The sequence below is a fragment of the Pectobacterium sp. CHL-2024 genome (assembly GCF_044751765.1).
In the GTDB taxonomy this organism is placed as follows: domain Bacteria; phylum Pseudomonadota; class Gammaproteobacteria; order Enterobacterales; family Enterobacteriaceae; genus Pectobacterium; species Pectobacterium brasiliense.
On the sequence record NZ_JBIXKO010000002.1, the window covers coordinates 1 to 115,343 of the forward strand.

At 53.2% G+C, this 115,343-nt stretch carries 97 protein-coding genes and 4 pseudogenes (1 of these 101 running past the window's edge); 34 read left to right on the plus strand and 67 right to left on the minus strand.

Annotated features, from left to right (window positions below):
• Positions 1 to 183 precede the first annotated feature (183 nt).
• The 4 genes and pseudogenes from ACIPUG_RS04930 to ACIPUG_RS04945 all read right to left on the minus strand — a co-directional run.
• Positions 184 to 351: pseudogene (locus tag ACIPUG_RS04930) on the minus strand (transposase); the annotation flags it as partial.
• 112 nt (positions 352 to 463) lie between these two features.
• Positions 464 to 580, minus strand: a pseudogene (locus tag ACIPUG_RS04935) (IS5/IS1182 family transposase); the annotation flags it as partial.
• 159 nt (positions 581 to 739) lie between these two features.
• A complete protein-coding gene (locus ACIPUG_RS04940; RefSeq protein ID WP_080764426.1) occupies positions 740 to 1,711 on the minus strand; it encodes a macro domain-containing protein in 972 nt (323 codons plus the stop codon).
• Positions 1,712 to 1,715: 4 nt separating this feature from the next.
• Positions 1,716 to 2,297, minus strand: a complete 582-nt coding sequence (locus tag ACIPUG_RS04945; RefSeq protein WP_039526133.1) for a DarT ssDNA thymidine ADP-ribosyltransferase family protein — start codon at positions 2,295 to 2,297, stop codon at positions 1,716 to 1,718.
• A gap of 142 nt (positions 2,298 to 2,439) precedes the next feature.
• Between ACIPUG_RS04945 and ACIPUG_RS04950 the strand changes: the two are divergent.
• Positions 2,440 to 2,580: pseudogene (locus tag ACIPUG_RS04950) on the plus strand (IS5/IS1182 family transposase); the annotation flags it as partial.
• 350 nt (positions 2,581 to 2,930) lie between these two features.
• On the opposite strand, the gene ACIPUG_RS04955 reads toward ACIPUG_RS04950, so the two are convergent.
• Positions 2,931 to 3,698, minus strand: a complete 768-nt coding sequence (locus ACIPUG_RS04955) for an AraC family transcriptional regulator (RefSeq protein WP_400337610.1) — start codon at positions 3,696 to 3,698, stop codon at positions 2,931 to 2,933.
• 116 nt (positions 3,699 to 3,814) lie between these two features.
• On the opposite strand from ACIPUG_RS04955, the gene ACIPUG_RS04960 reads away from it, so the two are divergent.
• Complete coding sequence (locus ACIPUG_RS04960; RefSeq protein WP_039520273.1) at positions 3,815 to 4,540, plus strand: type 1 glutamine amidotransferase; 726 nt, start codon at positions 3,815 to 3,817, stop codon at positions 4,538 to 4,540.
• A 123-nt stretch (positions 4,541 to 4,663) separates the two neighbouring features.
• Here the strand turns inward: ACIPUG_RS04960 and ACIPUG_RS04965 are convergent, their stop codons facing one another.
• The 3 genes from ACIPUG_RS04965 to ACIPUG_RS04975 form a co-directional block, all read right to left on the minus strand.
• Entirely contained in the window at positions 4,664 to 5,140 is a 477-nt protein-coding gene (locus ACIPUG_RS04965) for a nuclear transport factor 2 family protein (protein ID WP_014915971.1), read from the minus strand.
• Positions 5,141 to 5,198: 58 nt separating this feature from the next.
• Entirely contained in the window at positions 5,199 to 5,768 is a 570-nt protein-coding gene (locus ACIPUG_RS04970) for a TetR/AcrR family transcriptional regulator (protein ID WP_039548859.1), read from the minus strand.
• Positions 5,769 to 6,005: 237 nt separating this feature from the next.
• Positions 6,006 to 7,094 carry an NADH:flavin oxidoreductase/NADH oxidase gene (locus ACIPUG_RS04975; protein ID WP_039464904.1) on the minus strand — a complete coding sequence of 363 codons (1,089 nt, stop codon included), beginning with the start codon at positions 7,092 to 7,094 and terminating at the stop codon, positions 6,006 to 6,008.
• Positions 7,095 to 7,181: 87 nt separating this feature from the next.
• On the opposite strand from ACIPUG_RS04975, the gene ACIPUG_RS04980 reads away from it, so the two are divergent.
• From ACIPUG_RS04980 to ACIPUG_RS04990, 3 genes are all read left to right on the plus strand, one after another.
• Entirely contained in the window at positions 7,182 to 7,487 is a 306-nt protein-coding gene (locus ACIPUG_RS04980; RefSeq protein WP_010278714.1) for a helix-turn-helix transcriptional regulator, read from the plus strand.
• A gap of 169 nt (positions 7,488 to 7,656) precedes the next feature.
• The gene (locus ACIPUG_RS04985) at positions 7,657 to 9,204 is read left to right on the plus strand and encodes an FGGY-family carbohydrate kinase (protein ID WP_400337615.1); all 1,548 of its coding nucleotides are present in this window, start codon (positions 7,657 to 7,659) and stop codon (positions 9,202 to 9,204) included.
• Complete coding sequence (locus tag ACIPUG_RS04990; RefSeq protein ID WP_400337618.1) at positions 9,201 to 10,229, plus strand: 2-hydroxyacid dehydrogenase; 1,029 nt, start codon at positions 9,201 to 9,203, stop codon at positions 10,227 to 10,229. The genes ACIPUG_RS04985 and ACIPUG_RS04990 overlap by 4 nt, the downstream gene beginning before the upstream one ends.
• Positions 10,230 to 10,454: 225 nt before the next feature.
• On the opposite strand, the pseudogene ACIPUG_RS04995 reads toward ACIPUG_RS04990, so the two are convergent.
• From ACIPUG_RS04995 to ACIPUG_RS05015, 5 genes and pseudogenes are all read right to left on the minus strand, one after another.
• Positions 10,455 to 11,378, minus strand: a pseudogene (locus ACIPUG_RS04995) (carbohydrate kinase family protein); the annotation flags it as partial.
• Positions 11,379 to 11,454: 76 nt separating this feature from the next.
• Entirely contained in the window at positions 11,455 to 12,453 is a 999-nt protein-coding gene (locus ACIPUG_RS05000) for an ABC transporter permease (protein WP_205561134.1), read from the minus strand.
• Positions 12,450 to 13,442: an ABC transporter permease gene (locus ACIPUG_RS05005; RefSeq protein ID WP_205561133.1), complete on the minus strand. Its 993-nt coding sequence runs from the start codon at positions 13,440 to 13,442 to the stop codon at positions 12,450 to 12,452. The genes ACIPUG_RS05000 and ACIPUG_RS05005 overlap by 4 nt, the downstream gene beginning before the upstream one ends.
• Complete coding sequence (locus ACIPUG_RS05010) at positions 13,439 to 14,986, minus strand: sugar ABC transporter ATP-binding protein (protein WP_400337623.1); 1,548 nt, start codon at positions 14,984 to 14,986, stop codon at positions 13,439 to 13,441. Before ACIPUG_RS05010 ends, ACIPUG_RS05005 begins: the two co-directional genes overlap by 4 nt.
• Before the next feature lie 4 nt (positions 14,987 to 14,990).
• A complete protein-coding gene (locus tag ACIPUG_RS05015) occupies positions 14,991 to 15,920 on the minus strand; it encodes a sugar ABC transporter substrate-binding protein (protein WP_039503686.1) in 930 nt (309 codons plus the stop codon).
• Positions 15,921 to 16,210: 290 nt separating this feature from the next.
• On the opposite strand from ACIPUG_RS05015, the gene ACIPUG_RS05020 reads away from it, so the two are divergent.
• Positions 16,211 to 16,732, plus strand: a complete 522-nt coding sequence (locus ACIPUG_RS05020; protein WP_039520299.1) for an acireductone dioxygenase — start codon at positions 16,211 to 16,213, stop codon at positions 16,730 to 16,732.
• 84 nt (positions 16,733 to 16,816) lie between these two features.
• Entirely contained in the window at positions 16,817 to 17,281 is a 465-nt protein-coding gene (locus tag ACIPUG_RS05025) for a DUF1456 family protein (RefSeq protein ID WP_014915992.1), read from the plus strand.
• A 114-nt stretch (positions 17,282 to 17,395) separates the two neighbouring features.
• Here the strand turns inward: ACIPUG_RS05025 and ACIPUG_RS05030 are convergent, their stop codons facing one another.
• The 8 genes from ACIPUG_RS05030 to ACIPUG_RS05065 all read right to left on the minus strand — a co-directional run bounded on the left by ACIPUG_RS05030 (position 17,396) and on the right by ACIPUG_RS05065 (position 31,482).
• Positions 17,396 to 18,340, minus strand: a complete 945-nt coding sequence (locus tag ACIPUG_RS05030; protein WP_400337626.1) for an Rpn family recombination-promoting nuclease/putative transposase — start codon at positions 18,338 to 18,340, stop codon at positions 17,396 to 17,398.
• A 155-nt stretch (positions 18,341 to 18,495) separates the two neighbouring features.
• Entirely contained in the window at positions 18,496 to 19,329 is an 834-nt protein-coding gene (gene cobA, locus ACIPUG_RS05035) for a uroporphyrinogen-III C-methyltransferase (RefSeq protein ID WP_039520305.1), read from the minus strand.
• A 25-nt stretch (positions 19,330 to 19,354) separates the two neighbouring features.
• Positions 19,355 to 22,063: a molybdopterin-dependent oxidoreductase gene (locus ACIPUG_RS05040; RefSeq protein WP_400337629.1), complete on the minus strand. Its 2,709-nt coding sequence runs from the start codon at positions 22,061 to 22,063 to the stop codon at positions 19,355 to 19,357.
• Positions 22,060 to 26,247, minus strand: coding sequence for a nitrite reductase large subunit NirB (nirB, locus tag ACIPUG_RS05045; protein WP_400337958.1), 4,188 nt, complete (start codon positions 26,245 to 26,247; stop codon positions 22,060 to 22,062). Before nirB ends, ACIPUG_RS05040 begins: the two co-directional genes overlap by 4 nt.
• 19 nt (positions 26,248 to 26,266) lie before the next feature.
• Entirely contained in the window at positions 26,267 to 27,061 is a 795-nt protein-coding gene (locus ACIPUG_RS05050) for an ABC transporter ATP-binding protein (protein WP_039281768.1), read from the minus strand.
• Positions 27,062 to 27,071: 10 nt separating this feature from the next.
• Positions 27,072 to 27,986, minus strand: a complete 915-nt coding sequence (gene ntrB / locus ACIPUG_RS05055; protein WP_039281771.1) for a nitrate ABC transporter permease — start codon at positions 27,984 to 27,986, stop codon at positions 27,072 to 27,074.
• A 12-nt stretch (positions 27,987 to 27,998) separates the two neighbouring features.
• Positions 27,999 to 29,258: a CmpA/NrtA family ABC transporter substrate-binding protein gene (locus tag ACIPUG_RS05060; RefSeq protein ID WP_268197503.1), complete on the minus strand. Its 1,260-nt coding sequence runs from the start codon at positions 29,256 to 29,258 to the stop codon at positions 27,999 to 28,001.
• Between the two features lie 934 nt (positions 29,259 to 30,192).
• On the minus strand, positions 30,193 to 31,482 hold the full coding sequence (locus ACIPUG_RS05065) for a nitrate- and nitrite sensing domain-containing protein (protein ID WP_400337633.1): 1,290 nt from the start codon (positions 31,480 to 31,482) through the stop codon (positions 30,193 to 30,195).
• Between the two features lie 225 nt (positions 31,483 to 31,707).
• Here ACIPUG_RS05065 and ACIPUG_RS05070 point away from each other — a divergent pair, with 225 nt between their 5' ends.
• The 5 genes from ACIPUG_RS05070 to cydX all read left to right on the plus strand — a co-directional run bounded on the left by ACIPUG_RS05070 (position 31,708) and on the right by cydX (position 37,617).
• The gene (locus ACIPUG_RS05070; RefSeq protein ID WP_400337636.1) at positions 31,708 to 33,594 is read left to right on the plus strand and encodes a phage tail protein; all 1,887 of its coding nucleotides are present in this window, start codon (positions 31,708 to 31,710) and stop codon (positions 33,592 to 33,594) included.
• A complete protein-coding gene (locus ACIPUG_RS05075; RefSeq protein WP_094369985.1) occupies positions 33,594 to 34,211 on the plus strand; it encodes a tail fiber assembly protein in 618 nt (205 codons plus the stop codon). Before ACIPUG_RS05070 ends, ACIPUG_RS05075 begins: the two co-directional genes overlap by 1 nt.
• A gap of 550 nt (positions 34,212 to 34,761) precedes the next feature.
• Entirely contained in the window at positions 34,762 to 36,339 is a 1,578-nt protein-coding gene (gene cydA, locus ACIPUG_RS05080; protein ID WP_039272905.1) for a cytochrome ubiquinol oxidase subunit I, read from the plus strand.
• 14 nt (positions 36,340 to 36,353) lie between these two features.
• Positions 36,354 to 37,493, plus strand: coding sequence for a cytochrome d ubiquinol oxidase subunit II (cydB, locus tag ACIPUG_RS05085; protein WP_320698715.1), 1,140 nt, complete (start codon positions 36,354 to 36,356; stop codon positions 37,491 to 37,493).
• A gap of 19 nt (positions 37,494 to 37,512) precedes the next feature.
• Positions 37,513 to 37,617 carry a cytochrome bd-I oxidase subunit CydX gene (cydX, locus tag ACIPUG_RS05090; protein WP_010278781.1) on the plus strand — a complete coding sequence of 35 codons (105 nt, stop codon included), beginning with the start codon at positions 37,513 to 37,515 and terminating at the stop codon, positions 37,615 to 37,617.
• 95 nt (positions 37,618 to 37,712) lie between these two features.
• Here the strand turns inward: cydX and ACIPUG_RS05095 are convergent, their stop codons facing one another.
• The gene (locus ACIPUG_RS05095) at positions 37,713 to 38,930 is read right to left on the minus strand and encodes an anaerobic sulfatase maturase (RefSeq protein ID WP_400337640.1); all 1,218 of its coding nucleotides are present in this window, start codon (positions 38,928 to 38,930) and stop codon (positions 37,713 to 37,715) included.
• A gap of 193 nt (positions 38,931 to 39,123) precedes the next feature.
• Here ACIPUG_RS05095 and ACIPUG_RS05100 point away from each other — a divergent pair, with 193 nt between their 5' ends.
• Genes ACIPUG_RS05100 through ACIPUG_RS05125 form a run of 6 tightly spaced genes read left to right on the plus strand, consistent with a single transcriptional unit; the run spans position 39,124 to position 45,006 of the window.
• Entirely contained in the window at positions 39,124 to 40,665 is a 1,542-nt protein-coding gene (locus tag ACIPUG_RS05100; protein WP_400337643.1) for a PTS transporter subunit EIIC, read from the plus strand.
• A 20-nt stretch (positions 40,666 to 40,685) separates the two neighbouring features.
• The gene (locus ACIPUG_RS05105; protein WP_400337646.1) at positions 40,686 to 42,446 is read left to right on the plus strand and encodes a sulfatase; all 1,761 of its coding nucleotides are present in this window, start codon (positions 40,686 to 40,688) and stop codon (positions 42,444 to 42,446) included.
• A 10-nt stretch (positions 42,447 to 42,456) separates the two neighbouring features.
• Positions 42,457 to 43,338, plus strand: coding sequence for an aldose epimerase (locus ACIPUG_RS05110; RefSeq protein ID WP_400337649.1), 882 nt, complete (start codon positions 42,457 to 42,459; stop codon positions 43,336 to 43,338).
• A complete protein-coding gene (locus ACIPUG_RS05115) occupies positions 43,289 to 44,302 on the plus strand; it encodes a MurR/RpiR family transcriptional regulator (RefSeq protein ID WP_233989431.1) in 1,014 nt (337 codons plus the stop codon). Before ACIPUG_RS05110 ends, ACIPUG_RS05115 begins: the two co-directional genes overlap by 50 nt.
• Positions 44,303 to 44,316: 14 nt before the next feature.
• Positions 44,317 to 44,682 (plus strand): YidH family protein, encoded by a 366-nt coding sequence (locus ACIPUG_RS05120; RefSeq protein WP_014916006.1) that lies wholly within the window; start codon positions 44,317 to 44,319, stop codon positions 44,680 to 44,682.
• A 3-nt stretch (positions 44,683 to 44,685) separates the two neighbouring features.
• A complete protein-coding gene (locus tag ACIPUG_RS05125; RefSeq protein ID WP_400337652.1) occupies positions 44,686 to 45,006 on the plus strand; it encodes a DUF202 domain-containing protein in 321 nt (106 codons plus the stop codon).
• A gap of 89 nt (positions 45,007 to 45,095) precedes the next feature.
• Here the strand turns inward: ACIPUG_RS05125 and fdhE are convergent, their stop codons facing one another.
• The 8 genes from fdhE to hutW form a co-directional block, all read right to left on the minus strand.
• The gene (fdhE, locus tag ACIPUG_RS05130) at positions 45,096 to 46,025 is read right to left on the minus strand and encodes a formate dehydrogenase accessory protein FdhE (RefSeq protein ID WP_039497485.1); all 930 of its coding nucleotides are present in this window, start codon (positions 46,023 to 46,025) and stop codon (positions 45,096 to 45,098) included.
• 248 nt (positions 46,026 to 46,273) lie between these two features.
• Positions 46,274 to 47,713 carry a PLP-dependent aminotransferase family protein gene (locus ACIPUG_RS05135; RefSeq protein ID WP_400337655.1) on the minus strand — a complete coding sequence of 480 codons (1,440 nt, stop codon included), beginning with the start codon at positions 47,711 to 47,713 and terminating at the stop codon, positions 46,274 to 46,276.
• Between the two features lie 108 nt (positions 47,714 to 47,821).
• Positions 47,822 to 48,544, minus strand: a complete 723-nt coding sequence (locus tag ACIPUG_RS05140) for a glutamine amidotransferase (RefSeq protein ID WP_039281799.1) — start codon at positions 48,542 to 48,544, stop codon at positions 47,822 to 47,824.
• A 281-nt stretch (positions 48,545 to 48,825) separates the two neighbouring features.
• On the minus strand, positions 48,826 to 51,255 hold the full coding sequence (locus ACIPUG_RS05145; protein ID WP_400337658.1) for a membrane-bound PQQ-dependent dehydrogenase, glucose/quinate/shikimate family: 2,430 nt from the start codon (positions 51,253 to 51,255) through the stop codon (positions 48,826 to 48,828).
• A 397-nt stretch (positions 51,256 to 51,652) separates the two neighbouring features.
• Entirely contained in the window at positions 51,653 to 52,129 is a 477-nt protein-coding gene (locus ACIPUG_RS05150; protein ID WP_039281801.1) for a YlaC family protein, read from the minus strand.
• 160 nt (positions 52,130 to 52,289) lie between these two features.
• Positions 52,290 to 52,919: an NAD(P)H-binding protein gene (locus ACIPUG_RS05155; RefSeq protein WP_400337661.1), complete on the minus strand. Its 630-nt coding sequence runs from the start codon at positions 52,917 to 52,919 to the stop codon at positions 52,290 to 52,292.
• On the minus strand, positions 52,916 to 53,416 hold the full coding sequence (gene hutX, locus ACIPUG_RS05160) for a heme utilization cystosolic carrier protein HutX (RefSeq protein ID WP_014916014.1): 501 nt from the start codon (positions 53,414 to 53,416) through the stop codon (positions 52,916 to 52,918). Before hutX ends, ACIPUG_RS05155 begins: the two co-directional genes overlap by 4 nt.
• A 14-nt stretch (positions 53,417 to 53,430) precedes the next feature.
• A complete protein-coding gene (gene hutW, locus ACIPUG_RS05165) occupies positions 53,431 to 54,744 on the minus strand; it encodes a heme anaerobic degradation radical SAM methyltransferase ChuW/HutW (RefSeq protein WP_400337664.1) in 1,314 nt (437 codons plus the stop codon).
• A 408-nt stretch (positions 54,745 to 55,152) separates the two neighbouring features.
• Here hutW and ACIPUG_RS05170 point away from each other — a divergent pair, with 408 nt between their 5' ends.
• Complete coding sequence (locus tag ACIPUG_RS05170; RefSeq protein WP_400337667.1) at positions 55,153 to 57,321, plus strand: TonB-dependent receptor plug domain-containing protein; 2,169 nt, start codon at positions 55,153 to 55,155, stop codon at positions 57,319 to 57,321.
• Between the two features lie 11 nt (positions 57,322 to 57,332).
• The gene (locus ACIPUG_RS05175; protein ID WP_400337960.1) at positions 57,333 to 58,157 is read left to right on the plus strand and encodes a hemin ABC transporter substrate-binding protein; all 825 of its coding nucleotides are present in this window, start codon (positions 57,333 to 57,335) and stop codon (positions 58,155 to 58,157) included.
• A gap of 54 nt (positions 58,158 to 58,211) precedes the next feature.
• Here the strand turns inward: ACIPUG_RS05175 and ACIPUG_RS05180 are convergent, their stop codons facing one another.
• Complete coding sequence (locus tag ACIPUG_RS05180; protein ID WP_400337670.1) at positions 58,212 to 59,804, minus strand: ABC-F family ATPase; 1,593 nt, start codon at positions 59,802 to 59,804, stop codon at positions 58,212 to 58,214.
• A 117-nt stretch (positions 59,805 to 59,921) separates the two neighbouring features.
• Here ACIPUG_RS05180 and ACIPUG_RS05185 point away from each other — a divergent pair, with 117 nt between their 5' ends.
• From ACIPUG_RS05185 to treC, 4 genes are all read left to right on the plus strand, one after another.
• On the plus strand, positions 59,922 to 60,818 hold the full coding sequence (locus ACIPUG_RS05185) for a PhzF family phenazine biosynthesis protein (RefSeq protein WP_400337673.1): 897 nt from the start codon (positions 59,922 to 59,924) through the stop codon (positions 60,816 to 60,818).
• A 13-nt stretch (positions 60,819 to 60,831) separates the two neighbouring features.
• On the plus strand, positions 60,832 to 61,392 hold the full coding sequence (locus ACIPUG_RS05190; RefSeq protein ID WP_400337676.1) for a GNAT family N-acetyltransferase: 561 nt from the start codon (positions 60,832 to 60,834) through the stop codon (positions 61,390 to 61,392).
• 574 nt (positions 61,393 to 61,966) lie between these two features.
• A complete protein-coding gene (treB, locus tag ACIPUG_RS05195; RefSeq protein WP_400337678.1) occupies positions 61,967 to 63,385 on the plus strand; it encodes a PTS trehalose transporter subunit IIBC in 1,419 nt (472 codons plus the stop codon).
• 76 nt (positions 63,386 to 63,461) lie between these two features.
• The gene (gene treC, locus ACIPUG_RS05200; RefSeq protein ID WP_400337962.1) at positions 63,462 to 65,153 is read left to right on the plus strand and encodes an alpha,alpha-phosphotrehalase; all 1,692 of its coding nucleotides are present in this window, start codon (positions 63,462 to 63,464) and stop codon (positions 65,151 to 65,153) included.
• A gap of 79 nt (positions 65,154 to 65,232) precedes the next feature.
• Here treC and elaB read toward each other — a convergent pair whose 3' ends face one another.
• The 15 genes from elaB to lrhA all read right to left on the minus strand — a co-directional run bounded on the left by elaB (position 65,233) and on the right by lrhA (position 82,600).
• Positions 65,233 to 65,544, minus strand: a complete 312-nt coding sequence (elaB, locus tag ACIPUG_RS05205; RefSeq protein ID WP_010295366.1) for a stress response protein ElaB — start codon at positions 65,542 to 65,544, stop codon at positions 65,233 to 65,235.
• Between the two features lie 246 nt (positions 65,545 to 65,790).
• The gene (gene nuoN / locus ACIPUG_RS05210; RefSeq protein WP_039280199.1) at positions 65,791 to 67,248 is read right to left on the minus strand and encodes an NADH-quinone oxidoreductase subunit NuoN; all 1,458 of its coding nucleotides are present in this window, start codon (positions 67,246 to 67,248) and stop codon (positions 65,791 to 65,793) included.
• A gap of 6 nt (positions 67,249 to 67,254) precedes the next feature.
• Positions 67,255 to 68,790, minus strand: a complete 1,536-nt coding sequence (nuoM, locus tag ACIPUG_RS05215) for an NADH-quinone oxidoreductase subunit M (RefSeq protein WP_014916024.1) — start codon at positions 68,788 to 68,790, stop codon at positions 67,255 to 67,257.
• Positions 68,791 to 68,890: 100 nt separating this feature from the next.
• Positions 68,891 to 70,738, minus strand: a complete 1,848-nt coding sequence (gene nuoL / locus ACIPUG_RS05220; protein ID WP_014916025.1) for an NADH-quinone oxidoreductase subunit L — start codon at positions 70,736 to 70,738, stop codon at positions 68,891 to 68,893.
• On the minus strand, positions 70,735 to 71,037 hold the full coding sequence (gene nuoK, locus ACIPUG_RS05225) for an NADH-quinone oxidoreductase subunit NuoK (RefSeq protein ID WP_005969835.1): 303 nt from the start codon (positions 71,035 to 71,037) through the stop codon (positions 70,735 to 70,737). The genes nuoL and nuoK overlap by 4 nt, the downstream gene beginning before the upstream one ends.
• Complete coding sequence (gene nuoJ, locus ACIPUG_RS05230; protein WP_039281824.1) at positions 71,034 to 71,594, minus strand: NADH-quinone oxidoreductase subunit J; 561 nt, start codon at positions 71,592 to 71,594, stop codon at positions 71,034 to 71,036. Before nuoJ ends, nuoK begins: the two co-directional genes overlap by 4 nt.
• Positions 71,595 to 71,603: 9 nt before the next feature.
• Positions 71,604 to 72,146 (minus strand): NADH-quinone oxidoreductase subunit NuoI, encoded by a 543-nt coding sequence (nuoI, locus tag ACIPUG_RS05235; RefSeq protein WP_010278884.1) that lies wholly within the window; start codon positions 72,144 to 72,146, stop codon positions 71,604 to 71,606.
• 17 nt (positions 72,147 to 72,163) lie between these two features.
• On the minus strand, positions 72,164 to 73,138 hold the full coding sequence (gene nuoH / locus ACIPUG_RS05240) for an NADH-quinone oxidoreductase subunit NuoH (protein ID WP_010278889.1): 975 nt from the start codon (positions 73,136 to 73,138) through the stop codon (positions 72,164 to 72,166).
• Positions 73,135 to 75,861: an NADH-quinone oxidoreductase subunit NuoG gene (nuoG, locus tag ACIPUG_RS05245; protein WP_039280206.1), complete on the minus strand. Its 2,727-nt coding sequence runs from the start codon at positions 75,859 to 75,861 to the stop codon at positions 73,135 to 73,137. The genes nuoH and nuoG overlap by 4 nt, the downstream gene beginning before the upstream one ends.
• Positions 75,862 to 76,047: 186 nt before the next feature.
• A complete protein-coding gene (gene nuoF / locus ACIPUG_RS05250; RefSeq protein ID WP_010278895.1) occupies positions 76,048 to 77,397 on the minus strand; it encodes an NADH-quinone oxidoreductase subunit NuoF in 1,350 nt (449 codons plus the stop codon).
• Positions 77,394 to 77,939, minus strand: a complete 546-nt coding sequence (gene nuoE / locus ACIPUG_RS05255; protein ID WP_051902878.1) for an NADH-quinone oxidoreductase subunit NuoE — start codon at positions 77,937 to 77,939, stop codon at positions 77,394 to 77,396. Before nuoE ends, nuoF begins: the two co-directional genes overlap by 4 nt.
• A gap of 2 nt (positions 77,940 to 77,941) precedes the next feature.
• A complete protein-coding gene (nuoC, locus tag ACIPUG_RS05260) occupies positions 77,942 to 79,741 on the minus strand; it encodes an NADH-quinone oxidoreductase subunit C/D (protein ID WP_010278900.1) in 1,800 nt (599 codons plus the stop codon).
• Positions 79,742 to 79,839: 98 nt separating this feature from the next.
• Positions 79,840 to 80,514, minus strand: coding sequence for an NADH-quinone oxidoreductase subunit B family protein (locus ACIPUG_RS05265; RefSeq protein ID WP_005969846.1), 675 nt, complete (start codon positions 80,512 to 80,514; stop codon positions 79,840 to 79,842).
• A gap of 17 nt (positions 80,515 to 80,531) precedes the next feature.
• Complete coding sequence (locus tag ACIPUG_RS05270; protein ID WP_010278904.1) at positions 80,532 to 80,972, minus strand: NADH-quinone oxidoreductase subunit A; 441 nt, start codon at positions 80,970 to 80,972, stop codon at positions 80,532 to 80,534.
• 677 nt (positions 80,973 to 81,649) lie between these two features.
• Complete coding sequence (gene lrhA / locus ACIPUG_RS05275) at positions 81,650 to 82,600, minus strand: transcriptional regulator LrhA (protein ID WP_039280429.1); 951 nt, start codon at positions 82,598 to 82,600, stop codon at positions 81,650 to 81,652.
• Between the two features lie 500 nt (positions 82,601 to 83,100).
• Between lrhA and ACIPUG_RS05280 the strand changes: the two genes are divergently transcribed.
• On the plus strand, positions 83,101 to 84,315 hold the full coding sequence (locus ACIPUG_RS05280; RefSeq protein WP_014916029.1) for a pyridoxal phosphate-dependent aminotransferase: 1,215 nt from the start codon (positions 83,101 to 83,103) through the stop codon (positions 84,313 to 84,315).
• Positions 84,316 to 84,457: 142 nt separating this feature from the next.
• Positions 84,458 to 85,057, plus strand: a complete 600-nt coding sequence (yfbR, locus tag ACIPUG_RS05285; RefSeq protein WP_039526217.1) for a 5'-deoxynucleotidase — start codon at positions 84,458 to 84,460, stop codon at positions 85,055 to 85,057.
• 28 nt (positions 85,058 to 85,085) lie between these two features.
• Here yfbR and ACIPUG_RS05290 read toward each other — a convergent pair whose 3' ends face one another.
• From ACIPUG_RS05290 to yfbV, 4 genes are all read right to left on the minus strand, one after another.
• Positions 85,086 to 86,918: an SLC13 family permease gene (locus ACIPUG_RS05290; protein WP_010278915.1), complete on the minus strand. Its 1,833-nt coding sequence runs from the start codon at positions 86,916 to 86,918 to the stop codon at positions 85,086 to 85,088.
• A 123-nt stretch (positions 86,919 to 87,041) separates the two neighbouring features.
• Positions 87,042 to 87,698 carry a sugar phosphatase gene (locus ACIPUG_RS05295; protein WP_039526220.1) on the minus strand — a complete coding sequence of 219 codons (657 nt, stop codon included), beginning with the start codon at positions 87,696 to 87,698 and terminating at the stop codon, positions 87,042 to 87,044.
• Between the two features lie 21 nt (positions 87,699 to 87,719).
• A complete protein-coding gene (locus ACIPUG_RS05300; RefSeq protein WP_039464986.1) occupies positions 87,720 to 88,214 on the minus strand; it encodes a YfbU family protein in 495 nt (164 codons plus the stop codon).
• 165 nt (positions 88,215 to 88,379) lie between these two features.
• Positions 88,380 to 88,835, minus strand: a complete 456-nt coding sequence (gene yfbV, locus ACIPUG_RS05305; RefSeq protein ID WP_039520349.1) for a terminus macrodomain insulation protein YfbV — start codon at positions 88,833 to 88,835, stop codon at positions 88,380 to 88,382.
• A 438-nt stretch (positions 88,836 to 89,273) separates the two neighbouring features.
• Here yfbV and ackA point away from each other — a divergent pair, with 438 nt between their 5' ends.
• The 3 genes from ackA (at position 89,274) to ACIPUG_RS05320 (ending at position 93,800) form a co-directional block, all read left to right on the plus strand.
• A complete protein-coding gene (gene ackA, locus ACIPUG_RS05310) occupies positions 89,274 to 90,476 on the plus strand; it encodes an acetate kinase (RefSeq protein ID WP_400337684.1) in 1,203 nt (400 codons plus the stop codon).
• 79 nt (positions 90,477 to 90,555) lie between these two features.
• Positions 90,556 to 92,694: a phosphate acetyltransferase gene (gene pta / locus ACIPUG_RS05315; protein WP_014916033.1), complete on the plus strand. Its 2,139-nt coding sequence runs from the start codon at positions 90,556 to 90,558 to the stop codon at positions 92,692 to 92,694.
• A 245-nt stretch (positions 92,695 to 92,939) separates the two neighbouring features.
• On the plus strand, positions 92,940 to 93,800 hold the full coding sequence (locus ACIPUG_RS05320; protein ID WP_040043656.1) for a DUF817 domain-containing protein: 861 nt from the start codon (positions 92,940 to 92,942) through the stop codon (positions 93,798 to 93,800).
• 72 nt (positions 93,801 to 93,872) lie between these two features.
• Here ACIPUG_RS05320 and yfcD read toward each other — a convergent pair whose 3' ends face one another.
• Both yfcD and yfcE read right to left on the minus strand, forming a co-directional pair.
• The gene (gene yfcD, locus ACIPUG_RS05325) at positions 93,873 to 94,541 is read right to left on the minus strand and encodes an NUDIX hydrolase YfcD (RefSeq protein WP_080758907.1); all 669 of its coding nucleotides are present in this window, start codon (positions 94,539 to 94,541) and stop codon (positions 93,873 to 93,875) included.
• Between the two features lie 123 nt (positions 94,542 to 94,664).
• Entirely contained in the window at positions 94,665 to 95,216 is a 552-nt protein-coding gene (yfcE, locus tag ACIPUG_RS05330; protein WP_039280217.1) for a phosphodiesterase, read from the minus strand.
• A gap of 262 nt (positions 95,217 to 95,478) precedes the next feature.
• Here yfcE and yfcG point away from each other — a divergent pair, with 262 nt between their 5' ends.
• The 3 genes from yfcG (at position 95,479) to ACIPUG_RS05345 (ending at position 97,653) form a co-directional block, all read left to right on the plus strand.
• Positions 95,479 to 96,105 (plus strand): GSH-dependent disulfide bond oxidoreductase, encoded by a 627-nt coding sequence (gene yfcG / locus ACIPUG_RS05335; protein WP_040043657.1) that lies wholly within the window; start codon positions 95,479 to 95,481, stop codon positions 96,103 to 96,105.
• A 125-nt stretch (positions 96,106 to 96,230) separates the two neighbouring features.
• On the plus strand, positions 96,231 to 96,602 hold the full coding sequence (folX, locus tag ACIPUG_RS05340; protein WP_010278945.1) for a dihydroneopterin triphosphate 2'-epimerase: 372 nt from the start codon (positions 96,231 to 96,233) through the stop codon (positions 96,600 to 96,602).
• 145 nt (positions 96,603 to 96,747) lie between these two features.
• Positions 96,748 to 97,653, plus strand: a complete 906-nt coding sequence (locus ACIPUG_RS05345) for a TIGR01777 family oxidoreductase (RefSeq protein ID WP_400337688.1) — start codon at positions 96,748 to 96,750, stop codon at positions 97,651 to 97,653.
• A 178-nt stretch (positions 97,654 to 97,831) separates the two neighbouring features.
• Here the strand turns inward: ACIPUG_RS05345 and hisP are convergent, their stop codons facing one another.
• The 14 genes from hisP to pdxB all read right to left on the minus strand — a co-directional run bounded on the left by hisP (position 97,832) and on the right by pdxB (position 111,730).
• Positions 97,832 to 98,605: a histidine ABC transporter ATP-binding protein HisP gene (gene hisP / locus ACIPUG_RS05350; RefSeq protein ID WP_010278951.1), complete on the minus strand. Its 774-nt coding sequence runs from the start codon at positions 98,603 to 98,605 to the stop codon at positions 97,832 to 97,834.
• Positions 98,606 to 98,621: 16 nt separating this feature from the next.
• Positions 98,622 to 99,338 carry an ABC transporter permease gene (locus ACIPUG_RS05355; protein WP_320742792.1) on the minus strand — a complete coding sequence of 239 codons (717 nt, stop codon included), beginning with the start codon at positions 99,336 to 99,338 and terminating at the stop codon, positions 98,622 to 98,624.
• A complete protein-coding gene (locus ACIPUG_RS05360) occupies positions 99,331 to 100,020 on the minus strand; it encodes a histidine ABC transporter permease HisQ (RefSeq protein ID WP_010285036.1) in 690 nt (229 codons plus the stop codon). Before ACIPUG_RS05360 ends, ACIPUG_RS05355 begins: the two co-directional genes overlap by 8 nt.
• 140 nt (positions 100,021 to 100,160) lie before the next feature.
• Positions 100,161 to 100,940, minus strand: coding sequence for a lysine/arginine/ornithine ABC transporter substrate-binding protein (locus ACIPUG_RS05365; RefSeq protein WP_014916042.1), 780 nt, complete (start codon positions 100,938 to 100,940; stop codon positions 100,161 to 100,163).
• A gap of 414 nt (positions 100,941 to 101,354) precedes the next feature.
• Complete coding sequence (locus tag ACIPUG_RS05370) at positions 101,355 to 101,927, minus strand: UbiX family flavin prenyltransferase (protein ID WP_010285043.1); 573 nt, start codon at positions 101,925 to 101,927, stop codon at positions 101,355 to 101,357.
• Between the two features lie 216 nt (positions 101,928 to 102,143).
• Positions 102,144 to 103,661: an amidophosphoribosyltransferase gene (purF, locus tag ACIPUG_RS05375; protein WP_010285044.1), complete on the minus strand. Its 1,518-nt coding sequence runs from the start codon at positions 103,659 to 103,661 to the stop codon at positions 102,144 to 102,146.
• A gap of 21 nt (positions 103,662 to 103,682) precedes the next feature.
• Positions 103,683 to 104,183, minus strand: coding sequence for a colicin V production protein (gene cvpA, locus ACIPUG_RS05380; RefSeq protein ID WP_010298532.1), 501 nt, complete (start codon positions 104,181 to 104,183; stop codon positions 103,683 to 103,685).
• Between the two features lie 315 nt (positions 104,184 to 104,498).
• Positions 104,499 to 105,257 carry a cell division protein DedD gene (gene dedD, locus ACIPUG_RS05385; RefSeq protein ID WP_039520360.1) on the minus strand — a complete coding sequence of 253 codons (759 nt, stop codon included), beginning with the start codon at positions 105,255 to 105,257 and terminating at the stop codon, positions 104,499 to 104,501.
• A complete protein-coding gene (folC, locus tag ACIPUG_RS05390) occupies positions 105,247 to 106,515 on the minus strand; it encodes a bifunctional tetrahydrofolate synthase/dihydrofolate synthase (RefSeq protein ID WP_039520363.1) in 1,269 nt (422 codons plus the stop codon). Before folC ends, dedD begins: the two co-directional genes overlap by 11 nt.
• Positions 106,516 to 106,619: 104 nt before the next feature.
• A complete protein-coding gene (accD, locus tag ACIPUG_RS05395) occupies positions 106,620 to 107,537 on the minus strand; it encodes an acetyl-CoA carboxylase, carboxyltransferase subunit beta (RefSeq protein ID WP_400337691.1) in 918 nt (305 codons plus the stop codon).
• A gap of 224 nt (positions 107,538 to 107,761) precedes the next feature.
• Complete coding sequence (locus ACIPUG_RS05400) at positions 107,762 to 108,424, minus strand: DedA family protein (RefSeq protein WP_320721516.1); 663 nt, start codon at positions 108,422 to 108,424, stop codon at positions 107,762 to 107,764.
• A gap of 194 nt (positions 108,425 to 108,618) precedes the next feature.
• Positions 108,619 to 109,470: a tRNA pseudouridine(38-40) synthase TruA gene (gene truA / locus ACIPUG_RS05405; protein WP_039284846.1), complete on the minus strand. Its 852-nt coding sequence runs from the start codon at positions 109,468 to 109,470 to the stop codon at positions 108,619 to 108,621.
• The gene (locus ACIPUG_RS05410; RefSeq protein WP_014916047.1) at positions 109,470 to 110,480 is read right to left on the minus strand and encodes an aspartate-semialdehyde dehydrogenase; all 1,011 of its coding nucleotides are present in this window, start codon (positions 110,478 to 110,480) and stop codon (positions 109,470 to 109,472) included. The genes truA and ACIPUG_RS05410 overlap by 1 nt, the downstream gene beginning before the upstream one ends.
• Positions 110,481 to 110,593: 113 nt before the next feature.
• Positions 110,594 to 111,730 carry a 4-phosphoerythronate dehydrogenase PdxB gene (gene pdxB / locus ACIPUG_RS05415; protein WP_400337694.1) on the minus strand — a complete coding sequence of 379 codons (1,137 nt, stop codon included), beginning with the start codon at positions 111,728 to 111,730 and terminating at the stop codon, positions 110,594 to 110,596.
• A 190-nt stretch (positions 111,731 to 111,920) separates the two neighbouring features.
• On the opposite strand from pdxB, the gene ACIPUG_RS05420 reads away from it, so the two are divergent.
• Entirely contained in the window at positions 111,921 to 112,892 is a 972-nt protein-coding gene (locus ACIPUG_RS05420; RefSeq protein ID WP_400337697.1) for a DMT family transporter, read from the plus strand.
• Between the two features lie 105 nt (positions 112,893 to 112,997).
• Positions 112,998 to 114,257: a flagella biosynthesis regulator Flk gene (flk, locus tag ACIPUG_RS05425; protein WP_400337700.1), complete on the plus strand. Its 1,260-nt coding sequence runs from the start codon at positions 112,998 to 113,000 to the stop codon at positions 114,255 to 114,257.
• A gap of 113 nt (positions 114,258 to 114,370) precedes the next feature.
• Here flk and fabB read toward each other — a convergent pair whose 3' ends face one another.
• On the minus strand, positions 114,371 to 115,343 hold the 3' portion of the coding sequence (fabB, locus tag ACIPUG_RS05430; protein ID WP_039280239.1) for a beta-ketoacyl-ACP synthase I. The gene runs 245 nt beyond the window's last position; 973 of the gene's 1,218 nt are visible here — the last part of the coding sequence; the start codon falls outside the window, past its right edge — the gene reads right to left on this strand; it ends in the stop codon at positions 114,371 to 114,373.

Below are 115,343 nucleotides of genomic sequence, written 5' to 3' on the forward strand. Positions count from 1 at the left end.
CGTTTCATGGCAACGTCCCCCTTGATTAAGGATAGCGTTGCATCGACCCATTGAACTCACAGCGCGAAGTGGCCAGACCGAGGGGCTGTCAGGTCTGCTTTGGGCGAGGAGCGGAAGTTGACTTAATTAGATTACAAGGGGGGCTTCAAATGTTACTGGCGCGATTTTCTGGGATACTTATAGCTTGGGCCGCTTCACTTCGGATACTTCCATGCCGCCAAACTTCTTGCGCCAAGTGTAGAAAGTAGCGTCCGAAATAGTGTGTTTGTGGCAGAGTTCCTGGGCAGAAACCCCGGCTTCGGCCTCGCGAAGGATGCTGATGATCTGTTCGTCGGAAAAATGCTTCTTCATGGGAATGTCCTCACGTTATTGAAGAAGACATTATTAACATCGCGGTGTATTAATGAACGGGGAGCAGGTCAATTCCAGTTATTCAGCATGATACCACTTATACAAACCGCACCGACTCATACCACGCCTTAATTGCTTCGTCGTCCAGCCAGAAAGTCATGGAGCCGCAATTGATAAGAGAATTGTTGTAAGAGTGCCAGTTGGTTACTCTGAATCTCTGCTTAGCCAAGAAAGTGCCTGCGTTGTCAGGGAATGCGTGATCTGATCCTTCAATGCAGAAAAAGTTCGATTTATTAAACAACACTCCCTTGACGGGATTTACGTCGCATCTATAATGCGTGAGAGGGAGTACTGCGCAATTTTAGCAAAAAAATATAAAATAGCACTACTAACTTCCCTTTATTTTTAGTTCGTTAAAGATATCTTCGATTACCAATCCATTTTTAATTAAATGTTGCACAATGTTTTTATGTTCTTTGAAATCATCAATATGCAAGCCATGATCTTTTTCTTTGGCAATTCTCGTGATCACATGTACGCTATCTGTATAATCAATCTTATTTTTAAGATCATTGAGAAAATTGATACTTGGATTTAAAGTTGAGATTAGCTTACCAAACTCGATTTGTAACTCTTTGGATTGATGAGTATTAATATAATCCTCAATAAAAGAATCAAAATCGCCCTGCAACTCGACTTTAAGGCTTGCTATATCCTTCATAACACTTTCTAACTCAGAAGAATATGGCCGGCCATGTTTAAAATCGAATAAGAAAAGATTTGCTTTCTCAATACATTCGCAAATATAAAAAACTGTATAAAGGGAGAATTTTTGCTTAACTTTTAATTTTCCATAGGCGTAGTGAACCAAAAGATGTTTAGCATTAATAATTTTTTTATTTTTTGAAAGTTGATTATTAGTTGCAGGCGGGTAAATCACCACCTCAATATCATCTAAATTTTGAAAAGTTTTTAAAATAAGAGCCTCAACTTTATTCCAATCGAGGCCCCCATTACCACATCCTAAAGGTGGTATTGATATTGATGTGATTTTTTTTTCGACTATGAGTTTTGCTAAAGATTCAAGACCTTGCGAGATAAAATCATATGTTGATTTTTTTCTCCAACTATCCTTAGTGGGAAAGTTTACGATTATCTTTCCCTTTTCCTCAACAAGTAAAACCTGTCCAATTTTCATTGTACCAGTGCCACAAGCTCTTTTATAAACTTCAAAATTATTGGGAAAACTTTCTTTGAAAGCCAAAGCAATACCCTTTCCCATGACTCCTTGGCAGTTTACAGCATTCACAAGAGCCTGCGATGTAGAAGTTAGAAGATTTCCGCTTGCATACTTAATCATAGAATTAGAACATATAAGAGTTGACTGTTACAAATATACTTAACCCTTGTTTTTTTATCAAGCCTTCAACATATTTTTTTTCGTCGTCATTTTTGACATAGATGCAGCAAAAATTTTTCGGCTCGACCGTTACACTTGATAAACACTCAGCCATACATACAGATTTGCATTCTGCATTTTTATAATCCCTTGTATTCATAAGCTCCCAGTTAATTTGGGCAATTCCTTGGTCATAATCTAAAAGGCTTACAACAGAACTGGAGGATAATGGATGTTTAGGAATAACTTTCCAACCATTTTCATTGGCAAATGTTCGTCTAACCGAAATAATGCAAAATGATTTTTCTTTATTATCTCTCAGGACTCTTCCATCAAATGGATTTTTAGTAAAGAAATGAAAAGGAACCATTGTTTGCAAATTTAAAGATTCGCGACCTGTTATTATTTCACCGTCGGCCACATCAACAAACTCGCCTTTTAATGACGCACGAGATCTTAATCCTGTGTCTAAAATATTAGGCAGATTATCCATACATGTTAAATGATAGAGAAGAACCTGCTCTTCGATTTTTTTCCTTTCGCTCATTTCAACTTATCCTTTTAAATTCGTAAATCCATTTATAAAACCAAACCTCACTGGCAGTCAAGATATTTAAGATTATTCTCATTGTCTGCTTCCTGTCGGTGTAATTTCTATCGTTTTTTTGGTGTGTTATTTGGCATTATTGATATACAAGGTAAAACAACTGCTCAGTGGTTTACTGACGCTGAGTGATTACGATAGCTAGTTTGGGGAGGCAATGGCCATGGTGCATGCGCTGAACAAAATGAAAAAGGCAGGTATGCCTGAAAGAGTATGTATTGCCTGAAAACACAACCAGCTACAGAGATGTTCGCTCAAAATCTGATTTCATCAACAAAGCCTAAGTCCATTGGAAACGAGTATCTGGAGAGCAAGATTTAGATATGCTCAGTTCATAAGGTCACACTTGCAGAGATTTTGGGGTGATACGCGCTCTTAGCTGCTTTCTTTGAAAAACGCAGGGACATTCTGGTCTTCCCCATGAGTACGGATTTTCATTGCATTGATGGGTATGAGCAACGTCCGCTCCTGGCACTTAGCTGCCATGCCAAAAAGAGAGCAGGTCTCCTATGAGCAAGAGCGAAAACTTGCGTCCCCAGCGAGTAAATTTATTAAGTCGAAACCGTCAAAGCCAGATTAGAACTCGCTTGGGGTTGTTCCTATCACTGAACGAAATGCAGCAGAAAACGCGGCAGGACAGGAAAAGCCGAGCTGGTAGGCGATCTGTTTAACGGATACACCATTAGATAGAAGGTCTAACGATGCATATATTCTGGCTCTCTGCTTCCACATTCTGAAGCTGAAACCTGTGTCATGTAAAAAACGGCGGGAAAAAGTACGTTCCGACATATTCGCAATATCAGCCATGTCCATTAAGGTCGCCTCCCACCGATGGCTGAGCATCAGTTCTCTTGCGGCACGAAATAAACGTTCATCACGCGGCATAGGGAGTTCCGCAGTTACGGACGGCGCTTCACTAAGAATTTCCAGTAATAAGAGCGCCATTTTTCGCTTAGCCGCAGCGTTGTATTCATCAGTAAACAGACCCGCGATTAACGCCTTCAACAGCACTGTCGCGTTAATGACATGAACCTGACTGTTCTTCGTAAAATTTGTGCACTCCGCAATAAGGCTGCGACTGACATAGATAGCACGTAATTCTGTATGGGACAGAATGCTGTAAGAGTGAGTCATCAACGGTGGGATCCACAGCGCACGCTGAGGAGGGATAACCCATCGCCTGTCTGCCGTTTCAACAAGCATAACCCCTTTAGTGGCAAACAAGAGTTGCCCTTCAAGATGGTAATGCGGGGGATCGACCTCTCCACGTTGATAAGATATGGCAGTCCCTGACCACCCCGTCGCCTCATCGTGTCTTGGCGCTTTATCTATGCAAACTGACATCTCAGATTGATCCCCTTTGTTTACCATGGTTCAGCTAACACTGCCCGGCTGATCATTTTGGCAGGGTAACGCGTACTGAATTAAGGTTGTAACAAGCATTACAGGAGCATACGCCAATGCGAGTACATTTTATTGTGCATGAAAGTTTCGAAGCGCCCGGCGCTTATGAAACCTGGGCCATGAGTCGCGGTCATGAAATAACGTTTTCCCGTGTTTATGCGGGCGAGAAACTGCCGCAAGATGCCCGGGACATCGATTTGTTGATCGTGATGGGCGGTCCACAGGATCCTGCCTTCACCGTAGATCAATGCGCCCATTTCGATTCAAAAGCTGAGCAAGCGCTGATTGCCTCTGCAGTGAGTTTCGGTAAAGCCATCATTGGTGTCTGTCTGGGCTCTCAACTGATTGGCGAAGCGCTGGGGGCTCCGTTTGCTCACAGCCCGGAAAAAGAGATAGGCGTGTTCCCCATTTTTCTGACGGATACTGGCACCCAAAGCGAGCTGTTCTCTCACTTCGGAAGTCGGCTCAACGTAGGTCACTGGCATAACGACATGCCTGGCCTGACGCCTGAGGCTAAAATCATCGCCTACAGCGAAGGATGCCCACGCCAGATAATTGCTTATTCCGAATTGGTTTACGGGTTTCAATGCCACATGGAACTCACGCTGGATGTCGTCGAATTATTAATTGCACACTCAGATAAGGATTTAAGTCAGGCCGCAAAATATCGTTTCATCAACACCCCAGAAGAACTGCGGGCTCATGATTACAGTGAAATGAACAGGGTTTTATTCACGTTCCTCGACAAACTGGAATCATGCTACTGTAGGTCAAAAGCGTAGCGAAAATAACCTCATCCAAATGACATCATTAGTGCGATAAATAGATGCCGTCATTTTTAAGTTGAGAAAAAGCCCCCGGCTGAGACAGTCATCGGGGGGCTTAGCGGAAGAAAATGTAGAACGTTACAGGCCCAGCTCCGACAGACCGGGATGATCATCCGGACGACGCCCCAATGGCCAGTGGAACTTGCGTTCACTCTCTTTAATCGGCATGTCGTTGATACAGGCGAAGCGGCGGTGCATCAGGCCATCTGCTTCAAATTCCCAGTTTTCGTTGCCATAAGAGCGGAACCAGTTACCCGAGTCATCATGCCATTCATAGGCGTACCGCACGGCGATGCGATTGTCAGTAAACGCCCACAACTCTTTAATCAGACGATACTCAAGTTCTTTTTTCCACTTCCGCGTGAGGAAACCTTTGGCTTCTTCACGATTGGTTGCAAACTCGGCGCGATTACGCCATTTGGTGTCCAGCGTGTAGGCCAGCGATACCTTTTCGGCATCCCGGCTGTTCCAGCCATCTTCAGCGAGTCTCACCTTCTCAATCGCCGTTTCGCGAGTGAAAGGAGGAAGTGGCGGACGAATCTGTTTATCGGACATGGTAGAGCCTCCAACATTTGGATATATCAGTAGAACGGGATTTTTTGAAACTCAGGCCTTAGTGAGAGGCCTGTTTCAACAACAGTTGCGCCACTTCTCTTGCGCTATCGGCGGCGCTGTAATCACCCATCACGTGTGACATGGTGATAGCGCCCTCCATCAGAATCAGCAGCTGTCTGGCCAGGGCTGACGGTTGCTCGATGTTTAATTGCCCGGTGAGTTCCAGCGTGTAATCCAGCAATTTTTGTTTATGCTGCTTTGCGATTTGGCGAACGGGATCGGCAGGGTCTCCGACTTCTCCAGCCGTGTTAATAAAGGCACAACCACGAAAGCCCTCTGACTCAAACCAGCCTTTGAGTACAGTGAACATATTCAGGATGCGCTCCTGAGGGGTATTGCCTTTATCACATTCCGTTCTGAACCAGTGCATCCAGCGTTCATCACGTGCATTCAACGCGGCGGCGGCCACGTCATCCTTGGTCGCGAAATAGCGATAAATACTTTTCCTTGCTACGCCAGAGGTCTTGACCAGAAGGTCCATGCCGGTGGCATGAATACCGTTCTGATAGATAAGTTGCTCAGCGGTCGCCAGGATTTTTTCTCGGGTGTCGTTTAGTTTTTTGTTCATGAATAAATGGTAGAACGATCGTTCTACCTAGTCAAGCGTTAGCCTGAAAACATTTTTCAAAAAACGAAGAGTGCAGTCCGTGTGGAAGAGCTCATTCCCTACATCAATAGACCGCGACATAAGCACGTTCGTTTCTGGCACAACGTTGGGCAAATAAAGAAGGATGAAGCCGGTTAAGCGAAAGGAGACATGGCGTTGCTACAGGCGGCAAAGGCCGCCTGCAATCGTGAGTCGTAATTAATAACGTTCCAGCCAGTGGGCGTAAGGCGTTGGCAGCGTCCACGAGGCGCGATCGATGCCCAGTTCGCGTGCAGCCTGATAGCTCCAGTGCGGGTTCGCCAAATGCGCTTTTCCTACCATCACCAGATCCAACTGACCCGATGCCACAGCCTGCTCGGCCAGCTCCGGCGTGCCGAAGCCCCAGGCAGAAGAGACAGGAAGATCGGCCTGCTCGCGTACCTGCTGCGCAATCGGTCCCATAAAGGCAGGTGCCCACGGAATGTTCGCCGTCGGCGTAGAGAAACCAATGCTAACACTCAGCATATCCAACCCAGCAGCTTTGAAGCGACGCGTAAGCTCAATCGATTCCTGCAACGTTTCCTCATCGCGACCATCAAATTCAATCACGCCGAAACGGGCGGTCAGCGGCAGATGCTGTGGCCACACATCGCGAACGGCAGCCAGCGTTTCGAGCAGAAAACGGCTACGGTTGTCGAAGCTACCACCGTACTGATCGTTGCGTTTGTTGGAGTGAACGGAGAAGAAACTCTGTGCCAGATAGCCGTGAGCAAAGTGCAGCTCCAGCCATTCAAACCCAGCGTCCAAAGCACGACGAGCGGCAGCAACAAAGTCGTCGCGCACGCGGGCGATATCTTCCAGCGTCATTTCCTGTGGCTGCTTGGGCAAATTCGCACCGAAAGCTTCTGCGGAAGGCGCAATAGTCTGCCAGCCGCGTGCATCCCCTTCTGGAATATGGTCGTCGCCTTCCCAGGGGATATTGGCGCTGGCTTTACGTCCGGCGTGTGCAATCTGAATACCCGGCACGGAGCCTGCATCTTTAATGGATTTGGCAACCTTGGCAAACGCCTGCGCCTGCTCATCATTCCAGATTCCGGTACAGTGCGGAGAAATGCGGCCCTCGGGGGAAACCGCTGTTGCTTCTACGATAACCAACCCGGCACCACCGCGCGCCAGAGAAGCGTAATGCACCTGATGCCAGTCATTGATCAGGCCATCATTCGCGGAATAGGTACACATCGGTGGAACGGCAATACGGTTGCGTAACGTAATATCTTTCAGTTTGAAGGGTTGAAACAGTGCGGACATAATATTTTCTGCCTTGTCTGGTTACTTCGATATTTCGATATTATTCGAATAATAGATTTTAGACAACCCTGACGCTATAATTCGCTCATGAGACCTTTTAAGCACCCTACCCCCGAAGAATTTACCCTTGAGCGCGTCCTGTATGCCTTGAGCGATCCGGTACGCTTATCGATTGTGCGTTGTTTATCCGTACAAGAAGAAGCAACGTGTAGCGAGCTTGACGGCGGTCGGCCAAAATCCAGCGTATCCCACCATTTTCGCGTGTTGCGCGACTCGGGCCTGCTGCATACCACCAACATCGGCACTACGCACATCAACCGACTGCGCCGCAGTGATATGCAACAGCGTTTCCCCGGCCTGCTCGACGCTATTCTGGCCCAATCCGCCGAGTAAATTTTTAGCATTAATGGCGGTCTTTCCGCCATTGCACACGCCCGTTCATTGCCCCTTTCCCGCTATTCCAACATTGCTGCTTTGCTTTGCATTTCTATGAATATAGCGGCCACCATTTTTCCATTACTCTGATGCTGATACGGGTTTTACGAGGCAGGGTCAGAACCGCATGGATTACTACATTGGCATAGATATCGGGACCTCAAAGGTCAAATCGGTGCTATTCGATGCCGATTTCAACGAAGTGTTGATTGCGTCAGCCAACACCGTGACCTACTCGCCGCAGCCCGGCTACGCCGAGCAAGAGATGTCTCAGGTGTGGGACGCCGTGCTGTCTACGCTGAAAACGCTGGCTACCTCGCCACAGCTACAGCAGGGTTGCGTACGCGCCATCGGGCTAGCCGGACAGGGTGAAGGCGTCTGGCTAAGCGATCGCCACGGGCAACCGGTACGACAGGCCATTCTCTGGAGCGATACCCGAACAGCGGAACAGGTTCATCGGCTTAAACAGCGCCCGAATCTGGAAGCGACGCTCTTTCCCGAAACCGGTTCTCCCCTGCTCCCTTGTAACAGCGCGCAGCAGTTACGCTGGCTGACACAACATCAGCCAGATGCGCTGAACGATGCCGATTACTTCTTTTTTGCCAAAGACTGGGTTCGCTTTCGACTGACGGGACAGGCGAATCTGGAACTGACGGATGCCGGTACGTCGCTGCTGGATCTGCATAGCGAGACGCTGTCAAAAACCGTGCTGGATAAGCTTGACTTACAGGCGATTAGGCCGCTTTTTCCGCCGCTGCTTTATCCCGATGATATCGCCGGCACGCTCAGCGATACCGTCGCCGCACAAACGGGTCTGCCAGCAGGCATCCCCGTCTGTGCAGGCGCACTAGATGTGTCTGCCGCCGCGCTGGGTATAGGCGCTATTCACGACGGCGACATTTTCACCATTCTCGGCACCACCTGCTGCACTGGCATTGTGTGCCGTGGTTTAACGCAGGTGAGCCTGCAAACCCGGTTTGTCGCACACGCCTGGCCGGGCCATTATCTCAATCTGTTCGCGATGCAGTCCGGTACGCCGAATATTGACTGGGCATTGAGCACGCTGGCTGACGATGCCGATTTTCAGACCATCAACGCACGTATTGCCCGCGTGCCGCCTGGCAGCGGCGGCGTCTTCTATCAGCCTTACCTCAATGGCGAGCGCGCACCGTTTTACAGCACCTCGGCACGAGCGGGATTTTTTGGTATCGAGCAGTCCACCACTAACGCGCATTTGCTGCGTGCGGTCTTTGAGGGGCTCGCCTACGCGATTACCGATTCGCTCAGCGGCTACCCTGCCCGCGGCGATCTCTACATCGCCGGTGGCGGGGCCGCCTCAGCGATTTGGCTGCAAATCATCGCGGACTGCACCGGACGGCGGGTGATCGCCAGTTCGGTCAAAGAGCTGAGCGCATGCGGTGCCGCGCGCCTTGCCGCCTTGTCCATCGGAGAAAGTGCCAACATCGTTCCCGCCGTCAACGCACAGGCGTCAACGTTTCTCCCTGATGCCGACGCCCATCGGCAGTATCAGACACTGTTTCCGGTTTTTCGCCAACTGCGCGACCAGCTACAGCCGCTCTGGCAGGCACGGGCTCTGGCGCTTAATGCACTCGACAATCACAACGCGGCGCGTTCGCACATGGCTCCTAGCTCACAGGAAAGTCTTGCCTCATGAAGATCGTATTTACCGCCGAATACGGCGGCAGCCTTGATGCCTTTCAGGCGTTAGGAGAACTGGTTGTGGACGGCTGGGCCATCGGCCAGCCCAAACTGAGCGAAGCGGCGCTGATTCGACTGGCGGAGAACGCCGACGTCATCGTCACCAGCTATGACGATATTACCGCCCGCGTCATTGAGGCGTGCCCGCACCTGCGGCTTATCGCCTGTACCCGCGCCAACCCGGTCAACATCGATATCGAGGCCGCACGCCGCCGGGGTATTCCGGTGCTTTACACGCCCGGACGCAATGCCGATGCCGCCGCAGAATTAACGCTGGCGCTGATGCTGAATGCCACCCGCCACATCCCTCAGGCCCATAGCGCCCTGAAGCGCGGCGAATTCACGCGTGAAACCGACACCGCGTTACAAACGCAGGACGGGCTACGACAGGATGTGGTGTGGGACGTAGACAAACACAGCCCGTATGAGGTTTTTAAAGGCGGTGAACTGCGTAATAAGACGCTCGGCATCATCGGCTATGGCAGCATTGGTCATCGGGTCGGGAAACTGGCGCGTGCCTTCGGTATGCAATTGCTGATTGCGGATCCGTATGTCGCCGCCGAAGAGATCGACGAACCGGGCATTCGAAAAACCACGCTGGACGCGCTGTTTTCGCAGTCCGATTTCGTCAGCCTGCATCTGAACAGCACGCCGCAGACCAAAGGGCTGGTCAACCTCGACAGACTCAGAACCATGCGTCCTACAGCCTATCTGATCAACACCTCGCGCGCTGCCGTTATTGTCGAAGCCGATCTGATCGCGGCGCTACGCGAAAAGTGGCTGGCGGGTGCCGCACTTGACGTTTACGACAGCGAGCCGCTCTGGCGTCATCACCCGTTCATTACCGAATTTGATAACGTGGTACTCACGCCGCACATTGCAGGCGCGACGCGGGAAACGCTGGCGAAACACACCGCGATGATCGCCGCCGATCTGCAGCGATTTATTCGCGGCGAACCGCTGCTTTACGAATGGAAATAGGCGCGGCACTGATCTTTACTCTAAATAATTCGAGTTGCAGGACAAAACGTTAGCGTTTTGAACAACGCAAAGCGTTGGCCCACAGGGCGAGGCTCATTTATGCGCCTCGTAATGCGGCAAGAGAAGGAGTCCCGATGAGCTTACTCAAGTAAGTGATTCGGGTGACTGAACGCAGCCAACGCACATGCAGCTTGAAGTATGACGAGTATAATAGGTAGGCGCTTCTGCCATAAACTTCAGCGTCTGTTCCCAGTCAATCACGCCCGCATCGGATCCCAGACCGGTGGCAACCAGCCCTGAAACTGCCGAACCGAGCTGGCAGGCCTGCTCCAGATCCCAGCCTTTTGCCAGGCCGGCAATAAAGCCACCGCAGTAGCTGTCGCCGCAACCGGTCGTGTCCGATACCGCCACGCGATAGGCAGGAATGCGCAGCGTGACATCCTGACCGAACACGTAAGACCCGCCCGCACCGGCCTTGAAAATGCAGGTGCCGACGCCGCGATCGAGAAAGAAAGCCGCAATCTCCGCTGGTTTAGTCAGGCCGGAGATAAACGCGGCCTCGTCCAGCGACGGCATAAAGTAGTCGACATCCTGCAGCAGCGGTGTCAGCAGCGACAGCGTCTCCGCATTTGGCGCAATCAGATCGAAGCTGGTCGTCAGCCCTTTCGCTTTAGCATGTCGAAGCAGACGCGCGCTCTGTCCCTGATCCATTTTCGCCAACAATCCCGTGCCGCCGTGGTGTAAAAAGCGCGCATTGCATACGGCGTCAAAGTCCTGCTCATCAATGAACAGGTGATCTGACGCCCCGCGATAGTGCAGCGCAGGACGCTCGCCGTCTGGCCGAATGGTCAGAATGGTCGCGGAGGTCGATGCCGCTGTCGTTCGCTGCACCAGCGAGCAATCAATGCCCAGCTTGCGATAGGCCGCCAGAATAAAATCGGCTTTCTCATCCTCACCGAGGCAAGCTGCCGTCGCGGTGCGGATGCCGAGTTTGGCGGCATTCATTGCCGCACCGCTGGCTGTACCGGCGGGATTAAGGCGAATTTCGTCGATAAAGTGTACACCACCGCCTTCAGGCAAGCCGGTCACCGGCCGACCGGCAACATCCAGAATGGTTAATCCAACAAAAACCGCATCAAATTGGCTCACGCTCGCTCCTTCTTCACATTCTGCTTCTTCAAATTCCGCTTCTTCACATTCTGTTTTTTTATTCGTGGCCGATTCATTATTGCCGCTGACGCAGTCGCCCTTGCAGGAAAGATAGCGCCAGCGCCAGCACTAAAATCACGCCGCTCAGCGCATCTTTGACGATGAAATTCAGCCCCATCAGGTTCAAACCGTTGGCGATCATACCGAGAAACAGCACGCCAATTAGCGTGCCCGCCACGTTGGGTCGCCCCTGCGCGTGGAACGCGGTGCCGATGAACACCGCGGCAATCGCGTCCATCAGGTAAGCCTGTCCGGCCAGCGGCGTAAACTGACGCAGATTGGCGGATAACACCACGCCGCCGATAGCGCATGTCACCGACGTGACAATCAGCAGCCAGAACATCGTGCGCCGCACGTTAACGCCGGCAATCAGCGCCGCTGGCGCATTCAAGCCCATCGCATGAATACGTTTACCGGCAATCGTCCGTTCAAAAAACAGGTAATAGGCAAGCCACAGCACCGCCACAATCACGATCGGCACCGGAATACCCCACAGATCGCCAACGGCCAAATCATGGTACTGCGGTGCCATCCGGCGATAGGCAATTGGTCCGCCGCCCTCGGTGTAGATTCTCTCGATGCTGCTACCGATAAACCACGTCCCGAGCGTCGCCAAAAACGGCTTAATGCGGCAGTGAATAATCAGCACCGCGTTAAGCAAACCAATCAGTGCACCTCCCGCTAATGCCGCCAACACCGCTGCCTGCCACGGCAGGCCATAGACTTTGAGTGCCACCAGCGCGAAGGCGGCACCAAAATCCAGCGCAACGCCCACGGACAGATCGATTCCGCCTGCTGTCACCACCAGCGTCATTGCCAGCGCCACAATCAGCAGCACCGCACTGCCCTGCAGCAGATTCCCCCAGTTACCTAACGTCAAAAATATTGGGTTTTGCAGCGAGAAAAACACCAGAAAAGCCAGCAGAATGACCAGAAAACCATAACGAATAAAGAACGACAGCCCCGGTCTGCCGCCCGGCAGCGTAGGCTGCACCGCCAAAGAAGAAGGTTTCACGCATGACTCCTTTGCCTGCGTAGCGAGGCGGCGGCGAGCACCACCAGAATCAGTACGCCCTTAATCGCGCCGACCCAGAAGATATCAACTCGCAGCAGCGCCAGACCGTTCGAGAGGGCGTTAACCAGTAGCGTACCCAGCAATGCCCCCCAGATGGTGACCACCCGACGGCGTGAAAACGCCGCACCGAGAAACGTCGCCAATACCATCTCCAGCAACAGCGGCTCTGCCGTGCCGGGAGAACTGCCCGATCCTTGCGCCACCAGCGTCAGCGAGGCCAGCGCCGCCGCCAACGCCCCTAACAGATACGAGCCGATAATCAGCGGCGTGTGGGAAATGCCCGACAGTTGCGCCGCTTCGCGGTTTCCGCCCGCGGCCTGCAAATGCTGGCCCCAGCGGCTATGGTGAACGAGAAATTGAAACAAGAGGAAGACCAGCAGCATGAACCAGACCGCCAACGGCAACCCGAGCAGGCTGCTATCACGAAACGCCACAATCACCGGATCGCTCACGCTGATGCGTCGCTGCTGAGTCAGCAAATTGGTGAGCCCGATAACCGCCACGGAACAGGCTAATGTCGCCAATAGCGGCGGTAGCCGAATCGCCACCACCAGCGCGGCATTCACCATACCCGCCAGTAGCGCAGCCCCCACAACCAATGCAATCAACCATGGATAGCTGAACCCTGCGTTCGTCAAACCATCGCTGATTATCGCCACGGCAAGTACCGCAATCGCAGGCAGCGAGAGATCGATACCGCCGGAGACAACATCATCACCGCCGCCCGTAATAACGCAGACCAGCCCGAAGCACAGGATCGCTAGCGGCGCACTCTGGCGTAAAATAATGGTGATATTTTGCCAGCTGAGAAAATAAGGGGCGCTCAGGCAGAGGAACAGCAGCAGCGCCGCAAACAATACTAAGGGAATGTGATTGAAAAAACCGGCTAAACGCGGCGTCGCTCGGAGGGATTGTAAGGCACGAGTCATACTGCCTCCTGCATGCGACCGCTGCTGGTCAACGCCAGCAGGCTATCCAGCGAGAGCTGTTCCGTCGGCACATCAGCGATGAGTTCACCGCGCCACATCACCAGAATGCGATCGCACAGCCCCAGAAGTTCACCATCATCGCTGGAAGAAACGATAACGGCCCGCCCTTCTGCCGCGAGCTGCCGGGTAAGCTGATAGATTTCTGCTTTCGCGCCAATATCAACCCCCAGCGTCGGTTCATCAAGAATAAGCAGCCGGGTATCGGTCTTTAGCCAGCGCGCCAGTATCACCTTCTGCTGATTACCGCCGCTTAAATTGCGCACGGGCACGCTGACATCGCGCGGCCGGATATCCAGCGTCTGCGCCAGATGGTTCGCCTGTGCTACAGCTTGCTTACGCCGCAGCCAACCGCGCCAGGCGACAGCGGGCAAGGAAGCCAGATTGATATTGTCCGCCACGGATAGCGGTAAAATCAGCCCATCGTGACGACGATCGCGCGGCACCAGCGCCATACGCTGCGCGATGGCCTGCACCGGAGAACGCGGGCGCAGCGTCTGACCCTCGATCGTAATATGTCCTTCACGGGCGGGCGTGATGCCATAGATCGCATCAATCAGCGCCTCACGTCCCGAACCTAACAGCCCCGCAATGCCAACAATTTCTCCCGCCGCCACCTGAAAACGAATTGGCTGAAAATGCTGTCGATCCGTGAGCTGTTCAACCTGTAGCAGCGGCGTACCACTTTTCTCTGTCTTGCGTTTCCCGTCAAACAGGCTGGCAATCTCTCGCCCCACCATCAGACGAATCATTCCATCGATATCCTTCGTCTCAGGATCGTCCAGTGTCGTCACCCCCTTACCATTACGTAACACGGTGACGCGATCGCAAATATCCGCAATTTCATTGAGATAGTGGGAGACATAGATAATCGCAATACCGCGCTGTTTCAGCGTCTGGAGCGTATGCAGTAGCTGCGTAGCTTCCCGTGCTTCCAGCGGTGCCGTCAGTTCATCAAACACCACCAGCCGCGCCTTGCCGTCGATCAGCGCTCGTGCGACCTGCACCAGTTTGCGTTCCGCCAGACTTAACTCCCGGATGAGGCGACTGGCGTCTATCGATAAATTGAATGTGTGCTGAAAAAACTGTTCCGTTTCACGCCGCATCGCCCGACGATCGACGCCTCGCCAGCGGTTCACTCGTTCCTGACCGAGAAACACCGACTCCGCCACGGTAAAATGGGGAATCAGATGCAGTTCCTGATGGATAAAACGAATGCCGTGCGCGTGGATCACCGCGGGCGTCACAGCGCTCAACCGCTGCCCATCGACAGCGATCTCGCCGCCGTCTGCGGCATAAACGCCAGCCAGCACCTTGATTAAGGTCGATTTCCCCGCGCCGTTTTCCCCGATCAGGCCGAGAATTTCTCCCGGCCGAACCGTTAGCGAGACGTTGTCCAGCGCAGGAACTCCCGCGAACTGCTTGCTGATGTGCGTCATTGCCAGACCGCCGCCGGACGGCAGCGGGGCTGAGTGATATCCAACCATAGCCTTATTTCAGTTCGCCATAGCCAAGCTGTTTATAGACCGTCTTGGCTTCCGCCTCCCCTTTGACGGGCAAGACGGGTACAAACGTCTGCGGCAGCAGCGTGGCACCCGCGAAATAACGCGCGACGTTTTTCGCCGATGTGGTGCCAATCAGACGCGGCTGCTGCGCTACGTTGGCAACAAACGGACTGCCTTTCTCCGCCATAATTTCCAGCGTTTCTGGCCCGGCATCAATCGCCGTGACCTTCACGTCCTTATCGCGCCCGGTTTCTTCCAATGCCTGCACCACGCCGATGGCTGGCTGATCCCAGCAGGCAACGTGGATTGCATCCAACGTGCCTTTCGGGTACTGGCTCAGCAGCTCAAGGGTTTTCTTACGCGCATCTTCCGGCGAGTTGGAATATTGTTCGGCCAGCTCAGGCTGAATGATTTTGATCCCCGGATAATCTTGCAGAACGTATTTCCACAAGTCATAGCGAATACCGCAGATGCGCAGCGCGTTGGAGAAAGCGTTGAAAACCGCGATGTTTCCTTTTCCGCCCAGCGCATCCGCCGTATAGCGCCCGATCGTCGAGCCGATCGCGTAGTTATCTGACGTCGTGTTATTGATGGAATACGATGAAACATGATCGACGGTAAAAACCGGAATCTTTGCCTCACGCAGCGCTTTAAACTTCGGCTCTACCGCGCTGTCGCCGAGAATACTGATCACGGCATCAACCTTGCGCGCCAGCAGGATATCGTGATTATTGGCATGAACCTGATTATCACGCCCCCCATCCACGCCCACAACCTGCCCACCAAGTTTCTCAATTTCTTCGGTCGCCCCTTTGTAGGCCTCACGGTCCCAAAAGTGCTGTGTTCCCACTACGGCAACGCCAATGGTTTTTCCCTTCAATGACAGTGTCTCATCCGCTGCCTGAACCGAGGTCATTACCCCTGTAGCCAGCACGCACGCAGCGAGACGAGAAAAGCGAGTCTTTATCATTTTTATCCCGATTTTTATAAAATTATTAGCAGGGAAAGAGATTAGCAACGGGAAAAGTTAAATCGAAATAACAAAAATGATAATGGCTAGTGATTAAATAGAAATAGCATTGATAAACAGATGTAGCGATTTTTACTTATTGAATTTACAGGAATAAGTTATAAAAAATGCATCTTGTTTTTTGTCCCTATAAAGGGAATGGTTAAGGTTCTTCTATACCCAAGGGAAAAGCAGACATGACAATGCTATCGATTTACCACCGTCCACAGATCACGCAACCCGTCCAGCAGCTCACCACGTTTACTGACATCGCTTCCCTGCTCGCCAGCGCCGGGATCCAGCTAGAGCACTGGCAGACCGATGCACCACCGTTAGACGCCAGCAACGAAACCATTTTGGCTCAGTACCATGCCGACATTGAACGTCTCAAACAGCAGGAGGGCTACACCTCTGCCGACGTGATCAGCCTGACGCCGGATCATGCTGAGAGACTGGCGCTACGGGAAAAATTTCTTCAGGAACATACCCATAGTGAAGATGAAGTGCGCTTCTTCGTACGTGGCAGCGGAAGCTTTTTTGTGCCGATTGGCGAGCAGGTTTTCCAGCTTACCTGTGAGGCAGGCGATCTCTTACGCGTTCCCGCCAACACGCCGCACTGGTTTGACTGTGGCGAATTCCCTGATTTTGTCGCGATCCGCATTTTTACCAATCCAGAAGGCTGGGTTGGGCACTTTACCGGACGGGAGACGTTTCACTAATTCCACGATCGTTTCTGCATTTCTCCGCCGTTCCCTTTATACTGTGCGTTTTGTACCAAGACGAACGGCGAGACCCCTTCCGTAATGATGAATAACGATGTCCTGCGCAGCGTGCGCTATATGCTGAATTTGAATAATGACCACCTGCTGAAGATCCTGGCGCTGGTGGAGATGACCGTCCCTCCCCAGCAGTTGGCGAGCTACGTCAAAAAGGAAGGGGAAGAAGGTTATCAACCTTGCCCAGACATCGTGATGAGTTATTTCCTGAACGGGCTGATTCTGCAAAAACGTGGACAAGATGAAAACCAGCCTGCGCCGCAGTTTGAGCGCAAGATGACCAACAATATTATTCTGAAAAAGCTGCGTGTCGCGTTTTCATTAAAAACGGATGATATTCAGGCGATCCTGCTGGAACAGAATTTCCGCATTTCAGTACCGGAAGTCACCGCGATGATGCGCGCGCCCGATCATAAAAACTATCGCACCTGCGGCGATCAGGTGATCCGCTACTTCCTGAAAGGGCTGACGGCGCGAGTACGCAAAGGCTAAAAGCGCCGTTAACGAAAGAGTGAGCGTTGCCTGACTGACCTTTTCTTATAAAGGCATCAGCAGCGCTCGGTTTTTAGTACGGTCTCTTTTAATACGGTATTGTTTAATACAGTATCAATGCTGTGTGTCATGCAGGATAGCGGTGACCAGCTGCTCCAGCTCTTCTTCCTCAAGCTGAGTGACCTGCTGCACGCTGTTCTTATCCATTCCCGTTAGCAATAAATTACGGGCAATTTGTCTGGCACTGCTTTTCATCCCTTGTTCAATGCCCTGTTCCAATCCTTGCTGAATACCGCGTTGGATTCCTTCCTCGAATCCCATTTTTTTCAATTGTTCTGCAATCGTCATAATGTCCTCCTGACCGGTTGATAGCGGTGCCGCCAGTGCGTCAATGAAATCTGCGGGTTTGGATGTGTTTCCCGCTTGTGCAATATAAAATAACAGCGCACGACGCTGCGTCAGCGGCACCGACCAGCGTTCAAATAGTAACCCAATCTCACGCGCCAGCTCTAGCATATCACGGGTACGAATATGCTTCTGTACCAGTTCCAGTAACGCCATACGTCGATGCGTGCGAATCTCATCATCCGAAATAGCAGTTAAATCCACCAGTGGGAAAGGCTGTTCATACAGCGCTTGTGCCAGTAAGGGATCGGCGAAGCTGTCCAACCAGCGGAGGCTGTAAGGATAAGGACGCACTCTGCCATGGTAAAACAACAGCGGCACCACCAACGGTAAGCGATCGTGTCCCTGATCCAGATGTTGCTGCATAGCAGCCAGACAATAGCGTAGCAGCCGGAAAGCCATCTGCTTTTCCGGCCGACTTTGGTGTTCAATCACACAGTAAATATACCCCTTGCCTGCGGTGGTATGCAGTGAGTACAGCACGTCCGATATCCGCGCGCGCAGCTTTTCATCAATAAACGACGCGGATTCCAATTGCAGCGTGCTGAAATCACAGCGTTTGCGGATTTCATCCGGCAGATGAATCATCAGAAAATCCCGTGCGACCGCGATATCGCTTAAAAACTGTTTGAAGATCGCATCATGCGATGGCATCTCGTCCCCTTCCCTGTAGACCATGACTGAAAATTCAGTAGGGAGGGTAACGGGGACACGACAATAAAGCAGAAAACCGCGTAGAAAGTGGAAAGCGCCTCGAAGAAAAACCGGTTTATGTCGAGGCGCTGGCTGTGAGCAGAGAGCCGTTGCCGTCAGGCGGCTTCATGCTTTTCCATCATCAAGCGTGCAGGAGCCGCGTCGACGTGCAGCGCCGGATGACGGCAGAAGCGGACGACATCGCCGACCACCAGCAGGCTGGGCGACTGTGGCTGATAGCGCGCCAGCAGTGCTGGTAAAGTCGCCAGCGTTGCAGTTAATAACCGCTGATCCGGCTGGGTACCGCGTTCGATAATCGCGACGGGCGTCTGCGCGGACAGCCCGTGCTCGATCAAGCGCTGACACAGCCGACTGCTGTGGCTCAGCCCCATATAGAACACCAGCGTTTGCTGGCTGTCCGCCAGCGTCGGCCAGTCCAATTGCGGCTCGCCATCGCGCGAATGACCGGTCACGAAGCGCACCGACTGCGCACAAGCCCGGTGCGTCAGCGGTAGCCCCACTGCTGCCGCACAGCCTGTCGCGGCGGTAATACCGGGCACGACGTGGCAGACAATTCCAGCCTGTTGGGCATAATCCATCTCTTCACCACCGCGACCAAAAATAAACGGGTCACCGCCTTTCAGACGAATCACCCGCTGCCCAGCCTGCGCCAGTTCGACCAACAGCTGATTGATTTTTTCCTGAGACAGACGGTGACAGCCGCGCGTTTTCCCGACGTCGATGCACAGCGCCTGCTCCGGCACCAAATCCATAATCTCCGCCGACACCAGCCGATCGTAGACCACCACATCCGCCTGCTGGATTGCCCGCAGCGCCTTCAGCGTCAGCAGTTCCGCATCGCCCGGCCCTGCACCTACCAGCCAGATTTCACCGCCGAGTACAGGCTGACGCCGTTGGCCCTGCGCCAATATTGATTGTGTTGTCATCATGTCACACCTCATTACTCCGTGGCGCTCAACCTGCTTTTTTCAATTCATTGACCGTTATCGGCACATGCTGGCTCAATAACGCTTTCAGTTCGGGGATACAGGAACCGCAGTTGGTCCCACATTTCAGCGAGCCCCCTAACGCTGCTACGCTGTGACAGCCTTTACGAATCGCGCCGACGATGATCGCTTCACCGACGCTATAGCAACTGCAAATCGTGGCCCCTTGCGTCACCTGTCCCTGCGGTGCCCGACCCGCCAGTAACGCGTGGCGCTCGTGCGGGAGCTGCGGTGGAGTGACAAACGCCTGACACACCGCATCGCTGTCGATACGCAGCGCCTGTGCACTGACATAGCAGGCCAGTACCACACGCCCATCACGCCAGCCAATCAGGTGAAATACGCCGTTACCCTGTGCAACCTGACACTGCATGTTTTCCAACCCATAATGCTCGGTCAGCCATGCCTGCCAATCGTCTACCGGCACGCGGTCAGCAAACAGGTACTGCGTCACGCCCTCATGAGGCACTTTGCTCCAGTAGGTGGCGGGCGGCGGCAGAACGTCATGCTCTGCGGGCAACGTTAATGGCGCGGTAGGTGGCTCGTCAGCAAAAAACAGCGTTGCCTGCCAGGCGGTATGCCAGGGTTGGATACGCACTCGGCTGTGCTTACTTTCCGGCTGGCCGGAATACGGATCGGTAATCGGCGCCACTAAACTGTCAGCCCGCGCCTGAGCGCTGAACTGCTGATTCCAATGCATCGGCACAAACACGCTACCGCGCACCTGTCCGGCGTCGAGTCGCGCCCGCGCCAGCATCCAGCCGTGCACCGACGACAGACGCACCAAATCGCCCGCCTGAATGTCATGCGTCTGCGCATCCTGTGGATGCAGCTCGCAGTAAGGTTCGCTGATATGACGCATCAGCCGAGCCGCTTTGCCCGTACGCGTCATGGTGTGCCACTGATCGCGAATACGCCCGGTGTTCAGTACCAGCGGATACGCCGCGCTCCACGGGCTTTGCGGCAGCGACGGCGTGACCGCCACCAGACGCGCTTTGCCATCGGCATGCCAGAATCGGCCATCGTCACCCAGTCGGGCGCGCCCGTGTGGGTATGTCGCATTCACCGGCCACTGTATCGGCTCCAGCTGCTGCCACAGCTCATTGCTGAGCGTCGCCAGTCCGCTGATATCAAACGCGCGGCTACCGTTATTCTCAAATCCAGACAGCGCCGCATGTTCACGAAAGATCTCCGCCGGATGCTGATAGGCAAACGCCTCGGCAAACCCCATACGCTGCGCCACCTGACTCAACATCCACCAGTCGGCTTTGGCTTCCCCCGGCGCAGGCAGAAAGGCTCGCTGACGAGACACCCGACGTTCGGAATTGGTTACCGTGCCGTCTTTTTCTCCCCAGCCCAACGCAGGCAGTAAGATATCAGCGGTTTCTGCGGTATCGGTGTGGCGCATCACTTCGGAGACGATCACCAGCGGGCAGCGTTCCAGCGCCTGTTTCACCCGGTCAGCATCCGGCATCGACACAACCGGATTGGTGCCCATAATCCACACCGCTTTAATATCGCCGCGCTCAACCGCGCGAAACAGTTCCACCGCATTCAGACCGGGCTGCGTCGCCACATTATCGCTCTGCCAGAAGCGCCCCACGCGCTCGATATCCTGCGGCGTAAAGCCCATATGGCTGGCAAGCTGATTGGCCAGCCCGCCAACTTCCCGCCCACCCATCGCATTTGGCTGTCCGGTTATCGAAAAGGGGCCGGAACCCGACACGCCGATTTTTCCGCTCAGCAGGTGAGCATTGATGATCGCGTTACATTTATCACTGCCCGAGGACGATTGATTAACGCCCTGCGAATAGAGCGTGACCACCTTATCGCTGGTGCTGAACAGGTGGTAGAAACACTCGATATCGGCTTCATCTAACTGACAGAACTCCGCCACCTGCGCCACCGACCACGTCTGCGCCGACTGTAATGTCTCTTCTACACCGGAAAAACGCTCGGCCAATTCGGCGCGATCGATGCGTGGATCTTGTGCAATCCACTGCAGCAGGCCGTTGAACAGCCCGGCATCGCTACCGGGTTGCAGCGGTAAATGCAGATCGGCAATGTCACAGGTTGCGGTACGTCGAGGATCGATCACCACCACCTGCATCTGTGGCCGCTGCTGTTTCGCCTGCACCAGCCGCTGATACACCACCGGGTGCGCCCAGGCCGTGTTAGAGCCGACCAGCACCACCACATCCGCCAGTTCGATATCTTCATAGTTGCAGGGAACAGCGTCTGCTCCCAGCCCGCGCTTGTAACCGATCACCGCAGACGCCATGCACAGCCGCGAATTGGTATCCATATTGGCGACGCCAATAAAGCCCTTCATCAGCTTGTTGGCGACGTAGTAATCTTCCGTCAACAGCTGACCTGAACCATAAAACGCCACCGACTGCGGGCCGTGCTGCTGCATCGTCGCCAGCAGCCGTTCAGCCACCGTATCGAGCGCCTGATCCCAGCTAACGCGACGCCCTTCCACGAGCGGCCACAATAACCGGCCTTTCAAATCCAGCGTCTCTCCCAGCGCGGAGCCTTTGACGCACAGCCGACCCAAATTCGCCGGATGGGCAGGATCCCCGCTGATCTTTACCGCACCTTGCCCATCGTGTTCTGCCAGCACGCCACAGCCGACGCCACAATAGGGGCAGGTTGTCCGACAGACGCGCGCGTTCATGATGCTTTCGCCATGGCAGTGTCTGCCAGCACGACGCCTTCAGGCACGGCTAACGGTTGACGGCATACCCAAATCTCGTCGTCTTCCACGCGTACCGGCCAGGCACGTACGTACAGCGCGCTGTCATCCGGGCTCACACCATCCCGCAGCTTGAAGCGTTTCTTGTACAGCGGTGAAATCACCACCGGTTCACCCGCCACGTCACCGATCAACCCACGCGACAGCACATTCGCTCCACTGCCCGGCTCGTGGTTTTCCAACGCGTACACCTGCTGCTCACTACCCGGCAGGTGGAACAGCGCGATCTGCTGCTGTCCGAGGCGCGCCGCCATACCGGCATGGCGCGGAATATCGCCCAGCGTCGCCACCTGTACCCACTCCGCCTCATGCGCGGCGGGCTTCAGAGCAACCGGTTCTGGCGAGACCGCTTTTTCATGATCCTGCGCCGGACGGATCTGTCCGCGCTCCGGCACCATCACCACCGCTTCATCCGGGCTATCGCTGTTCAGGAAGCCGCGGAATAGCGCCAGACGTTCCGGGCTTTCCAGCGTGGTTTGCCATTCGCACTGGTAGGCATCTACCACACGCTGCATCTCTTTATCTAACTCTTCACCGATATTCAGGCTGTCTTCCAGAATCACCTGACGCAGATAGTCGATACCGCCTTCCAGATTATCCATCCAGGTGCTGGTACGCTGGAGGCGATCGCCGGTGCGGATATAGAACATCAAAACCCGATCGATGGTGCGCAGCAGAGTTTCCGTATCCAGATCGCTGGCGAAGAGATCGGCATGGCGCGGTTTCATGCCGCCGTTGCCGCACACATACAGATTCCAGCCTTTATCCGTGGCAATCACACCGATATCTTTGCTTTGCGCCTCCGCACATTCGCGAGTACAGCCAGACACCGCCATTTTGACTTTATGCGGCGAACGCAGCCCCTTGTAACGGTGCTCCAGTTGGATCGCCAGCCCGGTGGAATCCTGCACGCCATAGCGGCACCAGGTCGATCCCACGCAGGATTTCACGGTACGCAGCGATTTACCGTAGGCATGGCCGGTTTCAAATCCGGCCTCGATCAGCTCACGCCAGATCTCTGGAAGCTGCTCCAGGCGCGCACCGAATAAATCCACGCGCTGACCGCCGGTGATCTTGGTGTACAGGTTATAGCGCTGCGCCACCTGACCGATCGCGATCAACCCCTCCGGCGTGATCTCCCCCGCCGGCACGCGCGGCACGACAGAATACGTACCGTCTTTTTGGATGTTGGCAAAGAAACGATCGTTGGTATCCTGCAGCGGCAGGTGCTGCGGTTGCAGCAGATAGTCATTCCAGCAGGACGCCAGCATCGACCCCACCAGCGGCTTACACACTTCGCAGCCTAAACCGTGGCCGTAACGCTCAAGGAGGCTGTCGAACGAGCGGATCTCATGCACACGAATCAGGTGGTACAGCTCCTGACGCGAATAGGCGAAGTGCTCACAAATGTCCTTTTTCACTTCGACGCCCAGTTGCGTCAGTTCATACTCCATCACCTGTTTCAGCAGCGGTACACAGCCGCCGCAACCCGTTCCCGCTTTGGTGCAGGTTTTCAACGCGCCTAGTTCGCCGCAGCCGCCTGCCACCGCCGCCGAGATATCGCTTTTGCTGACGTTATGACAGGAGCAAATCTGTGCGCTAGCCGGTAATGCCGCCACCCCCAATCCTTTCGGCGCATCGCCAGAGCGCGCAGGCAAAATCAATCCTTCCGGTTGTTTAGGCAACGGCATATCGTTGAGCATCATTTGCAGCAGCGTGCTGTAATCGCTGCTGTCGCCGATCAGTACCGCCCCCAGTAAACGCTTGCCGTCGGCAGAGACGACAATTTTCTTGTAGACCTCGTTCGGGCCGTCCGTCCACTGGTAACTTTGGCTCCCCGCCGTGCGCCCATGTGCATCGCCAATCGAGGCGACTTCAACGCCCAACAGCTTCAACTTGGTGCTCATGTCCGCACCGGTAAATGGCGTATCGCGCTGCGCCAGCGTATCCGCCACGCTGCGTGCCATTTGGTAGCCCGGTGCCACCAATCCGAAAATTTGGCCTTTCCACAGCGCACACTCGCCGATAGCAAAAATTGCGTCATCGGAGGTCTGGCAGCGGTCGTCAATCACGATGCCACCGCGCGGCCCTTTCTCTAAATCGCAGCTATCTGCCAGCTTGTCACGCGGGCGAATCCCGGCGGAAAATAACACTAAGTCGGTTTCCAATACGCTGCCGTCAGCAAAGCAGAGGCGATGCAACGCCTGCTCGCCGTCTGTGATCTCGCGCGTTTCTTTACTGAGATGAATCTGTACGCCCAGCGCTTCAATTTTGCGCCGCAGCATCGCAGCCCCGCCGTCATCCAGCTGCACAGCCATCAGACGCGGCGCAAACTCCACCACATGGGTGTCCAGCCCCAACTGACGCAGGGCGTTTGCCGCTTCCAGCCCCAGCAGGCCACCGCCAATCACCACGCCAGACTTGGCCTTTTTCGCCTGCGCGGCAATCGCGTCCAGATCGTCCAGCGTGCGATAAACCAGACAGCCGGGGCGCGTATTGCCGGGAATCGGCGGAACAAAGGCATAAGAGCCGGTCGCCAGCACCAGCTTGTCGTAGGCGGTTTCCCTGCCCTGCGCGTCGCACACGCATTGACGTTCACGGTCGATAGCCACTATCTCACTGGCGCTGCGCAGCTCAATGCCGCTCTCGGCAAAAAAGCCGTCTTTTACCAGCGACAAAGAGGCGGCGCTGCGGCCGGAAAAATACTCGGAAAGGTGAACGCGGTCATAAGCTTCATGACGTTCTTCACCAAATACGACAATGTGGTAGTGCTGATGCAGGTCGCGTTCAACCATCTGTTCAAGAAAATAGTGGCCGACCATACCGTGGCCGACGACCACCAAAATAGGTTTGCTCATGACAGGAATCCTTACAGCTTCAGGCTGTGGGTCAGAATCAGGGGAAGAAAGGCCGAAAAGCAGCGAGGCTGGCGGAATCATCTCGCCCGCTGTCGTGCTCTCCATCGCGGCCAGCAGGCGCTGGCTGTCGTCGGTGTCGCCATACAGCAGGACACCGCTCAGCCGCCCGTCGCGCAGTAGCAGACGGCGGTAGTGCTGCGTCTGCGGATCAAAAAGGGTGTACACCTCATCATCGGGTGCCACGTTAATATCGCCGCCGCTGACCACGCCAATTCCTGTGACTTTCAGCCGCGTTGCCGCCTGTTCACGCTGATAGTCTTTCGGTGTGTGCCCGGCAAGGCGCTGTGCCACCAGCGCGGCATGGGTGAAACACGGGGCAACCAGCCCGAAGGTTTCGCCATTGAGTTCACAACATTCGCCGATTGCGCTGATATACGGGTCGGCAGTTTGCAACTGTCCGTCCACCAGCACGCCGCGGTTACAGGGTAAGCCGCAGTCGCGCGCCAGTTGGCTCGCGGGAATCACCCCCGCGGTCACCACCACCAGCCCAGCCGGAATCGTACGGCCATCTGCCAACGCAACAGCCGTGACGCCTTTTTCATCGCCATGCAGCGCAACTACCTGCACATCCGTCTCACAGGCAATACCGCGAGCACGCAGGCTGTCGCACAGCAGGTCACTCGCCGTGGCGTCCAACTGACGCTCCATCAGAACCGGAACGCGATGCAGCAAGGTGACGTCAGCCCCGCGCAGTTGCAGCGCCGCGGCGGCTTCAATGCCGAGCAAACCGCCACCAATCACCACCGCAGGAACGGACCGACTAATCGTCGCCAACATCAGCTCGACATCATCCAGCGTGCGGAAGCCGCACACGCCTGCCAGATCGATACCGGGCATCGGCGGCATAAACGGCGTGGAACCGGTCGCCAACACCAGATGATCGTAGTGCAGCTGCCGTTGCGTCGTTGTCACCTCACGCTGCTGGCGATCGATGTGCGTGACCCGCTCACCCAGGAGATAATTCACCGGCAGCGCCGCACCGTCGTCGATAGCCGCAGGCGTCAGCAGCGTATCCGTAAACGCTTTCTCGCCACTCAATACTGGCGACAACAGGATGCGGTTATAGCTGGCGCGCGGTTCATCACCAATCACGGTAATGCGGTAGCGCGTTGCCGCCAGTTGGCGTAGCACATCGACGAATCGCGCACTCGCCATCCCGTTACCAATCACAATCAGATGCGGTTTCATCATCGTTCCGGCCTCGCTGTCAGGCTGCTTTAGGCTGTTTTTCATATAAGAAATGCAGCACCTGCTGACGGTAGTGGTGGTAGCGTGGATCATCAGCCAGCGTGACGCGCGAACGTGGACGTTCCAGCTCGACTTTCATGATTTCACCGACCGTCGCCGCGGGACCGTTGGTCATCATCAGCACGCGATCTGACAGCAGCACCGCTTCGTCAACGTCGTGCGTAATCAGCACAATCGTGGTTTGCAACCGCTGCTGAATCTCCATCACCGCATCCTGAAGATGTGCGCGGGTCAGCGCATCCAGCGCGCCGAACGGTTCATCCATCAGCAGTACTTTCGGCTTCATGGCCAGCGCGCGGGCAATCCCTACACGCTGCTTCATCCCGCCGGAGATCTCATTCGGCCGTTTGTTCAGCGCGTGCTCCATATGCACCAGTTCAAGATTGTGGGTAATCCATTCGTGCATTTCACGTTTGCTCATCTGACCGCGAAACACCTGGCGTACCGCCAGCGCGACGTTTTCGTAAGTGGTCAGCCACGGCAGCAGCGAGTGGTTCTGAAAGACCACGCCGCGCTCCGGCCCCGGGCCGTCGATTTCACGGTTGTCACACAGCAGGCCGCCGCTGCTCGGCAGCGTCAGACCGGCAATCAGGTTCAATAACGTGGACTTGCCGCAGCCGGAATGGCCGATCAGGCTGATCGTCTCACCCGTGTGAATATCAAAACTCACCTGATCCAGCGCCAGAAACTCCCCGCTGGCAGTATTGAAACGCTGGCTCACCTGCTGCACTTGAATAATCGGTGTTGTACGCATCGTCGGCTCCTTAGCGGTTGTCATAGCTGAAACGGTTAGCAATCCATACCAGTCCCTGCTCAAGCAGCAGACCGATAACGCCAATCACCACGATGGCGATGATGATGTTTTCCACATTCAGGTTGTTCCACTCATTCCAAATCCAGAAGCCGATACCGACGCCGCCGGTCAGCATCTCCGCCGCCACAATCACCAGCCAGGCGACGCCAATCGACAGGCGCACGCCGGTCAACACGTTAGGTAGCACCGCAGGCAGCAGAATCTTGCGCATGATGGTGAATTCGGAGAGTTTCAGGACGCGCGCCACGTTCAGGTAATCCTGCGGAATACGGCGCACGCCTTCGGCGGTATTGAGGATCATCGGCCAGATGGAGCAGATAAAAATGGTCCAACTGGATGCCGGTTCGGCACGCTGGAACAGCAGCAGGCCGATGGGCAGCCACGCCAGCGGGCTGACCGGGCGCAGCAGCGAAATGATCGGATTAAGCATGTTAGCCAGAAAGGTAAAACGACCAATCAGGAAGCCAGCGGGAATGCCGACCAGTGCTGCCAGCCCGAAGCCGATACCCACGCGTTGCAGCGAGGCCAATACATTCCAGCCGATGCCCTGATCGTTCGGCCCCGCGATGTAAAACGGGTCGGCAAAGAGGCTGAGCGCCGCAAGCCAGGTCGTCCACGGCGTCGGGAAGTTTTCGCTGTTGAGCGCGGCAATCTGCCAGACCGCAACCAGCAGCCCCAGTCCGAGAACCGCAGGGAAGAGTTGCTGAAACAGCTTACGCAGCAGCAAGCGGTAGGCAAAAGCAGGAGCTGCTGGCGCTTTTGCGGGCGTTACGGGTTTAGTTGGCAGCGGCGTAATATCAGCGCTGCGTACGGTTTCCGGGGCGTTATCCGCGGTAATTGGAATGACCTGGGCCTGGTTTTTCATCATCAACCTCACTTATTTCTTCACGCTAAAACTGTTGGCATAACCCGCTGGATCGCTACCATCCCAGCGACGGCCATCGATGAGCACGCTGCTGCGCATGTCGCTACCGGGCAATGGCACGTTCCCCACGGCATCGGCCGCCTGCTTGTAGATATCAACGCGGTTAACCTGCTTCGCGACGGCCAGATAGTCCGGCTCTTCGGTGAGCAAGCCCCAGCGTTTATGCTGGGTAAGGAACCACATGCCGTCGGACAGGTACGGGTAGTTCACGGAGCCATCGTGGTAGAAACGCATCGCGTGTTCGTCTTTCCAGCTTTTCCCCAGTCCGTTTTCGTACTGGCCCAGCATGCGTCCGACGATGGTTTCTTCTTTAGCATTGATGTACGCGCGTCCGGCAACGACGCCTGCCGTTTCGCGGCGGTTGTCGTCCGAGGCATCGATCCAGCGCGAGGCATCGAGAATCGCGGCGGTCAGCGCGCGGGCGCTATGCGGGTTGGCGTTAACCCAGTCAGCGCGGGTACCCAGCACTTTTTCCGGGTGATCCGGCCAAATGTCTTGCGAGGTAGCGGCGGTAAAACCGATTTTTTCGCTGATGGCACGCTGGTTCCACGGCTCACCGACGCAGTAGCCGACCATGTTGCCAATCTTCATGTTCATCACCATCTGCGGCGGCGGCACCACCACGGTGCGCACATCGTTCAGTGGATGAATTCCGGCGGAAGCCAGCCAGTAATAGAGCCACATGGCGTGCGTACCGGTTGGGAAGGTTTGCGCGAAGGTATAAGTGCCCGCCGGACTGGCAGCGATATATTTTTGCAGCGCGGCGAGATCCGTGACGTTGGCTTCACGCAGCTGGTTTGCCAGCGTGATCCCTTGTCCGTTCTGGTTGAGCGTCATCAGCGCTGCCATGTTGCTCTGCGCCCCGGACAGCCCCATTTGCAAACCGTACAGTTGGCCGTACAGAATGTGGGCCGCATCCAGCTCGCCCGACACCAGCTTGTCGCGTACCGCAGCCCAACTGGCTTCTTTGCTGGGAACGATGGTGATGCCGTATTTCTTATCGAAGCCTTTCACTGCGGCCATCACGACCGAGGCGCAGTCCGTCAACGGAATAAACCCGACCCGAATTTCCTTTTTCTCCGGCGCGTCGGAACCCGCGGCCCAGGCGCTATTCATCAACCCCGGCAGTATCAGGCTGCCGCCCAGTGCAGCACTCCCCAACAGAAACTGGCGGCGAGAGACGGTCATGCTTTTGGTTTTGGAATCACTCATCAACGACACCCTTGCGCAAAACACCTTTTCAGGCGGTAAAAACAAAAACGGCGTCCACAAGCCCATGCAGAATCTGCACGCTTATGGACGCCGTTGTCCGATTAACACCTTCCGCACCGCCGTTGGCCCGAAACGCATTATGAATGTTTGGTTGTTGCTAATGAGTTAAAGCAAGGTTTGTGCCAGTTATCACACTTTTACTAGTTTCCCTTCGCAGGGGCGATCTCTTGATCACATTTCTATACAGACTCAGAGACCGTTTCGTGCGCCATACCGCCACCCTTTTATGCAATACCGTACACGCGCCCGACGCAGGGCGCTCACGCGCCGCAGCCCTGCGAACCCTGGCTTTCTGGCTAAATTATGCCGCTACGCGGTGCCATCGGTGAACATGACCGCTAATCGAGCCGCCAGTGACGCGTTCCCTACGCGGCACTGACTTTCGCGGCATCCATGCCGCTCACTCGGCGGTCATGCCCACCGCTGCATAATTTTTACGCCATGCGAAAGTAAAATATTAATAAATAGTGAAATTTTATGATTTATGACCACAGCAGAAAGGAGGTAATAGTGGTTTGTCTTTTCTGTCGCGTAAATTACGCTGAGGACAAATCAGTCTCCAGGATGAGCAGCATGGACGCTGCGAAAGTGGCTGCCGCGCCGGACAAAAACGTCAAAGACGTTTTTGAACAGCACAAGTGCTGGCCCGTAGGGCGAGTCCCGTTTATGGGACGAGTATTCGCGTCAGCCACGGTCCGTCAGGCGACTGAGCGCCCCGTGTCGTGCGTGTGCTACGACGTAGCATAGAAATAGCGATCTTTTTACGCACGAAACCACCTCCCCCACTGCTATTGACTCCACGATTCCCTCTTCACAAGACGGCGTCTTGCACCGCGAGCAAGCAGAACACGCACAGTTCATGTGCATATACCTCTTAAGGGGTATCTCCGAATACATCTGCCACCGCGAGCATCGCCGTTGCGATGTCAATCAGCTTTTTATTCTGACTCATCGCCATGCGACGTAGGGTTTTGTAGGCCTCTTCTTCGCTCAATCCACGGTGCTGCATCAGCAAACCCTTCGCGCGATCGATCTGCTTTCTTTCATTCAACGTGGCTCGCAGCGCAGCCAGTTCATGATCCTGCGCCTGTAAGCGCCGCGATTGTTGCTGCACCAGCGATAACAGCGATCGTCCCAGCTGTGGACTGACGCCATCGCTATTCAGCCAGCCGGGAGGGACGTTCTGCCCTTCCACATCATGACCAGCGATAAATATCGAATAACCGGGATCGTCATGCTCCTGCTGCACCATCAGCGCGTCGAGATCCGCGCGCTGATCGCTGCACGCCTTCTCCGCTGCCGCAATACGGGTACGGCAGCGCTGCATCAGCGTCTGCTCCAGCTCATCTTCCATCTGCTTCATTTCGTCGATGCGCCGCGTGGCAATCGAAAACCAGTGCAGACTATCCGCTTCCGACAGCTTTTCTATCGGGCTGCGGGTACACACAATGCGGCGCAGGCGCTCAAACTCGCTGTCTAGTGCAATAGCACGCCAGCGCCGCTGGTTTTCTTCATCGCTAAAATTCAGAAAGGTATCGAAACAACGCTCCTGCCGCTCGATCAAATCCAGCAGCTTTTGCCGGGTTTCCTCATCGACGCAACCCGCCGCATAGGCCGCTGCGCCGATAGCCCGCTCCTGCCCCGCCAGCTCTTTCCCCTGCATAAAGCTGAACATGGCAATCAGCGCGCGGGAAATTCCCGGATCGGCCGCCGTGTCGGAGACCTCAAAAACCAGCGCCAACAGATTACGGATAATGTCGTTGAAAAACGTCATCGCCTGCGGTTGAGGCAGCAAACGCTGGCGAATCTGCTGACGCAACGCGGGCAACAGACTTAGCGCATAAACCACGCTGGCAACGCGGCTGAATAAACGGCTCGCCTGCGGCAATTCCGCCGTCATTTTTTCCAACTCGGCCAGATGCGTCATCAAATGCGTCTGCGCCACCTGCACATCTTTCTCACGCAGAACCAGCTCGTCGGCGAACAGTCGGCCGTCGGAGCAAATAAACAGGTTGGCGGTTCCCCGTTCGCGCTGCAATAGATGGACGAGCTGGCTAATTTTGCCCACCAGCTCACCGCTTTGCAGCAGGTAGCGCAGGCTGTTCAGCTCACACTGGCGCGAGGCAAGTAAAAATCGAATTGTCGTTGAAGGCTCCGCCACCATTGCACTCTCTCCTGAAAAAACCACAATCAGGACTATGCAATTAGCGCGCCATTTGCATCAGCTCACAGTTATCAGGAAGCAAGGACATCGCATCCGCACGGTGACTGCCACTTCCGCACACGTTTCACCTCAATTTTTAAACTCCGTTGCTAAACCATCGCCATCTCAGAAGGTACGCTCTGCATCGTCACTAACACTGTTTTATAGCCTCAGGAGCGCATGAGCGTGGCGAATTTATCTGAACAAGAAAACTGGATTGATGGGATTTATCAACTTGAAGTATCGGATCGCGTTGCCGCAGGCCCAGGGGGAATCTCCAACCGCCAAGCGGAGCAATTAGCCAGCCGCACGGCTTACCTGAAAAAAATGCAGGAAACCACTGGCGATAGTTTGCAAAAACATCTCGCAGCCAGCGATCCGCATTCGCAATATGCCCCCAAAAATAGTCCGGCGCTGACAGGAACGCCCACAGCGCCAACGGCTGCATCCGGCTCTAATGACACACAATTGGCGACAACGGCCTTTGTGAAAGCCGCCGTAGCCGCATTGGTTAATGGTTCTCCGGCAGCACTGGATACGCTGCAAGAACTGGCGAATGCGTTAGGTAATGACCCTAACTTCAGCACAACCGTATTGAATGCGATTGCTGATGCAAAAACTGACGCGACTAATAAGCTGAATGCCCATGCTTCTATCATAGATGCACACCCTCGGTATGCCCCTAAAGCCAGCCCTGCCTTCACAGGAACACCAACCGCGCCGACCGCAGAATCCGGTTCTAATGACACACGATTGGCGACAACCGCCTTTGTGAAAGCCGCCGTAGCCGCATTGGTTAATGGCTCTCCTGCGGCGCTCGATACGCTGCAGGAGCTGGCTAACGCGTTAGGTAATGATCCCAACTTCAGCACAACAGTGCTGAATGCACTGGCAGGGAAGCTGGCAAAAGATCAGAACGGCGCGGATATTCCTGATAAATCCCAATTTCGCCAGAATGTGGGGTTAAGCAACGTCATGATGACGGGGGATTTCGGGTGGGGAGGCGTATCAAAAAACATACAGTCGCTATGGGATAATGAGACATGGAATTCATATCTGAAAGATAACGTCAGTCAGATATGGCGTCAGAATGCGCCCGTTTCTGGATCGGCAGCATCAATGCCACCGTACAGTACGGGTGCATCATTTAAATCTAGCGATACGTATGGCGCTATATTTTTTCCAATTGCAGACCAAGTTAATCACAGAATAACAGTGTATGGCGGTGATGATTCGGGGCAACTTAAAACTGTCAGATGGATTTGGGATCACATCACTCTGCCGATACCGCATAGTACAGGGAAAGGTTTTGTCGTAAACGATAAGGGAATGACTGATCAACTCCCAGCAACCACTGATGAATATTTGAATCAACTGGCACAACAACAAAGCGCGGGCAGCCGCTGTTTTTCTAACGGCGACTGGAAATCTCATTTGTCTGTCAGGCATTTAGGTGGTGTTACTGAAAACGGAGATAGCAACAACACGTTATACGGATGGGCTATTATTGATGAAAATATGGTCTCAAACGGTAGTGAATTTTATATTTATAAACAAAACAACGGTACGTGGTTGCCACGAATGCGCTTATACCATTCAGCAAACCTAACTCCGTCGACAATCGGCGCGATGCCCGCATCTGAACTAGCAGGCATGCCGCAGCTATTCCCCGGCGCTGTTGCCCCTGCTGGTTGGCTGAAATGCAATGGCCAGCAGTTCGACACAGCACAATTTCCTGTTTTAGCGTCCCGCTATCCGTCCGGTTTCCTACCCGATTTACGCGGCGAATTCGTGCGCGGCTGGGATGACGGGCGCGGCGCTGATGCGGGACGTGCGCTGCTGTCCGCACAGGGTGATGCTATCAGAAACATCACTGGGAATTTTAATCCCGGCGGGAATGGTGTCGGTGCTGACCAAAAATTATTTACATCAGGTCCGTACTGGCAAGCATCGAACAGCGGCGCCGCAAGTGATTCAGGTCTCATCACATTTGATGCGTCAAAAGTCGTCCCAACAGCTAACGAAAACCGCCCCCGCAATATCGCCTTTAACTACATCGTGAGAGCAGCATAATGAGCAACTATTCAACACAAATTAAAAACGCAGAACTGAACGAACACGGCTTAGCCATCAACACGGGGTGGATTACGGTTTATCACGTGAACCCGGCTACGCGGGAATATCAGAGCGCCAGCTATGAATATGTGATGCAAGGTGTTGGTCTGCCCGCCGACAGCTATGCCGACGAACCGCAATTGCCGCCTGTCGGCCAGGCCTTGCGCCGTAGTGCAGATGGAAAGGCCTGGGAACAGGTGCCAGACTATCGCGGTCAGACGGTTTACAGCACAGAAACCCGCCAGCCACAGACGGTGATGCAGTTCGGCGATCTACCTGAAAATATGACCTTTCTGGCTCCAGCAACCGAGTTTGATCAATGGGATGGTGCGGCCTGGGTGACAAATCAGGAGGCGCAACAACTTGCCGTAACCAAAAGCCTACAGCAGGAGCTGGCGGCACGGCGCGCGACAGCAAATACCCAAATTGCCGAGCTGAACTATGCAGTGGACTTGGCTATTGCCACGGACGAAGAGCAAGAACGGCTAACCCAATGGAAAATTTATCTGGTGACGTTGAACCGCATTGATCTCACCGCTGCACCCGTCGTGTGGCCAGTAGCGCCTTCCATGTAATCGGTGTAACCCGCATCCCATTACATCAATAATGGTGTGCCGTATTTTAGCGTACGGCACACACATCTCATCTCCCTCTCTTTGATCAGGATATTCTGATAATTCTTAATTATTTTTATCGCCAAATGTAAAATTAAATAAAAAATGAAACTGTTATATTTATGCATCTCAAATCTGTACTATTTTAATTAATTTCAATTTTCAGCACCTAAATAAACAAAGAATAAAAAACTGATAATTTATTTTTAATGAAATTAAAAACCAAAAAATAAAGTTAAATTAAAATATAAAAACAAAATAATGGCATTAGAGCTAAAAAAACCAAATCAACAAACTGTACTATTTATCCTTCCATTTTTGCACGCTATAATCCCTGCACGTTTTACCCACTACTCATTCTTATCTCACTTCAATCAGTGAAGTTAATTTCTGACGGATGCAAATACCGTCGACGGTAATTTATTTTTGTTTTATTCGTCATGATTTATTCCGGCAAGCATCGGAATAACAATATGGCGTGCATTTTCCTGCCTGAAGCTAGGAGCCTAACATGTTTGATGTCGTTGAGCTGTCGCGGCTGCAATTTGCCCTGACTGCCATGTATCACTTTCTTTTTGTCCCACTGACGCTCGGATTATCTTTCCTGCTCGCCATTATGAACACCACGTATGTGTTAACCGGCAAGCAAATTTATAAGGATATGACCAAATTCTGGGGCAAGCTGTTCGCCATCAACTTTGCGCTGGGCGTGGCAACCGGTCTGACGCTGGAATTCCAGTTCGGCACCAACTGGTCTTACTATTCTCACTACGTGGGCGATATTTTTGGCGCGCCGCTGGCGATGGAAGGACTCATGGCGTTCTTCCTCGAATCGACACTCATCGGCCTGTTCTTTTTCGGCTGGGATCGCCTGACCAAAGTCCAGCATATGCTGGTGACTTGGTTTGTCGCACTGGGCTCCAACTTTTCCGCCCTGTGGATTCTGGTCGCCAACGGCTGGATGCAAAACCCGATTGCCGCTGAGTTCAATTACGAAACCATGCGCATGGAAATGCTGAGCTTCGCCGAACTGGTGCTGAACCCGGTCGCACAGGTGAAGTTCGTCCACACCGTGGCAGCGGGCTACACCGCTGGCGCGATGTTCGTCCTCGGGATCAGTTCTTACTATCTGCTGAGAGGCCGCGACATCGCCTTTGCCAAGCGCTCATTCGCGATTGCCGCCAGTTTCGGTCTGGCCTCGGTGCTGTCAGTGATCGTACTGGGTGATGAATCCGGCTATGTAATGGGCGATGTGCAGAAAACCAAGCTGGCAGCGATCGAAGCCGAATGGGAAACGCAGCCCGCCCCCGCGTCTTTCACGCTGTTCGCCATCCCCAATCAGGAAACGATGCAGAACGATTATGCGATCCACGTTCCCTACCTGCTGGGGCTCATCGCCACGCGTTCGCTCGACAAACCCGTCGTCGGCATTAAAGACCTGATGGCGCAACATGAGATACGCATTCGTAACGGCATGACTGCCTATGGTCTGCTGGAGGAACTGCGCTCAGGTAATACCGACCCCGCCGTTCGCGCCCAATTTGAGGCTGCCAAGCGCGATCTTGGCTACGGTCTTCTGCTTAAGCGCTATACCGATGACGTCGCCAACGCCAGCGAAAACCAGATTCAGCAGGCAACCAAAGACTCCATCCCGCGCGTCGCGCCGCTGTATGTCGCTTTCCGTCTGATGGTGGGCTGCGGCGTGCTGATGCTCGGCATTTTTGCGCTGTCGTTCTGGAGCGTGATACGTGGCCGCATGGGGCAGCGTAAATGGCTACACCGCGCAGCGCTGTACGGGATTCCCCTGCCCTGGATCGCGATTGAATCCGGCTGGTTCGTCGCCGAGTACGGTCGTCAGCCGTGGGCAGTCGGCGAGGTCCTGCCTACCGCGATCGCCAATTCGTCTCTGGAAGCACACGACATCCTGCTGTCGATGGGGCTGATTTGCGGACTGTACACGCTGTTTCTGGTCGCAGAAATGTATCTGATGTTCAAGTTTGCCCGACTGGGGCCAAGCAGTCTGAAAACCGGCCGCTACCACTTTGAACAACCGACGACACAACCCCTTGCGACACCTGCAAAACCATAACGGGAGCCATAATAATGCTGGATTATGAAACATTACGCCTGATTTGGTGGGGATTGATTGGCCTGTTGTTTATCGGCTTTGCCATCACCGACGGCTTTGACATGGGCGTGGGCATTCTGCTGCGTCTGCTGGGCAAGAACGATACTGAACGGCGAGTGATGATTAACGTGATAGCCCCGCACTGGGACGGCAATCAGGTCTGGCTGATCACCGCGGCGGGCGCACTGTTCGCTGCCTGGCCGATGGTTTATGCCGCCGCGTTTTCCGGTTTCTACTTCGCCATGATTCTGGTGCTCGCCGCTCTGTTTTTCCGCCCGGTTGGCTTTGATTATCGCTCCAAGCTGGAAAACCAGCGCTGGCGCAATATGTGGGACTGGGGCATTTTCATCGGCAGTTTCGTCCCCACGCTGGTGTTCGGCATCGCATTAGGCAACCTGTTGCAGGGCGTGCCGCTGAGCGTCGATATGTATTTGCGCCTCACCTACCACGGCGGGTTCTTTGGCCTGTTGAACCCGTTCGGGCTGCTGGCAGGCGTCGTGAGTGTCGCTATGATCGTCGCACACGGTGCAATTTACCTGCAAATGCGCACCACAGAGGCACTTCAGCGCCGCGCGCAAAAAACCGTTCTGATCGCCAGCGCGCTGATGAGCCTCACCTTCTTACTGGCTGGCTTTTGGGTACTGTTCGGCATCGATGGCTACGTGATTACCTCCGCAATAGATAAAGCGGCTCCGTCTAATCCACTGCACAAAGAGGTGGTCCAACAGGCCGGGGCGTGGTTAACCAACTTTACGGCGCACCCTGCGCTGTGGGCGATCCCTGCATTAGGTGTGGCTCTTCCGTGGTTCACCTGCCTCTTCTCGCGCGTAGACCGCTGCGGCTGGGGTTTCCTGACTTCATCACTGACGATTGTCTGCGTGATTCTGACGGCAGGCATTACGCTGTTCCCATTCGTGATGCCTTCCAGCCTCGATCCCAACGTCAGCCTGACCATCTGGGATGCCACGTCCAGCCAGCTTACGCTTCAGGTGATGACCATTCTGGCCTGTATTTTTGTTCCCACCATCCTGCTTTATACCAGCTGGTGTTATTACAAAATGTTTGGCCGGATCGATGCCCGCTACATCGAAGCCAATAAGCATTCCGTTTACTGACGACTTGAGGAGAAAGAAGATGTGGTATTTCGCCTGGATACTCGGCACGCTGCTGGCCTGCGCGTTCGCGCTGGTCACCGCGCTGGCAGTAGAGAACCATGAAGCAGGCAAAGACGCTTCGTAGCTTTCGTTTTAACAACACATCGTGCTGATAAACCTTCGTTTCTGGCAGGCCATTGATCCCGTGACGGACATGGCCTGTCATCGCTCACCCCCAGGCTACACCTGCTCCGCCGCAATAAATGCTGCCACGTTCATCACATTGGCTGGCGGCTGGTGTCGCAGCAACTGCTGCGTCATATAACGCATATAGGGATCGATATGGGAAAAAATGGCCTTATAGCCCGCGCAAAGATGGTTATGCCAATGCTTATCAACACGGTGAATACGATGTTTCGGGCACCCGCCGTGGCAGGCGAAACGGTATTCACAGCGCACGCATTCTGGTGATAGATTAGCTTTCTGCATACCAAACTGGCGTTGCTGTTTGCTATTGACCAACTTATCCAAACGATCGGTGGTCAGGTTACCCAGCCGATGTGCTGGGTAAACAAAATGATCGCAGCTGTAAATATCACCGTTCATCTCAACCACCAACCCCGTGCCACAGGTCGCCTGCATGACGCAGAGGCTGGGCTTGTCTCCCGCCCATGCGGCCAGTGCATTATCGAACAGTTGCACAAATACCCGTCCAACGTCGTGGCGCACCCAGTAATCAAAAATGGTGTTCATAAAATGGCCATACGCCTCGCCGCTGACCGACCACGGCGTCACCTGCGTGTTCCCTAACGTCTGTGGATGAATTAATTCACCATAGCGGCTATCAACCGAACGCTGTTCAACGGCAGGGATGAATTGGACATGCTGTGCTCCCAGTTCCTGAGTCAGGAATTGATAGATCTCCAACGGAGCCCGCGCCGTTTCATTATTCACGACGGTTAACAAATTGAAATCAACCTTGTGCTGTTTTAGCACCGCCACCGCATTGATTACCCGATCAAAAACCGATTTCCCGCTGTGGGTAACGCGGTAGCGGTCGTGCAACCATTTTGGCCCGTCTATCGACAAACCAATCAAAAACTGATTCTCCGCCAGAAACGCCGCCCACTCCTCATCAAGCAATACACCGTTGGTTTGCATGCTGTTGCGAATGACCTTTCCCTGAGCATATTGTCGCTGGTAGGCCAACGCGCGGCGGTAGAAATCGATGCCCGCCATCGTGGGCTCGCCGCCCTGCCAGGTAAATTCAATTTCGCCTGCGGGGTTTGCCTCAATGTACTGCCGCACGTACTGACGCAGGATGTCGTCATCCATATGCCGCTTCGATTTCGCCGCTTTAAGCGTTCCCTGCTCTTTCTCAAGATAGAAGCAATAGTCGCAGGCAAGATTACACTGATAGCTGGTGGGTTTTGCCATCAGGTGAAAAGGTCGTTTCATCTTACCTCCCACCGGGATTTGCCGGATGTTAACGATCGTCGGTTATCCACGCACTTGAAAAGTGACCATGATCACTCTCTGGATATTTGATATTGACAGTGTGAGAAAACAATGGAAATAATAATTTCATAAACACAATAAATCAATGAAATTATTATTTCTTAAAATAATGCACAACACCAGGGGTTCTCTCATGAACAGTTTCTTCTCCGGCGCACAAAAGTTGGGTAAATCGTTTATGTTACCTATCGCCGTCTTACCTGCTGCAGGTTTGCTGTTGGGTATAGGCGGTGTGTTTTCCAACCCAATCACTATCGGAACTTACGCGTTCCTCGATAACGCGGTTTTGCAGGCCATTTTCACATTGATGAAACTGTGTGGCAGCGCTGTGTTTGATAACCTGCCACTGCTGTTTGCCGTCGGGATTGCAGTGGGTATGACCAACACCGATAGAGGAACCGCAGGGCTCGCTTCTGTGTTGTCTTTTCTGGTCATGAACAAGGCCATTAATGCCATGTTGGTGATCACAAACACGCTGGCAACAGATAATCTGGCCGTGCATGGACAAGCCGTTATTCTTGGTATTACGACGCTTCAGACTGGCGTCCTTGGTGGCATTCTTAGCGGCCTGCTCACCGCATGGTTACACGGGCGCTATAACAAGATCGCGCTACCCGAACTGCTGGCATTCTTCAGCGGTTCTCGCTTTGTTCCGATCGTGGCGTCATTTGCTGCACTGTTTCTTGGCGTGTTGCTCTTTTACGTTTGGCCGCCGATTCAGAGCGGTATTTCCCACCTGGGTGGGCTGGTAGAAAAGACCGGATATATCGGCACGATGTTCTACGGCATGATTCTTAAATGCCTTATCCCATTCGGCCTGCACCATATTTTCTATTTACCGTTCTGGATGACCAGTATCGGTGGAGAACAAATGGTGAACGGTACGCTGGTGCAGGGAACACAAAAAATCTTCTTTGCACAACTGGCCGATCCCAACGTGACGCAATATTACATCGGCGTTTCCCGTTTCATGGCAGGCCGCTTCGCTGACTTTATGTTTGGTTTACCCGGTGCCGCACTGGCGATCTACCACTGCGCCAAACCGGAGAACCGAGGCAAAGTCGCCGGACTGTTGCTTTCCGCCGCGCTGACCGCATTCGTGACCGGTATTACCGAACCGCTGGAATTCGCCTTTATGTTCTGTGCACCGCTGCTGTACCTGGTGCATATCGTCTTGACCGGCGTAGCGTTCATGCTGGCGCACGTCCTCGAAATTACTGTCGGACAAACCTTCTCCGGCGGACTGATCGATTTCCTGCTGTTCGGCGTCTTGCAGGGCAATGCCAAAACCAACTGGGTGTTGATGCTGCCGCTGGGTGCCGTGATGTTTACCCTGTACTACTGCTCATTCCGCTTCCTGATTCAGTTACGCCAGTTGAAAACGCCTGGTCGTGAAGATGAGTCTACCACCGACAGCGAAACACCGACGCTCGCCGGAACCGAGCGCGCTCAGGGCATCATTGCCGCGCTGGGCGGGAAAGACAACATCATTGACGTGGACTGCTGCGCCACCCGACTGCGCATTACCGTTAGCGATCCCGCAAAGGTGAAAACCGATGATTTTAAAGCGTTAGGCAGCCGTGGGACGTTTATTCGCGGGCAAGGCGTTCAGGTGGTATATGGCCCACATGTCACGCTGATTAAGAACGAAGTTGAAGAATTAATGGCCGTTTAACGGTTAGCAAGGATAAGAAAATGAAAGCTGTCATGTTGATGTTCGATACGCTGACCCGTAACCACCTCTCGCCCTATGGCGGCGGGGCGATTACACCGAACTTTGCCCGTTTGGCGCAGGAGTCGGTGCAGTTCGATAACTTTTATGTCGGCAGCATGCCCTGCATGCCGGCACGGCGCGAGCTTCATACCGGTCGATATAACTTCCTGCATCGCAGCTGGGGGCCGCTGGAACCGTTTGATTTCTCCATGCCGCAGGCGCTGGACAAGCACGGCATCCACACTCATATGGTGACCGACCACAAACACTACTGGCGTGATGGTGGGGCAACCTACCATACCCGCTACTCCACCTTTGAATTTATTCGTGGGCAAGAAGGCGACTGCTGGCAAGGCAAAGTCGCCAAACCCGCCATCCACTATCAGGGCATGGAGGATGAAAACACGCGCCAGCGGCGAACCAAGCGCATTACGCAGGATTTCATCAACCGCGCCGCGATGCCGACCCAAAAAGAACACTATACCGAGCGCACGATTCAAGCCGGGCTGGACTTCATCAATAACAACAAAGACGACGATAACTGGTTCTTGCAGATTGAATGCTTCGATCCCCATGAACCCTTCTTTGTGCCTCAAAAGTATCTGGACATGTACGGTTGCAAGGCAGAAGACTTCAATGGCTGGACACCCTACTACTGCGCGACGGAAAGCCCTGAGCATGCCGAGAAGGTGAAGACGTTTTATCAGGCGCTGGTCACGATGTGTGACGATTATCTTGGTAAGGTAATGGACAACCTCAAGGCAAACGGGCTGTGGGACGACACCCTGTTTATCGTGTGTACCGACCATGGATTTTTGCTGGGCGAGCACCAGTGGTGGGGCAAAAATATCATGCCGGTGTATAACGAAATCGCCAACACGCCCTTCTTCATACGCGATCCTCGTAACGGGATTCAGGGAGAACGGCGGCAGGCATTGGCACAAACCATCGATATTCCTGCCACGCTGCTCGATTATTTCAACGTACCGCTGCCGCCCACCATGCACGGCAGGCCGCTACGTCCGGCGATTGAAAACGATACGCCCATCCGTGACAGCGCGCTGTACGGGTACTTTGGCGGGCACGTGAATATCACCGACGGTGAGTACGTCTACATGCGCGGTCCGCGACAAAACGACAAGACGGACCTGTTTGAATACACTTTGATGCCCACGCGCATCGACAGCCCGTTTGCGCTAGGTGATTTTAGGCATATGACACTACACCCTGGATTTGATTTCACCCAAGGTGCGCAGGTCATGAAGATCCCAGCTACCTTTGGCTACCTCAACGCCTATCGCTATGGCGACAAGTTATTCAATGTCGCTGATGATCCTCGGCAGAAAGAAGCGTTGCAGGATCCACAGCGGGCGATGGCCTATGCCCAGAAGATTGCCGCACTATTCAGGGAAAATGACGCCCCGCCTGAACTCTATTCCCGTTTCAGCCTCGATGCGCTAAGTGCCGATCGGGAACAGCAGGATCGGGCACGCTATGAGCACTATCCTGAACTGGCTGGGCTGGATGTCAGTTGCGAACACCGCGGCGTTTATGAAGCATTGCGTCTGCTGATTAATGCAGGAAAAGCGGCCAACCTCTCGCTCACCGCGATGCTGCAATCGATTCCTCAAACATCCATGCTGCGCGAAAGCGATATTTTCCTGATGATTGCGGCGGCATTTTCTCCGGCAGCACAGCCGGAATTGGTGTATCAGGCGCGCCTGCTCTTGCGGATTGATTGACAGGGAAACGATGAACACATTAACGCTGAGTAATACGCAGCTGACGCTGCAAGTGCATCCCAACGGCGCGGAAATGCGTAGCCTGACGGATGCTCAGCGGGAATGGCTCTGGCAGCCCGGCGATACGGGCTGGCAGAGTACCGCCCCGCTGCTTTTTCCTATTGTCGGGCAACTCGTTCATCAGGGGGTTTATCATTACGGTAAACACTGGCCGTTACCTGCACATGGTTTTTTGCGGCACCAGCGGTTTACGGTGGTAGAACAGCGTCAGGAAGCGCTACACCTCCGCTGCTATGACACGCCAGAAACGCTCGCGATGTGGCCATTTCGCTGGCAGCTTGATGTCCATTATGCACTGCACGACAGGCGTGTGGTGGTTCGCTATCGGCTGGTCAATACCGATGACAATACGCTGTGGTTTTCGCTGGGTTCACATCCCGGATTTGCTATTCCAATTGGCCAGGAGCCCGGTTGGCACGTCCGCTTTTCATCTGCGCGCTGCCGCGGTCCGTGGCCTACCCACCAGAGAACACTGATCGTGAACGACGCGGCCCCCGCTCCCATTGCTGACGTGCTGCCGTTAACGTCCGAGACATTTGCCAACGGCGCGCTCTATTTCAGCCATGCGGAGCAGCAGACCATCGACGTTATTTCTCCCTCAGGGACTAGCCTGATCCAACTCTGTACCGATATGCACCCTTGGCTCGCACTCTGGTCAGAGCCGGGTGCCGATTTACTCTGTATTGAGCCGCTTTTTGGGACGACAGACGCGCCCGATTTCACAGGAGAATTGCGACACAAGCGGGGTATTGTGGCGCTACAATCGGGAGAACGCTTTGAATGTGGCTTTAACTTCACCGTCAACGCAGACGAAAAAGGAAGAGCAAGGTAAAATGCGGGGAATATTCAGCAGCGGTACGACAGGCCTGATTCAGAATCAGCACGCTCTGTGTACGATGGCGACGCAGGAATCCCCCATGAGCATCAATAAAGAAAAAGTTCGAACGTATATCGCGAATATCTTGCATGGCCTCAGCGACACGAACCAGACTATCGCCAATTACGTGCTGCAAAACCCCAGCATGGTTGCCCAATTGCCGGTCAAGAAATTGGCAGTGGAGATTGGCGTGAGTGAAGCGACCATCGTCCGGTTCTGCAAACACATCGGCTATGCCGGTCTGCTGGAACTGAAAAGTGCGCTGAATCGTGAGCTGTTTGATGACAGCGATCTGTCATTGCCCGCCACTCCCGATATCCTGATGAATGATACGCGTCACGATGTCGCACAGAAAATTGCCCTCACGGTAGACAGAGCCGTCAAGGAAACCATCGATCTGATTGATATGCAGACGATCAATCAGATAGTCAGTCTGTTTATCTCGGCGCGTCGCGTGATGTTTATCGGCTTCGGCGCATCTGGCCTTGCGGCACTGGAAGCGCGTGACAAGATGAACCGTATCGGCATTGATTCCGATGCCTTTACCGACCGATTCTCAATGACGTTAAAACTGGCGAATTTGAAGCCTGACGATCTTGTTGTCGCGTTTTCACACTCTGGCGAAACCCCGGAAGTGGTGAATGCCTTTAAACTCGCGGAAAAAGCAGGCGCCACACGGCTTGCAATAACCCACAGCACACACTCGCCGCTCACGAGTTTAGGAAATTATGTGCTGTTAACCTGTGGCGAAAGTGAACGCTATCAGGGGGATTCTATCGGCACCCGTGTTTCGCAGCTTTTCATGATCGAGTTTCTCTGCACCGAGCTCACTAAACAGAACTTTAAAGATTTTTCCAGCCAGAGCATCTCAATCAAAGCGCTGTTGATTAAAGAGCGCATTAAACAACATTCAACCTGAAATCAGACGACAACATGACAACACCCAGACAGGACAAAACACCGTGGTGGAGTCAGGGGAAAACCCCGGACTACCGTTTTTCATTGGCGAATGAGCGCACCTTTCTGGCATGGATCCGCACCGCGCTAGCGTTTCTTGCCGGCGCGGTGGGTATCGACCAATTTACCGTGCACATCGATCCGCTGTTGCGTCAGGGGCTATCGCTGTTGCTGGTCGTTAGCGCGGCACTGCTCGGTGCGTTGGCGTATCGTCGCTGGGTTAGTAATGAGAAAGCGATGCGTCAGGAAAGCGACATGCCGTATACGCCAATGCTGCTGATCGTGACGCTGTTCATCACCCTCATTGCCATCGCGCTTGCCGCTATGATTCTGTTCGGGTAGCGCATGGACACGACTCGCGATCCGGGGTTACAGCCACAGCGAACCGGCATGGCCTGGTCACGTACGCTGTTTGTGATGCTGATCAACAGCCTGCTGTGTTTTCGTCTGAGCATGGTAAATGACAGCCGAGTAGTGTTTGCCTGCGCCATTCTGCTCTTGTGCGTTTCTGCGTTGATGTCGGTGCTGGCGATTCTGCGCTACCGCTTTAACGCCTATTGCCAACCGGTGCTATCACGCGCCAGCCACGGGCTGATCGTGCTCACGTCCTCATCGATTGTCATCACCGCTCTGGCCTTGCTGCTGCATTTCAGCGGCGTGTGGTAGGCCCCGATTTTCTGTCATTTTTTCTGAAAGAAAAGGTTTTCTGAAAAGAAAGGCGGTGAAGCCCAAACGTGCTTCACCGATTAAACGGATTATTCGATCGAACTTTCCGGGAACAGGAACGGGTTGATGCTACTGCGAGAAAAACCTTCTTCCTCCATTTTCACATCCAGCACCAGCGACGCCAGATCGTCGGCGACGGCTTCTACACGGTGATCTTTTTCCTGATATAGCAGCTTCAGATACGTGCCACAGTGGCCACAGCTTTCCGCTTTAATGGCGGAGTTTTCGCTATCCAGCGACCAGTAATTCAGTTCGCTCGATTCTTCACAGTTGCTGCATTTCACCCGCACCATGTGCCACTCGCTTTCGCACAGATTACAGTGCAGATAACGCAGCCCGCTGGACGTACCTAGCTGCACCACGCCCGATACCGGAATACTGCCGCACACGGGGCAGAACTGGCGATGTTCACCGGGTACGGCACGCGCTTTACCGGGCAGTTGGCTTGCCATCTGCGCCCAAAACAGCGACAGCGCCGCCCAGATGAACGGGGCTTTATCATTGCTCTCGGCACGAAATTCGTGTTGCAGCAGCGCCGTTGCCTGTTCTTCCAGCTCCTGCTCTGAGGCTTTTTCCAGATTCTCCAGCGTAGATAACACCTGTCCGCTGGCATCCGGTTTTAATTCTTCGATCAGCGCACGCAGCAGCGTGTGCCAGTGCGCATCACGCGGGAACACCGCGATATCAAGCGGCGGACGTTCACCAGACTGTTTCAGCACGTCACTCAGGTCAAGCTTCAACGGATGATCATGCAATACCTTCTGCTGGGCTTCCACCACGCCTGCGGCGAAAGTGAGATAGTCCCCCAGCGGGTGATCTTCAGCTAACTGACGCAGACGCTCCGCGCGGCTGCTGTACAGGCTTTTCAGATTGGCAAAAAGCAACGGAGGAATATTCCCTTCCGGCATCGATTTTTCGTTCTGTTCTAACTGTTCCTGAGGAACAATGCGAATACTCATCAGGGGGATTTTTCCTGTTGTTTACGTTGTCTATCCGATAGATTTCGGGGTGCAGGAAGGCCGCCAGCGCGGTCCGAAAGATAGCGGGTATAGCTCACCTTTAGTCGGCATTATACGCATCGTGACTAGCGACTTTCTGATTTCCGGCAAGGTTATGGCTGTTTTTCGTCATCCATTCAGTCACCTTCCGCCATGACGGAAACAGTAGCAGAAAAGCGGCAAACATCTCCACACCTCTAAAGGGGAGATCACGCCAGACGCTCGCTTATCTGCGATCGAATCAGCGCTGCCAATACGATCACGCTTTGTTCGCAGCGCTCATCCCATTCATAGGAGGCGTTGAAGCGGAAATAACGATCGTATTTGTCGCCGGTCGTGAACATTTTCCCCGGCGCAATACTGACGCCCCGCTCCAGCGCGCGGCGGTATAGCTCCGTGCTGCTGACGCCTTCAGGCAACTCCAGCCAGAGAAAATAACCACCTTGCGAATGATTAATGAGGACGTCGCCCGGGAAATGCCGGCGTAGCGACTGTAATGCCGCGTGTTTACGCTGTTCCAGCGCTCGGCGCAGGCGGCGCAGGTGGCTGTCATAGCTGCTGGTCGCCAGATAATCCGCAATCGCCAACTGCATGGGTGCACTGGTTGATAAGGTACTCATCAGCTGTAAACGCTGAATGCTGCCCGCATAGCTTCCGGCCGCCACCCAGCCGATGCGGAACCCCGCCACCAGATTTTTAGAAAACGAGGAGCAGTGCAGAATCGTGCCTTTTTTATCCAACGCTTTTGCGGGCAACGGACGTTGCAGGCCCGTATAAAGCTCGCTGTAGACATCATCCTCTACCAGCCCGACGCCGTGCTTTTCCAGCATCGCCACCAGCCGCTGTTTCTTCTCCCAGGACAGCGTGCAACCGAGCGGGTTATGAAAATTGGTCATCAGCCAGCAGGCTTTGATCGGATAGTCGTTCAGCGCCTGCTGCAATGCATCAAGATCGATGCCCTGCTGCGGATCGGTCACAATTGCAATCGCTTTGAGTTTAAGGCGTTCGATCGCCTGTAACGCGCCATAAAAAGCGGGAGATTCGATCACCACATAATCGCCCGGTTCCGTCAGAGCCTGAAGGCTGAGATTAAGGGACTCCATCGCGCCCGCCGTAATCACAATCTCATCGGGCGAGACGGCAATCCCCTGCAACGCGTAGCGCTGAGCGATGTTCTTCCTCAGGCTTTCATTACCCGGCGGCAAGTTATCCAGCGCGCTGTGTGGCTGCATATGACGCGCCACCGAGGCCAGCGAGCGCGTCAACTGACGCTGTGGGAAGAGCTGTGGATCGGGAAACGCCGATCCGAACGGCATGACCGCCGGATCTTTGCTGGCCTGAAGCACATCAAAAATGAACGCGTTGACGTCCACGTCTTCGGTCAGTTGAACGCGCTCCTGCCCCACGGGCGAATGCAGGCTGTCTGCTGGTAGCGTGGACAGCTTTGGTGCCGCGTAATAGCCCGACTGTGGACGCGACACAATCAGCCCCTGACTTTCCAGCAGCTGATAGGCGTGCAGCACGGTCATCAGGCTCATACCCGAATGCAGTGATTTTTCCCGCAGCGAGGGCAGTTTGTCGCCCGGCTGCCAGATCCCTTCCTGAAGCTGCTCACGGATCTGGTGAGCGAGCTGTTCAAACTTTGCCATAGCGCTACGGTTTCGCTGGGTGAGTCTGTCATTATTTTTAGCTCGATCACCACCGACAGGTCATGATCGAGAAGGATGCTTTATCAAGAACAATGCGTTGTGCGAGGACTATTTCGCCGCGTAGCGTTGTACAAAATCCAGCAGAATCTTGCGCGCCCAGACGGGTTCCTGCGGAATATCCATCATCCGATCGACATCCCAGCCGCCCTGTCGTAGCGCCGCTTCATTATGACGCAGGCACGTCAGCATGATGTCCGCACTGAATTCCGGGTGAAATTGCACGGTCAGGACTTTATCGCTGTAGCGGATAATCTGGCAGCCATCCATCTCTGAACTTGCCAGCACTTGTGCACCTTCAGGCGGTTCCAGCACGGATTGCTGATGGGTCAGATAAGCACCAAACTGCGGCGGATAATCACGCAGTAAGATGTCTTGCGCAGCAGCTTCATGGGTTGTCACAACCTGAACGCCCACTTCCTTGCCGTTCGGGTTATCTCCTACTTTACCGCCCAGCGCATCGGCGAGCAGTTGGTGCCCATAGCACACGCCCAGCAGCGGAACATCCGCGTAATACGCTTCACGCAGCCAGCCTGCGGTATATTCGCTCCAGTCCAGTCGATCGGTAACCATCGACCACGAACCGGAGATTACCACCGCCGCCAGCGTATCAAACGACGGCAGTCGCTCCCCGAGATCGGGACGGACCACCTGCACCGGCTGCGTGTTCCCCTGCACCGCATCGGTAAACCACTTCCCCTGTTGCCCAACCTGAGACGCAATGCCTTCCGGCGGTTGGCCCAACTGAATCACCAGCAATACCTTTTCGCTCATCGTCCTGTTCTGCCCATATTTGAAAATCACAAATTTGAAAAGCCATTCGTCTTGAAAAACGCTTCATCTTGAAAAGCCATTCGGTTGAAAAACTACAAGCGTGTAACGTCCTGTGTCTTCAATGAACGTAGCACTAACGTAATACGATTCCTACCCATGTCATGCGCTGGATATGTACATATGCTGAATATGTGTATGCACTGGATAGTAAAAGGCCACCTTAACAACAGGCGGCCTTTTATCAACGCTTATCGCTTCAGAAGCAACACATCATGCCTCGATCACGGAAGCCGATAGGCAACAACATAATCCCCGCGATCCGGTGAGTTACGCGCGCCGCCTGCCGAGATAACGACATACTGCTTACCATCAACCGGAGACTTGTAGCTGATTGGCGTACTCTGGCTTCCCACTGGCAGTCGCGCTTTCCATACCTCTTTACCCGTCGAGCTATCAAAGGCACGCAGATAGTAATCTTGCGTGGAGGCGATAAATACCAGACCGCCCTGAGTGGCCAGCGTGCCGCCAATCGTTGGCATACCAATCGGAATTGGCAGTCCCATCTTAATACCGAACGGTCCCGTATCTTCTACCGTTCCCACCGGAATCTGCCAGGCAATTTTCTGCGTTTTTAAATCCACCGCAGTCAGCGTGCCAAATGGCGGTTTCTGGCAAGGAATCTCAATAGGCGACATGAAACGCACTTTCGCATTAACCGAATACGGCGTGCCATCCAGCGGTACCGGACGATCAATGCTGGCCGCTTCGTTACCATCACTTTTCTTACCTTTATCCTCTGCCGACGTCGGCACAAGCTGAACCTCAAGCCCCACTCTCATATCGTTGACAAACAGGTAGTTATTCACCGGATCCGTAGAGAGCCCGCCCCAGTTCATGCCACCTAAAGAGCCCGGCAGGTTGAGTGACGGATCGTGTCCCGGCGGGGTAAACAGCCCATTGTAACGTTTAGATTTGAAGTGGACGCGGCAGAGCAACTGGTCGAACGGCGTAGCTCCCCACATATCGGACTCTTTGAGAACATCCGCGCCAATCTGCGGCATACCGACGGAAACAGGCTGAGTCGGCGAATACACTTCACTCGGAATGTCACCCTGCTCGACGTTCCTCTCTTCGACTTTCGTCAACGGTTTTCCCGTCATCCGGTCAAGAACGAAGAGCTGGCCTGCTTTGGTGCCAAACACCAGTGCGGGTACGCTTTTGCCATTTTCGCCAGGGAAATCGACGAAGGAAGGCTGCATCGGCACATCAAAGTCCCACAAATCATCATGGACAGTCTGATAGACCCACTTGACCTGTCCCGTGGAAGCATCAACAGCCACCATTGACGCGCCAAATTTACGATCCAGATCGCTACGCTTGACGCCCCACAGGTCGATCGCGGCACTCCCTGTCGGCATGAATACCGTATTGGACTGCGGATCGTAGGACATCGGTGCCCACACATTCGGTGTCGAACGCGTATAATCCTGACCTTGTGCTGGTTCTGTCGTCTCTTGCGGGTTACCGGGATCAAATGCCCAACTCAGTTTGCCAGTAATGACATCAAACCCGCGAACGACGCCGCCGGGCATATCAATACTGACGTTATCCGCGACCCTGCCGCCAATAACGATAGTCGTCCCTGCCAATGTGGGCGCTGACGTCGGATAATATTGCCCCTTATCGCTGCCCTTACCCATGTGATCGCTGAGATCAACCCGGCCATTGGTGCCAAAATCCGGACAAAATGCCCCGGTATCTGCATCCACGGCGATCAGCTCTGGCGTTACGCTATTCATCAGAATACGACGCTGACAGACTGCACCAGCAGGCACAGAAACCTGCGCCACTGGCGTAGATCCCGGAACGACAGGCTGCGCTAGCGGCTGTGTAGCATCAAAATAGGCCAGGCCACGACAGCGCATCCACTTTTTCTGGTGCGCGCCGATTTCCGTTTTCCACAACTGTTTACCGCTTGTGGCATCCACCGCGATAATGTTGTTATGCGGAGTACACAGGAATAAACGGTTACCCACTTGCAACGGAGTCTGCTGATCTTCAGCACCGCCGCCGCCCGGACTTTGCGGCACATCACCCGTGCGGTACGTCCACGCGACCTGGAGATCTTTCACGTTATCACGCGTGACCTGATCCAACGCGACAAAACGCGACGCACCAGAAGTGTTACCGTAATTGCTCCAGTTTTGCTGTTCTTCACCGGGCTTAACAGGGACGAGCGGCAGTTGAGCACCGGAAGAAGGCACCGGCGCATGGGGAACGAACATCCCGGCGACGGTGGCAACAAAGGCCAGCGCCAGTACGCCAGCAGAAAGTCCAGCAACACGCCAAGCAGGTTGCTTACCCGCGGAGTTACGCAAGAGAGGTAATGACAGCGCAACCAGAATGGCAATCCCTGTCAGCGTGAGCAAACGCGATACCAACGGCCAGAAATCCAGCCCCACGTCCCACAATGCCCAAATAACGGTTCCCAACAAAACGGCACCGTACAAATAAGCGCCGAAGACATTTTTACGCCAGAGCAGTACGCCGGAAATCAGCAGTACCACACCGGATACCAGAAAATAAGGGCTCCCCCCCAAACCAATCAGTTTGGCACCATAATAGGCAAAAAAAGCACCTATCGCCGTTACGATTAACCCCAAGATTAGCAGCCAGATACCCTGCAACCTGGACACAAGTGGTTTTGCCATAGAAAATTCCATCAATATGAGCAAACCTTGTCTTCACATCATTTCATTTGCCCCACATCTAACACAATGATGAAGAAAGGAATGCATTACGTTAGTGTTTTAGAAAAGCGAGAACGAGGATCGAGAACCGCATAAATATGCTGGATATATCGTTTCCGCCCCACTTACATAGCGTAGATGTTTTTTAAAGGGTCACAATCATATTGCATTTTCTTAATAAGAAAATAAAATTTCTATAACATTTGATTTAATAAGGATTTACCTTGATCGGATGAGATATCCGCAAGGAAAATCGAATAATAAAAGTTTCTTATTGTGATGATAAATAGAGGGAATATAAACAGCCGTTATTTTATATAATCGTTCTTTTATATAAAGGCAGGCTGTTTTATATCGTTCAGGCAGAAGGTTGCTTGCGGTAGGCTAGCGAGAAAACATCGTAGAAATCAACGTCACCTTTCGTACGTCGAATTTGCTCTATCCCTGCTTTCACGGCTGATGGCACCTGCTCGTTGCGTAGCAGCTTATCCTGCGTGTCCTGTGATACGTGGCGGACCGTAAACCACTCGCCGTTATAACAAACACGGAGATCCAGCGTATCAATGTCTTCAAAGCGATAGGTCGGGTTGATATCTACCGAGAGCGCCAGCGTCATCACCAGCAGGAAAACCGTGAAGCCGATCAGATACGGTAAACCAAAATAAGGGGCATAAAAGAGGATGATCGCGACCGGCACGTAGCTCACCAGCATCGCGGCAAACAGATAGGGGTGTGACTGCATGAATTTGCGGCTAAAACGTATTTTATTGTCGCGTTTCTCTTCCCGATTAATACGTTCGATCTCTTCGGTCAGAAGGCGTTTTACTTCATCCATCATCATCACCATCGTGCTTGAGGAATACAACACTGCTGGCATCGATTAGAACATAGCCCCATGAGAGATAACAGATACAGTTTTCGACAGATTAACTATAACAGTTTGCCGGATGCCGGGATGGATTACCCCGGCAACCTCGGTGACAGAATGGCGGAGATTACGGAATGGCGGGCATCGTGAGATCGGGATCGATCAGATTGTAGATGTGATTGCCAAACACGGGTTGCTGTAACAGTTGATCAACCGCCAGCGCGACATCCCAGCGTGACACCAATCCCAACGTAGCAGTACCCTGCGTCAGTTTTGCATTGTGCGTCGCGACCACGTCCAGCAGACCGCCGGGACGAACAATACAGTGATCCAACGTACTGCTTTGCAACCAGCTTTCTGCCAGCGATTTCTCACGCACCGCGAAGCCAAACGCGGCTCTGGCGCGTGGCGACAACAGCGGCCAGCTATCGCCGCAGCCCAGTGACGTCACCAGCAACATACGTTTAAGACCTGCCTGTTCAGCACCATCGATCACCGTGCGATGACCCTGATAATTTACCGTACCGCCGCCCATTGTCGATACCACAATGGCAGAAGGCCCCGCCACACGACAGGCTTCCGCGACCGTTTCCGGGTCGCAGGCATCGCCTGCTACTACCGTCATTCCCTGCTCACGCCAGTGTTTGGCCTGTTCAGGATTACGTAATACGAGTACGACCGCCTGCTCGCACTCAATAGCGCGCTGTAATAAGCAGGCGCCGACTCCATTGCCTGCGCCGAAAAGTAACCACGTCATACCTGCTCCGGTTGTAATTCACTCGCCAGCGCACGGAACGCCTCAACCTGAGCGCTCAACAGCTGGCGGTGGCTGTCTCGTCCAAGGAAAATTTTAAACATCGCTGCACCGCTGGCATTAAAGAACACCACGGACGCCGTGTCCATCCCCATGAATTTACGTTCAATAAACGCAATGTGCTGACAGCTCGTTGCGCGGATATGCCCGCTCAGGCCATTTTTGCCACGCAGGTTAAAGTAACCGTGGCGATGCGTACCGGTTGGCAGCTCGCTCTTGAATTCCAGAATCGCGTCCGCCGTGTGGCTGATTAGCGTCACTTCACCCCAGGTCGCAATCGTGTCCCAGACGTGATCGAAACGATCGCCTGCCGCCAGCGTACGCTGCGCCGCAGGCAAGGCCTCTACGACAGCAAACAGCGAGGTATTATATTTTCCGGCAATCTCTTCCAGTGTTCCATCAGGGTTGGTTGCCAGTAATTCATTCAGTGTCATAGTCATGGTTGCGTCTCCGGTTAGTGCGCATGCTCTTCGGCATTAAGCTGGGGGATAATTTGTTGTAATGCCTGCATCAGGTTATTCGCCCAGAAGCGGCCATCGTTGGTCAGGCGCAGGCAGGTGGAATCGTCACAGGTCAACCCGGCCTGATGCCATTGGCTAAGCAACGGCTGAAGTTCACGGGCATGTCGGGTCAGTTGAGGCAGCTTGATACGACCGACCTCAATACCCGCCTGAAGCTGATGCTGCCACGGCCCGGTAGGACTGGCTGGCGTCATCATCATGATCGGTTTTTGCCCCTGATCGATCTGCTGGTAATAGCGCTCCAGGCTGCGTTCCATCATGTAGGCTTGCCCGTTTATATTGCCGCCCGCGCCGCTGCCCATTGCCAGACAGTCCGCGCCTTGTTTAATCAGCAGGTTATACAGGTTACGTTCACGCGTAGTGCGCGCCCAATGGCTGTTGCTAAGCTGGTGCCAGCCAGCATCGGCCAAAAACGCCGCGCCAGTCCGGTAAAAATCACGGCGGGCAACCACATCAGGCAGTGCCACACGCTGGTTTTCGGCCGCTTTCGCCAGCGGCGTGGTTGGTAACAGATTCAGCGCATACAGATCGACGCCGTCTAACGGTAAATCGCTGACGATAGCCAAATCTTCGCGCCAGATTTCCGGCGTTTGCTCCGGTAGACCAAACATCAGATCGCACACTACAGCGGCTCGGTCTCGCTCGCACAGACGCTCAAGGAAACGAATTGACTGCTGCTTATCCGACGTACGCGCCATACGCTGACGAATACGGGTATCGAACGTCTGAATCCCGATGGAGAAGCGGTTCGCTCCGGCATCCAGACAGGCATCAATTCGCTCATCGTCAAAATCCATCGCCCGCCCTTCTACTGTGATTTCACAGTCCGGTGCCAGCGGCAGAGAAGTACGGATCGCGCGAATGATCTGCGACAGCTCATCGGCCGCCAGCGCCGTTGGCGTCCCCCCACCAAAGTACACCGCATGAATCGGCGCAGACTGATGCAGCGGGCTGTCCGCTTCCATCGCCAATTCCTGCAACAGATAACGGGTATAGGTCGCCGTGCTGTCATCACGCAGCTTATTTTGATAAAAACCGCAGAACGTACAGTGCGTGGCGCAGAAAGGAATGTGCAGATAGAGCAGGCGCTTACGCGCAGGCACTGTCTGCTGCTTCAGCGCCTGCCAACCGGCAGGAATCTGTTCTGGTGAAAGCGGCATATGGTTGCGCCAAGGCATTGCCATACGTCGGGCGCCAAAAGGCTGCTCACCGGGCTCGGCATAATACGGCGTCAAATCGATGTTCATTAACGGCCCCCAAATAATCAATAAAATAAATTAAATGATAATTATTTTTATTTGGCAACCAGCCCAACTGGCAGAAAGGAGGAGGATTATTCTTTTCGCGTCATTTTCTCTTTAAATTAACCGATTTGCTTATTTTGGTTAAAATTGCAGATATAAATAAATACGGTTATTTCTTATGATTTTCATAGTATTAATCCACTGAGCCTGTTTTAAATGTTAAATAAATGAAAACAAAAATCACTACATTAAAATTCGTTAACTTAACAACCAATAAAATATTGCAAGTCCTTACTTAATAATAAATGAGATTGCAGTCACATTTTTTAATATTCATTCAAATTTAATTATCGCCGCTCTCGCCCAAATGATAACGTTAATGATAATCATTAACTTTTCAGAGAAAAAGCCATGAATAAAAAGGCCACACACTGGGCTCTCTTTATGCTGCCTGCTATTTATAGCGGCGCAATTAATGCAGCTCCAAACGATTCATCTACAAATCATTCGACCACAAACAGCGATGAAATAACCGTTATTAGTGCAGGGAGAACGAAACAGAATTTATGGGAAAGTCCGGTCACAATGCAGGTCATCGATAATGAAAAGCTGAATAAATATACGGGTGATTCTATTGCCGAAGCGCTGCGTGATATTCCCGGCGTCGATATTACCGATACCGCATTAGCCGGTCGGAAACAAATACGTATTCGCGGCGAAGAAGCCTCACGTGTATTAGTGTTAATTGACGGACAGGAAGTCACCTATCAACGCGCCGGCCCCAATTACAGCCTCGGATTATTAATCGATCCTTCTTATATTGAACGCATTGAAGTCGTGAAAGGCCCGCATTCAGTATTATATGGCTCGCAGGCTATCGGCGGCGTGATCAACTTTATTACCCGCAAAGGCGGAGACAAACCGCTGAGCGGCAAAATCAAAGCCGTTTATGACAGCGCGACCGCAGGCTGGCAGGAATCGGGTTTAGCCTACGGCTCCATCGGTAATTTTGACTATCGCCTCAGCGGCAGCTATAGCGATCAGGGCAACCGCAGCACGCCGGATGGCCGCCTGCCGGATACTCATTTCCGCAACAGCGGGCAGTCCGCCTGGCTCGGCTATCGCCTTGGCGATCATAAACTCGGCCTGTCGCTGGACAGCTTCAAACTCAGCACGCAGACCTACACCGATTCGGATGAATACGACAGCTTCAGCGTGCGCATTCCTGAACTGGAAAGAAAGAAGGTCGGCCTGTTTTATGACTGGCAGATCGGCGGTGATGTGCTGAAAAACCTGCATCTGGATGCCTATCAGCAAAATATCAAACGCGAATTCCGTAACGATCTGTCGCAGAGCGGTAATCCGCTGCGCTATAACGGCATGGCGCTTTATCAAGGCAAAATGGCGATGAGTACAGGCACCGACGACAAGCAGACCAGCCGGGGGTTGACCTTACAAGCGGATATCACGCCATTAGCCGGACACACGCTGATCGCAGGGGGACAATGGCTCTCCGATGTCGTGAAGCAAAATGCCTTCTCCGATGTCCGGGTAACGGGATCGTTATCGCCCATGGGAATGCCTTCTCTGTCGGTTAATCCAAGCTCAATATCCAATAACCACTGGCGGCAAAATAGCTGGGCGCTGTTCGCGCAGGATGAATGGAAAATAACACCGGACTGGACGTGGACGCTGGGTGCGCGTCAATACTGGGTTGAATCACTCTCCTACGGTGGCCAGAAGACAGGCACCGTGAGAATGAACGGTATGGTAATGCCGAACAACAGTACGTCCGCCGCCGCGAAGGAAAGTGACAGTACACTCGTCACCGCCAGCAGCCTGCGCTATTCCGGCTTTGACAATATCCAGCTGCGCGCCTCCTTTGCGCAAGGTTATGTCTACCCTACCCTGACGCATAAGTTTTACGACACGGCGGCCGGCGGGAGCACCACTTACGGCAACGCCAATCTGAAAGCGGAAAAGTCGGATAACCATGAAGTCGGCATGCGCTATAAAGACGATAGCTGGCTGCTGGACAGCGCGATCTACCATTCACGCGCCAAAGACTACATCACCACGCTGAACTGCGCCGGTAACGCCGTCTGTTCCGGCAGTACGGACAGCAGCAGCCGCTACTACGCCAACGCCAACCGTGCGACCACGTACGGGATGGAGATGTATGCGGAATACCTCGGCTGGACGCTGTCTCCTTACGTTAACGGCAACATCATCCGCCGTGAGCTGGAATTGCCAACTCGCAGCACCTATCGCACCGGTGAACCCACCTTTACTGGCCGCGTCGGGGTCAAAAACATCATGCTGTTCGAACGTATGGAGCTGGAGTCTGATCTCTACCTCCGGGCAGCCTCACGTGCGAAGGATGAAACGGCAGATACCGCCGTCCAGCACAGCGGTTGGGCAACGGCTAATCTGGAATTTACCAGCACCTTCGGTAGCGAGAATCAATACCAGGTCACGCTGGCGCTGAATAACCTGCTGGATAAGCGCTATACCACCGCGCATGAAAGTATTCCCGCATCCGGCTTCAGCACCGCGATTGGCGCGGCGTTCTCATTCTAAGCATCATGATGATGAAGGCGATAATCGCGTTAATGCTCTTCGGGCTGTCTTCCTTCACCTGCGCGGCTGAGCCGCGCGTGGTGATTGCCGGTGGCTCGCTGGTGGAAATCGTTTATGCGCTCGGCGCAGGCGATACGGTGGTCGGTGTGGATCAAACCACTACCTATCCGCCACAAACAGCAACGCTGCCAAAGGTCAGCAACTGGCAACAGTTGACGAGCGAAGGCATTTTGTCACTGCACCCAACGCTGTTGATGACCTGGCAAGATGCCAACCCACCACAGGTACTTCATCAGCTTGAGCAAGCAGGTGTAACAGTGGCGCGTTTCACCCGCACGCCCAGCACGCCAGCACAGTTGCTTAGCAATATTCGTCAGGCTGGGGCGTTGCTCAATCGCACGGAGGCTGCCGAGCTGCTGGCGACTCGTCTCTCTCAGCAGTTGAGTGCGGTATCAGAACGGCTGGCAACGCGAAAAGATCGCGTCAGCGTCGTGTTTCTGCTGAGTGTCGGCAGCAGTGCGGCGCAGGTCGCGGGGAAAAACACCGTGGTGGATAGCCTGATCGCGCTGGCAGGCGGAAAGAATATTGCCACGCATAGCCAGTATCGTATTTATGGCGGCGAGGCGATGATTGCGGCGAATCCTGAGGTGGTTGTGGTGACGACGCAAAGTGTGGAAAACGGCGTGGAGGCGCTGGCAGCAGTACCCGGTTTAACGCAAACCGCAGCCTGGAAAAACCAGCGTATTATCGCGCTCGATCAGGCGATTTTACTGGGAATGGGGCCGCGCGTCGCCGAAGCGGTTGAAGCGCTGAACCGCGGCTTCTATCCTGACTAAACGAATATATCCCCCAAAATAATACGGCCTCAATAATGAGGCCGTATCACACGCTTACTGAATACCCTGACTGCGCAGGTAATCTTCATAGTTGCCGGTGAAATCGATCACTTTATTTGGCGTAATTTCCAGAATCCGGGTCGCCAACGAGCTGACAAATTCACGGTCATGAGAGACGAACAGCAGCGTCCCTTCATACATTTCCAGCGCCATATTCAGCGATTCAATGGATTCCATATCAAGGTGGTTGGTTGGTTCATCCATCACCAGAATATTCGGACGCTGCATCATCAGCTTACCGAACAGCATGCGGCCTTTTTCACCACCGGATAACACCTTCACTTTCTTCTTGATATCATCCTGGCTGAACAGTAAACGGCCGAGTATGCTGCGCACGGCTTGTTCGTCGTCTTTTTCCTGTTTCCACTGGCTCATCCAGTCAAAAACGGTCAGCGTCTCATCGAATTCGTATTCGTGATCCTGCGCGTAGTAGCCAATTTTTGAGTTTTCAGACCATTTCACCGTACCGCTATCCGGGTCCAGATCACCGACCAGCGTTTTCAGCAATGTCGATTTACCGATACCGTTGGCACCCAGAATAGCGACTTTCTCACCCACTTCGACCATCAGTCCCAGTTTGCTAAACAGCGGGCCGTTATCAAAGCCTTTGCTCAGCGCTTCGACTTCCAGCGCATTACGGAACAGTTTCTTATCCTGATCAAAACGAATAAACGGGTTTTGACGGCTGGACGCTTTCACTTCATCCAACTGGATTTTATCGATCTGGCGTGCGCGCGATGTCGCCTGCTTGGATTTAGAGGCGTTGGCACTAAAGCGGCTGACGAACGATTGCAGTTCGGAAATTTGCGCTTTCTTCTTGGCGTTATCGGCCAGCAAACGCTCGCGAGCCTGTGTCGCGGCCGTCATGTATTCGTCGTAGTTACCGGGATAAATACGCAGTTCGCCGTAGTCCAGATCCGCCATGTGCGTACAGACCATATTCAGGAAGTGGCGGTCATGCGAAATGATGATCATGGTGCTGTTACGCTCGTTCAGCACCTGCTCCAACCAACGGATCGTATCGATATCCAGGTTGTTGGTCGGTTCGTCGAGCAGCAGGATATCGGGATCGGCAAACAGCGCCTGCGCCAACAGGACACGCAGTTTCCAGCCGGGAGCAATCTCACTCATCAAGCCATAGTGCTGCTCAACGGGAATTCCCACGCCCAGCAACAGTTCACCGGCACGAGATTCTGCGCTGTAGCCATCCATCTCACCATACTGCACTTCCAGGTCGGCAACTTTGTAGCCGTCAGCTTCGCTCATTTCAGCCAATGAATAGATACGGTCGCGCTCTTCTTTGACCGCCCATAGCTCACCGTGGCCCATGATAACGGTATCCAGCACGCTGTATTTTTCAAAAGCGAACTGATCCTGACGCAGTTTACCCAGGCGTTCATTAGGATCGAGGAAGACGTTACCGCCGCTCGGCACCAGATCGCCGCCGAGAATCTTCATGAATGTAGATTTGCCGCAGCCATTTGCGCCAATCAAACCGTAACGGTTGCCGCCGCCAAATTTAACGGAAATGTTTTCAAACAACGGCTTGCTGCCGAACTGCATGGTGATATTGTTGGTACTTAACACAGCACTTATACTCGAGTCGGAATGTGATTTGGCGCGCATTATGCCACAAGCGCGCGATAGGATCGCGGTTAGTTTTGAGTAATATTTAAGCGATAGCGCATACAGGAGAGAAATGCGATGCCGATAGTACGTCGTTTCAAACAGGTCGACGTTTTCACCCAGCAGTCTTTCAAGGGCAATCCGCTTGCCATCATTATGGAGGCGCAGGGATTAACCGATGCGCAAATGCAGGAGATCGCTCGCTGGACAAACCTGTCAGAAACCACGTTTGTCCTGCCAGCCACCGACCCTTTAGCGGATTACCATGTTCGTATTTTTACGCCAGAATCGGAAATGCCGTTTGCCGGACACCCTACGCTAGGCACTGCACACGCCATGCTGGAAGAAGGATTGCGCCCTAAATCCCCAGGTCAGTTAGTGCAACAGTGCGGCGTTGGCTTAGTGCCAATTAATATTAATGATGACGGCAGTCTGGCTTTTCACGCGCCGCAGGCCACCATGGTTCCGTTTGGTGATGAGCATGCGCCACTGCTGGAAAAAACGCTGGGCATTACTGGTTTGGGTAGTGCTGCTATCGATAACCGCTACCCGCCCACCGCGGTACACATGGGCATTCGCTGGCTTGTGATTCGCGTCGACAGCGCCGGCACTTGCCTGAACATAACACCGGATGCTGAAGCACTCTCAGCCGTGCAAAACCTCAGCCAGACCAACGGCATCGCCATCTATGGCCCGCACGATAATGCGACGCCAGCCGATTATGAAGTTCGTGCGTTCTACATTGAACGTGGCCATCTCAAAGAAGATCCGGTTACCGGCAGTGCCAACGCCTGTCTGGCCGCGCTGCTTCGCCAACAGCATTCTATCAATAACGTCACCGCGCCACTCAGCTACCTTGCGCGACAGGGCACCATGCTGCAACGCGATGGCCGCATTACTGTCACTTACCTGAACGATGAACCGTGGATCGGCGGGCACAGCGTCACGATCGTTGACGGTACGTTACAGCGGTAAAGGGAGCGATTTTATGGAAGCGCCATTTGTCGATACGTCATTTACAGATGCACTGTATGAATTGCGCCATCAGCCCCACCTGCGCCTAGCGATCCAGGAAGAACGCGATGCAGATACGCTTTTTACCCTGATTCAGCAGGAAAAGGCGCGCTTACGGCGTACTTTACCCTGGCCGGATTCCGTCAAAAGCGTCGATGACACGCGTGAAACCATTCGCGCCAACCGAAAGGCCTTCTTCGATAAAACGGCCGCCGTGTACATTATTCGCTGGGACGACGCGCCGGCTGGCATCGTCTCCTTCAACACGATTCAGGATAAAGAAGGCGTCATCGGCTATTGGATCGCCGAAGCCTTTGAAGGCAAAGGCATCGTTTCTCAGGCTGTCAGTACACTGATAGCCGCCTATACCGATGCGAACCTCGTTGAGCGCTGCGTCATCAGAGCCTCAACCGCCAACACGCGTAGCAACGCTGTCGCTCAACGGCTTGGCTTCCGCTTTCACCACACGGAGAAAGACGCCGAGCAGATTGGCGAGCAGTGGTTCGATCACAATATTTATCACTATCCCGCCTGATATGACCTCGCATGCTTTCCACCACCTGATGTGCTGACCTTCCGGCTGCGTATCAGGTTCTTTCGCTCCACAACGTGTTTCACTTATCGTGTCGTTATATTTTTGTGACTAACATCACAAAAATGTTGAAATCCGATCTCATCTTCGCTACCATTAAAAACGTGATGAACATCACACTTAACTAACCCGTTAGAGGAGTCTGATAATGAAAACTTTTCGTAAAATCAGCAAATTCTTTAAAAGAATGGGAGATGTTTATGTCAGTTACTGTGAACGTATTGGGTCAATCATCAGCCCGTTCTGATTGTGATATAAACAATCTCTAAAGCCGCCTCCTACAGGCGGCTTTTGTTTTTTCAGCCTCTCTGCCCCCCTGCTCATCCCCCTTTCCTTTTTGTCTACCCACACGTCGCAGATTTGTGCAGCACGCCGCATGCCTGAACATTCTCTTTTAAAAACAGCTCAATGCATTTTCCTTTCACGGCAAAACCATCGTTAACAGACTATGCTTTTCTCTAGCTGTACTTGCTTCGCGTCCCCGACGTCTGCGCTAAAAGATAAAAAGGACATGACTATGAGTAAAGTTAAACAACAGGATATTGACCGTCTGATCGAACTGGTCGGCGGGCGTGAGAACATCGCGGCAGTCACACACTGCATCACTCGTCTCCGCTTCGTCTTGCACGACTCGTCCAAAGCCCATCCCAAGAACATCGAAGAGCTGCGTATTGTTAAAGGGTGTTTTACCAACGCCGGACAATTTCAGGTCGTGATCGGCACCAACGTGGATGAGTATTACAAGGCGCTGCTCGCCACCACGGGAAAAGGCGAGATGAATAAGGAAGAAGCCAAAGTCGCCGCTCGCCAGAACATGAGCTGGTTTGAACGCAGCATTTCACATTTTGCCGAGATCTTTTTTCCGCTGCTTCCCGCGCTCATCAGCGGGGGCTTGATTCTCGGTGCACGTAATGTCATTGGTGATATCCCGATGCGCGACGGGCAAACGCTGGTACAACTCTATCCAACCTGGCAAACCATCTACGATTTCCTCTGGCTGTTGGGTGAAGCCATCTTCTTCTATCTTCCCGTTGCGGTCTGCTGGTCAACCGTACGCAAAATGGGTGGCACGCCCATCCTCGGCATCGTGCTGGGCATCACGCTGGTATCGCCGCAGCTCATGAACGCCTACCTCATCGGCCAACAAACGCCTGAAGTGTGGAATTTCGGCTGGTTCACGATTGAGAAGATCGGCTATCAGGCACAGGTCATTCCGTCTGTCCTGGCTGGGATGGCGCTGGCAATAATCGAGACGCGGTTGAAAAAAATCGTGCCGGATTACCTCTATCTGGTGGTCGTGCCCGTAACCTCGCTCATCCTAGCCGTGTTCCTGACACATACCTTAATTGGCCCGTTTGGCCGTATGATTGGTGACGGTGTCGCCTGGGCCGTTAAGGCGGTGATGACTGGCAGCTTCGCCCCTGTTGGCGCAGCGCTGTTTGGATTCCTGTATGCACCACTGGTCATCACCGGCGTGCACCAAACGACGTTAGCGATTGATATGCAGATGATTCAAAGTATGGGCGGCACACCGGTTTGGCCGCTGATCGCGCTGTCTAATATCGCTCAGGCGGCTGCCGTTGTCGGGGTGATTCTCGTCAGCAGAAAAGCCAACGAACGTGAAATTTCTGTTCCCGCCGCGATTTCCGCCTTTCTTGGCGTGACCGAACCGGCCATGTACGGTATCAACCTGAAATATCGCTTCCCGATGCTGTGCGCCATGATCGGTTCCGCCGCTGCCGCACTCATTTGCGGCCTGTACGGCGTAACGGCAAATGGCATCGGCGTAGGCGGATTGCCGGGCATCCTCTCCATCAAGCCACAGTTTTGGGGCATCTTCGCTATTGCCACGCTGGTTGCCACCGTCATTCCGATTGTGCTGACATCGCTGGTCTACAAACGCAAAAGCCGCAATGGCGCACTCGACCCTGCATAGCAGTGACATATAATTATTGTCTCAACTCAGGCCGTGCAAGCACGGCCCACTATAATAAAGGAGCGACCTCATGACGATGAACGCCTCGCTTCCCTGGTGGCAAAACGGCGTAATTTATCAAATCTATCCGAAGAGCTTTCAGGACAGTACCGGAAATGGCATTGGCGACATCGCTGGCGTCACCGCCCGACTCGATTACCTGCAACAGCTGGGTGTCGATGCGATCTGGCTGACGCCAGTTTATCTTTCTCCTCAGGTTGATAACGGCTATGACGTCACCGACTACTGCGCCATCGATCCAACCTATGGCACGATGGCCGATATGGAAACGTTGATCGCGAAAGCGCATCAGCGCCGTATCCGTGTCGTCATGGACATGGTGTTCAACCACACCTCGACGCAGCATCACTGGTTCCTGAATGCGCAGGATCGCCGCAGCCCGTACCGTCATTTTTATATCTGGCGTGATGGTAATGACGGTGCTCTACCCAATAACTGGCGGTCAAAATTTGGTGGGCCAGCCTGGCAGTGGCACGCGGAAAGCAAACAGTATTATCTGCACCTTTTTGCCACCGAACAGGCCGATCTGAATTGGGAACACCCACGCGTACGGGATGAATTAAAACAGGTTTGTGAATTTTGGGCGGATAAAGGCGTAGACGGGCTGCGGCTGGACGTCATCAATCTGGTCTCCAAACAGCAGGATTTCCCGTCTGATACTCAGGGCGATGGACGTCGTTTCTATACCGATGGCCCCCTGATTCATGATTACTTGCAGGAATTCAGTCAGGATGTTTTTCAGCCCCGCGGCTTGATGACCGTCGGTGAAATGTCATCTACCTCGCTGGAGCACTGCCGCCGCTATGCCGCGCTGGACGGTAGCGAACTCTCCATGACGTTCAATTTCCATCATCTGAAAGTCGATTATCCCAATGGGGAAAAATGGACGCTGGCGGCCCCTGACTTCATCCAGCTCAAGCAGATTTTTAATCACTGGCAGCAGGGAATGCACAACCACGCCTGGAATGCGCTGTTCTGGTGTAATCACGATCAGCCGCGCATCGTGTCGCGTTTTGGTGACGAAGGCGAATTCCGTGTGCAATCCGCCAAGATGCTGGCAATGGTACTTCACGGTATGCAAGGCACGCCCTATATCTATCAGGGCGAGGAATTGGGTATGACCAATCCCGGCTATACGCAGATTGAACAATACCGCGACATTGAAAGCCTAAATCAATTTGCTGAACAGCGCGATCGCGGCCAGCCAGAGGCACAAACCTTAGCCATCCTCGCCAGCAAGTCGCGCGATAACGGCCGTACGCCGATGCAATGGGATACCAGCAAACATGCTGGATTTACGAGTGGTACACCGTGGATAACATCATGCCAGAATTTCACTCACATTAACGCGGAACAGGCGCTGGCGGATAAAGAGTCCGTCTTCTACACCTACCAACAGCTTATCGCTATGCGTAAAGCGCTTCCGCTGCTGACGCACGGAGACTATCAGGATCTGTTGCCAGACCATCCTACCGTCTGGTGCTATCAGCGTATCTGGGAAGGACAGCAGCTTCTGGTTCTGGCAAACCTCAGCAAGCAGCCCCTGCTCTGGCAACCTCCCATTGATACTCATGACCGCCGCTGGCGACTATTACTCAGCAATTACCCTGACGCCCAGCCTCAGCCCGCAATCCTGGAGCTACGCCCGTTTGAAGCCATCTATTGGGTACAAGGAATGCCGGAGAAAGAGGATAAGATTCAGGACTAGAGGATATCGAGAGATGTAGCGGGTAACCCCGCTACATTATTCCCAGAAACTACATTACCAGAAATTAGATTGACAGAAACTAGCGCTTAGCCAGCAGTAATCCTAACACCAGCCCCACTGTGGCACCGATACCGATACCGTGCCAAGGTTTGTCATGCACATAGACGTCGGCTTTGTCGGCCACCTGCTTGGCGCGTGCATAATAGCTGTCAGTTACGCCAATACGGGCTTTGACTTCCAGCAGCGCTTTTTCAGCGCCCTTCTTCAAATCAAGGTAGGCTTGGTCTGCCTGATCGCCCGTATAGCGCAATACCTCATCCAGCGTTTCAGACAGAAGTTTTAAATCATCATCGACACGAATTTCTTCAGGCTGTTTTTTGGTCGCTGCCATAAAGTGCTCCCTTCTGTTATGAAAAGTCATTAGTTATAAATCGTTGCCTGATTAACTATAGACAATTTTGCGTCGTTCCTACGGCTTCAACAGACCAGATCATTCCTAAAACGTATTTTGCTTCCATAAAAAAACGCACGTCGCTTGCGACGGCCCGAAGGGTGGCGAGCAGGAAGCTCGCCATAAAAAAACGCCGTTGATTCTCATCAACGGCGCTTCATGACTCAAGCAGACTCTCGTCAGTGGTTACATCATTGGCTGCGCCAATTGCACCAGAGAGATAAGCGGCTGCGGATACAAACCAAAGAACAGTACTGCGATGGAGGAGATCAATACGACTACACCACCAGCGGTTAAAGCCCAGTTGTTTGGCGTATCACGCTGCAACACCTGCGGCGCATTCAGGAACAAGCTGACCATCACGCGCAGATAGTAGTACAGGCCAATGGCGCTACCTAGCACGACCGCACCAGTCAGCCACCACAGCTCAGCGTTAACACCGACAGCCAGCACGTAGAATTTACCGAAGAAGCCCAGCGTCATCGGAATACCCGCCAGAGACAGCATCATCACCGTCATCACCGCAGACAGGATCGGTTTATGCCAGAACAAACCACGGTAAGAGAACAATGAATCAGCATCCGGACCACGGTACGGGCTGGACATCAGGCTAACCACACCAAACGCGCCCAGGCTGCTGAACAGGTAACCCACCAGATACACGCCTACAGTTTCCAGCGCCAGTTGATGGCTCTGAACCGCAATCAGGGCAACCAGCAGATAGCCCAAATGCGCGATGGAAGAGTAGCCGAGCAGACGTTTGATATTGGTTTGCGATACCGCCATCACGTTACCGAACAGGATCGATGCGAATGCGATGACACCCAGCACGATTCTGACAGACTCACTGTCAGCCATCGGCGCATATAGGAACAAACGCATGACTGCACCGAAAACGGCAATTTTACCGGCCGTCGCCAGAAACGTAGACACTGGCGCAGGTGCGCCCTGATACACATCAGGCGTCCACAGTTGGAACGGAACCAGAGACAGTTTGAAGCCCAGACCGACAATCATCATCCCCAAGCCTGCCAGCAACAGCGGCTCATGGATTTGGTGATCGCTCAGGCTCTTACCGAGGCTGGCAAAGCTCATATCGCCTGATTCAGCATAAATCAGCGCCATACCAAACAGCAGGAAGGAAGACGCCGCCGCCGACAGCAGCATGTATTTAATACTGGCTTCCAGCGAACGTTTCAGGCGGAAGGCATAGCCGACCAGACCAAACAGCGGGAGAGAAAGCAGTTCAATCCCGATGAACAACGAGGCCAGATGGTTAGCGCTCGCCAGCAGGATCCCACCTAACGCAGCAATCAGAACCAGCAGGTAGAACTCATCACGGTTGTCTGGGTAGCCTTGCAGCCACGGATAGGCAAACGTGCTGGTTGCCAGACTGGCAAGCAGAACCAGTCCGGTATAGAACATCGAGAAGCCATCAACACGCAGCAGCGGTGTCACGTCCGTTGGGCCAACCTGACCGACAAAGTACAGTGACAGCAACGCAATATTCAGGCCGATAACCGTCATGGTTGCGTTGACAAAATGGTTGCGTCGCCACGCAATGCACAGCATCACAACCACTACCGTCAATCCGACGATCAACAGCGGCGATAGCGCAATTAGTTGTTGAAGAGTTATTGTCATGGCGAATTACGGCCTTGTTGTTGAAATAATTGAATCTGGAGCAGACGACATAAACCACTGCTGGATATTTGACATCGCGGCACTGGAGGTATCCAGAATCGGTTGCGGGTAAACCCCTAACAACACCAGTAATACCACCAACAGCATCACGATAGACAATTCGCGGAGCGACATACTCTTCAATGGCTCATCAGATTTAGGCGCGCCGTAGTAAGCACGCTGCATCATGATCAGTGAGTAGACTGACGCGAATACCAGACCGAAGGTTGAGATCACCGTAATCACCGGCACAACCTGATAGCTGCCGAACAGAATCATGAATTCGCCGACAAAGTTACCCGTACCTGGCATACCCAAGGTTGCCACAGCAAAGAACAGAGACAGCGCAGGCAGGAACTTCAGACGCGACCACAGGCCACCCATTTCACGCATGTCACGGGTATGCAGACGCTCATACAGCTGACCACACAGAATGAACAGACCGGCAGCGGACAAGCCGTGCGCAATCATCTGAATCACCGCGCCCTGATAAGCCAGTTGATTACCGGAATAGATGGCAATCATCACGAAGCCCATGTGAGACACCGAGGTGTAAGCAATCAGGCGCTTGATATCCGTCTGTTTAAACGCCAGCCAGGCACCGTAGAAGATACCAATCACACCCAGCCACATCGCAATCGGAGCAAAGGCGTGGGAAGCGTTCGGGAACAGCGGCAGGCTGAAACGCAACAGACCATAGGCCGCTGTTTTCAACAGGATCCCTGCCAGGTCAACAGAACCCGCCGTTGGTGCCTGACTGTGTGCATCTGGCAACCAACCGTGCAACGGCACAACAGGCATTTTTACAGCAAACGCGATGAAGAAGCCCAGCATCAGCAGATATTCAACACCGTATGACATCGGCGTCTTCAGCAGGTCTTCATAGTTGAACGTCCAAACACCAGTGGCATTGTGATGCACAAAGACCAGCGCCAGAATCGCGATCAACATGATCAGGCCGCTTGCCTGGGTATAAATGAAGAACTTGGTTGCCGCCGTAATTCTGGTTTTACCGTCGGAGCCTTTATGCCCCCACAGTGCAATCAGGAAGTACATCGGTACCAGCATCATTTCCCAGAAGAAGAAGAACAGGAACATGTCGATGGCAAGGAACACACCGATAACGCCGCCCAGAATCCACAGCAGGTTCAGGTGGAAGAAGCCCTGATAGCGCTGAATTTCATTCCAGGAACAGAGGATTGCCAACACGCCCAGCAGCCCCGTCAGCACGACCATCAGCAGCGACAGGCCATCCAGCGCAAGATGGATACCGATGCCGAAGCGTGGAATCCATGGCACATAAAACTCGGATTGCCATTGTGGCACGCCTGTCGGCGCCGTCAGAGAGTAACCGCCTTGCAACCACAGTTGCAGAGACAGTGCGAGTGTCAGCCCCATTGCAATCAACGCTATCCAGCGCGGTACTTTCGTACCAAAACGCTCTAACTGCCAGCACAGCAGACCGCCGATAAAGGGGAGAAGAATTAGCCAAGGTAGTAGCATGGCGTTTTGTGTCCCTAAATTAAAGAAATCTGAAAACTTGCCGTGGCGGGCATCCCTATCTGCAGAATGCCCTACCTTTTATACGTTACCGGATACTGCCTTAGACCAGCAGTAACAAGGCCAGCACCAGCACGGCACCAAAGCCCATAGAAGCAACGTACCAGCGCAACTGACCATTCGCACTGAGCGCCAGCCCACGGTTACCCCAACGGGTAATCGTAGCCGGAAGCGTCATCAATGCATTTAACGGATCACGCTGCAACAGCTTCGCGATAGCCAGATACGGTTTCACAAAGACATGGTCGTACAACCAGTCGAAGCCCCACGCGTGGAACCACCAGGTCGAGAAGAAACGACCTGGAGCACTCTTCGCGATGCTGCTCACCGCCTGACGTTTACCCAGCCACAGCACAGCAGCAAGCAGAATACCGGCAATCGCCACCACGCCAGAGGTAATTTCCAACGTCATCAACTGGCCATGTTCAAGCTCTGTCGTCGCTGGCAATACACCGTGCAACGGCGGAACAATCATCGCACCAATAAAGGTGGACAGAATCATCAGCACAACCAGCGGTAAGTGGTGAGAAATGCCTTTTCCTGCATGCGCTTTGGTTTTCTCTTCACCGTGGAACACGATGAAAATCATACGGAACGTATACAGCGAGGTCATGAAGGCACCGGCCAATCCAGCCACCATCAGATTGACGTGACCATTTGCCCATGCGCCAGCCAGAATCTCGTCTTTACTGAAGAAGCCTGCGGTAACCAACGGCAGTGCAGCCAACGCCGCGCCCCCGACCAGGAAGCAAACATAAACCAGCGGAATCGTTTTACGCAGGCCGCCCATCTTGAAGATGTTCTGCTCGTGGTGGCAGGCCAGAATCACCGAACCAGACGAGAGGAACAGCAGCGCTTTAAAGAACGCGTGCGTCATCAGGTGGAAAATCGCGGCATCCCATGCCTGAACGCCCAGCGCCAGGAACATGTAACCAATCTGGCTCATGGTAGAGTAAGCCAAGACGCGCTTGATGTCGGTTTGAACCAGAGCGGCAAAACCCGCCAGTACCAGTGTTACTGCACCCACAATCCCTACCAGATGCAGAACATCCGGTGCCATCAGGAAGAGGCCGTTTGTACGCGCAATCAGGTAAACGCCCGCGGTAACCATCGTCGCGGCGTGGATCAGTGCAGATACCGGAGTTGGACCGGCCATTGCATCCGCCAGCCAGGTTTGCAGCGGCAGCTGTGCCGATTTACCGACCGCACCACCCAGCAACATCAGCGTAGCCCAGGTGATTTCCGGTGAACCTTCAGCCAGTTTCTGCGGTGCCAATACCATCAGCTCGCGGAAGTTAAGCGTACCCAGTTCTTTGTAAAGGATGAACAGGGCAAAGGCGAGGAAGACGTCACCCACACGCGTAACGATGAAAGCTTTCATCGCCGCCGCGCCGTTCTTCGGATTGGTGTAGTAGAAACCGATCAGCAGGTAACTGCACAGCCCCACCCCTTCCCAACCGAGGTACATCAACAACAGGTTATCCGCCAGTACCAGAATGACCATACTCGCGATGAACAGGTTGGTGTAGGCGAAGAAGCGGGAATATCCCTCTTCCCCACGCATGTACCAGGAAGCAAACAGGTGGATAAAGAAACCAACGCCCGTTACAACGGACAGCATCGTCACCGAAAGGCCATCGAGCGTCAGCGTTACGCTGATGTCGAAGTTGCCAACGGCCATCCATGTCCACAAATGCTGATTAAAGAAGGTCACGCCACCGTGCTGTTGGCCCATGAAATCGACCACAACCCAAGCGGTAACCAACGCTGCCAGACCAATCGAGCCAACACCGACAGTCGCGGACGTATTTTCCGACCAGCGACCGCGAGAAAATGCCAGCAACAGAAAGCCGAGCAGCGGGAAGAGTATTGTTAAATAGAGTAAGTTCATCCGCGCATCTCACTGACTGTATCAATATTCAGGGTCTGACGACGACGATACATTTGTAGCAACAGTGCCAGACCAATACTGGCCTCAGCCGCTGCCAGCGTAATCGCCAGAATGTACATCACCTGACCATCCGGCTGCTGCCAGTAACTGCCAGCGACGACAAAAGCCAGCGCGGCAGCATTGATCATAATTTCGAGACTGATCAACATAAACAGCAGGTTACGGCGAATTAACAGACCAGTCAGCCCCAGCACAAACAGGATAGCGGCTAAAATTAACCCATGTTGTAACGGAATCATGCGCGTTCCCCCGTTATTTTCTTCTCAACGTCCTGGTTCGCGCCTTCTTTACTGACAACGTCACCACGTTTATCTTCACGACCAATGTGGAAAGCGACAACCAATCCCGCCAGCAGCAGCATTGATGCCAATTCAACGGCCAGAACATAAGGACCAAACAGGCTGATACCCACGGCTTTCGCCTCAACTGGCGTACCCGTGATGCCCTGCTCTTTCAGGCTAAGGATGGCATTGACGACAATGACCAGTAATGCCAGTGAAAGGATACTCGGACCGATCCAGACGCTGGGTTTCATCCAATTGCGTTCTTGTTCTTCAACGGAGTTGCCGAGGTTGAGCATCATGACGACGAATACGAACAGCACCATGATGGCACCGGCATACACGATGATGCTCAGCGCGCCGGCAAAATTAGCCCCCAGCGAGAAAAATACGCCCGCAATCGCCATAAGCGAGGTGACCATATACAACAATGCATGCACAGGATTGGTATGCGTAATGACGCGCAATGTCGCCAGTATCGCAATCAAGCCTGTGGTATAAAAAGCGAATTCCATGCTAGCTCCTTAGGGCAACAGGCCTTTGACATCAATGGGTTTGGCTTCGTTTTCAGCTTCGCCTTTGTCTTTCCCATCGATTGCCATACCAGCCATCCGGTAGAAATTGTATTCCGGATATTTACCCGGCCCCGATATCAGCAAATCTTCTTTCTCGTACACCAGATCCTGACGTTTGTAGTCGCCCATCTCGAAATCCGGCGTCAGCTGGATAGCGGTTGTCGGGCAGGCTTCTTCACAGAAGCCACAGAAAATGCAGCGTGAGAAGTTGACGCGGAAGAACTCCGGATACCAGCGACCATCTTTGGTTTCCGCTTTCTGCAATGAGATACAGCCGACCGGACAGGCCACCGCACACAGGTTGCAGGCAACGCAACGCTCTTCACCATCAGGATCGCGCGTCAGCACGATACGACCACGGTAGCGCGGCGGTGGATTCACAGGCTCTTCTGGATACATTCTGGTTTCGCGCTTCTTAAAAGCATTCGATCCCACCATACAGATACTGCGTATCTGGGTGCCGAAACCAACCACTAACTCTTTCAATGTCATGGTTTATTCACCCCTTCTTAAGCGTTGTACAAAATGACGGCCGCTGTCGCCAGCAGATTCAAAAGCGTTATCGGCAGACAGACTTTCCAACCGAAAGACATCACCTGGTCATAACGCGGACGGGGTAACGAAGCACGAATCAGGATGAACATCATCATGAAAAAGCCTGTTTTCAGCGCAAACCAGACAAACGGAGGCAGGATTGGACCATGCCAGCCACCGAAGAATAAGGTCACCATCAGCGCGGAAACAGTCACGATCCCGATATATTCCCCGACAAAGAACAGACCGAATTTCATACCGGAGTATTCAATGTGGTAACCATCTGCCAGTTCCTGTTCAGCTTCAGGCTGGTCAAACGGGTGACGGTGACACACCGCCACGCCTGCGATGGCAAACGTAATAAAACCGAAGAACTGCGGGATCACGTTCCACAGGTGTTCCTGAGAATCGACGATGTCACGCATGTTGAACGAGCCCGCTTGCGCGACAACCCCCATCAACGACAGGCCGATGAACACTTCGTAGCTTACGGTCTGAGCAGAAGCACGTACCGCACCCAGCAGCGAGTATTTGTTGTTACTTGCCCAGCCAGCAAACAGCACCGCGTAAACGGCCAAACCTGCCATCATCAGGAAGAACAGGATACCGATGTTCAGATCGGCGACACCCCAGGTTGGCGTGATCGGCACAATCGCAAAGGCAATCAGCATTGACGTAAACGCGATCATCGGTGCCAGTGTGAAGATCACCTTATCGGTGAAATTCGGCACCCAGTCTTCTTTGAAGAACATTTTGATCATGTCAGCGACAAGCTGCAATGAACCGCCCCAGCCTACCCGGTTCGGTCCATAGCGTCCCTGGAAGAGGCCGAGCAGTCGACGTTCACCCATACTCATGAATGCGCCACAGGTCACCACAACCAGCAGAATCACGATCGCTTTTCCGACGGAGATCAGAATCTCGATTAATTCCGGCGTTAACCAACTCATTGTGCGGCCTCCCGCAGATTTTCAACGGTTGCACCCGCCAGCACCGGTGCAATACCCGGCAAGCCCAGCGGTAAACCAACCTGTCCCTGACTCAATGCCGCACTTAGGCGCAGTGGCAGACGTAACGTTTGTCCTGCACAGGTCAACTCCAGCAACGCACCGGCGTTAACGCCCAGTGTTGCCGCATCAGCCGGGTTCACCATCACGTAAGGCTCTGGCATACGCTGTTGAATCACGTCAGAACGCTGTGACATTTCATCACTACCAAACAGGTGATAATACGGCGCAACGCGCCATTGACCCGCTTGTGGGACGAAAGCCGCAGGAATGTTATCGAAATACGCCAGCGAACCTTCTCCGGCTTCGATCATACGCACACCCGGATCGCCATGACGCAAATGTCCGCCCACTTCGTCCTGGAATTTGTTCCAGGCTTGCGGTGAGTTCCAGCCAGGTGCCCAGGCAAACGGAATCTGCTGACGATTGGCTGTCGGGCTGTTGTTCCCTTCCATTGAGAAGGCAAACATGGTGTCTTTATCAACCGGCTGACGTGGTTCATGCACGCTGATATTGGCACGCATCGCAGTACGGCCGCTGGAGCGAATCGGTGAACGCGACAGTTTCTGACCACGAATACGGAACGAGGCGTCAGGCGCGGCATCTTTAATTGCAGCAAGCTGCGGCAATTCAGCAACACACGCATCAATCACGTTATCCAACTGCGTCCAGTCAACCTGACGGCTGTTATAGGTGATATACAGCGAGTGCAGCCAGCGCCAGCTTTCCAGCATCACAATCTTGTCGTTGTAGTACGTTGGGTCATAAACCTGGAAGAAACGCTGAGCGCGGCCTTCCTGATTCACCAACGTACCGTCACTTTCAGCAAAGCTGGCGGCAGACAGAATGATGCTGGCCTTATCCATGATGCGAGTACGCTGATGGTCAACCACAATCAGGTTTTCCGCTTTTTCCAGCGCCGCGTCAACGCGAGCGATTGGAGCATGACGGTAGAGATCGTTCTCTAGAACCACCACGCTATCAGCGTCGCCGTTTTCCAACTGCGCCAGCGCGTCATCCAGCGAACCGCCACCCATGATTGACAACCCGATGCTGTTAGCAGCAGGAGCAACAAAGGTGATGCCGACGTCAGAACCGCGGTTTTTCAGCGCCTTGGCAACGTTTGCTGCCGCAGAGATCACTTCCTCGCTACCTGAATTGGTACCGGAGATGATGAGTGGTTTTTTCGCACCGGCCAGCGCCTGTACGATGATATCGACTTTCTGGTCGAGGCCGGCAGCCAGATCGGTAACTGCTGGTGCGCTGCTATCCAGACCATGTGCAATGGCAAAACCAAGACGAGCCTGATCGGCAACCGGCGCACGGTAGTTCCATGCGGCAATGTCGTCCAGACGGGTGTTGTCGACGTTAGTGACAAACAGCGGATGCTTGGCATGCTGACCGATGTTCATGATTGCCGCAATCTGCCAGTCAGCCACTTTCTGTGCGGCTGCCATTTCGCGAGCTTTACCTTTAACGGCCTGACGAACAGCCAGTGCGATACGCGCACCCGTCTGCGTCAAATCTTCACCCAGAATCAGAACTGCATCGTAGCCTTCGATCTCACGCAGCGCCGGTGTTCTCACACCGCTTTCGCGCAGCACTTTCAGGATCAGTTGCAGACGATTTTGTTCTTCCTGTGCGATACCCGTATAGAAGTTTTCTGCACCCACCAGCTCACGCAACGCGAAGTTGCTCTCAATGCTGGCGCGCGGTGAACCGATACCGATCGTTTTCTTCGCCTGACGCAGCACATCCGCCGCACCTTGCAATGCCTGATCGGCATTCAGCGCGATCCAGTCATCACCACGACGTTGCAGCGGCTGGTTCGGACGGTCTTTCTGGTTGACATAGCCGTAACCAAAACGGCCGCGGTCACACAGGAAATAGTGGTTTACACTACCGTTGAAACGGTTTTCGATACGACGCAGTTCGCCATAGCGTTCACCGGGGCTGGTATTACAGCCGATGCTGCACTGTTGGCAGACGCTCGGTGCAAACTGCATATCCCATTTACGGTTATAGCGCTCAGAGTGCGTTTTATCGGTGAATACACCGGTAGGACACACTTCAACCAGGTTACCGGAGAACTCGCTTTCCAGCGTGCCATCTTCCGGGCGACCGAAGTAGACGTTGTCGTGAGCGCCGTAAACACCGAGATCTTTGCCATCCGCGTAGTCTTTGTAGTAACGCACGCAGCGATAGCACGCGATACAGCGGTTCATCTCATGAGAAATGAATGGCCCGAGATCCTGATTGCGGTGGGTACGTTTGGTGAAGCGATAGCGACGGAAGTTCTGCCCCGTCATCACCGTCATATCCTGCAAATGACAGTTACCGCCTTCCTCACACACCGGACAATCGTGCGGGTGGTTGGTCATCAGAAACTCAACTATCGTCTTACGGAATAGCTTCGCTTCTTCATCTTCAATCGCGATGAACGTTCCTTCGGTTGCCGGTGTCATACAAGACATCACCAGACGACCGCGGGTGTCTTCCGCGTTTTGGTACTGTTTTACCGCACAGAGGCGGCAGGATCCGACGCTCCCGAGCGCGGGGTGCCAGCAAAAGTAAGGAATATCAAGTCCCAGAGTCAGGCAAGCTTCAAGAAGGTTGTCTGCTCCGTTTACTTCATACTCTTTGCCGTCTACATGAATAGTAGCCATAGTCAGCATGCTTCCATAATGGCCCGTGTTACCACGAGCGCTAATCAAAAATTCTGTATACCCTCACTTTCAAATCGCAAATGCGTTGGCTACCTGCGCCTTGAAATCTATTGGGTTTATGAGGGTGGCTTATTTGCGCCACCCTGCGGATACATTCACTGCATCTCGCACGTATTGAGCGATAGCTTACCAGCGCTCTTTCAACAGGTTAGGCTGAATACCGCCAATCGCTTTGACATTGCCTAAATACTGTTTAGAGATACCCGCTTCGAATTCTTCCCGGAAATACTTGATGGCACTTTGCAGCGGCTCGACCGCACCCGGCGCATGCGCACAGAAGGTGTTACCCGGTCCGAGGAAACGGCAAAGTTGCTCCAGCGTTTCGATATCGCCTGGCTGGCCTTCGCCCTTCTCCAGCGCACGCAGAATCTTCACGCTCCACGGCAGACCATCGCGGCACGGCGTACACCAGCCACAGGATTCACGAGAGAAGAATTCTTCGAGATTGCGCGTCAGCGAAACCATATTGATTTCGTGATCGACGGCCATCGCCAGCGCGGTTCCCATACGGCTACCCGCTTTCGCAATGTGCTCAAAATCCATCGGTAGATCGAGATGGCTTTCCGTCAGGAAATCCGTACCAGCACCACCCGGTTGCCAGGCTTTCAGCTTCAGACCATCGCGCATACCGCCCGCATAGTCTTCCAGAATTTCACGCGCAGTCGTACCGAACGGCAGTTCCCACAGGCCCGGATTCTTGACGCGGCCGGAGAAGCCCATCAGTTTCGTGCCTGCATCTTTACTTTTACCCGCAGACAGGCCCTGATACCACGCCGCACCGTGCTCGATAATCGCCGGTACGTTACACAGCGTTTCCACGTTGTTAACGCAGGTCGGTTTGCCCCACACACCCGCAGACGCCGGGAACGGCGGCTTAGAGCGAGGGTTAGCACGACGGCCTTCCAGTGAGTTAATCAGTGCAGTTTCTTCACCGCAGATATAACGCCCAGCGCCCGTATGCACGAACAGCTCGAAATCAAATCCGCTGCCCAGAATATTTTTGCCCAGCAGACCAGCCGCTTTCGCTTCTTCGATTGCGCGACGCAGGTGAACAGCAGCTTCGATGTATTCACCGCGCAGGAAGATGTAGCCACGGTAGGCTTTCAGCGCAAAGGCACTGATCAGCATGCCTTCAACCAGCAGATGAGGCTCTTGCTCCATCAGCAGGCGGTCTTTATAAGTACCGGGCTCCATCTCATCCGCGTTACACAGCAGGTAGCGGATATTCATACTTTCGTCTTTCGGCATCAGGCTCCACTTCAAGCCCGTCGAAAAGCCCGCGCCGCCACGCCCTTTCAGGCCGGCGTCTTTAACCAGTGAGACCACTTCATCCTGCGCCATGCCGGTTAACGCTTTTTGCGCGGCGGCATAGCCGTTTTTGCTGCGATATTCATCCAGCCACACCGGCTGTTTGTCTGCACGTAAACGCCAGGTCAGAGGATGCTGCTCAGCAGTCAGAACAATGTCTTTACTCATTGATACTGCTCCAATAACGATTCAATTCCTTCCGGCGTCACATGGGTATGGGTATCTTCGTCAATCATCATTGACGGCCCCTTGTCACAGTTCCCCAGGCAGCAGGTCGGCAACAGCGTGAAACGTCCATCGAACGTTGTCTGTCCCGGTTTGATGCTGAGCTTACGCTCAAGCGCGGCCTGAACGCCCTGATAGCCATTGATGTGGCATACGACGCTGTCGCAATAGCGAATAACATGACGCCCGACAGGCTGACGGAAAATCTGGCTGTAGAACGTTGCTACGCCTTCCACGTCACTGGCAGGGATACCCAGCAGCTCGGCAATCGCGTGGATAGCCCCATCCGGTACCCAGCCGCGTGCTTTCTGCACAATTTTCAGTGCTTCGATTGACGCAGCGCGTGCATCTTCGTAGTGATGTTTTTCGTGCTCAATGGCGTCACGTTCGGCGTCACTCAATACAAAAGCATTGTCTTTTGTCAGTGAATCGGCAGCAGGTTGTCCCTGAGCGTCAATATGATCGTGATTGTTATGATCATGCATAATTAGCGGTCCACATCTGACATTACGAAATCAATACTGCCGAGGTAAACGATCAGGTCGGATACCAAACACCCGCGAATGACAGAAGGAATCTGTTGCAGGTGCGCATAGCTCGGCGTGCGAATACGGGTACGGTAGCTCATCGTGCCGCCGTCGCTGGTCAGGTAATAGCTGTTGATACCTTTCGTTGCCTCAACCATCTGGAATGATTCATTGGCAGGCATCACCGGTCCCCAGGAAACCTGAAGGAAGTGGTTGATCAGCGTATCGATATGCTGCAACGTGCGCTCTTTTGGCGGCGGCGTCGTCAGCGGGTGATCTGCTTTGAACGGGCCTTCCGGCATGTTCTTGAGGCACTGATCCAGAATACGTAAGCTTTGACGTAGTTCTTCAACTTTCAGCATAACGCGGCTATAGCAATCGCTGATGCCGTCACCGACTGGCACTTCAAAGTCAAAGTTTTCATAACCGGAATACGGACGCCATTTACGCACGTCAAAACCAATACCAGTGGCACGCAGACCCGCACCTGTTACGCCCCAATCCAACGCTTCTTTCGCATTGTAGGCGGCGACGCCCTGAGTACGGCCTTTCAGAATGGTGTTCTGCAGCGCAGCCTTGACGTAGGTATCCAGACGGCTCGGCATCCAATCAAGGAATTCACGCAGCAGACGTTCCCAGCCGCGTGGCAGATCGTGCGCCACACCGCCAATACGGAACCACGCCGGGTGCATACGGAAGCCGGTGATTGCTTCAACTAAATCGTAAATTTTCTGGCGGTCAGTAAACGCAAAGAACACCGGTGTCATCGCACCGACGTCCTGAATATAAGTACTGATATACAGCAGATGGCTATTTATACGGAACAGCTCAGACAGCATTACACGAATCGTCTTGACGCGATCCGGCACCTCAATACCTGCCAGTTTTTCAACGGCCAGTACGTACGGCATTTCGTTAACGCAGCCGCCGAGGTATTCAATACGGTCAGTATAAGGAATATAGCTGTGCCAGGATTGGCGCTCGCCCATTTTCTCCGCACCGCGATGGTGGTAACCCACATCTGGCACGCAGTCGACGATTTCTTCGCCGTCCAATTGCAGGATAATACGGAAGGCACCGTGTGAAGATGGGTGGTTCGGACCGAGGTTGAGGAACATGAAGTCCTCATTTTCAGTACCGCGCTTCATTCCCCACTCTTCCGGTTTGAACGTCAGCGATTCCATTTCCAGATCTTCTTTCTGCTTGGTCAGCTCGAAAGGATCGAATTCGGTCGCACGCGCCGGATAATCTTTACGCAACGGATGCCCTTCCCACGTCTGCGGCATCATGATGCGCGTCAGGTGCGGGTGACCATTGAACGTAATACCAAACATTTCCCACGTTTCACGCTCATACCAGTTGGCGTTCGGGAACAGTTTGGTCACGGTCGGTACATGCAGATCGCTCTCGGCTAACGCGACTTTCAGCATGATGTCGCGGTTACGCTCGATGGAAATGATGTGATAAAAGACGGAGTAGTCGGCAGCAGGTAGACCTTCACGATGGGTGCGCAGGCGCTCATCCATACCGTGCAGGTCAAACAGCATCACATAAGGCTTCGGCTGTTTTTTCAGGAATGCGACAACATCCAGTAATTGCTCACGCTTGACCCACACAACAGGGATACCTGTGCGGGTTGCCTGTACAGTAAATGCATCTGGTCCAAAACGGTTACACAGTTCGCCAACGACCGGATCGTTAAGGTGATCGCGGGTTTGCCAGCCTGGCTGAGCGAGATCGTGTGTCGTTAAATCTGTCATAAATATGTCACCACATTAAATGTGCTATTTCTGTAGCTGATAATGACCGCACACTATTATCGAGGTATTACACGGTCACCGGGTTTATCATCTACAGGTCAAATCTCATCAGGCGAACGCAGGTTAGTCACAGCGATTCGTTCACCGCGTTTGCGCTCACGCTCAGATTGCATGTTGGCGCGGTAAACGCCCTGTTCACCCACCACCCATGACAGAGGGCGGCGTTCTTTACCGATGGATTCTTTCAGCAGCAACAGCGCTTGCATGTAGGCTTCAGGACGCGGCGGGCAGCCCGGAATGTACACATCAACAGGCAGGAATTTATCTACGCCCTGAACAACGGAATAGATATCGTACATACCGCCGGAGTTAGCACATGCACCCATGGAGATAACCCATTTAGGCTCCAGCATTTGCTCGTACAGGCGCTGAATAACGGGGGCCATTTTGGTAAAACAGGTTCCCGCTACTACCATGAAGTCGGCCTGACGTGGCGACGCACGCAGAACCTCAGCACCAAAACGCGCCACGTCATGAACGGCGGTAAATGACGTCACCATTTCTACATAGCAACAAGACAGGCCGAAGTTGTACGGCCACAGGGAGTTCTGACGCCCCCAGTTCACCGTATCGTGTAATGCATGTTCCAGTTTGCCCATATAGACACTGCGGTGAACATGTTGCTCCAGAGGGTCGGAAACGATCTCCTGACGTTGCAGGGGATAACGGTCATTCTCACCGTCCGGCTCTATGCGGGTGAGCGTATAGTCCATCTTAAAATGCCTCGCTGTTACTGCGGATGATTGTTGGTAGTGTTGATGATGTCTGATTTAACGACTTGTCTCTTGGAACGTACCGGGGTCCAGTCAAGTGCCCCAACGCGTACCAGATAAATCAAACCAGCCAACAGCACCAAAATGAAAATGGTTGCTTCAATGAAGCCAATCCAGCCGCTTTCTTTGATAGACACAGCCCAAGCGTAGAGATAGAGGGCTTCAACGTCGAAGATTACGAAGAACATAGCGACAAGATAAAATTTAGCAGACAGGCGTAACCGCGCTGAACCTACGGAGTCGATACCGGATTCATAAGGTACGTTTTTGGCCCTGCCTTTTGCTCTCCCCCCCAGCAAGAATCCACCGGTCAGCATGAAGACGCAAAGGCCTACGGCAATGATAAGGAATAGCCCAAATGCCCAATGATGGGCGAGGATTTCAGTAGTTGTTGACATTCTCTTTGCTTACTCATCAAAAGTGGCGGGTAACATCCCTGCTCTATTATCGGCAGTTAATGCGCCACATCGATTAAAAGGAAGGATTAATAACCACAAAAAAGCATGGAAACGTATCAGGTAAGCCTTGCTTGGTATGGTTGAGCCCCTAAATTTGTAACCTTTTTTTCAACCTTACTAAAAATAACAGTACATTACTTTACATGCACGCTGTTTTGTTAACATTTTGTGTTCTCACCCGCAGCTAAATCGAGTCAGTACTTTTATCAGTTAACCAGGTTGCAGCAGCACAGGAAGCAAGTTCACCGCGTCACTATACCATTTTCACAGAAAATGCCTGTTCCCCCATGTGGTTATTAGGGGTATTTTTTGATCCAGCACACATTTTTACCAATTTAGTTAGTAAAAAAATCAAGATGATGCTGGATAAGATTTGATGCCATTTTCCATAACATTATTTTAAAAAAACAGAACCGGCGTTTTATAAAATGGAAGAAATCATTAATCTCGCCACGCCTAGCCTATTGATGTGAAATGGAAAACGCAAAGTGGGATCGGCAAGAGGAAATCAGGCCAGGAAGGCGCTGCCGATGTGGGTTTAACACCTTAGTCATAAATCATCATCATTCGGGGTGCGTCCCTACCCTCCCCGAATGATAGTTAACTACCCATTACGATTAGATCGCATCCTTAAGCGATGGGTCGGAAGACAATGTTTCATTCGTGCTGTTTGCTAACATGCTGACAGGCGTAATGTGAGAGGGCTTCCCTGATTCAATCACATTGAAAATTGCCGTTGCCAGCTCATTCTCCTGATTAGGATTCTGGCAGAGGAAATAACGTGTTTCAGGCAATCTCGGCAACCCTTCCTCTTCGCCCAACACCCGCAATTCCGGGCTCATCATTTCCACTGACCGCACGGTAATCCCCATGCCAGCCTTCACCGCAGCGCGCACAGCAGAAAGTGTTGAAGCCACATACGCAATTCTCCAGGGGATCCCTGCGGCCGTCAGTTGTTGTGTAGCCAGCGTCCGGAAAGGACTCGGCTCATCCAGAACAACCAGAGGGACAGGTTCTTGCGATCGGAACTGATAATCCGCCGCGCAATACCATAACGTTGGAGAACTGCGTAATAACACATGAGGAAACACCACACCGTTCATTGTGGTAATAACCAGATCTATTTTCCCCTGATTCAACATTTCCATCATTTCAGCGCTGCGTTTTACGCTGACATTGACGGAGAGTTTAGGAAATACGGATGTCACCCGATGCAAAATATAAGGAAGGATGGTGTCTGCAGTATCGTCAGACGCCCCGATGGTCAGCGTACCCTGAATATCGCTGTACATTAATGAAATACAAGCTTCATCATTGAATTGTAATATTTTTCTGGCATAACCCAGAAACTGGATACCATGTTCGGTCAGCAATTTATTACGCCCGTGCCGGGCAAAAAGCTCCTTTCCGATGAGTTGCTCCAGCCGCTGCATCTGCTGGCTGACAGCCGATTGGGTTCGATTGACTGCGGTCGCCGCTGCTGCAAATGTATTTAAATCTGCAACGGCAACAAACGTCCTCAGTAAATCAAGATCGAGATTAAGTACTGGTCGATTTGCACTGGTCATACGATTTTTCACTTATCTATTTTAATTTTAACAAAATATTCCTGGTGTTTTATTACATGTACAGGTAATGACCGATACATTTAAAGACACTATCGCAGACGCACGATAAGGGCAAAAAAATACTTATATTTCGTTACCACTATCGCCTTTCCATTGGTAAGACATCATGTAATTAAATGACTCACCAGCCTTAATCCTTAATTCAATAACAACGGCACCTTCCCTTTATTTCAACTTGCGAAATAAATACGCTCCACACTTAATAAACGAGATCTCCCTGTCACCCTATTCTGGCGCTAAAAAAGTGCGGCATGAACAGTTGTCCGCCCCCTACCATATCGCACCATCCAACGAGTACACAACCATATAGTGCAGATGCGCAACCATTTGCAGCAAAAGCGATAATCATTCTTCAAAAGGTACTGCAGGAAGAGTACATTAAGCAGGTTATGCTATTCCGTCTGGGAATATGCGCTCTCTGCAGAAGGCTCGTACTATTTATGTCTCCGATTGAAAAATCCAAGAAACTGGAGAACGTATGCTATGACATCCGTGGCCCAGTCTTAAAGGAAGCCAAGCGGCTTGAAGAAGAAGGTAATAAAGTCCTTAAACTGAACATCGGCAACCCTGCCCCTTTCGGCTTCGAGGCACCGGACGAAATTCTGGTTGATGTCATCCGTAACCTGCCGACCGCACAGGGCTACTGTGATTCCAAAGGCCTCTATTCCGCACGTAAAGCCATCGTTCAGCACTATCAGGCGCGGGATATGCGCGATATTACAGTTGAAGACGTCTATATTGGTAACGGTGTTTCCGAACTCATCGTGCAATCCATGCAGGCGCTGCTTAACCCGGGCGATGAAATGCTGGTTCCTGCGCCGGACTACCCGCTTTGGACCGCCGCGGTTTCCCTGTCTAACGGCAACGCCGTTCACTATCTCTGCGATGAATCCTCCGATTGGTTCCCCGATCTGGATGATATCCGCAAAAAGATCACGTCCAATACTCGCGGTATTGTCATCATTAACCCGAATAACCCAACGGGTGCGGTCTACAGCAAAGAGTTGCTGTTGGATATCGTGGCGATTGCGCGCGAACATAACCTGATCATTTTTGCCGACGAAATTTACGACAAAATTCTGTATGACGATGCGCAGCATCACTCGATTGCCGCACTCGCGCCGGATCTGCTGACAGTCACGTTCAACGGACTTTCCAAGACCTACCGCGTGGCGGGTTTCCGTCAAGGCTGGATGGTACTCAATGGCCCGAAAAAACACGCCAAAGGGTACATTGAAGGGCTGGAAATGCTGGCCTCTATGCGTTTGTGTGCCAACGTGCCGATGCAGCATGCGATTCAGACCGCGCTGGGCGGCTATCAGAGTATCAGCGAATTTATTCAGCCCGGCGGACGCCTGTACGAGCAGCGCAACCGCTCATGGGAACTGATCAATCAGATCCCCGGCGTATCGTGCGTAAAACCACGCGGCGCGCTCTATATGTTCCCACGCATTGATGCCAAGCGCTTTAATATCCACGATGACCAAAAACTGGTATTGGATCTCCTGTTGCAGGAAAAAGTGTTGCTGGTTCAGGGAACCGCATTTAACTGGCCTTACCCGGACCACGTACGCATCGTCACGCTGCCGCGTATTGATGAGCTGGACATGGCAATCCACAAATTAGGGCGTTTCCTGGGGCACTATCACCAATAACCCAGCAGTCATCGAGCCTATCCTCGCCGGGCAATCACCGCTCGGCGAATACCTCACCTCCGTTTGCATAATCTCCGGCATGTGCCCACAATAGATGCCCACGATATTGCTATTTCACCGCGCTGTTGTCTGAGAGATCGCCATGAATCAGAGCCACTTTTTCGCCCATTTATCTCGTCTAAAACTCATCAGCCGTTGGCCGCTCATGCGCAACGTGCGCACGGAAAACGTCTCCGAACACAGCCTTCAGGTCGCCTTTGTCGCCCACGCGCTGGCAGTCATCAAAAACCGTAAATTCGACGGTAACCTGAACGCAGAACGCATCGCGCTGCTGGCGATGTACCATGATGCCAGCGAAGTGCTAACCGGTGACATGCCAACGCCGATCAAGTACTACAACGCGCAGATCGCACATGAGTACAAGAAGATAGAGAAGATTGCACAGCAGAAACTGGTTGAGATGTTGCCGGAAGAACTCCAGCAGGATTATCGAATGCTGCTGGATGATAACTACACCAGCGAAGAAGAACGCTCCATCGTTAAACAGGCAGACGCGCTGTGCGCCTACCTGAAATGTCTGGAAGAATTATCCGCCGGCAATGCGGAATTCACACTTGCCAAAGCGCGACTGGAAAAAACATTACAGCTGCGCCACAGCCCAGAAATGGACTATTTCATGACGGTCTTCGTGCCCAGCTTTAGCCTGTCACTTGACGAAATCAGTCAGGATTCTCCGTTATAACGGCGTCCGCTATAACGGAAAGTCACCGTCAGAACGGATACAGCCACGGTACCATCACTACGCTGACCAACATCACCAGCACGGTAAAGGGGACGCCAATGCGCACAAAGTCCCCGAATTTATAACCACCCGGTCCTAGTACTAACGTATTCACCGGTGACGACACCGGGGTCATAAAGGCCGCAGAGGCTGCAATCGCGATGATCATCGCAAAAGGATAAGGCGACACGCCCATCTGCTTCGCCGCGGCAATCGCAATGGGTGCCATCAGCACCGCCGTCGCCGTGTTGGAAATAAACAGACCGATCACGGCACACAGTACGAACAAGCACACCAGCATCACATGCGGCCCGGCGTTCCCGGCAACATCCATCAGCCCCTTAACGATCAGCGCCACACCGCCGGTTTGCTGCAGCGCTAGCGCAAACGGCATCATTCCGACGATAAGAATAATGCTCGGCCAGTGAATAGCTCGATAAGCACTCTCCATGTCGATACAGCGGAATTTACCCATCAGCAAACAGGCGATCAGCGCAGCGACCGCATTCGGTATTTCATCCGTCAGCATCATCGCCACCATCAGCGCCAGACAAAACAGCGCGTGAGGTGCCTGACTTACCGCGGGCGCAACGTCATCCACTTCAGCAGGGAGATTAAGTAAAAGGAAGTCGTTTTTCTGCGTGTGTAGCTGTCGAATCATGCGCCAGTCACCCATCACCAGCAGAATATCACCGAGCTGGAGCGGTTCATCGGCGAGGATACCTTCCATCGCTTCGCCTGACCGGCGAATCCCCACAACACTCAGGCCATAGCGGCTACGAAATCCGACATCGTACAGCGTTTTCCCCAGCAGCTCGGAATCGGGAATCAACGAGACTTCCGCCATTCCCACATCACGCGCCTGCTCGGAGAAATACTCACCGCGCAGCACCATCGGTTCAAGCCGCTGCGCGGTGCAAAATTCGCGTAAATCCACCTCAGAGGCCGACATGTCGATCAGTAAAACATCATTCAGGCGAAGTTCGGTATTGCCCGCCACGCTGATCATCACACGGCGAAACTTACGCCAGCGCTCAATCCCAACCACGTTCGCCCCAAAGCGCTGACGCAGGCGTAAATCATCAAGACGGTGACCGATAAAAGGCGATCCTGGGCGAATCGCCAACCGACGCGCCCTACCCGTCAGCCGGTAATCACGAATCAGATCGCGAAACGTTCTTCTCTTCCACATCTCTTTTGCTGTTGCCGTCTCGGCATCGCCAAGCCAGTAACGCGCGACCATCATATACGCCACGCCCAGCAGCAAGACCACCATCCCTATCGGCGTTACGCTGAAAAACCCAAAGCCCGCGACACCTTCGCGCATCAGCTCACTGCTCACCACCATATTCGGCGGCGTTGCTACCAGCGTCATCATGCCGCTAATCAATCCGGCAAAACTCAGCGGCATCATCAGCCTTCCGGGGGAAATTTTCATCCGTGCAGAGACACTCAGCACCACGGGAATAAAAATCGCGACAACGCCAGTGGAGCTCATGAAAGCCCCCAGCAGAGCAACAGTGACCATCAGTAAGATCAACATCTTCATCTCACTGCTGCCCGCCACGCGAACCAGCCAATCACCGACCTGATAAGCCACGCCGGTACGAACCAACCCCTCACCAATCACAAACAGGGCAGCAATCAATATCACGTTAGGATCGCTGAACCCCACCAACGCTTCAGATAGCGTCAGCGTGCCGCTCAGTACAAACGCGATAATGACCAACAGCGCTACGACGTCCATGCGTAATTTATTGGTGGTAAACAACACAATGGCGATCAGCAACAGGGATAAAACCCAGAGAAGTTCGCTATTCAAAACGGTTCCCCTGACGGAAAAATGCATATTGAGAGGTGGAGATTCAGCATGCCATAAAAAAACCTCGCGGATGCGAGGTTTGATCATATTTAGTCACAGTTTTGTCATTATGTTACAGACGACCTACTGACGCAGAAGCACCTTAGCGCCGTTCGGTAATTTTTCTATTTCTATCTGCTCCAGCGAATCAAGAATCAGATCGACCTGATCCAGTTTCGGCGTATCCACAGGAGCCTTCACCGCAATCACCTTGCAGCCGGCCGCCAGACCCGATAGTACGCCCGCGGGCGCATCTTCCACGACGACACACTCTTCCGGCTTTAACCCTAGCTGCTGTGCGCCAAGGAGATAAGCATCAGGAGCAGGTTTGCCTTTGGCAACCTGCTCCGCGGTAATAAAGGCACGAGGAGCAGGCAGTTCTCCACGATGATGACGTGCGCTGGCAATCGGCACCGTACCGGATGTCACAATCGCCCAGGGGATATCCAGTGCATCCAAACGTTCCAACAGCGCCTTCGCCCCTGGCATGGCAACAATGCCCTGCGTATCAGACGCTTCAGTTTTCTCCAGCGCATCAAACTCTTGTTGAATCGTTTCTTCGCTTTGCCCTTGAAGAAAGTGACGCAGGGATGTGATTGCCTGCTTGCCATGAATAAAATCCAGCACTTCCTGTGGTTCAATATCGTGATCCTTTGCCCAGTTAATCCACGCACGTTCTACAGCAGGCAGTGAATCAACCAGCGTACCATCGAGGTCGAACAGAAAACCTTTACACTCCACAGAAAGCCCCTTTTTCATTAATCAGGCGTTGATGATCTGTGCGATCTCAACCGCACTCAAGTGATACTGGCGTGGGCAGGATTGCCAGACAGCCAGCATTCTGTTGTATTTGTCCCACATTTTTGTCTGAGCGTTAAACCCATGCGTGCCCGCATCAAAATGGGGGTAGCGACCTTCGACATGTACCATAAAGCGAACAAAGCCGAGGTAGCGCGCTTCCGTTGCGGCATCAAAGCCCAAAAAGGTCAGACGGCGTTCATCCAAATCCTGCTTATCTTTCAGATTGGTCCACGACACCTGCAAGGCATGATGCATTTCCATGATGTTAATAATCGCGCGGCAAACCTCTTCGGTCAGCTCACCAAACTCACGGTCCAGTTCGCGCATCTGCAAACCATAACCACGCTCGATAATCGTTTGTAACCGGCGATAGCGCTCGGCGTTGTCGGGATCGAGCATCGTCATCATTTTATATTGATTTGAAAGGATCAATCTCTGGGCATTTGTCATTTCCATGTTGCTCTCCTGAACCCTTTTTGGGGTAAGCCAATATCGCTAAATAGGTATTGGCCTCAGAATCGCATACTGAATCGTGTCACGGTAGCGGTAGCCACCGCTTCTTTGATTTGAAACAGGGGAAAGAACAAAATAGCCATCAACCCGCACACAGCCTGATGCCGATCACAAATCATCCAGGAAGGTTTTATCAAGCTGGTTAAACGCGCGCTTCAGCACATCCGCCAACGTTTGGTAAGTTGGCGCTTCTTCCAGGGGGGCTAATGCATGTCCTGACTCCAATAGCTTATGGCGAATCTCATGGAACCACTGTGCCAGCGTCGGCGGTAAAGGCGTCACAGAACGGCGACCAAGCCACCAGAGCCCCTGCAACGGCAGGCTACAGGCAAACAGCGCGGTGGCGATGGCCGGACCGAGCTGACCACCGAGCGCAATCTGCCACGTTAAGGTAAACACCGCCAGCGGTGGCATGATGCGGATACCGAACCGCGTCGCTTGCGCCACGCGGTTTTCAGGAAACACGGGTGCCAGCCGTTTTTCTGCTGGCCACGTTTTCATGTAATGCTGCCCACGTTGGAGTAGCTGTAGCCAACTGATTCTACTGTCTGGTTTCGTCGCCATAGCCACACCTCAACTTTACAGATAAAAAATAAAACTTTTGCACAAATCAACAACTCAAGTTGATAAGGTTAAAATATATTTTGTGTTTAGCCTACGCTATCGGTATCCTAGATCGGCCTTTTGGCCGCTGTATAAAGTAGTATGACTACACGCAAGGAGTATAATTCCCTTCGCGACATAAGCGGAGCCAACGGCCATAACGCGGTTATCCATCGCTTTAAAAGCTGCGGTTTACATCAGGTCGATGTCACGTTGTTGTAGAGATTAGTTGTATCGATTATCCGATATAACCTACGTCATAGTATCGACCCTATTTCACCATTGTGTCTGGTGTATCACACCAAGGTATGATGTTAATCATAAATGCCAGCGGCGGCATGCGATACGCTATGCCCTGTATGACATTTTTTTAACCATGTATAACAAGTAGGTACTTCCATGTCGAGTAAGTTAGTACTGGTTCTTAACTGCGGTAGTTCATCCCTGAAATTCGCGATCATCGATGCGATTAACGGAGAAGAGTACCTGTCTGGTTTAGCCGAATGTTTCAACCTGCCTGAAGCCCGCATCAAATGGAAAATGGACGGCGGTAAACACGACGCCGAACTGGGTGCCGGTGCAGCTCACAGCGAAGCGCTGAACTTCATCGTCAATACCATTCTGTCTCGGAAACCAGAGCTGTCAGCTCAACTGGTTGCTATTGGTCACCGTATCGTTCACGGCGGTGAGAAGTTCACCCAATCCGCGATCATCACTGATGATGTTCTTCAGGGTATCAAAGATTCCGTACCTTTTGCACCTCTGCACAACCCGGCGCACCTGATCGGCATCGACGAAGCACTGAAATCTTTCCCGCACCTGGCTGATAAGAACGTCGCTGTTTTCGACACCGCGTTCCACCAGACCATGCCGGAAGAATCCTACCTTTATGCACTGCCGTACAAACTGTATAAAGAAAACCACATCCGTCGCTACGGCTTCCACGGCACCAGCCACTACTTTGTTTCTCGTGAAGCCGCTAAAGTGCTGAACAAACCAGTAGAAGAGCTGAACGTTATCACTTGCCATCTGGGCAACGGTGGTTCCGTTACTGCAATCCGTAATGGCGAATGCGTTGACACCTCTATGGGTCTGACGCCGCTGGAAGGTCTGGTGATGGGTACGCGCTGCGGCGATATCGACCCGGCTGTGATTTTCCACCTGCACGACGCACTGGGCATGGACATCGATCGCATCAACACTCTGATGACCAAAGAATCTGGTCTGCTGGGTCTGACTGAAGTGACCAGCGACTGCCGCTACGTTGAAGATAACTACGAGACGAAAGCAGATGCTAAACGTGCAATGGACGTTTACTGCCACCGTCTGGCTAAATACATCGGTTCTTACGCTGCACTGATGGAAGGCCGTCTGGATGCCGTCATCTTCACCGGTGGTATCGGTGAAAACGCCGCAATGGTTCGTGAACTGTCGCTGAAAAAACTGGGCCTGCTGGGCTTTGACGTCGATCACGAACGCAACCTGGCTGCGCGCTTCGGTAAAGCAGGCAACATCGCTAAAGATGGCACCCGCCCTGCGCTGGTTATCCCGACCAATGAAGAGTTGGTCATCGCCGAAGACGCTTACCGTCTGACCGCGTAAAACACGTAACTCCCAACACCGTCAGCCAAGGCTGACGGTGTTGTTTTTGACTAACGAGCAACCGTAAAGAGGTTCGGCCGTGTCCCGTATAATCATGTTGATCCCAACTGGCACCAGCGTTGGTCTGACAAGCGTCAGCCTGGGTGTCATCCGCTCCATGGAACAGAAAGGCGTTCGCCTGAGCGTGTTCAAACCTATCGCCCAGCCGCGCAGTGGCGACAATACGCCAGATCAAACGACCACCATTATTCGTGCTAATTCCGCCATCAGCGCCGCCGAGCCGCTGGCGATGAGCCGCGTTGAAGCTCTGCTGAGCTCCAACCAGCAAGACGTGCTGATGGAAGAAATCATCGCGCGCTACCACGAAAATACCAAAGACGCTGAAGTCGTTCTGGTTGAAGGTCTGGTTCCTACCCGTAAGCACCAGTTTGCTAACGCATTGAACTACGAAATCGCCAAAACGCTGAACGCAGAAATCGTCTTCGTACTGGCGCTGGGTAACGATTCCCCGGCACAGCTGAAAGACCGTATCGAACTGGCGCGTTCCAGCTTCGGCGGCAGCAAAAACAAAAACATCACTGGCGTGATCATCAACAAACTGAATGCGCCGGTAGACGAACAGGGACGTACTCGCCCTGACCTGTCTGAAATCTTTGATGACTCCACGAAAGCCAGCGTTGCCAACATCGATCCGAAGCAGCTGTTTGCTAACAGCCCGCTGCCGGTATTGGGCTGCATCCCATGGAGCTTTGACCTGATCGCTACGCGCGCCATCGATATGGCGAAGCACCTGAATGCGCGTATCGTCAACGAAGGTGACATTCAGACGCGTCGCGTTAAGTCTGTGACCTTCTGCGCACGCAGCATTCCTCATATGCTGGAGCATTTCCGTCCAGGTTCACTGTTGGTGACCTCCGCTGACCGTCCTGATGTTCTGGTTGCCGCCTGTCTGGCTGCCATGAATGGCGTGGAAATCGGTGCCCTGCTGCTGACTGGCGGCTACGAAATGGATCCGAGCATTGCCAAGCTGTGCGAGCGCGCCTTCCAGACTGGCCTGCCTGTATTTATGGTCAACACCAACACCTGGCAGACCTCACTCAGCCTGCAAAGCTTCAACCTTGAAGTACCGGCTGATGACCGTCAACGTGTTGAGAAAGTGCAGGAATACGTTGCACGCCACATCGATACCCAGTGGATCGATTCCCTGAGCGCAGAGTCTGAGCGTTCACGTCGTCTGTCTCCACCAGCATTCCGCTATCAGCTTACCGAGCTGGCGCGTAAAGCAGGCAAACGCATCGTTCTGCCAGAAGGTGATGAACCACGTACCGTTAAAGCCGCGTCTATCTGTGCTGAACGCGGTATTGCTCACTGTGTGCTGATCGGTAACCCAGAAGAAATTCAGCGTGTTGCTGCGGCTCAGGGCGTAGAACTGGGCAAAGGCATCGAAATCGTCGATCCGATTGTCGTTCGTGAGCGCTATGTTGCGCGTCTGGTTGAGCTGCGTAAGAGCAAGGGCATGACCGAAGTGGTTGCGCGCGAACAGCTCGAAGACAACGTGGTGCTGGGTACACTGATGCTGGAACAGGGTGAAGTTGACGGTCTGGTTTCTGGTGCCGTTCATACCACCGCTAACACCATCCGTCCGCCGTTGCAGCTGATCAAAACCGCGCCGGGCAGCTCGCTGGTGTCTTCCGTGTTCTTCATGCTGCTGCCTGAGCAGGTTCTGGTTTACGGCGACTGCGCCATCAACCCAGATCCAACGGCAGAGCAATTGGCTGAAATCGCTATCCAGTCTGCTGATTCCGCTACCGCCTTCGGTATCGACCCACGCGTTGCGATGATCTCTTACTCTACCGGTAACTCCGGTGCGGGTAGCGATGTTGAGAAAGTGCGTGAAGCGACCCGTCTGGCACAGGAAAAACGCCCTGACCTGGTTATCGATGGTCCGCTGCAATACGACGCCGCAATCATGGCTGACGTGGCACAGTCCAAAGCGCCGAACTCGCCAGTTGCGGGTAAAGCCACCGTGTTCATCTTCCCTGACCTGAACACCGGTAACACCACGTACAAAGCGGTACAGCGTTCTGCCGACCTGATCTCCATCGGGCCAATGCTGCAAGGCATGCGCAAACCGGTTAACGACCTGTCTCGTGGCGCACTGGTAGACGACATCGTTTACACCGTTGCCCTGACCGCCATTCAGGCTACACAGCTCTAATCTATATCCTAAATAATTCGAGTTGCTTGAAGGCGGCAACTGCGCGAATCCCCAGGAGCTTACTCAAGTAAGTGACTGGGGTGAGTAAAGGCAGCCAACGCACAATCAGCTTGAAGTATGACGGATATATTCAGATTAATTCTGTTATCTTCTATGCCAGCCTCAGCGCTGGCATTTTTTATTGCTCTCCGCACAAAAAACCACACCGGGCAGGCTCAAGAATAACCATAAAACAGGGTCGATGGATGACTGTAATACGACGATTAGATCAACACTTTCAGCAGCAGTTGGAAAAAGGGATTACGCCTTCATCGCCAAAAGGGTTAACCCGTTTTTTGATTGAATTTTTCTATTTCGGTGTCAAAGAAGCCCGCGCCTGTCTCTTCGTTGGTCTGTTCTTTCTTGCCGTGTTTAGCGTGCCGAAAGCTGGCTGGTTTTCTATCCCGCGCTATGATTTGTTGCTGATATTCGCCATTGTGATTCAGGGATGGATGGTTGCCAGCAAATTAGAAACCTGGGATGAGTTAAAAGCCATTACGCTGTTTCACCTCGTGGGTTTCGCGCTTGAGGTGTTTAAAACCTCATCGGGTATTCGTTCCTGGTCCTACCCTGATTTCGCCTACACCAAGGTACTGGGTGTGCCGCTGTTTGCCGGATTCATGTACGCCTCTGTCGGTAGCTATATCATTCAGTCCTGGCGTCTATTCGATCTTAAAATTCGCCATCACCCGCCCTACTGGCTGGCAACGCTGGTCGCGCTGCTCATTTATGCCAATTTCTTCACCCACCACTACATCGGCGACTACCGCTGGTACATTGCTGCACTGGCCGTTGGGCTCTATGCGCGCACCACCGTCATTTTCACGCCTTACGATCGAGAACGACGAATGCCGCTGTCATTGGCCTTTATTCTGATCGGCTTTTTCATCTGGCTGGCTGAAAACATCAGTACGTTTTTCAGTATCTGGAGCTACCCAGAACAGCTCGGAGCCTGGTCGATGGTTCACGTAGGGAAATGGAGTTCGTGGGCTTTGCTGGTAATCATGACGTTCACCATCGTGATTTACCTGAAGGACATCAAGAAGAGTATTCATGTTCCCGAGTGATGACCCGCAGTTCATCACTCGGAAAAAATAGACGCCGCTGCGGGGAAAAGCAGCGGCGAGATAGGAGCGGTATTATTTCTGTGAATCAGCGTCTGATGAAGTGACAACGTTGCTGTCGTTTTCATCATGAGCATTTTCATCATGAACGTTTTTATCATTAACAGCAGGTGTTGCAGCGGCTTCGACTGCCTCGTTCAGCTTACGTGAAATCGGCTTGCCATATTCCTGATCGCTATGGCGCGTCAGCCACAGCGACAGGGCTTTCAGCGAATCTGGCGTAAACTCATCGCAGCGTGCGGTGATCTCTTGCGGCGTCAGCCAACTGACCTCATCGACCTCTTCTTCCTGTAGCGCAAACGGCCCGTGGGTGACGCAGCTAAACAGCCCGCCCCACACCCGGCAATTCTCGCCTTCGTAATAGAACAAGCCGTGTTCTGCAAACGGCACGCCCGCAATGCCAAGCTCCTCTTCCGCTTCACGACGTGCGGATTCCAGCATTTGCTCACCGCTTTGCACTACGCCGCCAGCGGTCGCATCCAGCCAGCCTGGATAGAAATCTTTGATTTTCGTCCGGCGCTGCACCAGAATTTTACCCATTCCATCATGCACAACAATGTAAGTAGCACGATGACGAAGACTCTGCGCACGCATCTGCTGACGACTTGACTGAGCAATTACCTCGTTGTTTTCATTGACGATATCAACCCACTCTGTGCCTGCTGCCTGACTTTGTTCCGCCATCCTCTGAAACCCTTTAGTATTGGCACGTTGCTACGCGCGTCTGTTTTAAATGATCGAACTTTGCTGTGAATCTTCCCTGCTGCCTTGCCGTTATTCAAGGTCAAAAACAGGGTATACGCTAAATTAGTGCCTAATCGCGACCTGTGCAATAGGTTCGCCGCCGTGTAACGGCAGAACCCGCAGCTCGCCTTGTTCAAGTAAACCGTAGCTCGCGGGGTATCCCCCTTTCGGCAAGCTCACTGAACCGGGATTGAAAAAATAATATTCACCGCGTTGCTCAGCAACCGGGATATGGGTGTGACCATATACCAATACATCCCCCGCGTGTAGCGGCGGCATATTCTCTGGATGATAAAGATGACCGTGCGTCAGGAAAAGGCGATTCTGCGGCAATAGCACATGTTGCCAGGGTGCCGTTATCGGAAAGGTCAACAGCATCTGATCCACCTCGCTGTCGCAGTTCCCTCGCACGGCAATGATGCGTGATGCATAGGCGTTCAATCGGGCAGCCACTTCCGCAGGCTGATATTTTTCCGGCAGCGGATTGCGCGGGCCATGATTGAGAAAATCGCCCAGCAAGATAAGCCAGTCGGCATGACTCTGCTCAAAGATCTCCAGCACGCGATCCGTCGCGCTGAGAGAACCGTGTATATCGGACGCAAACATCAACTTCATCGTTATCTCCACAGCGTTTATATCAACCATGCTACACCTACAACACCCGCATCCTTTATCGGACGTAGTCTACCAAAGTTGGCACCGTGCTTCCGGTAAAGATCGCTCAACGGCGTGCGTCATCGCTTATTTTTCACGCGCAGAAGTGGTAGGGTAAGAGCCCGTTCCTCAATTCGCTATTCTGACAGCGCGTCGCTCTCTGAAGCGATCAACTGCCATACAGTCCATGATGTTTTTCTGAATTAAAACGGAGACTTGATTCATGATTGACCTGTATTACGCACCAACCCCTAACGGGCACAAGATCACCCTGTTTCTGGAAGAAGCTAATCTCCCCTACCAGCTCCACCGCGTGAATATCAGCAAAGGCGAGCAGTTCCGGCCGGAGTTTCTGGCTATCTCGCCTAATAATAAAATTCCCGCAATTGTCGATACGCAACCCGCGGAAGGTGACACGCCGATTAGCCTGTTTGAGTCCGGCGCTATCCTGCTCTATCTGGCGGAAAAACACAGCGTGTTGCTGAACACCTCATTACGTGAGCGTACAGCCACACTGCAATGGCTGTTCTGGCAGGTTGCTGGTTTCGGACCGATGCTGGGGCAGAACCATCATTTTAACCACTATGCGCCTCAGCCAGTGCCTTACGCCATTGAACGCTATCAACAGGAGACGCAGCGCCTGTACCGCGTGCTGGATAAACATCTGCAAGACAGCCCTTGGCTAGCGGGAGAACATTACAGCATCGCCGATATCGCGACCTACCCGTGGGTGGTTTCTTATGCTCGCCAGCGCGTCGACCTTGATGACTACCCAGCGGTGAAGGCATGGTATACGCGTATCAGTGAGCGTCCGGCAACGCAACGGGCTTACCAGCTCGCCGAGCAATAAAATTCTGGCATCATCTCATTCGGCCTTTGGGTATCTTCTGCTATGGTAATCAACATATTGTCGTTAACGATACCCCCTGACACTGCGGTTTAGTCGCAGTAACAGAAGCAACCGAGGGCCGAGCAATGCCACATCACTATTCTGACGCCATTATTCGTATAAAAAATCTGCGGCTGCGCACCTTCATCGGTATCAAAGATGAAGAAATCACGAATAAGCAGGATGTGATCATCAACGTTGTGATTCACTACCCAGCAGAACAGGCACGCAACAGCGAGAATATCGCTGATGCGCTGAACTACCGCACCATCACCAAAAGCATTATTCGCCACGTGGAAGATAACCGCTTCGCTTTGCTGGAAAAATTAACGCAGGATGTGCTCAACATCGCCAGCGATCACGAATGGATCACCTATGCTGAAGTAGAAGTCGATAAACCGTTTGCCCTGCGATACGCCGATTCGGTTTCCATGACCCTGCGTTATCACAAGGCATAAATAATATACTCTAAATAATTCGAGTTTCAGGAAGGCGGCAAGGGAAGGAGTCCCGATGAGCTTACTCAAGTAAGTGATTCGGGTGAGTGAGCGAAGCCAACGCACATGAAACTTGAAGTATGACGAGTATAAAGGGAGGGGGGAGATGCAACTACTTATAACCGGCGGAACCGGCCTTATTGGTCGCCATCTTATCCAACAATTACAGCTGCTTTCCCATCACATTACGGTACTGACACGCGATCCGGAGCGCGCTCGAGGCGTTCTCGGCAATCAGGTGGAATATTGGTCCACGTTGAGTAATATCACCTCACTGAACGGCTTTGACGGCGTTATCAATCTGGCGGGTGAACCTATCGCCGACAAACGGTGGACGCCACAGCAAAAGCAGCGTCTGGCAAAGAGCCGCTGGAATATCACCGAGCAGCTTGCCACGCTGATAAAAGCCAGCAGTGAACCGCCAGCGGTTTTTATCTCGGGTTCCGCTGTCGGATATTATGGCGATCAGGGGGAAGCGCTGGTCACGGAAGATGAATCCCCGGTCGATGAATTCACCCATCATCTGTGCGCCCGCTGGGAAGCGCTGGCACAGTCCGCCGAAAGCGATAAAACCCGCGTCTGCCTGCTGCGCACTGGCGTTGTTCTTTCAGCACAAGGGGGTGCGCTGGCAAAAATGCTGCCAATTTTCCGCCTCGGGCTTGGCGGACCGATGGGTTCCGGCAAGCAATATATGCCGTGGATTCATATTGATGACATGGTGAACGGCATTATTTATCTGCTGAACCAGCCGATACTGAGCGGCCCCTTCAATATGGTTTCGCCCTACCCGGTTCACAATGAACAATTTTCCGCTACGCTGGCACACGTATTGGATCGTCCCGGCTTTCTACGCGCTCCTGCTTTTGCGATCAAACTACTGATGGGAGAAGCTTCGATACTGGTACTGGGCGGACAGCGCGCCATTCCGCAGCGGTTAGAGGCCGCAGGCTTTAATTTCCGCTTCCTTGAGCTGGAAGAAGCCTTACAGGACGTCATCAAGAAACCGAGCTGATAACTATCCATTTCAGGTTGCTGGTAGCCTTTTCGCAGAACGGGAACGATGATAATGGGATAGAAGAGTAAAGCGTCCGCGCCAAGGATGGCGCGGCTCGAGCGTACAGGGATGTATTAACAGCGTCTTTACGATCTACCCATTATCATCGCTCAACGCACATCACTATCCCCAAAACCTACTTCAATGCACCTGACAAAAACTGCTGCAAACGTGCACTTTTCGGGCTCCCGAACAGTTGATCCGGAGGGCCCTCTTCCTCGATCACCCCCTGATGCAGGAAGATAACGTGGCTGGAAACATGACGGGCAAACTCCATTTCATGCGTCACCACCACCATCGTTTTCCCTTCCTCCGCAAGCTGCTGCATGATGCGCAACACCTCGCCGACCAGTTCGGGATCGAGCGCTGACGTAGGTTCATCAAACAACAAGACTTCCGGCTCCATCGCCAGCGCCCGTGCAATGGAAACACGCTGCTGTTGACCACCGGAGAGATCAGACGGATATTTCTGTTGGGCAGCATCCGTGATCCCGACCTTGTTCAGGTAGAACACCGCCCGCTCACGCGCTTCCGCTTTACTGAGTCCTAACACCTGAACCGGCGCTTCCATCACGTTTTCCAACGCCGTCATGAAGCTCCACAGGTTAAAGTGCTGAAACACCATCGTCAGACGCGTCCGCAGCATCTGAAGCTGCTTTTTATCAAAAACTTTCAGCTGCCCGTCAGTATCACGCACCATGCGAATTTCCTGATCGCTGACGTAAATCGCCCCTTCACAGGGTTTTTCCAGAAAATTAATACAGCGCAGTAAGGTGCTTTTTCCCGAACCGGACGATCCAATAATTGAAATAACGTCACCCGCTTTCGCCTGTAATGAGATCCCTTTCAGTACCTCATGCTGGCCATAGCGTTTACGCAGTTCCGTCACCATCAGTTTGTTATTCGACATGCTCTTTTTCCTGCGTTTAATGAGATGAACGGGTATAAAGATGACGTAACCAGCGCCGTTCCGCCCTTCTGAACAGCCCGATTAACACAAACGAAATCGCCAGATAGATAACCGCCGCGATGCCAAATGCATAAAACGGCTGGTAGGTTGCCGCGTTGATATCACGGGCAATCTTCAGAATATCCGGCACCGTTACGGTAAAGGCCAACGCCGTTGAATGCAGCATCAGAATCACTTCATTGCTGTAAGCAGGCAGCGCAATACGCAGTGCACTTGGCAAAATAATGCAGCGATACTGCTTAAAGCGGGAGAAGCCGTAGGCTCTGGCCGCTTCAATTTCCCCATGAGGTACTGAGCGGATTGCCCCCGCAAAAATCTCTGTCGTGTATGCGCAGGTATTCAGCGCCAGCGCCAAAATGGCGCAATTTAGCCCGCTGCGAAAAAAGGCATTCAGCATGTCGGTGCCGCGCACAATCTCCAGGCTATAAACGCCAGAATAGAACACCAGAAGCTGCACGTAGAGCGGTGTGCCGCGGAACACATAGGTGAATAGCCAAACCGGAAGGCTGAACCGGCGTCGCGGTGACACGCGAGCAATCGCCAGCGGCAGCGCCATCAGCCCACCGATAACCACCGAGGAAATGAGCAGCCAGAGCGTCATCGCCAGCCCGGTCAGACGGTAACCATCGCTCCACAATAGCGGCTGCCAATATTGTTGCAGGATCTCACTCATAGTTTACTTTTTTGACTCCCTGCGAATAGTGCCTTTCCAGCCACCACAACACGCCGTTAGAAACGGTGGTAAAAATCAGGTACATCGCCCCAGCAACCAGCGCAAAATAAAACGGTTCGTGTGTGCCCTTACCGGCCAGTTGCGTCGCCTTAATGACATCGTTCAGGCCAAGCAGTGACACCAGCGCCGTCGCTTTCAGGATCACCTGCCAGTTGTTGCCGATGCCCGGCAGCGCGAAACGCATCATGGAAGGAAACAGAATACGGCGGAACACCTTCATCGGAGAGAAGCCGAACGCGACGGCAGCTTCGATTTGCCCGCGCGGCACGGCAAGATAGGCTCCACGAAAGGTTTCCGTGAAATACGCGCCGTAAATAAAGCCCAGTGTAATAATCCCGGCAGTCAACGGATCGATGTCAATCTGATCCAGACCGATCGATTCCGTCACGCCGTTTAAGACTATTTGCAGACCATAGAAAATCAGCAGCATCAGCACCAGATCGGGAATGCCGCGAATCAGCGTGGTATAGCAGGAAAAACACCCCGCCAGCAGACGGTTGGAAGACAACTTCGCCGATGCGCCAATCAGGCCAATAGCCAGCGCCAGCAGTAACGAACTTGCTGCCAGCTCCAGCGTCATGATGGCACCATCCAGAATTAGCTGGGAATAGCCATAGAGCATCAATGATATCCGTTGAAATAGCGGTTAATGGCACGCTGCGTCATCAGTCAGGAACACGACACGGGAGGAACGATCCCGTGCCGCATGCCCTACGATCCCGCTACACATGTGATAAAGAAATGAGCGTCACCTTGGCGACATTAGCCGCCGTAGACGTCAAAATCGAAGTATTTTTTCGCGAAGGTATCGTAAGTACCGTCTTTACGCATTTCTTCAAAAGCTTTATCCAGCGCGGCTTTCAGCTCGGTATCCGCTTTGCGCAAGCCCATACCCGTACCCACACCGAAGAATTTGTCATCTTTTACCGCCGGGCCGGCAAACTCATAGTCTTTACCTGCGTCCAACTTCAGGAAACCTTCACTTGCTGCAACTTCATCCTGAAAGGCTGCATCAATACGACCTGCGGCCAGATCGGCATAAATCAGATCCTGATTTTGGTAAGCGACAACGTCAACGCCTTTAGGCTGCCAGTTAGCATTAGCAAAGGCCTCCTGTGTTGATGCCTGCAATACGCCAACACGTTTGCCGCCCAGAGAAGCCAACGTAGGTTCAATGCTCGTCCCTTTCTTCGCAATCAGGCGTGAATTGGCCGCATACAGCTTCTCGGTGAAAGCAATTTCCTGCTGGCGTTTTTCGGTGATAGACAGAGAAGAGATGATGGCATCGATTTTTTTCGCTTTCAGGGACGGAATTAACGCATCAAAGTCACTTTCTACAAACGTGCAGTTAGTCTGAATACGCTTGCACAGCTCTTTCGCCAGATCGATATCAAACCCAACCAGTTCGCCGCTGGCGTTTTTGGATTCAAAGGGAGCATAGGTAGGATCGGTACCAATTTTAATATTCTTAGGAATCTCCGCCATCGCGCTACCCGCAGCCAGAATGAGTGCCAATGGCAAGACTTTGATCAGTTTCTTCATATTGCTACCCTTATCATGAGTGATTGATGTCATGTGTCGTCAATGTCGGAATTATTTAGAGTGAATCGCTTTAAAAATGAACGATGTGAGTGCTATTTGTTTTCTGCGCCGACTATTACCGTTTTTGTAGCAGTTTTCATGCCACAATGAACGTAGGGATGTCGTAAAAACCCCATGATCGAAATGCGCAGAAAATAAGGGTTAACCATTTGATTCTGCAATATTTTCAAAGGGAATTTTTTGGCGCGTAACAATAAGGATAGATAACATTGGCATGAATACAAAAACTCAATCGCACCATTTCGGTGCTTTTGCGCACAAAATTGGTGCAATGTGATAAAAAGGCACAAAAAAAGGGCAGTAAAAGTTTACCGCCCCGAGAGAAAAAAATAGCGTGTCTGGGTCTCTATCCTGCTACGACGCACCTTGCCAGCGGATAAAGAGATCTTTTGGCAGGTCGATGTCAAACTGGTCCAGAATACGATTCACCGTCTGATCGACAATATCCTGCACACTTTCTGGGCGATGATAAAACGCAGGCACCGGCGGCATGATTATCGCCCCCAGCTCAACGGCGGTGGTCATCAGCCGTAAATGCCCTAAATGCAGCGGCGTTTCACGCACTCCCAGCACCAGAGGACGACGCTCCTTCAACACCACATCAGCCGCGCGGGTCAATAGATTGTCGCTGTAGCTGTGCACAATGCCGGAAAGGGTTTTTATCGAACAGGGTAAAATCACCATCCCCGCCGTTTTAAACGACCCCGAAGAGACGCTGGCAGCAATATCACGCGTGTCATGTACCACATCGGCCAGCGCCTGCACGTCACGCAGGCTAAAATCCGTTTCTAACGCCAGCGTCTGCCGGGCGGCCTGACTCATGATCAGATGCGTTTCGATACCTTCCAGCGTCTGTAAAACCTGTAGCAGCCGGATGCCGTAAATGACGCCGCTGGCACCGGAAATTCCTACAATGAGTCGCTTCATTCATACTGCCTCTGGCTGGCCGCGTAAGCAGAAACGCGGAAAAATCATCTGCGCAAACTTTGCCGCATTGATTAGCGATAAGCAAGGATAAGCACCGAAACCCTGTTTTCTCTATGCAATTTTTCTCTATATACAAAATTTTTCTCTACATACAATAAGGGGGAAGACACTTTCGCGTCCTCCCCCTTCAACACAGCCTTAATATGCGACTAGCTGTTAACCTTCGTTGTGCAATTCCAGATCTTCAACTTCATTCTGGCTACGCAGCGCTTTGGCATCGTCATTGCGCAAGACTTCCAGATAATCCAGATAACCTTGATCGACGTCCTTCGTCACGTAAATCCCGTTGAACACCGAGCATTCAAACTGAGCGATATCCGGGTTATCTTCACGTGCAGCTTCAATCAGATCGTCGAGATCCTGGAATATCAGCTCATCGGCACCAATAATCTTACAGATTTCATCCACTTCACGACCGTGGGCAATCAGCTCATTGACGCTTGGCATATCGATGCCGTACACGTTAGGGAAGCGGATTTCCGGTGCCGCTGAGGCCAGATAAACACGCTTGGCTCCTGCTTCACGCGCCATCTCTACAATCTGCTCTGACGTTGTACCACGCACGATGGAGTCATCCACCAGCAGCACGTTCTTGTCACGGAACTCAGCACGGTTGGCGTTCAGCTTACGACGTACCGATTTCTTACGTGCTTGCTGCCCCGGCATGATAAACGTGCGGCCAACATAGCGGTTTTTCACAAATCCCTGACGATACGGCTTGTTGATGATGCGCGCGATTTCCAGCGCGATATCACAAGAGGTTTCAGGAATCGGGATCACGACATCAATATCGAGATCTTCCCACTGGCGCGCAATTTTCTCACCGAGCTTCTGGCCCATGCGAACGCGTGCGCTGTAGACCGAGATTTTATCAATGAAGGAATCCGGGCGAGCGAAATAGACATATTCGAACAGGCACGGATTGCTCTTTGGATTCTCTGCACACTGGCGGGTAAACAGCTGCCCTTTTTCCGTAATGTAGATCGCTTCTCCCGGCGCCACATCGCGTAAAAATTCAAAGCCCAGCGTATCCAGTGCGACACTTTCTGACGCCACCATATACTCGCTGCGGCCATCTTCCAGATCGCGCTTACCAATCACCAGAGGACGAATCCCATTAGGATCGCGGAAAGCGACCATACCGTGACCGATAATCATGCCAACACAGGCATAGGCACCGCGAATTTGCTGGTGCGTTGCGGCAACGGCCGCAAAAATATTATCGGCTTCCAGCGGATAGTGTTGGAAACGGTCCAGCTCTCTGGCGAAAATATTCAGCAGAATTTCAGAATCAGACGTGGTGTTAACGTGACGACGTTCCTGCTCGAACAGCTTTTTACGCAGTTCGTGGGCGTTAGTCAGGTTACCGTTGTGAGCCAGCGTGATACCGAACGGAGAGTTCACATAGAAAGGCTGTGCTTCCGAGGCGCTGGAACTGCCCGCGGTAGGATAACGCACATGACCAAGCCCCATGTTGCCCTGTAAGCGCTGCATGTGCCGCGCTTCAAACACATCTTTCACCAGGCCATTAGCCTTACGCAGGCGAAAACAATTAAAGGCATCGATGGTCACAATACCCGCAGCATCCTGCCCACGGTGTTGCAACACCGTTAACGCGTCATAAATCGACTGGTTGACCGGTGTAAAACCGGCGATACCGACAATACCGCACATGGTGTCTTTTCCTCATCAGCGCTACCGCAGCGGTAAATGCTGCGGCAAGAAACTTGACGTGCTTTGCAGGTAGTCAAAAAACCACCTGATAATATAACTGAACTGCGGGATTAACTGGGACTGCTTCCAGTCATCACTTTGTGAAAAACCGGTGAACGTATCCAGAAAGAATAGCAGTGCGGAAACGATCAGCACCCCGCGCAGCGCACCAAAACAGATGCCCAGAACGCGATCGGTGCCGGATAATCCGGTACGTTCAACCAGTGAACTAATCACATAGTTGACGATAGCTCCCACAATCAACGTTGCAATAAACAGAATGGCAATCGCAATGCCGTTACGCACCAGCTCATCATCAAAACGGGTGAAGTAGACCGCGAGGTAAGCGTAGTAATGGCTGGCAACAAAAAAAGCACATCCCCAGGTTACTAACGACAGCGCTTCGCGAACAAACCCCCGGATCAGGCTAACCAAAGCCGAAAATCCGATGATGCCAATAATGACGTAATCAACCCAAACCATGAACTATCCTAATAATGAACGATGCTACCGATAAGCCGCTACGTCATCCTGTTCGCGGCGCATTCTAACAGAAAAAGAAAACGTTTGCGTAGCGTATTTCCGCCGATTTCATCGATAGATAATCAGGCGAAAAAACCGACAATACGTCATGCCTGGTTCTATTAACTCTCGGCATCTCAAAACTCACAGCAGGCATCTTAAAACAGATGCGGGGCGGAGTATCACTGATGTGAACTTCATCCCCGCTGCCTGCTTTTGCTTATTTACGTGACCAACTGCGAGCCAGCCATCACGTCATCATCACGCTCGACGACCTTAACGAACGGAATGTGCTCGCACCTGCCCGCTTAGCCCGCTGAGCTGTTTCAGCTCGCCCAGTGAAGACTCTAGCTTCTGCTTCGACGCATCCGGCCCCACGTAAATGCGGGTGATTTCGCCTGAAACCGGCGTTGATGGCACGGTATACGCGCGGTAACCAGAAAGACGAAGCTTGGCGACAATCTCGTTCACCTTATCCGCGTTTTTCAGCGCACCAAGCTGCACAATGTAGGCCTGCCCGACAGGCGCTTGCTGCGTCGGCTGCGTTTCAGGCTTCACTTCCGGTTTGGGTTCCGGTTTAGGCTCTGGCTTCGGTTTCACTTCTGGCTTCACCTCAGGCTTTGGCTGAGGTTTCGGCGTCACTGGCGCTGGCGTCTGAACCGGCGGGCGCTCAACCACCACTGGCGGTGCCGTCATGGCTGGCGTATTCGTGCCAGAATGGGACGATGGCGGCGTCTGCGTCATGATTTCAGGTGCTGTAGATGATGCAGACGATCTCGCTTCAGCGGCTTCGGCTTCCGCGCTGTTTTGCATCGCCGCCTCCGCCCCTTCCGGCGGTTGACTCGGCAGCGACGGGTTCAGCGCAGGCAGCGCTTCCATCTCATTGCTGTCACCAGGTTTAGGGATCAGCGGAATCGACGCAAACTCGTCTTCGTAGTGCTTTTTCTTGCCGTCGAGTAGACCGGGTAAGACGATCACGCCCAGCGCGACCAGAATAACCGTACCGACCAGTCGATTCTGAAATTTACTCGCCATTCGCCTTCTCCTCATCCAGCGCTTCCATCACATGCGCTACCGTATGAAAAGATCCACACACAATGACGATATCCTGCTCCGTCGCCTCGGACATTGCTTGCTGCCAGGCAGTCACGACATCGGGGAACGATTGGCTGCGCGTCAGGTGCTCGGCAATTTGCTGCGCCGTGGCACCACGCGGCCCTTCCAGCGGAGCGCAATACCACGCATCCACCAACGGCGTTAAGTGAGCCAACGTACCGGCAATGTCTTTATCCGACAGCATGCCGACGACGGCCCGCACTTTTCCGGTTTTCGGCAACTCGGCCAAACGGTTTGCCAGATATGCCGCCGCGTGAGGATTGTGTGCAACATCAAGAATCAAACGCGGTGACGCCTGCACGGTCTGAAAACGGCCGGGTAATGCGGCGTGCTGCAAACCTTGTCGAATCGCCTCTTCACTCACGTTGAGTGAAGAATAGTGCAATGCAGCCAGTGCCGTAGCAGCATTGGCTAACGGGACGTTGGGTAACGGCAGCCGTGACAGCTCGCGCTGTTTATCCTGCCAGCTCCACGTCTCACGCTGTATTGAATACTCCCAGTCGCGACCACGACGGTGCAGCTGCGCGCCTTTCTCAGCGGCAACGTCGGCAATCGTTCCCGGCATATCCGGTTCACCAACAACGGCAGGCCTACCCTGTCGGAATATCCCGGCTTTCTCGCGGCCAATGCTTTCCCGATCGTTACCTAACCAATCAGTATGGTCGATAGCAATACTGGTTACCACGGATACATCCGCATCCACAATATTGGTGGCATCCAGACGCCCGCCTAGTCCTACTTCAAGAATGACGACATCCAGATTCGCCTGTTTAAAGAGTTGCAGCGCCGACAGCGTACCGAATTCAAAATAGGTGAGCGATACCGCCCCTCTCCCTGCCTCGATATCCGCAAACGCCTGCGTATGCAGCGCTTCAGGCAATTCTTTGCCCTGAATACGCACTCGCTCGGTATAGCGAACAAGATGGGGAGAACTGTACACGCCCACCCGCAGCCCGGCGGCTAACAGAATGGATTCCAGCGTACAGCAGGTGGTTCCCTTGCCGTTCGTCCCCGCGACGGTGAAAACCGTTGGGGCAGGCTGGAGCAGTTGGAGATGTTCAGCAACCTGCTTAACGCGCTCCAGGCCTAAATCAATGGCCTGAGCGTGCAGGTGCTCAAGATAATGAAGCCACGTGACCAAAGGTGACGTGGCTTGAGGTGTTTGAAGTGTATCCATGAGTCCCGTTCACTGGCTTACGGTTCATTGCGGGCAGAGCGTGCATTGCGCACTCGGTCGAGAACGACGTGGTCGAGTACCACACACCCTGCCCATCATGTCAATTATGCGTCATCCTGTGATGATTCAGACGGCGCATCGCTGCGGATTTCCACGTCATCGTTGCCCGGTCCTGGATGGTTCGTCAGTTTGGCAAGAATAGTGGCCAGCTTGTAGCGCATTTCCGGACGACGAACGATCATATCGATCGCCCCTTTCTCAATCAGGAATTCACTGCGCTGGAAGCCCGGCGGCAGTTTTTCACGCACGGTTTGTTCGATAACGCGTGGGCCGGCAAAACCGATCAGCGCTTTCGGCTCGGCAATGTTCAGGTCGCCCAGCATCGCCAAACTCGCGGAAACACCACCCATGGTTGGGTCGGTCAGCACAGAAATGTAAGGCAAGCCGCGATCGCGCATTTTTGCCAATGCCGCACTGGTTTTCGCCATTTGCATCAGCGACATCAGCGCTTCCTGCATACGCGCACCGCCACTGGCAGAGAAGCACACCAGCGGACAACCGTCTTCCAATGACTGCTCAACGGCACGCACAAAACGCGCACCCACAACAGACGCCATTGAACCGCCCATGAAAGAGAATTCGAAGGACGCGGCGACAATCGGCATGCCGTACAGCGTGCCTTTCATCACGACCAGCGCATCTTTCTCATCGGACTGTTTCTGTGCAGAAACCAGACGATCTTTATATTTTTTGGAGTCCCGGAATTTCAGGACATCCTTCGGTTCCAGTTCGCTTCCCAACTCAACAGTGTTTTCTTTATCCAGAAAAGCCTGTAGACGGGCGCGCGCGGAAAGGCGCATATGGTGATCGCACTTCGGGCAGACACCCAGATTGCGCTCCAACTCAGCACGATAAAGAACCTGACCGCAGCTATCACATTTTGTCCAGACCCCTTCAGGGATGTTCGCTTTACGGGTCGGTGTAATATTGCTTTTGTTAAGAATTCGTTCAATCCAGCTCATTGATAACCTTTCTGCTTGAACCTGGCAAATGCCAGTCCGCTGTTCATGTTATTCCCTGACAACATTGCCAATGAAAAAATGCCTGAGACGCACGACAATCGCGGTACAAAGGCATCGGCACCAAGGGTGTTCCCAAGAACAGACCATAAATGCTGCCCATTAAACCATAACGTTCCGGTACTGTGGATAAAAAACTGGTCAAACCGGATGTTAAAATACTTCACTTATTTCACATTGCCGCGCGAGGCCGCTCTACGATGACGGGCAATCTCAATAATGCCCGGCAGGATAGAGAGGAAAATAATCGCAACAATCAGTAATTTCAGATTTTCCTGCACCACCGGCAAATCACCAAACAGGTAGCCCGCATAGGTGAATGACAACACCCACAGCAGCGCACCAATGACATTATAGGCCGCAAAATGCCGATAGCTCATGTGCCCCATCCCAGCGACAAACGGCGCAAATGTTCTCACAATCGGGACAAAGCGCGCCAGAATTATCGTCTTGCCACCGTGACGCGCGTAAAACGCATGCGTTTTATCCAGATAGCTGCGGCGAAAAATCTTTGAGTTCGGGTTGCTAAACAGCTTCTCACCGAACAGTCGTCCAATCATGTAGTTCACTGCATCGCCCGTAATCGCGGCCACGATCATCAGGAACACCATTGTGTGCACATTCAGATCGTTCGACGGCAACGCCGCCAGCGCCCCTGCGACAAACAGCAGCGAATCCCCCGGCAGAAACGGCGTCACCACCAGCCCGGTCTCACAGAACAGAATCAGGAACAAAATGGCATAAACCCAGACACCATATTGCGCCACCAGTTCCGCCAGATGAACGTCAATGTGCAGAATAAAATCAATAATAAACTGTATAAATTCCATCACAACTTCTTCTCCCAAAATGTCTATCGAACGCACGCGGTCGATATACGCAAGGCAGCCGCACTAGCCGTGTTGCCTTGCGTATAGCACGCTGAATAGCCTCGTCCTTAATACGCATCGCACCCTGCCTTTTGGCCTACGACCATCTGGCAGCGTGCAACAGGTAAAAAGCGCACTCGTTATAATCAAAAACGTCAATCTGCTAAAAAGAGCGGCCCCATCGTAGGCTGCGGCAAAGCAAAACGCGCGGGATAATCTACCTTCACCAAATACAGCCCTTCGGCTCGGGCTGTTGCGCCAGCCAGCGTACGATCTTTGGCCGCCAGCAGCTCGGCAATCCACGATTCTGGACGATTGCCACAGCCGACTTCCATCAGGCTGCCAACGATATTACGCACCATATGATGCACGAACGCATTGGCCTTAATATCTACCACGATATAGTCACCGTGACGTGTAACCTTTAAATGATTTACATAGCGCCACGGTGTGCGCGACTGGCACTGCACTGCACGAAAAGAGGTGAAATCATTCTCCCCCAACAGGCATTGCCCGGCTCGCTCCATGCGTTCCACGTCTAACGGGTGATAAAAGTGCGTCATACCGCGCGAAAGCACCGCAGGACGATAGCGGTGATTGTAGATGACATAACGGTAGCGGCGTGCCGTAGCGCTGAAGCGCGCATGGAAATCCTCATCCACCGTTTTCACCCAGCGCACCGCGATATCCGGCGGTAAATTTGCATTCACGCCCATCGTCCAGGCGGCGTCTTTTCGGATCGCGTGTGTGGTGAAATGCACGACCTGGCCGGTGCCGTGAACGCCAGCATCGGTTCGCCCGGCGCAAAACACCTCTATCGGCTCATCCGCCACTTTGCTCAGCGCCTTTTCAAGACAGGCCTGCACGCTAGCAACGTCAGACTGGCGCTGCCAGCCATAATAGAGGCTACCGTCGTACTCAATACCTAGCGCGATTTTCAGCGGGGCGCGTTCGTTTTCCGCAGCGGCATCGGCCTGAGTAGCCTCCGCCTGAGTGGTTTCCGACATTACCCGAGATACTCCTGCACCAGACACTCTGCCGTTTCCACCGCCATCAGCGCGCCGCCAAAGCGAGCGTTATCGGCGACCGACCAGAATTGCAGTAGCTCAGGAATGCCGTAATCATTACGCAGACAACCGACGCTCAATTGCCCATTACCGGACGCATCACCCACCTGCGTCGGGTAATCCTGCTCGTCACTTACCTCAATATTTCCCGCATTGAGCAGCTCATCGCGCGCTTCTTCCGCAGACAGCGGACGCAGCGATTCAAGATGAACAACCTGCGCGTGACCATAGAACACAGGGGACTGAATGCAGGTCACTGAAATCGGCAATCCGTCGTCCTGTAAGACTTTACGCACCTGATCGACCAAACCGCGCTCTTCGCGCACGCTGCCCGCATCATCCGGCAGTAAAGGCAACAGATTGAATGCCAGCTGTTTCGGGAAAAGCCCGGCCTCAGGCGGAACACCATTCAGCAGACGGGCACTTTGCCCCGCCAGATCGTCTATCGCCGCTTTACCGAGTGCGGAAACGGACAGCATATTGACGACATGCAGGCGCGAGAGCCCAGCCGCATCGGTCAACGGCTTAATCGCCGTCAGCAGTTGGCTGGTCAGGCTGTCGGCCACCGCGACAATATTGCGGTTACGGTAATCTGCCAGCGTATGCGTATTCACGCCGGGCACCACCAGCGGGACATCCGGCTCCAGCGCAAACAGACCGCTGCTGTCGATAACCAGACAGCCTGCGTCCCCCGCCTCTTCCGCATAGCGGGCGCTGACATCCTGACCGGCGACAAAAAACGCCAGCTGCGCCTGTGACCAGTCAAAATCCGCCACATCGGTGACCAGGCAAGATTTGCCGTTAAAACGTATGGTTTCACCCGCGCTACGTTCACTGGCCAGCGGATAGAATTCACCCACCGGGAATTCGCGTTCCTGCAATAATTCCAGTAACGCCGTGCCTACTGCGCCCGTTGCGCCCAGCAGAGCAATATTCCAGCCGTCAGACATTTGGTTCTCTCCCAAATTTTGAATGAAACACAAATCATGAATGGAACCGACAGACGATAGCGACACCGTCTGTCAGTTCATGAATAAAAAAGTGATGCTCGCGCGAAACGCCGTTAGCGTGCGTCCCGCACTGACGCCGTGAATCCCAGCGCGTTCAGGCAATCTGCGCTGTCAGCATCGGCGCAGATAACATGGAGTGACGACCATTCGCGTCTTTCCTGATAATGTTTGCGCAGACGATCGAACTCGCCTTCCTGATGCGCAACGTGGCGCAACAGTGCATCGTCCCGGCGCACATCATACACCAGATGCACCAGACGTTTTAGCAACGCCTCATCCAGCGGCACGGTCAATGTGACTTCGGCATACTCTGGTGCAGGCAAAAGCGACGAAAGCGCAACCTGCTGCGGAGTTCCGATAAACTCGCTCCACGCCTCAAACACCTGCGTGGTACCGCGCGCTTTCCCTTCCAGCGTATAGCCAGCGATATGCGCCGTGCCAATGTCTACTCGCGCCAGCAGATCGGTCGATAACGCAGGTTCTGGCTCCCAGACGTCAAGAATGACGCTGAGCTTTTTACCCTGTTGCAGCGCCTCAAGCAGTGCAGCATTGTCCACCACCGGGCCACGGCAGGCGTTAATCAGAATACGTCCGTCCGCAAAGGCGTTCAGTACGGCGGCATCAACCAGATGATGAGTACGATACGGGCCGTCGAGATACAGCGGCGTATGCAGCGTCAGAATGTCAGCATCACGCACCAGCGTTTCGAGCGGCAGGAAATCGCCTGCTTCACCGCGATCGGCACGCGGCGGATCGCACAGCAACGTATTAACGCCCCAGGCTTTCAGACGTGCATCTAAGCGTCTACCAACATTGCCCACGCCGACAATCCCGACGGTTTTATCACGCAGTTGGAAGCCATCACGCTCGGCCAGCATCAGCAAAGAAGAAAAGACGTACTCCACTACCGCAATGGCATTGCAACCGGGGGCAGCAGAAAACGCGATCCCGTTGGCGTTAAGCCAGGTGTCATCGACATGGTCGGTGCCTGCTGTCGCGCTGCCGACAAATTTTACCGCCGAACCAGACAGCAGATCCGCGTTCACCTTCGTGACCGAGCGCACCATCAACGCATCCGCGTCGGCCAGCAGCTCGCGCGGCAAAGGACGTCCCGGCACGGCCTGAACCTCACCCAGACGGCTAAATAGCTCGCGGGCATACGGCATATTCTCATCAACCAGAATCTTCATTGTCTTCTCCGACATCGGTAGCCAGCCAAAAAAAGCGGGGAGATATTTTGCCACCGAATGGTGCAGAAACCCAAGGCAATTACGACGCGATATCTTTCCGTTATCGGTTCTCACCGATGAGGATCATACTAGATGGTCGTCATAGAAAGCCGACGCCATACAAGGTTGATCGTCGTCACATGGCTCTGTTATGTTGTTTGCCATTGCCGCACTTGCCCCATTTTTATCGACCAGACTGGTAATTGGTGCGTTTTTCGTCTGGTCTGTTATGAGAAAACCAACGTTGAACGCCCTCTTTCCCACCATTGCCGTCCTGATTTGGTCAATTAACGTCATCGTCAACAAGCTCTCCGCAAGCGTTATTGACCCAGCCGCTATCTCGTTTTATCGCTGGTTGCTGGCGTTCCTCGTCATGACGCCGTTCATGCTGCCAACACTTCGTCAGCACGCAGCGGCCATTCGTCAACACGCCTGGAAACTGCTCGTGCTGGGTCTGCTTGGCATGGTGCTGTATCAAAGTCTGGCCTATTACGCGGCGCACTCGATCAGCGCCGTGATGATGGGGATCATGGGGTCACTTGTACCGCTACTGACCGTCCTGCTCAGCATTCCGCTGCTGCGCCTGGCTCCCACGCTGGGCGTCGTGCTTGGTAGCCTGCTGTCGCTGGTCGGGATTGTCTGGCTGATCGGTGAGGGTCATCCCGAACAGATTCTGGCACAGGGAATCGGCCCCGGCGAACTCATGATGTTTTGCGCGTCGCTGTCCTATGCGCTCTATGGCGTGCTGACCAAACGCTGGAGCATCCCGTTGCCCAATTGGGTGTCGCTCTATGTGCAAATTGCCTTTGGCGTAGTCGTGCTGATTCCAAATTTCCTGCTGACGGACAATGTGCAACTCAATGCCGACAATCTGCCGCTGGTGATTTTCGCTGGCATCATGGCCTCAATCCTTGCACCTTTTCTGTGGATTCAGGGGGTTATGCGCCTCGGAGCCAGCAAAGCCTCCATCTTTATGAACCTGACACCGATCTTTACGGCGATGATCGCAATTGGCTTTTTGCACGAGCCGTTACATCATTATCATCTGGTTGGCGGGGGCATCACGTTACTCGGCGTGATCCTCGCACAGCGCTTGCGCATCCCACTAGGGCGTCGTTCATAAGCCACCCCATAAGATTCGTGCCGTTTTAAGCGACGTCTGACTATCGGCCGTCACGGGAGATTGCTATGATTCATCTCAATCATGACGGCAGTGAGGATAACCGATATGCAACCTGTAAGCGGCCCAGGTGCCCCGCTGCCCGGCGAACGTTCGGTGACGCCGACCACCACATCGTCAACCTCTACATCATCCGCTAACGCTGCGGGTTCCTCCGCCAACGGCGATCGACCGCTGACGCTGGCGCAGCGCACGACGCTGGAAAATCTGGTGCTGAGAGTTGCCGCACTGACAACGTCAAAGGCAGCGGAAGTCTGGACAACGGTAAAACAGGGATTAGGGCTGGCAGAAAATAATGAACTCATGTCCCGCCATTATCAGCCTGCCGAGCAGATACTCCAGACGCGTTTAACGCAGGCGCAAGATAGCGGTGGACGTCAGCAGCTGCTTCAGCGCCTGACAGATATGCTGTCTCAGGGAAATAACCGTCAGGCGGTCAGCAATTTCATCCAGCAACAGTTCGGTAGCACCACACTAAGCGCGCTGACTAAAACGCAGCTACAGCAGGTGGTTACGCTGCTGCAAAACGGGCAAATCCCGCAGTCAACGGCATCAGCCACAGCATCGCAAACCGCTCAGGCCGCCAACTCGCCCGATCGTCCGCTCTCTCCTTCGGAACAGCGCGGCTTGAATCAGTTAGTCACCCGATTGGCGACCATGACTGGGGAACAACCTGCAAGAGTGCTGAACAATCTGATGATGATGCAGAATCTTAGCCCGGGCGACGCCATCCCGTTAAAACATCTGCCGCTGATCACGCAGTTCCTGCAAGCACAGGTTGAGCTGCAACAAACACAAACGCTGCTGCGCGCTACCCCGCCAGCGCAGCAGGGAACACCGACCAATACAGGCGCGACTGGCGCAGCGTCAGAACCGCTGACAGCCAACACCACCAATACGACTAACGCGAATTCGTCATCCGCAGCGAATCTATCATCACAGCCGCTACCGACACAGAACGCGCTGCTTTCCCCGAATCTCGCCCCGTTACAGGCTTTGCTACAACAGCCCATGACCGCGCAGGAACAGCACTTATTGATGGATTACACGCAGAATCGCTTCAATATCGGATTACAAACGCCGCTGACGCCGATGCAGGTTAGCGATCTGCTGACGTTCCTGTTTACGCAGCGCATTCAGCGCTCACAGGAAACGGACTGGACAACCACGTCACAGCTGCTGCACCCGCTGTTTAACCCGCTAATTGCTTCGCTGCCGCTCAGTTGGCAATCCCTGTTCCATAAGCCAATGTTTTTGGTGATTGTCAGCACCTGCGTGGCGGCATTTCTGCTGTGGGTATTAATCTAGCGTCAATACCGCTCATGACCATCATCAGCCAAACCAGCGCCAACAAAAAACCCCGCGGCTTGCGCCAGCGGGGTTTTATTTATTTCAATGCTAATGTTTGAATGATAAACCGATTATTTATCGAGTTTTCTCATTACCAGCGTCGCATTCGTACCACCGAAGCCGAAGCTGTTAGACATCACCGTGGTCAGTTTACGTTCCGTCGGTTCAGTCACGATGTTCAGGCCAGCAGCCTGTTCGTCCAGATTTTCCACGTTGATGCTCGGTGCAACGAAACTGTGTTCCAGCATCAGCAGTGAGTAAATAGCTTCCTGAACGCCAGCCGCGCCCAGAGAGTGACCGGTCATCGCTTTCGTCGCGGAAATAGCTGGCGAGTTGTCGCCAAACACTTCACGAATCGCACCCAGTTCCTTCACATCGCCAACCGGCGTAGAAGTACCGTGAGAGTTCAGGTAATCGATCGGCGTATCCACACCGTTCATCGCCATCTTCATACAACGAACGGCACCTTCACCCGATGGGGCAACCATATCCGCGCCGTCAGACGTCGCGCCGTAGCCGACCACTTCCGCGTAGATGTGCGCGCCACGCGCCAGTGCGTGTTCCAGTTCTTCTACAACCACCATACCGCCACCGCCTGCAATGACGAAACCATCGCGGCCGGCGTCATAGGTACGGGACGCTTTTTCTGGTGTCTCATTGTATTTGGTCGACAGTGCGCCCATCGCGTCAAATTCACAGGCCAGTTCCCAGCACAGCTCTTCCGCGCCGCCAGCGAATACGATGTCCTGTTTGCCCATCTGAATTTGCTCAACCGCGTTGCCGATACAGTGTGCAGAGGTCGCACAGGCAGAGCTGATGGAGTAGTTCACGCCGTGAATTTTGAATGGCGTTGCCAGACACGCGGATACCGCAGAACCCATGGATTTGGTTACCACATAAGGGCCAACGGCTTTCAGGCCACGCGGGCTACGCATCGCATCAGCACCGAACACCTGATAGCGCGCAGAACCGCCGGAACCGGCAATCAGACCAACGCGTGGGTTATTCTGATAAACCTCATCAGACAGCCCGGAATCTTGAATC

Bases quoted from the DNA above. Each gene is read 5' to 3' on its own strand.
- ACIPUG_RS05125 (WP_400337652.1), top strand. From the start codon at position 44,686: ATGGACACGACTCGCGATCCGGGGTTACAGCCACAGCGAACCGGCATG.
- ACIPUG_RS05065 (WP_400337633.1), bottom strand. From the start codon at position 31,482: ATGGTGGCGGAGCCTTCAACGACAATTCGATTTTTACTTGCCTCGCGC.
- ACIPUG_RS04955 (WP_400337610.1), bottom strand. From the start codon at position 3,698: ATGTCAGTTTGCATAGATAAAGCGCCAAGACACGATGAGGCGACGGGG.
- nuoF (WP_010278895.1), bottom strand. From the start codon at position 77,397: ATGAGTAAAGACATTGTTCTGACTGCTGAGCAGCATCCTCTGACCTGG.
- ACIPUG_RS04970 (WP_039548859.1), bottom strand. From the start codon at position 5,768: ATGAACAAAAAACTAAACGACACCCGAGAAAAAATCCTGGCGACCGCT.
- ACIPUG_RS05095 (WP_400337640.1), bottom strand. From the start codon at position 38,930: ATGAAACGACCTTTTCACCTGATGGCAAAACCCACCAGCTATCAGTGT.
- folX (WP_010278945.1), top strand. From the start codon at position 96,231: ATGCCACATCACTATTCTGACGCCATTATTCGTATAAAAAATCTGCGG.
- ACIPUG_RS05105 (WP_400337646.1), top strand. From the start codon at position 40,686: ATGAAAGCTGTCATGTTGATGTTCGATACGCTGACCCGTAACCACCTC.
- ACIPUG_RS04985 (WP_400337615.1), top strand. From the start codon at position 7,657: ATGGATTACTACATTGGCATAGATATCGGGACCTCAAAGGTCAAATCG.
- ACIPUG_RS05050 (WP_039281768.1), bottom strand. From the start codon at position 27,061: ATGCGTACAACACCGATTATTCAAGTGCAGCAGGTGAGCCAGCGTTTC.
- accD (WP_400337691.1), bottom strand. From the start codon at position 107,537: ATGAGCTGGATTGAACGAATTCTTAACAAAAGCAATATTACACCGACC.
- ACIPUG_RS05320 (WP_040043656.1), top strand. From the start codon at position 92,940: ATGACTGTAATACGACGATTAGATCAACACTTTCAGCAGCAGTTGGAA.
- nuoE (WP_051902878.1), bottom strand. From the start codon at position 77,939: ATGCATGATCATAACAATCACGATCATATTGACGCTCAGGGACAACCT.
- ACIPUG_RS05140 (WP_039281799.1), bottom strand. From the start codon at position 48,544: ATGAGCGAAAAGGTATTGCTGGTGATTCAGTTGGGCCAACCGCCGGAA.
- flk (WP_400337700.1), top strand. From the start codon at position 112,998: ATGCAACCTGTAAGCGGCCCAGGTGCCCCGCTGCCCGGCGAACGTTCG.
- ACIPUG_RS05010 (WP_400337623.1), bottom strand. From the start codon at position 14,986: ATGGTTGGATATCACTCAGCCCCGCTGCCGTCCGGCGGCGGTCTGGCA.
- yfbV (WP_039520349.1), bottom strand. From the start codon at position 88,835: ATGGCGACGAAACCAGACAGTAGAATCAGTTGGCTACAGCTACTCCAA.
- cvpA (WP_010298532.1), bottom strand. From the start codon at position 104,183: ATGGTTTGGGTTGATTACGTCATTATTGGCATCATCGGATTTTCGGCT.
- ACIPUG_RS05410 (WP_014916047.1), bottom strand. From the start codon at position 110,480: ATGTCTGACGGCTGGAATATTGCTCTGCTGGGCGCAACGGGCGCAGTA.
- elaB (WP_010295366.1), bottom strand. From the start codon at position 65,544: ATGGCAGCGACCAAAAAACAGCCTGAAGAAATTCGTGTCGATGATGAT.
- ACIPUG_RS05300 (WP_039464986.1), bottom strand. From the start codon at position 88,214: ATGGAAATGACAAATGCCCAGAGATTGATCCTTTCAAATCAATATAAA.
- dedD (WP_039520360.1), bottom strand. From the start codon at position 105,257: ATGGCGAGTAAATTTCAGAATCGACTGGTCGGTACGGTTATTCTGGTC.
- ACIPUG_RS05265 (WP_005969846.1), bottom strand. From the start codon at position 80,514: ATGGACTATACGCTCACCCGCATAGAGCCGGACGGTGAGAATGACCGT.
- purF (WP_010285044.1), bottom strand. From the start codon at position 103,661: ATGTGCGGTATTGTCGGTATCGCCGGTTTTACACCGGTCAACCAGTCG.
- hutW (WP_400337664.1), bottom strand. From the start codon at position 54,744: ATGAACATCGATTTGACGCCGTATTATGCCGAGCCCGGTGAGCAGCCT.
- nuoI (WP_010278884.1), bottom strand. From the start codon at position 72,146: ATGACATTGAAAGAGTTAGTGGTTGGTTTCGGCACCCAGATACGCAGT.
- ACIPUG_RS05280 (WP_014916029.1), top strand. From the start codon at position 83,101: ATGTCTCCGATTGAAAAATCCAAGAAACTGGAGAACGTATGCTATGAC.
- ACIPUG_RS04980 (WP_010278714.1), top strand. From the start codon at position 7,182: ATGAGACCTTTTAAGCACCCTACCCCCGAAGAATTTACCCTTGAGCGC.
- fdhE (WP_039497485.1), bottom strand. From the start codon at position 46,025: ATGAGTATTCGCATTGTTCCTCAGGAACAGTTAGAACAGAACGAAAAA.
- truA (WP_039284846.1), bottom strand. From the start codon at position 109,470: ATGTCGGAAACCACTCAGGCGGAGGCTACTCAGGCCGATGCCGCTGCG.
- ACIPUG_RS05030 (WP_400337626.1), bottom strand. From the start codon at position 18,340: ATGCCATCGCATGATGCGATCTTCAAACAGTTTTTAAGCGATATCGCG.
- ACIPUG_RS05175 (WP_400337960.1), top strand. From the start codon at position 57,333: ATGAAGGCGATAATCGCGTTAATGCTCTTCGGGCTGTCTTCCTTCACC.
- ACIPUG_RS04975 (WP_039464904.1), bottom strand. From the start codon at position 7,094: ATGTCCGCACTGTTTCAACCCTTCAAACTGAAAGATATTACGTTACGC.
- ntrB (WP_039281771.1), bottom strand. From the start codon at position 27,986: ATGAAAAACCAGGCCCAGGTCATTCCAATTACCGCGGATAACGCCCCG.
- ACIPUG_RS05420 (WP_400337697.1), top strand. From the start codon at position 111,921: ATGTTGTTTGCCATTGCCGCACTTGCCCCATTTTTATCGACCAGACTG.
- treB (WP_400337678.1), top strand. From the start codon at position 61,967: ATGAGTAAAGTTAAACAACAGGATATTGACCGTCTGATCGAACTGGTC.
- cydA (WP_039272905.1), top strand. From the start codon at position 34,762: ATGTTTGATGTCGTTGAGCTGTCGCGGCTGCAATTTGCCCTGACTGCC.
- yfcE (WP_039280217.1), bottom strand. From the start codon at position 95,216: ATGAAGTTGATGTTTGCGTCCGATATACACGGTTCTCTCAGCGCGACG.
- ACIPUG_RS05100 (WP_400337643.1), top strand. From the start codon at position 39,124: ATGAACAGTTTCTTCTCCGGCGCACAAAAGTTGGGTAAATCGTTTATG.
- ACIPUG_RS05040 (WP_400337629.1), bottom strand. From the start codon at position 22,063: ATGAACGCGCGCGTCTGTCGGACAACCTGCCCCTATTGTGGCGTCGGC.
- ACIPUG_RS05020 (WP_039520299.1), top strand. From the start codon at position 16,211: ATGACAATGCTATCGATTTACCACCGTCCACAGATCACGCAACCCGTC.
- nuoM (WP_014916024.1), bottom strand. From the start codon at position 68,790: ATGCTACTACCTTGGCTAATTCTTCTCCCCTTTATCGGCGGTCTGCTG.
- ACIPUG_RS05185 (WP_400337673.1), top strand. From the start codon at position 59,922: ATGCCGATAGTACGTCGTTTCAAACAGGTCGACGTTTTCACCCAGCAG.
- ackA (WP_400337684.1), top strand. From the start codon at position 89,274: ATGTCGAGTAAGTTAGTACTGGTTCTTAACTGCGGTAGTTCATCCCTG.
- folC (WP_039520363.1), bottom strand. From the start codon at position 106,515: ATGGATACACTTCAAACACCTCAAGCCACGTCACCTTTGGTCACGTGG.
- ACIPUG_RS05060 (WP_268197503.1), bottom strand. From the start codon at position 29,258: ATGAGTGATTCCAAAACCAAAAGCATGACCGTCTCTCGCCGCCAGTTT.
- ACIPUG_RS04960 (WP_039520273.1), top strand. From the start codon at position 3,815: ATGCGAGTACATTTTATTGTGCATGAAAGTTTCGAAGCGCCCGGCGCT.
- ACIPUG_RS05360 (WP_010285036.1), bottom strand. From the start codon at position 100,020: ATGCTCTATGGCTATTCCCAGCTAATTCTGGATGGTGCCATCATGACG.
- cydB (WP_320698715.1), top strand. From the start codon at position 36,354: ATGCTGGATTATGAAACATTACGCCTGATTTGGTGGGGATTGATTGGC.
- ACIPUG_RS05155 (WP_400337661.1), bottom strand. From the start codon at position 52,919: ATGACGTGGTTACTTTTCGGCGCAGGCAATGGAGTCGGCGCCTGCTTA.
- ACIPUG_RS05170 (WP_400337667.1), top strand. From the start codon at position 55,153: ATGAATAAAAAGGCCACACACTGGGCTCTCTTTATGCTGCCTGCTATT.
- nuoL (WP_014916025.1), bottom strand. From the start codon at position 70,738: ATGAACTTACTCTATTTAACAATACTCTTCCCGCTGCTCGGCTTTCTG.
- yfbR (WP_039526217.1), top strand. From the start codon at position 84,458: ATGAATCAGAGCCACTTTTTCGCCCATTTATCTCGTCTAAAACTCATC.
- lrhA (WP_039280429.1), bottom strand. From the start codon at position 82,600: ATGACCAGTGCAAATCGACCAGTACTTAATCTCGATCTTGATTTACTG.
- nuoG (WP_039280206.1), bottom strand. From the start codon at position 75,861: ATGGCTACTATTCATGTAGACGGCAAAGAGTATGAAGTAAACGGAGCA.
- ACIPUG_RS05075 (WP_094369985.1), top strand. From the start codon at position 33,594: ATGAGCAACTATTCAACACAAATTAAAAACGCAGAACTGAACGAACAC.
- ACIPUG_RS05135 (WP_400337655.1), bottom strand. From the start codon at position 47,713: ATGGCAAAGTTTGAACAGCTCGCTCACCAGATCCGTGAGCAGCTTCAG.
- ACIPUG_RS05005 (WP_205561133.1), bottom strand. From the start codon at position 13,442: ATGACTCGTGCCTTACAATCCCTCCGAGCGACGCCGCGTTTAGCCGGT.
- hutX (WP_014916014.1), bottom strand. From the start codon at position 53,416: ATGACTATGACACTGAATGAATTACTGGCAACCAACCCTGATGGAACA.
- ACIPUG_RS05400 (WP_320721516.1), bottom strand. From the start codon at position 108,424: ATGGAATTTATACAGTTTATTATTGATTTTATTCTGCACATTGACGTT.
- ACIPUG_RS05365 (WP_014916042.1), bottom strand. From the start codon at position 100,940: ATGAAGAAACTGATCAAAGTCTTGCCATTGGCACTCATTCTGGCTGCG.
- ACIPUG_RS04940 (WP_080764426.1), bottom strand. From the start codon at position 1,711: ATGATTAAGTATGCAAGCGGAAATCTTCTAACTTCTACATCGCAGGCT.
- nuoJ (WP_039281824.1), bottom strand. From the start codon at position 71,594: ATGGAATTCGCTTTTTATACCACAGGCTTGATTGCGATACTGGCGACA.
- ACIPUG_RS05150 (WP_039281801.1), bottom strand. From the start codon at position 52,129: ATGGATGAAGTAAAACGCCTTCTGACCGAAGAGATCGAACGTATTAAT.
- ACIPUG_RS05370 (WP_010285043.1), bottom strand. From the start codon at position 101,927: ATGAAGCGACTCATTGTAGGAATTTCCGGTGCCAGCGGCGTCATTTAC.
- treC (WP_400337962.1), top strand. From the start codon at position 63,462: ATGAACGCCTCGCTTCCCTGGTGGCAAAACGGCGTAATTTATCAAATC.
- nuoC (WP_010278900.1), bottom strand. From the start codon at position 79,741: ATGACAGATTTAACGACACACGATCTCGCTCAGCCAGGCTGGCAAACC.
- hisP (WP_010278951.1), bottom strand. From the start codon at position 98,605: ATGTCGAATAACAAACTGATGGTGACGGAACTGCGTAAACGCTATGGC.
- ACIPUG_RS05025 (WP_014915992.1), top strand. From the start codon at position 16,817: ATGATGAATAACGATGTCCTGCGCAGCGTGCGCTATATGCTGAATTTG.
- yfcG (WP_040043657.1), top strand. From the start codon at position 95,479: ATGATTGACCTGTATTACGCACCAACCCCTAACGGGCACAAGATCACC.
- ACIPUG_RS04965 (WP_014915971.1), bottom strand. From the start codon at position 5,140: ATGTCCGATAAACAGATTCGTCCGCCACTTCCTCCTTTCACTCGCGAA.
- yfcD (WP_080758907.1), bottom strand. From the start codon at position 94,541: ATGGCGGAACAAAGTCAGGCAGCAGGCACAGAGTGGGTTGATATCGTC.
- nuoN (WP_039280199.1), bottom strand. From the start codon at position 67,248: ATGACAATAACTCTTCAACAACTAATTGCGCTATCGCCGCTGTTGATC.
- ACIPUG_RS05355 (WP_320742792.1), bottom strand. From the start codon at position 99,338: ATGAGTGAGATCCTGCAACAATATTGGCAGCCGCTATTGTGGAGCGAT.
- ACIPUG_RS05015 (WP_039503686.1), bottom strand. From the start codon at position 15,920: ATGACCTCGGTTCAGGCAGCGGATGAGACACTGTCATTGAAGGGAAAA.
- ACIPUG_RS04945 (WP_039526133.1), bottom strand. From the start codon at position 2,297: ATGAGCGAAAGGAAAAAAATCGAAGAGCAGGTTCTTCTCTATCATTTA.
- ACIPUG_RS05120 (WP_014916006.1), top strand. From the start codon at position 44,317: ATGACAACACCCAGACAGGACAAAACACCGTGGTGGAGTCAGGGGAAA.
- ACIPUG_RS04990 (WP_400337618.1), top strand. From the start codon at position 9,201: ATGAAGATCGTATTTACCGCCGAATACGGCGGCAGCCTTGATGCCTTT.
- cobA (WP_039520305.1), bottom strand. From the start codon at position 19,329: ATGATGACAACACAATCAATATTGGCGCAGGGCCAACGGCGTCAGCCT.
- ACIPUG_RS05270 (WP_010278904.1), bottom strand. From the start codon at position 80,972: ATGTCAACAACTACTGAAATCCTCGCCCATCATTGGGCATTTGGGCTA.
- ACIPUG_RS05345 (WP_400337688.1), top strand. From the start codon at position 96,748: ATGCAACTACTTATAACCGGCGGAACCGGCCTTATTGGTCGCCATCTT.
- nirB (WP_400337958.1), bottom strand. From the start codon at position 26,247: ATGAAACCGCATCTGATTGTGATTGGTAACGGGATGGCGAGTGCGCGA.
- nuoK (WP_005969835.1), bottom strand. From the start codon at position 71,037: ATGATTCCGTTACAACATGGGTTAATTTTAGCCGCTATCCTGTTTGTG.
- cydX (WP_010278781.1), top strand. From the start codon at position 37,513: ATGTGGTATTTCGCCTGGATACTCGGCACGCTGCTGGCCTGCGCGTTC.
- nuoH (WP_010278889.1), bottom strand. From the start codon at position 73,138: ATGAGTTGGTTAACGCCGGAATTAATCGAGATTCTGATCTCCGTCGGA.
- ACIPUG_RS05110 (WP_400337649.1), top strand. From the start codon at position 42,457: ATGAACACATTAACGCTGAGTAATACGCAGCTGACGCTGCAAGTGCAT.
- pdxB (WP_400337694.1), bottom strand. From the start codon at position 111,730: ATGAAGATTCTGGTTGATGAGAATATGCCGTATGCCCGCGAGCTATTT.
- ACIPUG_RS05190 (WP_400337676.1), top strand. From the start codon at position 60,832: ATGGAAGCGCCATTTGTCGATACGTCATTTACAGATGCACTGTATGAA.
- ACIPUG_RS05145 (WP_400337658.1), bottom strand. From the start codon at position 51,255: ATGGCAAAACCACTTGTGTCCAGGTTGCAGGGTATCTGGCTGCTAATC.